Here is a 115,343-nt window from a genome sequence, read left to right on the forward strand (position 1 = left end):
CGACGGGATCAGCACTTCCGTCGCGTTATCCAGATCGACAATCTGCGCTTGCGGACGGTGCGAGAGCAGCAGATCGAAGGTGCCGCCCTCCTGACGCTGCCACCGAATCTCGCACTGCCGGGTATCGCAATCGATGCCGGCCGGACGCCAGCCGCCCGCGCTCGCGGGCAAGGTCTGAATCGCCGCTTGCAGACGTCGCGCATACGACGCCCCGGCCGAGAACGGTTCCGCCGCAATGGCTCTGGCCAGCGACGACTTGTAGGCGTCCACGGGATCGACACGATTCGCGGCGGCGAGCTTCGCCTGTTCCCGCTCGTCGTACCAGCTCCATCCCCACCATCCGGCACCACCGATCATCGTGACCGTCGCGAACACAACGGCCGCGATCTTGACTTGCCGCGCCGGCAACCGCTTGCGCACGACACTCAGACGTCCGTCCCGCGGTCGTTCCTTGCGAACGTAGGCAACGATGTCATCGAGCGAGAGCGTTACGTCCGCACCGGGACAACTCAGCGGCGCGATGCCCGCGATCTGCACGGCCCCGTCGATCTCGCTGCCCCACTGCTCGAGCAGCGCGCGCACTTCCGCTGCGGGCACGACCCGGTCGAGCTGGGGACGGCGATCGCGCAGCGTCACGAAGAGCGACGCGGCGGGATCGTCGGGATCGGGATGCACGAACGCCACGTTCGGCGCGTCGACCAACGCGGTGAGCGCGGCGGCGAGCGCGTAAGGCGGTGACGCGTCGGGTGTCGGCGCGACATCGGGCAACGAGAACAACCCGGCCGTGCGCGTGCCCGCGTCGTCATCGGCCACGGCGTAGTGCGACGCGTCGCGGCTCCGGGCGAGCGTTCGAATCTCAGTCAGCTCTTTTTCCAGACCGATCAGCGTCTCCCACTGTGCGCCGATGGCAAGCTGGTTCGCCAATATGCGGGCCATATCACACGCCCTCGGTCAGTTCGGGCGAGATCATGATCACGACTTCCTTCAATCCCTGCGAGGCCTCTTTCGTCCCGCCCTGATAATTGAAGATGCCGTCGCGATCGGTCTTGTCGTCCTTGCGCCGGAAGCCGCTGAGCACCAGCGTATCGCCGGATTTGAGCGACGCGCGCTGCATCGTCTGGATCGACGCCGTGATCGGCAACTGCATGAACGTACCGACACCCAGACCGTCGTCGTCGCGCCCGCGCTTGTCGTCGCCGATCGAAACCTTCGCGCCGCCGCGATCGCTGCCGACTTGCGCGCTCACCGAGGCGCCACCGTCGTCATCGGAGCCGCCCGTCCCGCTGGGCGCTTCCTTCCCCGTGCGTAGATTGATCTTGTCGAGTTTCTTGAGATCCGACATATCGATCTGCACCTGCAACATCACACTGCGGTTATCCATCAGCGTGGGCAGCAGATTCATCACGAAGCCGGTGGTCAGCACCGACTGTTCGGCCGTGACCACTGCCTGTCCCCCGTAGTTGCCGGGCGTCATCTTCGTCTGCGCGACGAAGCCCTGATTCTGCGTGACGGCCACCGGCGCGGGCTGATTGTTCAGCGTGACGACGGTCGTGTCGATCACGGTGCTCACGCGCCCCTGCTGACTGAGCGCTCTGACGAACGCGCTGGAGCCGGCGAGTCTGCCATTCGGAATCTTGCCGATGCGCAGGCCACCGGTGCGCGCCATCAACGCGCCGCCTGCAGCCGGGCCGGCGAGGTTGGCCACGAAACCGCTGGCCGACTGATACGCCAGATTCCAGTCGATGCCCGTTGCCGAGTTTTCATCGAGCGAGACGGAATACACCTGCACGCGCAGCTTGACCTGACGGCCCAGCACGGCGTTCTCCGACGCAATGTATTGCGCCACGCGCTCCATCACGTCTGCGGTGTCGGTCACCACCAGCGAGCTTGTGCCGACGGACGGCACCACCGTGCCGCCCTCCGAGAGCATGGTGCCGACCGTTTTGACGAGGTCCGACCAGTAATCGAGTTCGGACGACACGCTGACGTTCGCATCCGCATTGAAGCTGAGGTCCACGCCCCCCGCCGAGTTGCCCGCCCCGCCGCCACCCGACGACCCGCGATTCGCCTTCATCTGCGCGCCCTTGCCCACCGACGCCTGATACGACGAACTGCCCGGCATCATCTTGATCTGGAAAGTCCGCGTCACATAGCGGGCGAAATGCACGACACCTTCGCGGTAGGTCCAGTGCGTGCCGGTGCGATGCGCCATGGTGTCGAGCAGACCGCCGAGCGTGCCGGTGTAATGCAGCGGCACCGTCGGCTCGCCGGCATCGGAACAGTTGAGCTGGAAGAGATTCGCGGGACCGCCACCGCCCCCGCCGCCGCCAGGTCCACCGCCTGGTCCACCGCGTGACATGCCGCCGCCGGTGGCGCACGACACATCCGAACTCATGCGGATCGTCAGGCCGTTGCCTCGCGAGATCTGCGCCAATATCACCGACATCGGCAGCGGTGCGCCGGTCGCGAAGCGGACATTGCGTTTGAACAGGTCGGGCAGGGCAACCGTGGCGTCGAGCGGCACGGACTGCTTTGCCAGCCATGCGCCGTCCACGCGTTCGATGGCGCGCACGGGCGCGGCCGAATGATCGTCGAATGCCGTCTTCGCTTCAGACTGCGCCTGCGAGACATTCGCATCGGTCTTCGAGAGCATGCCGGGCGTTCCGCACGCCGTAAGGAACGTGGTAGCGCACAACGCGCCGAGTCGCTTTCTCATGGATTACCGCTTTCGTGATGATGGCCGCGCCCCGGGGGGAGCGCGGCGCTTGTTATTGTGTGGCGTGCACGACACGCAACACGCGATTGGCCTCGTAGACTTTCACGCGGATGGGCGCATCGGAGTTCTGCAACGAGACCACGATTTGCTCGACGATGGAGAAGAAGTCGCCCGTGAAGGTCGCCGGGTATTCGATGGGGAAGTCACGGTCGATTTCCCACGCGAGTTGCCAGCCCTCTCGCGAGGCAAATTCGGCCAACTGCTCCGACACCCGGCTGCCCGGCGAAAAGCTGAGCGCCGTTCCCGAGACGGGCGTGGCCGGCGCAGGCTCGATCACATCGGCCTGCGCGTTTGCCACGACTTCAGGCGCATCCACGGCTTCGGCATCCAGATCTGGCAACGCAGACGCCAGCGGCATCAATCTCGCGTGCTGAACCGAGGCGAAGGTGGATGGCATCGTTGTCGCAGGCATGTGAGGCACACCCGCAAAGGCTGCGAAGCTCACCGATATCGCGACTAGCCCTGGCACACATCGAAAGGCAATCATGGCGTCTCCCTGTCGTCAGGCGCAGTGCTTAGCTGGCAATGGTGAAAAGGATGTCGGCGCGACTCGCCGGCACGTCATTCGACGCATCCTTCGCGAGATCCGCCTTGCCCTTGCACATGCGCGAAACCTTATCCATGCCTTCCGACTTGGAGCGATTCTTGAGCAGAACGTCGTTGATGTAGATCTCGGTAAAGTTCGATTCGAGGCTGGCCACCATCTTTTCGCAAGCCGACACGGGAATCATCGTGTACTTGAGCGCGTAACCCGCCTTGATCGCTGCATCCTTGGGCGCCTCAACGGTCACTTCGCCGCCGAATCGATTCACGTATGCGTTGGCGGTCGTCCCGGTCGTGAGCGAATCGAGCAGATTCAGATCCGTGACGTCCTGAGCATTCGCGACCTTCTTCAGGGTTCCCAGTGTGATGGCGTTCTGCGTGTTGACGACCGCCTGCTGCAACGCCTTTATTTCCTGCGTCGTGCGCACACCGTCCATCAGCTTCGGCACACCGACCAGCGCACCGGCCATGATCAGGCCCATCACCGCCACGGCGACCGAGAGTTCCACCAACGTCACGCCGCGCTGCTTGCCCTTTTGCAATCGCCCAGCCGTTTTGCGCTTCATCTGCACGAGCGCGCTTTCGTTCACTTGCATGTCCATATCCCTCATCCAAGGCAAATCGATTGGAAAAAAATCGCGGCTGGGCAATGTGAGCCCTGCGCCGCGACAGGGGCGATTTATGCCCGAATGCCAGCCACCCCGTTGTCGGTTGCCATCCGGTTTTTTTGCAAATTGACAATCGGGGTGGGCAAGAAAGTGCCTAAGCGCGCGCCAATTCCGATATCTCGGTGCGCATCGCCAAACGACGAATTCGGATCGTCGACGCAGCAGAAAGCGAGGGAGGGCGAGGGTCGCCGGGAGCCGGCGCGATAGAGGGGTGCCATCGGGCCTTCGGAATTTACCCAACCGCAACAAGAGTATTCCCAACGACGTGCGCCGACGTCGTGATTCAGCCGTTTCACAAGGCACATTGCATGCCGTGCGTAGAGGGATCGAGCCCGCACTTCACGTTCCGAAGGCGGGCGCTGCGCGGGAGTTTGCGAGGGCGCCTTCGGTATTCGGACGTCAAACGCTCAGTGTGCGGCCCCCGCCTGTGGGCCGTCGACGCGTGCCGCACCGTGTCCGGTCGCATCGGAACGATCTGCGTCGCCGCCATCGTTCGCCGCTTTGTCGCCGGGCAGCACGAGCGGCCCCTTGCCTGCGAAGCGGTCGAGATACAGATAGATCACCGGCGTGATGTAGAGCGTGATCACCTGCGAGAACAACAGCCCGCCGACCACGGCCAGCCCGAGCGGCTGACGCAGTTCGGCGCCGGCACCGAGACCCAGCGCAATCGGCAACGCGCCCATGAGCGCCGCGAGTGTCGTCATCATGATCGGACGGAAGCGCATCGCGCACGCCTGACGAATCGCCTCAAGCGGTGTCAGGCCGCCATGGCGCTGCGCGTCGAGAGCGAAGTCGATCATCATGATGGCGTTCTTCTTCACGATGCCGATCAGCATCAAGATGCCGATCACCGCGATGAGCGACAGATCCATGCCGAACAGACGCAGCGTAATCAGTGCCCCCACTGCCGCCGACGGCAGGCCCGCCAGAATCGTGAGCGGATGGATGTAGCTCTCGTAGAGCACGCCGAGCAGCACATAGATCACCAGCAGCGCGCCGACGAGCAGCACGACCTGACTCGACTGCGACTTCTGAAACGCCGCTGCATCGCCGCCCCAGCTCGTGATGATGCTCGGCGGGAAGCCCAATTGACGCTGGAAGCCCACGATCTTCTGCGACGCATCGCCCAGCGCCGCGCCCGGCGCGAGGTTGAACGACAGCGTCACGGCCTGCAACTGGCCCTGATGGTTCACCGACACCGGCCCCATCTTGCGCTCGACGGTTGCCACGGCCGAGAGCGGCACCAGCGCACCGCCCTTGCCGCGCACGTAGATCTTGTCGAACGCCCCTTCGTCGCGACGGTCGTTGTCATCCGCCTGCAGGATCACCTGATAGCTGTCGCTCGGTGTGTAGATCGTCGACACCTGACGCTCGCCGAACGCGCTGTACAACGCGCTGCGAATATCGCCAATCGCCACACCCAGCGTGTTCGCTTTGTCGCGGTCGATGGTGAGCTGCGCTTGCAGCCCCTTCATTTGCGCGTCCGTCGTCACGTCGCGGAAGATCGGATCGGCGCGCATGAGGTTCATCAGCCGGTCGGACCACAATTGCATCTCGCCCGGCTTCACGCTCTGCATCACGTACTGATAGCGGCTCTTGCTCTGCTTGCCGCCCAGTTGCAGGTTCTGCACCGGATTGAAGTAGACGTTCAGCCCCGGCACCTGTTTGACGTCGCGCCGCAATGTTTCGAGCACTTCGCTCATGTGCGGACGTTCGTCGTGCGGCTTCAGGTTGATGAACATGCGGCCCTGATTGCTGTCGTTGGCCGACACGATCACCGTTTCCACCGCCGGATTCGCGCGAACGATGTCGCCCGCCTGACGCAGCAGCGCGGACATTGCCGTAAACGAGATGTCCTGCGCGCCTTCGGCCGTCACCTGCACCTGACCGATGTCTTCGCTGGGGAAGAAGCCCTTGGGAATGGTGGCGAACAGCACGCCCGTGGCGATGAACGTTGCCGCAGCCGCGCCCATCACCCATTGGCGATGCGCGAGACACCAGTCGACGCTGCGCACATAGGCGTTCAGCACCCACCCGAAGCCGTCTTCGAACCATTGCGTGGCGCGCAGCCCCAGCCCTTCGTCCTGCTCATGCCTCAGATAGCGGCTGCACAGCATCGGAATCAGCGTGAGCGACACGGCCGCCGACACCAGAATCGCCAGCGACACCACCACCGCGAACTCGTGGAACATCAGCCCGATCACGCCCGGCATGAAGAAGATGGGGATGAACACCGCGACCAGCGAAATCGAGATCGAGAGAATGGTGAAGCCCATCTCGCGCGAACCCACGAGGGCGGCGCGCAGCGGCGGCACGCCGTTCTCGATGTGGCGCACGATGTTCTCGAGCATCACGATGGCGTCGTCGACTACGAGGCCCACGGCAAGCGTAATGCCCAGCAGCGAGATGTTGTCGATGGAATAGCCCATGCCCTTCATGAGCGCGACGGTGCCGATCAGCGACACCGGCAGCGACATCACCGGGATCAGCGTCGCGGCCAGACGTCGCAGGAACAGGAAGATCACCAGCGTGACGAGAATCACCGTGAGCGCGAGCGTGAACTGCACGTCGTCGATGGATTCGCGAATCGACACCGACCGGTCGTTGAGCAGCTTGACCTGAATCGACTGCGGCATCTGCTCCGCAAGACGCGGCAGCGCCGCCTTGACCTGATCGACCGTCGCCACCGTGTTCGCATTGGGCTGACGCAGCACCGCGAGCACGATCGAGCGCTCGCCGTTGACCCAACTGCCGGTCTTCACGGACTCCACGCTGTCCTGCACGTCCGCCACATCGCGCAGATAGACCGGATTGCCGTTCACGCTGGCGATGATGAGGTTCGCGAACTGTTCGGCCTTCGTCATCTGACGATTGGCCTCGATGGTCAGTGTCTGGCGATTGCCGTCGAGCGTGCCCACCGGGCTGTTCGCGTTGGCCGAGGCGAGCGCGCGCGCCACGTCGTCGAGCGTGAGCTTGCGGGCGGCGAGCGCGTCGGGCCGCGCCTTCACGCGCACGGCAAAGCGCTTCTGCCCGAAGATCAGCACCTGCGCCACGCCGGGCAGCGTGGAAAGCGTGGGTGAGACGAGGTTCTCGGCGTAGTCGTCGAGCTCGGCGAGCGACATCGACGGCGAGTTCATCGCGAGGAACAGAATCGGCGCATCCGCCGGATTGACCTTGCGGTACGACGGCGGCGTGGTCATCTCCACCGGCAGCTTGCGCTGCGCGCGGAAGAGCGCGGCCTGCACGTCGACGGCGGCCGCATCGATGTCGCGGTCGCTGTCGAATTCGATGATGATCGACGTGCTGCCCTGCGTGTTGGTCGAACTGATGACCGCCACGCCCGCAATCGTCGAGAACTGCTTTTCCATCGGCGCGGCCACCGAGGCGGCCATCGTTTCCGGACTCGCGCCGGGCAGCGTGGCAGTGACCTGGATGACCGGCGAGTTGTAGCTGGGCAGGGCGGAAATCGGAATCTGGCCGTACGCGATCAGGCCAGCCACGACGGCGGCCACGCACAGCAGAATCGTCATGACCGGCCGGCGGATACAGAGTTCTGAGAGGTTCATGGGGCCTTCCCTGAGCTACCTGTATCGCCATCGCGCGACGCCACGACCGTCACCTTGTTGCCCGGACGCAGGTTTTCCGCCCCCTCCTGCACGACCTTCGCACCGGCAGGCACGCCCTCGACGACCGCGAGCTTCGCTTCCACGTAGCCGACCTTCACGGGCTTGGCGCTCACCTTGCCGTCGTTGCCGATTACGTAGACGAACTTGCCGTCCGGGCCGGTCTGCACCGCTTGCGGCGGCACCACGCTCGCCTGCCTGAGCACGCGGCCGATGACCGCGACGTTCAGGTACATGCCCGGCCACAACTTCGCGTCGCGATTGTCATAGGCGGCCTTCAGGCGGATCGTGCCCGTTTGCGAATCGACGGCGTTATCGATGAAGCTGAGTTGGCCGGAGGCGGTCACGCCGGTGGTGCCGAGCGTGGCCGTCACCGAAACCGGGCCGCCCGCGCGCGCGGCTTGCAACTCGGCCAGCGCGCCTTCGGGCAGCGTGAAACTGATATCGATCGGATCGAGTTGGGTGATGCTCACGAGCGCCGCGCCGCCCGGGGTCACGAGACTGCCCGGATGCACGTTGATGGCGCCGGTGCGGCCATCGATGCCCGCGCGAATCTGGTTGTAGTCGACGGCCACCTGACTGGCGGCAATCGCGGCGCGGTCGGCAGCGACCTGCGCGGTGAGGCTGTCCACGCCGCTTTGCGCCGTGTCGAGCGCGCTTTGCGAGACGAAGTGCTCGGCGATCAGTTGCCTGGTGCGCGCGAGCGTGCGACGCGCGTTGGCGAGATCGGCTTCGTCCTTCGCCAGTTGCGCCTGCACCTTCTTGAGGTTGGCCTCGTCCATGCGCGCATCGAGCGAGAACAGCAACTGCCCGGCTTTGACGAAATCGCCTTCCTTGATATGAACCTGACGGATCGTGCTGGAGATCTGCGGGCGCACGTCGATGGTCTGGCGCGCCGTGACCGTGCCATTGGCAACGAGCCGCACAGGCACGTCGCGCACCTCGACGCTGGCCGCCGTGACGGACGGGGCAGCGGCGGCCCTGACGGGCTTCTCCGCGCCGCGCGAGCGCAGCCAGACGCCCGCCCCAGCGACCACTACGACGGCCAGCAAGCCCGCGCCCCAGCGGCGCGAGCGCTTTCCCCTCACCGCGCCCGCCGCGCCCTTCGCGTCCGGCGATGCGCCGCCTGCGCCGCCCCTGGCGGCCTGTGCCACGGTCTCGTGCCCGCGGACAGCCGCGTCCCCCGGCAACGGCCGGCGGGCGTTCTCGTCACTCATCTTCTTCCCCGTTCCCCATGCGACGCCGACGACCCGGCAAGCCCCCGCTCGCCCGGCTGCGCCTGTTTCTACTGTTAAAACGGCCGTGGATCGCCACGGCCGTTCACGTCATTGCTGTTTTTGCTTTTTGCTGCGGTGCTGCGCTGCGTCATTCCACCTTCATGCCCGTCAACTCGGGTCTGCCGGGTGGATAGGACAACTTCAGTTCGCTCAGCGCGTGCACCAGCAACTCTGCCACCATCAGATTACGGTGGCGTTTTGAGTCGGAAGGCACGATATACCACGGCGCATGTTCCGTCGAGGTAGCCGATAAAGCCGCCTCGTAGGCCTTGGTGTATTGCGGCCAGAAGCTGCGTTCCTTGAGGTCGCCAAGCTCGAATTTCCAGTGCTTGTTCGGATCGTCGATACGCTCCTGGAGACGCTTGCGCTGTTCTTCGGCGGAGATGTACAGGAAGCACTTGACGATGTGCGTGTTGTTGTCCGCGAGCAGTTGTTCGAAATTGTTGATGTGCGTGTAGCGGCGCTTGCACTCGTCGGCGTCGATCCAGTCGTGCACGCGCGTGATGAGCACGTCTTCGTAATGGCTGCGATTGAAAATCGCCAACTCGCCCGCCGCGGGCACGACCCGGTGCACGCGCCAGAGGAAGTCGCGCGCCAGCTCGATGGGCGTGGGCGATTTGAAGTTGGCCACGCGAATGCCCAGCGGGTCCACATTCTGAAATACCGCGCGTATGGTGCCGTCCTTGCCGCTGGTGTCCATGCCCTGGAGTACGAGCAACACACGGTGCTTGCTGTTGGCATGCAAAATGGTCTGCAATTCGTCGAGCTTGAGCGCCAGTTCGGCCAGACGTGCCTTGTCGTCGTCCTTGCTCTCACCCGAAAACGGCTTCTCGGCCGGGTCAAAGGCGGAGAGGTCCAGCTTCTTGCCGAGCGGTACGCGGTATTTCTCGAACATCGCCAACTCCTTCGTGAAAAGCTAGCTGGCAGTATCGCGCAATTTGCGGGGGGCGCAAAAAAAGCGGATGGCATAAGCGAAGCGTCGGGCGAGATAAGGAACGGTGGCGCACGCGGGCGGTGTACCGTCGCAGGACAAAACAAAAGGCGCGGTGCCGAAAATCGGCGACCGCGCCTTTTGCTTCGAACGTCTCACCGTTCGCACAGGTCGCGAGTGCGGCCCGTGCGAACGTTCAGCCCGCGTCAGGCATCGAATCAGGCACCGAGCTTCTTCTTGAGCAACTCGTTGACCTGCGCCGGGTTGGCCTTGCCCTTGGTGGCCTTCATCGCCTGACCGACCAGCGCGTTGAACGCTTTCTCCTTACCCGCGCGGAACTCCTCGACGGACTTGGCGTTGGCGGCGAGCACTTCGTCGATGATCTTCTCGATCGCGCCGGTGTCCGTAATCTGCTTGAGGCCCTTCGCTTCGATGATGCGATCGGCGGCGCCCTCGTCGGTAGCGCGCTCTTCCCACATCAGTTGGAAGACTTCCTTGGCGATCTTGTTCGAGATCGTGTTGTCGGCGATACGGGCGAGCAGGGCCGCGAGCTGCACGCTCGACACCGGGCTGGCTTCGATGCCGATGTCTTCGCGATTGAGCAACGACGACAGCTCGCCCATGATCCAGTTGGCGGCGGGTTTGGCGCTCGCCTTGCCGGCCTTGGCGACCACGGCTTCGAAGTAAGTGGCTTGCGCCTTCGATTGGGTGAGCACCGCGGCGTCGTAATCCGACAGGCCGTACGACTCGACGAAGCGGGCCTGCATGCCGGCCGGCAGTTCGGGCAGCGCTGCGCGTACGCGCTCGACCCACTCGCTGTCGATCACGAGCGGCATCAGGTCCGGGTCCGGGAAGTAGCGGTAGTCGTGCGCGTCTTCCTTGCTGCGCATCGAACGCGTTTCCTTCTTGTCCGGATCGTACAGACGCGTTTCCTGCACCACGGTGCCGCCGTCTTCGATCAGTTCGATCTGACGGCGCACTTCGTACTGGATCGCCTCTTCGAGGAAGCGGAACGAGTTCAGGTTCTTGATCTCGGCGCGCGTGCCGAATTCCTTCTGACCGACCGGACGCACGGACACGTTGGCGTCGCAACGGAACGAGCCTTCCTGCATGTTGCCGTCGCAAATGCCGAGCCACACCACCAGACCGTGCAGCGCCTTCGCGTACGCCACGGCTTCGGCCGCGCTGCGCATTTCCGGCTCCGTCACGATCTCGAGCAGCGGCGTGCCTGCGCGGTTCAGGTCGATGCCGGTCATGCCGGCGAAGTCTTCGTGCAGCGATTTGCCTGCGTCTTCCTCAAGGTGCGCACGCGTGAGCGTGACGACCTTTTCATACGCTTCGCGGCCGGTGCGGGCGTCGGCTTCGACCTGAATCTTCAGCGAGCCGCCCTGCACCACCGGGATTTCGTACTGGCTGATCTGATAGCCCTTGGGCAGATCCGGGTAGAAGTAATTCTTGCGCGCGAAGATGCTGCGCGGCGCAATCGTCGCCCCAATGGCCAGACCGAATTCGATCGCGCGCTCGACAGCCCCGCGATTGAGCACGGGCAGCACGCCCGGCAGCGCCAGATCCACGGGACAGGCCTGCGTGTTGGGGGCCGCGCCGAACTGCGTCGAAGCGCCCGAGAAAATCTTGGAAGCGGTGGAGAGCTGCGTGTGCGTCTCCAGACCAATAACGACTTCCCATTGCATAAGGTTCACCCTGTCTCAACTTGTCGGCACGGCACATTCGCCCTGCCTTTGCCGCCGGTCGCCGCCCCCTTGGCGACGGCCCGGCCTGTTTCCTGTTCGTCGATGCCTGCCGGCGATAACAGCACGTGGCGGCATCATCGGCACCGTTGGCCTAACCGCCCGTCTGCCCTTATCTGCGCGTGTCGGCTGCGCAAATGCCCGAGTGCGGATCGAAGCTCACCGGCCATGCGTTCTCATAGATGCCCGGCGTGCAATACGCCTCGCAGTTCGCATGCCCGATGGTCACGTTGCCCGGATCCTGCCAGATGAGCAGCTTGCAGCTTCCGCTGTTCGCCCGCAGCTCAATGCTCGGACGCCACTGCGTCTGGTGAAAATCCGCCAGATTGAAGTGGCAGCTCCCGCGCTTGCCCACCCACAGACGCCAGTCCAGCGACTGCACCTGATTGGCCGATACCTTGAGCGTCGCCTGCTCGCGAAATCCGTCTTCATCGGTCTGCGAGCAGTAGCCCGACAGATTGATTTCGCGGTACGCGATCGGCGTCGGGCGCGAGAACGGCAGCGAGCACGACGCGAGCGTGAGCACCATGCCGGCCAACGCCAGTCCCCGGGAGACGAAGGCCAGCGCGGCAGTGCGCGAACCGGCCGGAGCGAGAGACGTCATCACGCGCAGGCGGCCCATGATCAAACGCCCGCCGGTGCGCGCTTGTGCCAGTCGGTCGCGCGCTGGAACGCGTCGGCCACTTGCAGCAGGCGGGCTTCGTCGAAATAGTTGCCGATCAGTTGCAGACCGACCGGACGCGCTTCGCGTCCCGGGCCCACCGGCAGGCTCATGCCCGGCAGACCGGCCAGGCTCACCGACAGCGTGTAGATGTCGGCGAGATACATCTGCACCGGATCGGCGCTCTTCTCGCCGAGATTCCACGCCACCGACGGCGCGACCGGGCCCATGATGACGTCGCACTGGGCGAACGCGTTCTGGAAGTCCTGTGCGATCAGACGGCGAATCTTCTGCGCTTGCAGATAGTAGGCGTCGTAATAGCCGTGCGAGAGCACGTAGGTGCCCACGAGAATCCGGCGCTTGACCTCGGTGCCGAAGCCTTCGGCACGCGACTTCTTGTACATGTCGAGCAGATCGCGGTATTCGGCCGCGCGATGGCCGAAGCGCACGCCGTCGAAACGCGACAGGTTCGACGAGGCTTCCGCCGGCGCGAGCACGTAGTACACGGGGATCGACAGCTCCGTCTTCGGCAGCGACACCGGCACGCGCACGGCGCCTAGCTTTTCGAACTCGGCCAGGGCGTTCTCGATGGATTCGCGCACATCGGCGTCGAGGCCTTCACCGAAGTACTCGGCGGGCAGGCCGATGCGCAGACCGGCCAGCGGCTTGTCGGCCGTTGCACCGTCGAGCGGCTTGCCCAGACCGCGCGCGAAGTCTTCGTCGGCGCGCTCCAGACTGGTCGAATCGCGAGCGTCGAAACCAGCCATGCCGTTGAGCAGCCATGCGCAATCCGCCGCGCTGTGACCGAACGGGCCGCCCTGGTCGAGCGACGAGGCGAACGCGATCATGCCGTAGCGCGACACGCGGCCGTACGTCGGCTTGATGCCGGTCACGCCGCAGAATGCGGCCGGCTGACGGATCGAGCCGCCGGTGTCGGTGCCGGTGGCGACCGGCGCGAGGCGCGCAGCCACGGCAGCGGCCGAGCCACCCGACGAGCCGCCGGGCACGGCGCGCTTGTCCCACGGGTTCTTCACCGGGCCGTAGTACGAGTTTTCGTTCGACGAGCCCATGGCGAACTCGTCCATATTGGTCTTGCCCAGCGTGACCATGCCTGCGTCGGCCAGACGCTCGACGACGGCGGCGTCGTACGGGCTCACGTAGTCCTTGAGCATGCGCGAGCCGGCGGTGCTGTGCCAGCCACGCGTGACGAAGACGTCCTTGTGCGCGACGGGAATGCCCAGCAGCGGCTGGTTCGCGCCGTCACCGGCGGCGATGCGCGCATCGGCGGCGCGCGCCTGCGCGAGGCTCGCCTCGGCGTCGACGTGCACGAAGGCGTTCAGATCGGCGGCACCGGCAATGCGGTCCAGATAGTGCTGCGTCAACTCGACGCTCGACACGCGCTTGGCGTCGAGCGCGGCGCGCAAATCCTGCAAATGAATCAGATCTTGTTCCATGGTGGCTGCTGTACTGGGTAGCGCATTAAGGCATGAAGGCCTCGAAGCGTGAACCGGACTGGGGGCATACGACCTCGCCCGGCATCACTGGCGTCGGACGGCGCGAGCGCCCGCGATTGCGAACGTTGCGCCGTGCGCCCCGCTCATTCGATGACCTTCGGCACCAGATAGAGGCCGTCCTGCACGGCGGGCGCCGGACGCTGATTCGCGTCGCGATCGACGACTTCCGTCACGGCATCGGTACGCAGGCGCTGGGCAACGGCCTGTATTTGCTCGATCGGATGCGCCAGCGGGGCGACGTCCGTCGTGTCGACCGACTGCATCTGCTCGACGAGCGCGAAGAAGCCGTTGAGCTCCTTTTCCATGTGAGCCGCCTCGTCATCGGCCAACTCGAGACGCGCGAGATGGGCGATGCGTTTGACGTCTGAGAGATTCAAAGCCATGAAGAAATCCCGAAAAAATGCGCATTGAATGGCAGTCGAATGCATGGCTGCCGCCAAAATTAGGGGCAGAATGCGGAGAATCTGCGGGCGAGCGCGAACTCGTCTGTCGTTTTACTCCGTGCATCGTACTGCGCAGGACGGTTGGCACACCGTGCCACAAGGCTCCCGGCGAGCATGCCGCGAGGGTCGAATGTGGTCTCAACGTGCTTGTTTTTCCTGCAAAACCTGCGAAATTATAAGGTATCATTGCGCATTAAATTTGCGTCGGAGCGTGTTTTTGCACCCTCCGCCGCTGTCGCGCAGGTGGGCCGCCGCAAGTCCGGGGGGCGCGACAGACGATCGCGCAGTCCAGTGGAAGACCCTGACGCGACGGATTTATTGACGGCAGCCCCGCCTCCTGCCCGGTACAGCATTCCTCGGTTTGTCCGCACGTTTCGCGAGCCGCCGCGTGGCGCCTGGCGATCTTTTTTTGCGAACAGGCCGGAACCCAGATGACAGGCAGCCGTCCCAGTCACATTCATTGGGCGGCCTCACGCAAACACAGGATTTTGCATGTTCGGTTTTCTTCGCAGCTACTTCTCCAACGACCTGGCCATTGACCTGGGCACGGCCAACACCCTGATCTACATGCGCGGCAAGGGCGTCGTTCTCGACGAACCGTCGGTGGTCGCCATTCGTCAGGAAGGCGGCCCGAGCGGCAAGAAGACGATTCAGGCCGTCGGCAAGGAAGCCAAGCAGATGCTCGGCAAGGTGCCGGGCAACATCGAGGCGATCCGCCCGATGAAAGACGGCGTGATCGCCGACTTCACCGTGACCGAGCAGATGATCAAGCAGTTCATCAAGATGGCTCACGAGTCGCGTCTGTTCTCGCCCTCCCCGCGCATCATCATCTGCGTGCCGTGCGGCTCGACCCAGGTCGAGCGCCGCGCCATCAAGGAAGCCGCACACGGCGCCGGCGCCTCGCAGGTGTATCTGATCGAAGAGCCGATGGCCGCTGCCATCGGCGCCGGCCTGCCGGTCTCGGAAGCCACGGGCTCGATGGTCGTCGACATCGGCGGCGGCACGACCGAAGTGGGCGTGATCTCGCTGGGCGGTATCGTCTACAAGGGTTCGGTGCGCGTTGGCGGCGACAAGTTCGACGAAGCCATCGTCAACTACATCCGCCGCAACTACGGCATGCTGATCGGCGAACAGACCGCTGAAGCGATCAAGAAGGAAATCGGCTCGGCCTTCCCGGGGTCGGAAGTCAAGGAAATGGAAGTCAAGGGCCGCAACCTCTCGGAAGGGATTCCGCGCGCCTTCACCATCTCCAGCAACGAAATCCTCGAAGCCCTGACCGATCCGCTCAACCAGATCGTGTCGTCGGTGAAGATCGCCCTCGAGCAAACGCCGCCGGAACTGGGCGCGGACATCGCCGAGCGCGGCATGATGCTCACGGGCGGTGGCGCGCTGCTGCGCGATCTCGACCGTCTGCTCGCCGAAGAAACCGGCCTGCCCGTGCTCGTCGCCGAAGACCCGCTCACCTGCGTGGTGCGTGGCTCGGGCATGGCGCTTGAGCGCATGGACAAGCTCGGCAGCATCTTCTCCTACGAGTAAGCCAACGTGCGTGGTTCGTCGTCCGGCGCGGTGGGGCAATCCCTTCCTCACCTCGCCAGGCACGATCTGCCACGTAGCAAGACCTCGCGCACGGAGTCCGGCCTCACGCCGGCGCGTCGCGCCCGACTGACACCACTCGCGCACCGCAGCGTCTCGCTGCGCGTGCTTCCCTGAAGGGCCCACCATGCAGTACAGTCCGCCGCCACTGTTCAAACAGGGACCGTCGGCATTGGCCCGGCTGATCTGTTTCGTCGCGCTCGCCATCGGCCTGCTCGTGGTCGACTCGCACTACAACACGCTGGAACGGGTTCGGACCGTCGTCGGCACCGCCCTTTACCCGGTGCAACGCATGATGCTGTTGCCGCGCGACGCCATTCTCGGCGTAGCGGGTTTCTTCTCGACCGAATCGCAGCTCACGACCGAAAACGGCGCGCTGCGCGAGCGCAATCTCGAACTCTCCGTGCAGGCCCAGCGCAATAATCAGCTGGTCGCCGAAAACGAACATCTGCGCCAGATGCTTTCCCTGCGCGAACGCCTGCCCGTGCCGAGCATTCCCGCGGAAATCGAATACGACACGCGCGATCCGTTCACCCAGCGCGTGGTCATCGATCGCGGCACGAAACACGGTGTAAAACTTGGCGCGCCCGTCGTCACTGAACAAGGGCTGCTCGGCCAGGTCTCACGTGTATTCCTGCTGCAAAGCGAAGTGACGCTGCTGACCGACAAGGAACAGGCCGTGCCAGTGCAAGTTACCCGCAGCGGCGTCCATAGCGTGATCTACGGCGGACTACGCGGCGATGTGCTCGATCTGCGTTTTATCCCATTGTCGGCCGACGTGAAGGTCGGCGACGAAATTGCCACCAGCGGCCTGGACGGGGTCTATCCGGCCGGCCTGCCCGTGGCCCGGATTACCAAGGTCGATCGCGTCTCCGACACGGCGTTTGCGCGCATTCTGTGTCAGCCGGTGGCCAATCTGCGCAGCCAGCGTCAGGTGCTGGTGCTGCAATACACCACGCCGCTCGCCCTGCATCCGGACGCCGCCGCCGATCTCGCGCGCGCCTCCGATCCGTCTGCAAGCGGCGCCAAGCCCGCCCCGAAGGGCGGCACGCGCGCGGATCCGAAACTCGCGCCGGGCGCCCGCAAGGGCCATTAAGGAATCGACATGTCACGACCGCAATACATACTGCTGCCGGTCAATCCGTACTTCATCGCGCTCAGTCTCGTGGTGGCGTTTCTGGTGAACCTGATGCCGTGGGGGCACGCCCCCGCCATGCCCGACTTCGTCGCGCTGGTGCTGATGTTCTGGAACATCCACCAGCCGCGCAAGGTCGGCATGGGCGTAGCGTTTCTCGTCGGGTTGCTCATGGACGTGCACAACGCCGGCCTGCTCGGCGAGCATGCGCTTGCTTATACGCTGCTCTCGTACGGCGCAATCATGATTCACCGCCGCGTTCTGTTCTTCACGCTGCTCGGCCAGGCACTCACCGTGCTGCCGCTGTTGCTGCTCGCGCACGTGGTGCCGTTCATCATCCGTCTGGCGACCGGCGCGGCATTTCCGGGCTGGTGGCCGCTCGCAGCGAGCTTCGTCGAAGCCTTGCTCTGGCCGGTGATCAGTATCCTGCTGCTGGCGCCTCAGAAACGCGCCGTCGACCGCGACGATACGCGTCCGATCTGACGGGTTCGACGCCCGCCAGATCGCACCAACGAGCCCCGCCCGCCCAGCCAGCATGACCGAGTTCAAGAATCCTCAGCAACAACTGCAGACGTTCCATCTGCGGATAACGGCGGCCGCGCTTTTCGTGCTGATCTGCTTCAGCCTGCTCGCGGTGCGTTTCGTCTATCTGCAAGTCTTTCGTCACAATCAGTACGCCCTGCAAGCCGACGAAAACCGCGTCTCGCTTGCCCCGATCGTGCCCAACCGGGGCGTGATCATGGATCGCAACGGCGTAGTGCTTGCCCGCAACTATTCCGCTTACACGCTGGAAATCACGCCGTCGAAGATCGGCCGTCCGCTCGAAGACCTCATCACGGATCTGTCAGACGTGATCGAGATCACGCCGCGCGACCGCGCCCGCTTCAAGAAGCTGATGGACGACAGCAAGAGCTTCGAAAGCCTGCCGATCCGCACGCGGCTGACCGACGAGGAGGTCGCCCGCTTCACCGCGCAGCGTTTCCGGTTCCCCGGCGTCGATGTGCACGCGCGTCTGTTCCGGCAATACCCGCTCGGCGAGACGGCCGCGCACGTAATCGGCTACATCGGCCGTATCTCGCAGCGCGACCGTCAGCGTATCGAAGCGATGAGCGAGGAGAACGACAGCGACAGCGCCAAGTACGACATCCGCCGCGACGTCAACAACTACAAGGGCACCGATTACATCGGCAAGATCGGCGTCGAGCAGAGCTACGAGACGCAGCTCCACGGCATTACCGGTTTCGAGGAAATCGAAGTGACGGCGGGTGGCCGTCCGGTGCGCACGATCTCGCGCACCCCTGCCACACCGGGCGACAATCTCGTGCTGTCCATCGACATCAAGCTCCAGCAGGTGGCCGAGCAGGCCTTCGCGGGACGCCGGGGTGCGGTCGTCGCCATCGAACCGAAGACGGGCGACGTGCTCGCCTTCGTGTCGGCCCCGAGCTTCGATCCGAATATGTTCGTCGAAGGCATCGACCAGCAGAACTGGGACGCCCTGAACAACTCACCCGACCGGCCGCTGCTCAACCGTCCGCTGCGCGGCACCTATCCGATCGGCTCGACGTACAAACCGTTCATGGCGCTCGCCGCGCTGGAGCTCGGCAAGCGCACCACGAACTGGGGCTTCCAGGATACGGGCTCGTTCACGCTGGGCAACCACACGTTCCGCAACGACGTGCGCAACGGGCAGGGCTGGATCGACATGTACCGCTCGATCGTGGTGTCGAACGATACGTATTACTACATGCTCGCGCACGACCTCGGCGTGAACGCCATTCATGACTTTATGGCGCCGCTCGGTTTCGGCCAGTTGACCGGCATCGACATCGAGGGCGAGGCGCGCGGCATTCTTCCGTCGACCGAGTGGAAACGCAAGGCATACAAGAAGCCCGCGCAACAGAAGTGGTACGACGGCGAGACGATCAGCCTGGGGATCGGACAGGGCTACAACTCGTTCACGATCCTGCAACTCGCGCACGCCACCGCCACGCTGGCCAACAACGGCGTGGTGATGAAGCCTCACCTCGTGAAGGCCGTCGAAGACCCTGTCACGCACTCGCGCCAGTTGACGGTGCCGCACGAAAGCGCCCGTCTGCCGTACAAACAGGCGGACATCGACTTCGTCAAACGCGCGATGGTCGGCGTGATCAAGGAAGGCACGGGGCGTCAGGCATTCGCGGGTGCGCCGTATGAAGCGGGCGGCAAGACGGGCACGGCGCAGGTCTACTCGCTCGGCAAGAACGAGAAGTACAACCACAACGCGATTCCCGAATTCAAGCGCGATCACGCGTTGTTCATCGCGTTTGCGCCGGCGGACGATCCGAAGATCGCCATCGCGCTGATCGTCGAGAACGCCGGTTGGGGTGGCTCGCAGGCCGGTCCGGTCGCACGCAGCCTGCTCGACTACTATCTCATCACCGAACCGAAGGAGCGCGCCGCCGAAGCGGCTGCGTTGCAGGCGGCGGCCTCGGGGGCCAGCGCCGCGTCGGCGGTCTCCGCTGCGCCCGACGCACCGCCCGCCAGCGCCGCCGAACTGGACCGCGTCGCCACCGGCGCCACGGGGAGCGTGTCTCGCGCGCCCCCTGGGACGTCGGGCACGGCGGCCGCCTCGCGCACGACCGGCGACAAGGCGAGTGCCGCCGAAGCGCCAAAACCCGCACCGGCGCCGCAGCCGCACCGTCAGCCCGCGGTGAGCCCGACCGTCGCCGACGAGGCCCGCCATCGCGCCGCTATCCGTGCGCAAGGAGGAACGCCATGATGGCGCTCGACAAACATACGTGGAAAGAACAGGTCAAGCGCCTGTTCGCCGCCTTCGACAAGCCGCTCGCACTGATCGTCTTCCTGCTGCTGTGCGTGGGTCTGGTAACGCTCTACAGCGCCAGTATCGACGTACCGGGGCGCGTGGAAGACCAGATCCGCAACATTGTGCTCACGTTCATTCTGATGTGGGTGCTGGCGATGCTGCCAACGCAGACCCTGATGAAATTCGCGGTGCCGCTCTACACGGCGGGCGTCGCGCTGCTCATTGCGGTGGCGATGTTCGGTCTGACGAAGAAGGGCGCGAAGCGCTGGCTGAACGTCGGCATGGTGATCCAGCCGTCCGAAATCATGAAGATCGCCATGCCGCTCATGCTGGCGTGGTACTTCCAGAAGCGCGAGGGCAACATCCGCTGGTTCGACTATCTGGCCGCCCTCGCGCTGCTCGGTATCCCCGTCGGCCTCATTGCGAAGCAGCCCGACCTCGGCACCGGCCTGCTCGTGGCCGCCGCCGGGCTTTACGTGATCTATCTGGCGGGTTTGTCGTGGAAGCTGATTCTGCCGGTGCTCGTTGCCGGGGTGCTCGGCATCGGCACGATCCTCTCGCTCGAAAGCAAGATCTGTCAGCCGGACGTCGAATGGTATGTCCTGCACGACTACCAGAAGCACCGCGTGTGTACGCTGCTGGATCCGACGTCCGATCCGCTCGGCAAGGGTTTCCACACGATTCAATCGGTCATCGCCATCGGCTCGGGCGGCATCACGGGCAAGGGCTGGCTCAAGGGCACGCAGGCGCACCTGGAGTTCATCCCCGAGAAGCACACCGACTTCATCTTCGCCGTGTTCGCGGAAGAGTTCGGCCTGATCGGCGAAGGTGTGCTGATCCTGCTGTACCTGTTGCTGGTGGCGCGCGGGCTGATGATTGCCGCGAGCGGTGCGACCCTGTTCGGACGACTGCTCGCGGGCGCCGTCACGATGATCTTCTTCACTTACGCCTTCGTGAATATGGGCATGGTGAGCGGCATTCTGCCGGTGGTCGGTGTGCCGCTGCCGTTCATGAGCTATGGCGGTACCGCGCTGGTGACGCTCGGCCTCGGGGTCGGCATTCTGATGAGCGTGGCGCGCGAGAAACGCCTCATGCAGAGCTGACGGCGGCCCCTCACGTCGTCACACAGACCAACGGCAGGACGCGGCGCATATCGCCCGCCCTGCCGTTTTTTTCGTCTGCACCTATGTCGCTATCGCGCGGGAGAGGGGGCTGGCGTCGGCAACAAGTGCTGCGCACGGTCGCGGTCCATGGCGTCGAGCTTGCCCTGCGCGGCAACGTCACCCTGCGCAGCCGCCTTCCCGTACCACAACCGAGCCCGCTCCGGATCGGGGGTAACGACCCCATATCCGCGCTCGTAGTAGCTCGCCACGATGTACTGCGACGGCAAGTCGCCGCCGCGCGCGGCCTTCTCGTACCAGGTGAACGCGGTCTTGTAATCCTTGGGCACGCCGCGTCCGATGAAGTACTCGTTGGCGATGGCCGCTTGCGCCTGAACATGGCCTTGCTTCGCCGCCTTTTCGTACCAGAGGTTCGCCTGGGGAATCGATTTGCCCACGACGTAACCGTCATCGAACATCTTCGCGTAGACATACTGCGCCTGCGTCATGCCCGCGTTGGCCGCACGCTCCAGCCATTGGACTGCGCCGTTCGGATCGGCGGTGACGCCCTCGCCGTTGAGCAGCATCATCGCGTAATCGAATTGCGCGAGACGATTGCCCTGCTCTGCGGCGCGACGAAATTCCTCGAGCGCCTGCGTCTGCTGTCCCGCTTCGTAGTGGTGCACGGCCTGATCGGTCAGCGCCTGCGCCGGGGCCTGTGCGGCCGCGACGGCATACGGCACCGGTGCGCAGGCCACACCTGCGAGCGTGATGGCGGAACCGGCGAGCAGCCGGCGCAAGGCGGAAGACGTCGATACGACACGGTTCATGGGGCACCTCCGGGGGCGGGCGTACGCCTATTGTGCGCCAAACGAAAAGGCGTTGCCGGCAGGGTGGAGACGCGGCGCCCCCAACGAAAAGCCCCGGCACAGGCCAGGGCTTCGCGTCGCGGAAAACGACAGGGTTACGGCTTGATGTACGCGTAGCCCTTTTGCTGCAAGCGCGTGAGCTCGACCACGCCGGACGGCGTGAAATCGGCGTCGAGCACGAACTGGTCCTTCTTCAGATTGCGCTGCTTGAGTGTGATCTCGCACACCTCGAATTTGACGCCGCGCGCGTGCAGCGCGGAGATCAACGGGCCGACGGTCGCGGCGTCCTTGTAATTTTCCATCAGGAAATCGACCCCCTGCGAATGGGCGACGACCACGATCTTGGTGTCCGGCACGGTATCCAACTGGTTGCGAATGTTGCGCAAACCGGCGAGCGCCTGATGCTCGGCGTCGTTGATGTGATACACGACTTTGTCTTCTGCGAATGCCGACGTCGCCGGGACGGCAAACACGGTCAACAAGAATGCGGTCAGCAGGCCGCGCAGCAGCGTCTTCATCTGAGGTGTCTCCTATGGGTTACGTTATGCCAGCCGCATCATAGCGCGTTGGCGTGCACCGACACATCGGGACCGTCATCAGCATACGAGCCGCGCCGCGTTAGCCCTCCGAGCGGGAATTGCCCGTGTGCAAGTCCCATTCCCCACTCGCCCGGCGATAGGCGGGAGGCAAGTCAACCGGCGATGGACTCGGCGCACTTGGGCGGGGCGCCGTCTCGTGCGCCTCGTATGGCGGCGGGGCTTCCCACTGGCTGTCGGTCTGCGTTGCGGTGTCGGCGCGTGCGCGTCGGGTGTCCTGCATGAGGTGAGAGGCCGGGCCGGGGTTGCCGGGTTGCGAGCCCTTGAAATCCGCGCGGAAGTCGTCGTAATCCAGGGGCGGTGCGCTCGGCCCCGCTGGCGTGGATACGGCGACCATCGGCAGATTGGCCGCCCGCGCCGTGGCGAGCAGATTGCCCGACGAATCCATTCGTCGCATCGATACAAACTGCACCGATGTCTGAGTGTCGCACGCGACAACGTTGCTGCTGGCTGAAACTCTCGTCATAGGGACTCCCGAAATGAAAAAACCCGCCAGACGTGGGTCTGGCGGGTTGCAACTTTCGGTCATCGCACCGGTGTCGGCCACTGACTTTCCGGGCAGCGCTTTCGAATTCGGCACATCTCGGGCGTCTTCCCAGAGAATGCGCGACATCGACACAAACGGGCGGTCGAGCGTCCGGCAGTTACGCCGTGACTTCCGACCAGCAATTCGGCGTCTCGTACAGACGCAGACGCACCAGACGCAAGTCGCGACCGTAGTGCGCATCGAACACGTGGCTCAGCTTGTCGAACGCGGCCGCGGCCAGATTCTCGACCGTCGGCACACGATCGAAAACCACCGTCTTGTGCTCGGGCATCGTGTCGAGGAAATTGCGCACCGCCGTATCGCCTTCGTAGACAAGGAATGCGTGGTCCCACACCGACACGAGATGCTCGTTGGCGAGCGCCTTCACGTCGGCGAAGTCCATCACCATGCCGTTGTCGGACGCACCGCTCTCACGGCTCACCTCGCCCGCAAGCGTGATTTCGAGCACGTAGCGATGCCCGTGCAGATTGCGGCACTGGCTTCGGTGATCGGGGATGCGGTGGCCCGCATCGAATTCGAGTTTCCGGGTAATCGTAATCACAGCAACGGCTCAGGGAATATTCAGGTATTTGTGCGTCTGCATCGACAGCGACCAGCGCGGGTGCGATTTGCAATAGTCGATCGCCAGCTTCGTATTGGTGTCGCGCAGCGGACCGTCCATCGGCTGGAGATAGAAGTGCGTGAAGTCGAGCGCTTCGTAATCGGCCAGACGCTGGCGATCCTGCGGCACCACGACCTTCAGTTCATCGCCGCGCGTGACGATCATCTCCGCGTCGGCCTTCGGGCTCACGCACACCCAATCGATGCCTTCGGGAATGGCTTGCGTGCCATTGGTTTCCACGGCAATGCGAAAACCCTCGGCATGCAGCGCGTCGATGAGCGGCGCGTCGAGCTGAAGCAGCGGCTCCCCGCCCGTGCACACGACGAACCGATGCGCGCGATCGCCTTCGGGCCACAGCGCCACGATCTGTGCGACGAGTTCTGCCGGTGTGCGGTACTTACCGCCATTCTCACCGTCGGTGCCGACAAAGTCGGTGTCGCAGAACTGGCAGACGGCCTCGGCACGGTCCTCTTCACGCCCCGTCCACAGGTTGCATCCCGCGAACCGGCAGAACACGGCCGGACGACCGGCGTTCGCGCCCTCGCCCTGCAATGTGTAGAAGATTTCCTTTACCGCATACGTCATGATTCTCTCGATTTCGAACGATCAGGCCGCGCCGCGATCCTGATCTTTTTGGCTACCGTCACTGCGTGCACGCCACTGCTCGTAGCCGCGCTGACGCAACTGACACGCCGGACATTCGCCGCATCCGTAGCCCCACGGGTGCAGCACGCTGCGCTCGCCCAGGTAACACGTGTGCGTATCTTCGCGCACGGTCTCGACGAGCACGTCGCCCCCCAGATCCTGCGCCATCTGCCAGGTGTCGGCCTTGTCGATCCACATGAGCGGCGTCTCGACCACGAAGCGCCGGTCCATGCCCAGATTAAGCGCGACCTGAAGCGCCTTCATGGTGTCGTCGCGGCAATCGGGATAGCCCGAGAAGTCCGTCTCGCACATGCCACCGACGAGCACGCGCAAACCGCGTCGATACGCAATGGTCGCACCAATCGTCAGAAATAGCAGATTGCGTCCCGGCACGAAGGTATTCGGCAGATTGTTCGCCGCCATCGCAATCGTGGTTTCGCGGGTGAGCGACGTTTCGCTGATCTGCCCCAGGATCGACAGATCGATCATGTGGTCCTCGCCCATACGCGGCGCCCACTGCGGAAAACGCTCGCGCAGCTTGGCGAGCACGTCGGTGCGGCACTCCAGCTCCACGCTGTGGCGCTGGCCGTAATCGAAGCCCAGGGTCTCTACGCGTGCATAGCGCGAGAGCGCCCACGCGAGGCAGGTGGTCGAATCCTGTCCACCGGAGAACAGAACCAGAGCGGAATCGGTGCTTGTCGTCATGATCGTGCGCTAGCAGTATCGCCTTTGCCGTCAGGACATCAAGACGACAGGGGCCGGGGCGCGCTTGTGGCTGCTTGCCGGATACCGGTATCGGAGACGCTATCGGATCATCCGGGGCAACCCGCGTGCGGGATATATCGCGATTTTGAACCGCGTTGCCCCGCGTCGCTATCGCCGGGCGCTTATACCCATCATCGGGCAGCGTTTTCGTTCAAACGCAAAAAGGGCTTGCGATATGCGCAAGCCCTTCGAATTTGGTGGCCTGGGTCGGAATCGAACCAACGACACGCGGATTTTCAATCCGCTGCTCTACCAACTGAGCTACCGGGCCAAGAGAAAAGCGATTATAGAGACTGAATACGCTTTGCGCAAGCCCTTAATCGAAAAAATCTACAGCAAAGCGGCATGGCAACGCACCGTGGCGCGCCACACCGTTATTTCCTCAAGTCTTGCTCTTGGAGAGTTCGACGCCAAGCTGCTTGAGCTTGCGATACAGGTGCGTGCGCTCCAGCCCGGTCTTCTCGGCCACACGCGTCATGCTCCCGTGCTCCTTGGCCAGGTGGTAGGCGAAGTAGGCGCGCTCGAAGGCGTCGCGTGCTTCACGCAGCGGCACGTCGAACGAGATGTCGGCCGACATGCCCGTGCCGGTGACACCGCTCACGCCTTCCGTCTCGTTGACGCCGAGCGGCACGTGATGCGACGCCGCACCGTTCAGGCCCGCGCCCGCGTGGCGCGGCTCGCTCTCGCCGAAGACACCGGCTTCGAGCGCATCGTCGTCGCCATCGAAGGCGCTTGCCGCGCCGCCAGCGGTTTCACGTTTGCCGCGAGCGAGCCCCTGCTCCACGGCCTGCAACAGCTTTTGCAAGGCAATGGGTTTCTCGAGGAAGTTGAGTGCACCGATCTTGGTCGCCTCGACGGCGGTATCGATCGTGGCATGCCCCGACATCATGATGACCGGCATGGTCAGCAACTGCTGTGCCGCCCATTCCTTGAGCAAGGTCACGCCGTCGGTATCGGGCATCCAGATATCGAGCAGCACGAGATCGGGCGTGTGTGCAGCGCGGAAGGCGCGCGCTTCCTGCGCGTTCTCCGCGACCTCCACGACATGCCCCTCGTCGCTCAGAATCTCCGAGAGCAGCTCCCGGATCCCCATTTCGTCATCCACCACCAAAATGGTTGCCATTTACGCTACCTTCGTGTGTTCTGCCGGCCGATTGCGCGGCAGTTCCTGGTCGTCAGCCAATTGAGTAAACAAGATCGAAATCTGTGCGCCTGCACTGCCTTCGCCCTCGGGTAAAGTCCGGTTGCGAATGTCGATACGCGCCTGATGCTCGTCGATGATCTTCTTGACCATCGCCAACCCGAGCCCGGTGCCCTTCGCCTTGGTCGTCACGTAAGGCTCGAATGCGCGGGTCAGAATTCGCGCCGGGAAACCCGGCCCGTTATCCGTGATCGTCAGACGCACCGCAGTGCGCTTCGGTTCACCGGGTTGCATATCCGTTCCTGCGTATTCTACTGTCTTCGTTTCCACCGTGATAAGAGGGTTTTCGGTTCCGCTGACAGCATCTTGAGCATTCTGAAGCAGATTATGAATAACCTGGCGCAATTGCGTCGAATCGCCCCGAATCTCCGGCAGCTCGGTGTCGAGATACGGACGAATCGTGCCGCGCCCCTCATCCACACCGTATAACGTCAACACCTCGCCGATCAGCTCGTTGAGTTGCAGCGGATGCATGATCGCCGGCGGCAGACGTGCGTAATCGCGGAAATCGTCGACCATGCGCTTCATCGCCGCCACCTGATTGACGATCGTCGTCGCCCCACGGCGCAGAAACTCGGCATCGACCGGCGGCAGCTTGTCGGACAATTTCATCTGCAAACGCTCGGCAGACAACTGAATCGGCGTGAGCGGATTCTTGATCTCGTGCGCCAGGCGCCGCGCCACTTCGGCCCATGCCACCGAGCGCTGCGCCGAGATCACGTCGCTGATGTCGTCGAACACCACCACGTAACCGCCGCCCGCGCGCGTTGGCACGCCGGCCACGGCAACCATCGGCTCCGGCAAATGCGAGCCGCGCACCAGCAGCGTCACGCCATCGGTCTCGCCCGGCAACGTCAAACCAATTTGCTGTTGCCAGTGTCCGCCCGGTCCGAGGTCGGCATTGGCGTCGCGATCGGCGAACGCACGACGCAGCGTCTCACCGAACTCTACCAGTGCAGGGATATGCGCAGGCGAACGGTTCAGTTCGCCCTGGAAACTTTGCTTGAAGATACGCTCGGCACCCGCGTTGGCGGTCGTCAGCCTGAAGTCGCGATCGAACACGAACACCCCGGCCGTCAGACTCGACAGAATACTCTCAAGGTGAGCCTTCGAACTTTCGAGCGCGAGCCGGTTGCGCTCGACCGTCGCGCGCGCGTCGGACAGTTGACGCGTCATCGCATTGAAGGCCTGTGTGAGGAAGCCGAGTTCGTCGTTGGTGCGCACTTCGCCCTTGGGCGACAAATCGCCCGCCGCCACTTCCTGCGTGCCGCGCGCGAGCAGAAAGAGCGGCCGCGCAAGCTGGCTGCCGAGCGCCAGCGCCAGCATCATCGCCACGAATGTCGCGAGGAACAGCGACAAGGTCAGCGTGCCGATATACATCTTGCGCAGCCCCGTGCGGCCGAGGGCCTTTTCCTGATACTCGCGATAAGCGTTCTGCACTGCCTCGGCGTTCTGCGCGAGATTGGCCGGCACCAGTTGCGTGACTTGCAGGAAACGCTCTTCGTCCTGCAACGACGACGTGTAGCCGGACGGAATGCGTATCACCACCCGCCATCGCAACTGATCCTCGCCCTGATGCTTGTCGTAGCCCTCGCTGCCGCCTTCGATGGCCGTGTAGCCGCGCGACTGCGTGCGTGCCTGACGCAACATGAGTGCCGTCGGCAAATCGGGCACGAGCGCATTGAAGTTGCCCGACGCGGAGGCGAGCACGCGTCCGTTGCCGTCGACGATCGTCGCGTCCTGCAAGCCGAACTGGTCGCGCATGCGCAGCAGCGTGAGCGTGCCGCCCTTGTCGCCGCTCGACGTCAGGTTATCGGCCACCAGTTGCGCTTTCGCACTCAGATCCGACAGACCGTTGTTCAGAATCGCGCGCCCGAGTTCGAGCCCGGAATCGAGCGCCGTTTCCACGCGCACATCGAACCACGACTCGATACTGCGCGAGACGAACTGCAACGACACCAGATAGATGATGCCGCCCGGCAGTACGCCCACGAGCGCGAAGAAGATCGCGAGCTTGGCCAGCAGCCGCGTGCCGAAACGCCGCTGGCGCAGCCGCACGAGAATGATCCAGACGAGTGCACCGACAATGAAGACGAAGATGATCGCGACCGCGATGTTCGCGGTGTAAAGCAGCGAGTAGTAGCGGTCGAAGAACTCGGTATTGGCCGACGCGAGCGCAAGCAGGCCGAACAGGCCGATGGCGACCAGCGCCATCGTGACGATCAGCGTACGAATGACGATGTGCTTGAGCAGGCCGCCGCCATTATTTGACACGGGCAGCTCCGGGCGGCAGCGCCGCGTTGAAAGCGAGCGGCAACTTACCTGTCAGACGTGACGCAGTATTCGATGCGCCGAGCGCCGCCGGTGCCGCCACCGCGAGTCCCGTCAACCCGATGCTCGCGGGCGTGCTCAGGGGCGCCAGGGTCACGGATGCCGATGGCATCGATGTCGTGGATGATGCCGGCGGCGCCTGCGATGCCGAAACGGCCGACGAGATCGACGCCCCGGAAGACGCGGCCGCCACCGTCGGTGCGGCGGGCGCGGAAAGGCTCGCCGCCGCAGGCGTTTGTGCAGGCGAGAACAGAAAGCGCGCCCAGTCCGAGCTGAGATTCCAGTCGCGGTTGTTTACGGCATCGATCTGGAACGGCTTGGGCATGAGGGCGTTGTCGAGCCGCATGCGCACCGACGCCTGATACTGCGTGCCCGGCTTGGCCACACCCTTCTCGATCACACGCCAGCCACTGACATTGCGCACGAGCGCGAGCGCTTCGCGCAGCGAACTGAAACCGAGTTGCAGGCCGCCGCTGTTGCTGTTGCCGTTGTTGCTGGAAACACGGTACTGACGCGTGAGCGGCTGGAACCACAGCCGCACGCTCTGCGAGGTGTTCACGACCTTCTCGTCGAACCAGTACCAGCGCGAGCGCGTGAGTTCGAAGTCGGTTGTGAAGTAGAGGGAGATGCCGCGATTGACAGCGTCTTCAAGGCTGCTGTTGAGCTCGAAGGCAAAGCGCGCGTCGAGCGACCAGCCGCCATCGAGCGGTTCGAGCCGGGCTTCGCGCACCTGAATTTCGTTTTCGGCGCGTGCGGGTGCCGCGTAGCCGAGCGCAAAAACGCACAGCAGCAGCGGCAGCAGGCAGGCCAGTAGCCGTTGGGAGAAAGTCACCGTTTCTGGAAGCGAGCGTAGTAGAAGCCGTCATGGGCGCCGCCAGGGGTCATCAGCAATTGCCCGGGAGCGTCCAATCGTACCGCATCTGTGCAAACACGTTCAAACCATTGCGCTTGCTGTTCGTTTTCCGACGGGAAGACGGAGCACGTCGCGTAGATCAACTCGCCGCCCACGGCCAGGGTGTCCCAGAGCGCGAGCAGAATGCGCTGCTGCTCCTGCACCAGCGCGGCAATATCGGCCTCGCGGCGCAGCCAGCGAATGTCCGGATGACGCCGCACGATCCCCGCGGCCGAGCACGGCACGTCCGCCAGAATCCGGTCGAACGGCACGCCGTCCCAACCCCCGCCGGACCATTTCGACGGCTGCCCCGCGTCGCCAATGCGCACGTCGGCGCTCAGTCCGAGGCGTTCGAGGTTTTCATAGATGCGCGGCACGCGGGTGCGATCCGATTCGAGTGCCGTGACTTGCACGTCCGCCATTTCCAGCAGATGACCGGTCTTGCCGCCGGGCGCCGCACAGGCGTCGAGCACGCGCATGCCCGCACGCGGATTCTCGCCGAGCACCAGCGGCGCGGCCAGTTGTGCGCCGGCGTCCTGCACCGAGACCCAACCCTCGGCAAAGCCGGGCAGACGCTCCACCGGCACGGCCTGCGCCAGTCGCAGGGCCACCGGGCCGACGACCTCGGATTCCATGCCGGCTCGCGACAGATTCTCGCGCATCGCCGCCAGGCTGATGCGGCGGGTGTTCACACGCAGCGTCATCGGGCCGCGCATATCGCCCGCGCTCAGCAACGTCTCCCACTGGTCGGGATAGGCGTCGCGTACGGTACTGATCCACCACGCCGGGTAGTTCCAGCGGGCTTCGGGCTGCTTGGCGATCTGCGCCATCAGTTCGTTACGCTCGCGCAGGAAGCGGCGCAGCACAGCATTGGCCAGCCCCTTCGCAGCAACGGTGCGACGCTGCGCGGCAATCGCCTCGACGGCTTGATCGACGACGGTGAATTCGGTGTAGGCGGCGTCTTCGGCATCGTCTTGCAGCAACGCGAAGGCGCACAACAGGATGTCGCGCACACGGGCTTGCAGCGCCGACTTGACGAGCAGCGCGAGCAACGCACGGCTGCTACCCAGACGGCGCACGGCGCGGTAGGCGAGATCCTGCGCGGCGGCGCGAACGGTCGGTGCGCACTGGGCGGTGGCTTGCGCCAGCGCCTGCGGCAACGCGGTGCCCGTCTGAACGGACTCGACGGCCTGCGCGGCGCGCTGCAGCGCATAGGCCAGGGATTCGGTGGGCAGACTCGGTTGCGGCATGGGCTTTGTACAAACAAACATGCCCGCGCGACGGCGGGCATAGGAGGCTATCGGACGGCTGTCGGGCGACAGGATATCAGACGGGATATTGCCCGGTGCGCGCCATCTCCATCAGGCGGGCAATGCGCTCTTCGGTTGCCGGGTGCGTCGAGAACAGGTTGGCGAGGCGTCCGCCGGACAGCGGATTCATGATCATCATCTGCGCCGTGGCCGGATGTTGCTCGGCTGTCTCGAACGGAATGCCCTGGGCGTAGCGATGAATCTTGTCGAGCGCCGCGGCGAGCGCCTGCGGATCGCCGGAGATTTCCGCGCCGCCACGGTCCGCCTCGAATTCGCGGGCACGCGAGATCGCCATTTGAATCAGCGACGCCGCCAACGGCGCGAGAATCGCCACGGCAATGCTGGCGATCGGATTGGCCGGACGGCCGTTCTGGTCGCGTCCGCCGAAAAACATGGCGAAGTTGGCGAGCGCGGAGATCGCACCGGCCATCGTGGCGGAGATCGTCGAGATGAGAATGTCGCGATGCTTCACATGGGCCAGTTCGTGCGCCATCACGCCGCGCAGTTCACGCTCGGAGAGCACGCGCAGAATGCCGGTCGTCGCCGCCACGGCAGCGTTTTCCGGATTGCGCCCGGTGGCGAATGCGTTCGGGGCGTCTTCGTTGATCAGGTAGACCTTCGGCATCGGCAGGCCCGCACGCTGCGACAGCTCGCGCACCATGTTGTAGAACTGGGGGGCGCTCGTCTCGTCGACTTGCTGCGCGTTATACATGCGCAGCACCATCTTGTCCGAGAACCAGTACGAAAAGAAATTCATCGCCAGTGCGAACGCCAGCGCGAGCATCATGCCCTGCTTGCCGCCGATCATGCCGCCAACCACCATGAACAACGCGGTGATGGCCGCCATCAGCAGGGTGGTCTTCATCCAATTGAACATGGTGTTTCTCCTCTGCAAATTCTCGATGCCATTGGGAAATCACGCACTTTGCGTGTCCTCGGGCGTTAGATGGCGCTGCGGGTCGAAAATTCAACCGCTGCGGCTCCAGCTTAGACATTTTTCAGACGTTGGCCGGGGTTTCGAGCAACTTCAGCGACGTTTTATGCGTTTTTGAGGCCGTTTTGAGGCTCAGAACGCCGAATACCGCGGGAGAGATATTCGCCGTCATTGCGGCTGAACGGCCGCGAACACATCGCCCGGCGTCAGCGCGAATCCGGCGAGAAACTCGCGCACCGGCAGGCGCTTGCCGCCTGGCTTCTGGCATTCGGTCACGCGCAGCGCCCCTTCTGCGCAGGCGATGACGATGGCGTCGGCGCTCACTTCCAGCACGGTGCCGGGAGCGGCGCCCGGCTTGCCCGCCACGACGCTCGCGCGCCACAGCTTCACGGGCGTGTCGTGCACCGTGCCCAGCGCGCCGGGGAACGGATCGAACGCCCGGACCTGACGTGCGAGCACCTCCGCAGGCTTGCCCCAATCGAGCGCGGCTTCCTGCTTGGCGATCTTTTCGGCGTAGGTCACGCCCGCTTCGGGCTGCGTTTCGGACGGCAGATGCCCGTCGCGCGCCAACTGACGCAGCGCGTCGACGATCAGCTTGCCGCCCAGCGCCGCCATGCGATCGTGCAGCGTGGCCGTCGTGTCGTCCGGGCCGATGGGCTCGGCTTCGCGCAGCACCATCGCGCCGGTGTCGAGACCCGCGTCCATCCGCATGATGGTGATGCCGGTCTGCGTATCGCCCGACTCGATGGCGCGATGAATCGGCGCGGCGCCGCGCCAGCGAGGCAGCAGCGAGCCGTGAATGTTCAGGCATCCGTAACGGGGCAGATCGAGCACTTCCTGCGGCAAGATCAGGCCGTAGGCGGCCACCACCATGACGTCCGGAGCCAGGGCGCGCAATTGCTCGATGGCCGCCGCGGCCTCTTCCGGATACTTGCCGTTGCGACGCAACGACGGCGGCTGCGCCACCGGCATGCCGTGCGCCTGGGCGTAGCGTTTGACCGGACTGGCCTGCAATTTCATGCCGCGCCCGGCAGGACGATCTGGCTGAGTGAGCACTAACTCAACGGGAAAGCCGGCGGCATCGATGGCGGCGAGCGCGGTTTGTGCGAATTCCGGCGTACCGGCGAAAACGATGCGAAGCGTCATGACGAACTTCCTCCTGCAAGATGCTTTGGCTTGCTTTGACTTACTTGACGGTGGGCGCAGCGGGCGCGGCGGGTGCGATGAAGGCGCGGAAACGCTCGTTCGTGTCCCCGGCACGGCCGCCCTGCCAGATTTCGCGCCACCCGTCCGGCGCGGGAATGCGCGCGTCGGCCTTGTCGAGCACCAGCAGCATGCTGCAGCGCGACGCGTCCGCGAGACTCGCAAGCTGCACCGGACGCACGTCGATGAAATAGTCGAGCATGGCCCGCTCCGACTCGCCCACGTTGAACGACCCGATGCAAGCGCTCGCTACGGGCGCCCCCGTCGACGGAACTTGTGCGAGCGCGTCGCGCAATGCAGCGAACGGCGTGCGATAACTGCGCGCTTCGTTGATCCACGGCAGCAGCAGCGTCGAGAGCGTTCCCCACACGAACATCAGCCCGGCGAATCCGAACACGAGCGCGCCGAGTTGACGGCGATGTGCGATGGCCGTCACCCACAATGCAGCGATGACGACAGCGCCCAGCACCAGTCCCGGCGAGAACGGCAGTACGTAATCGAGCGGCAGCCACTTGCCGATGGGGCCTGCCGCCACGTGCCCGTTCCCGGTCAGTTGCAGCCCCCAGCGCACCCACAGGAACAGCCCCAGCACGCTCATGAGCACGAGCGCCACGCCCGACCATGTCTTCTCGAGCCACAACGGCAGGCGCACCCCCGCGCCCAGCACCGCGATGGCCGGGAACAGCGACAACATATAGATATCGCGGATGGCCGACGAGACCACCAGCGTCAACACGAACAGCACGACGTACAGCCACAGCATGGCCAGTTCCGGCCGCTCGGTGAGGAAGCCTCGCACGCCGCCGCTGCGTCGCCATTGCGGAATCAGCGCACCGAGCGCAAGCCAGCCGGCGGGGAAAGTCAGCCCGATCAGGCTCGTCAGGTCGTTCCAGTACGACTTGCGGGCGCCCCCGAGATGCACGAAGCCGAAGAACCGGCCGAAGTTGTTATCCCAGAACCACTCGATAAAGAGCGGCTCGGACGCATGCCAGAACAGCGCCGGCCAGACGATCAGCCACGGCAGCGCGGCGAGCACCGCCCACCCGAGGGCGGCGGCGTAGCGGCGCGTGCGATAGGCCGGCACCGCCAGCACGGCCAACGCCGTCAGCCCGAGCACGCCGGGCACGAGCAGCCCTTTGCTGAGGAACGCGATGCCCGCGCCCGTGCCGAAAAGCAGTCCCCATCGCCGCGCCGGGTTTTCGGCTTTCGCCAGACGCGCCAGCGCCGCCAGCGCGAGCGCGGCGCCGGCCAGTTGCGGCACGTCGGCCGTCAGTTTGTGAATGTTCTCAATGGCGCCGAAGCTGCCCACCATGAGCATGGGCGCGAGCCAGTGAAAAGTGTCCGATCCATAGAGACGCTGCGCCAGACGCCCCACGCAGATCACCGCGATCACGAGCCATGCCAGCACCGCAAGTTGCGCACCGTCGAAAACCGGCAGCACGCCGGACGCCAGTCGCGCGAAGATCGCCCCCGTCCAATACATGACGGGCGGCTTCTCGACGAACGGATCGGCCGCCACGCGCGGCACGATCAGGTCGTGCCCCCGGAAGAAGTTCAGCACCATGCCGACGGAATACGGCTCGTCGGCTTTCCAGGGGTCACGGTCGAACAGGCCCGCGAGCAGGAAGGCGAACAGGAGTGCGGCGCTCAGCCAGAAAATCGTGCGGGTGCGGGAAGACGACGAAGGGAGGGCGATGGACATCTCGGCAGACAGTCGGGAGTTGGCCCGACGGCAGACGTTCGAAACGCCCCGTCGCAGCAGCGGAAGACGGGCGCATGGGCCCGCGAGCGCTGCAAGTATAGAGGACTTTGCGAGGCGCGCCCACGCCGGGGCGTCGCCGCGGGGTCAGGCGCGTTCGGCCTGCTTTTTCATCTTTGCCTTGATGCGATTGCGCTTGAGCGGCGACAGGTACTCGACGAACACGCGTCCCTTGAGGTGATCCATCTCGTGCTGGATGCACACGGCGAGCAGGTCGTCGGCGTCCACTTCGAACTTCTCGCCCTTCTCGTTGAGCGCCTGCACGCGCACGCGCTCGGCACGCTCGACTTCGTCGTAGATACCGGGCACCGAGAGGCAGCCTTCTTCGTAGACCTTCTGTTCGTCGCTGCGCCAAACGATCTTCGGATTGATGAACACACGCAGTTCGTCGCGCGTTTCCGAGAGGTCCATCACGATGACTTGCTCGTGGACGTCGACCTGCGTGGCGGCGAGGCCGATGCCGGGGGCGTCGTACATGGTCTCGGCCATGTCCTTGACGAGTTGACGGATCCGATCGTCGACCTCGGCGACCGGTTTGGCCACCTTGTGCAGACGCGGATCGGGATATTGGAGAATTGTCAGTAGTGCCATGATGAAAACGGGAATTCGCCGCATTGCCTCGTGGGTGGCCGCGAACGCACAATCGTGCGATGGCTGATGCGCGATGCAAGGTTTTCGCTGCGCTCGAGGGCGCGGATGACGCGAAATGCACGCACAGCCTGCTCTGGCCCCCCGGTCAATGCTTACCGGATGATGAAAAATTTTAGCATAGCGCTCCCACCGGTGCTGGCGGCCAATGCGGTTTCGGGCACCCGTGACGCCCGTCCCATCGGCTCCGCGGGCACTCCCGATGCAACGCTCGACACCAGCCCGACGCACGCCGGATCAACGCCTTTCGATGAACAGATCGGTGCCGACCGCGCAGAAATCAAGGACTGGCTGCGGCTGTGCCACACGCCGGGCATACCGCCGGCGGCGGTGCGACGTCTGTTGGCGGCCTTCGGCCTGCCCGGCGAGATCTTCGGCGCGTCGCGCGCCGCGCTGACGGATGTCGTGCCGGCGAACATCGTCGCGCGGCTGCTGGCCCGTATGTCCGTCGAGCTGGAAACGCAGATCGCCCGCACCGTCGCCTGGGCAGAGCGGCCGGGATGCACGGTCGTCACCCTGTCCGAACCGGCGTATCCGCGCGCCTTGCTCGCGCTCGGCGATGCGCCGCCGATCCTGTATTGCCGGGGAGACATCCGTCTGGCGAGCCGTACGGGCAACGCGGGATGTGAGGGCAATCCCGGCGACATGGCGGCGGCCCTCGTCGGCAGCCGACGCGCCACGCCGCAGGGACGCGAGAACGCGCGCCATTTCGCCCGGGCGCTGGGCGACGCAGGCATCACGATCGTGTCGGGACTTGCCGCCGGCATCGATGCGGCCGCGCATGAAGGCGCACTTGAGACGGCCGGCAGCACGTGCGCGATCATCGGCACCGGCGCGGACATCGTCTACCCGTCGCGCCATCGCGCCCTGGCCGAACGGGTCGCGCAGCGCGGCCTGCTGTTGTCCGCGTTTCCTCTGGGCACCCCGCCCCGGCCCGACCACTTCCCGCGCCGCAACCGGCTGATTGCCGCGCTCGCGCGGTGCACTGTGGTCATCGAGGCCACGACGCAATCCGGCTCGCTCATCACGGCGCGTCTGGCCGGCGAACTGGGCCGCGACGTGCTCGCCGTGCCCGGCTCGATCCACGCGCCGCAGAGCCGGGGCTGCCACGTCCTCATCCGGGACGGCGCGACGCTCGCTATGTCGCCCGATGATGTGCTCGAAGCGATGGGCCTCGCACGCCCCGTGGCAGCGACGAACATCGGCCGGGCCAGCGAAGACCGTGACGGTGGGGGCGGTGGGGACGGTGGCAGTGGTGGCGACAGCGGCAGCGGCAGCAAACAGCGCCGCCCCCTCCCCCGGCCAAGGCCCGCCGATTTCGCGTCGAGTGTGCGCGGCGCTCAAGCCTCTCAAGGCCGCGATGACGGGAACGTCTGCGGCCAGCCGCCTGTCCATGCCACCATGGCAACCCCTCCCTCCCTGACGAGCCCGGCGCCCGAACCGCCGCCGGGCACGGCAGCGATCCTGCAAGCGCTGGGGTATGATCCCGTCAACGCGGACACCCTCTGCGAGCGCACCGGCCTGGGCATCACCGCCGTACTGGCGCAGCTTGGCGTGCTCGAACTCGATGGCCGGATCACGCGCCTGCCGGGCGGCCGGTTTGCCCGGCTGACAACCCGCAACGAGCGCTAGCCGCAGCGCGCACCCGAGCGTCTCCCCCAAACACTCGAATACCGACACTACCGACACCATGCCCGTTTTCGATCCCGTCGCCGACCGTTCCGCGCTTGCCGCTGCGCTGGCCGATGGCCATACGCGTCTCGTGGCTTGTTTGTGCGCGGCGTGGTGCGGCACGTGCCGCGAGTACGCGCAGACGTTCGAGCAGTTGGCGGCGAAGCATCCTGAGCTCTGTTTCGTCTGGGTGGACATCGAGACGCATGCCGATTGGCTCGACGATCACGACATCGAGAATTTTCCGACCCTGCTGGTGCAGGACGCCCCCCAGTCGGCCGGACAGGCGCGCTTCTTCGGCCCCGTGCTCCCGGCCATCGGCATTCTGGAGCGTATGCTCGACGCCAGCGTGCTGGGCAACGCGACCGTTGTCGCCCCCGCGCTTCGCGAGCATCTGCTCGACGCCCGATCCGCGACCGAAACCTCCCGATAGTGCCTGCCGGAACGGGGCGACGGGAGGCACGCACACCGCGAGAGACCGGACTGCGGCGCGAGCGCTGCCCCGTTAGGCCCGCCCTTGCCGCCGGCTTGCGACGCGCTTATGATGTGCCGCTTTCAGGCACGCCTTGTGCCCGATCCGACGGCAACGCCGGATTGGCTATATGTTATAAAGCCAACGAATGTCGCTTGGCGACACCCCCTCAACACTACCTAACGTCATGTCAAAAGCTCTGATCATTGCCGAGAAACCGTCTGTCGCGAATGACATCGCGCGGGCGCTGGGCGGCTTTACCAAGCATGACGAGTACTTCGAGAACGACGACTACGTCGTCTCGTCGGCGGTTGGCCACCTCGTCGAAATCGGCGCGCCGGAAGACTATGAAGTCAAACGCGGCAAGTGGAGCTTCGCCAACCTTCCCGTGATTCCCCCGCACTTCGACCTCAAGCCGATCGCCAAGAGCGAGTCGCGCCTGAAGGTGCTCACCCGCCTCATCAAACGCAAGGACGTCGACGTCCTGATCAACGCGTGTGACGCGGGGCGCGAAGGGGAACTGATTTTCCGCCTGATTGCCCAGCACGCGAAAGCGAAGCAGCCGGTCAAGCGTCTGTGGCTTCAGTCGATGACACCGCAGTCGATCCGCGACGGCTTCCATCGTCTGCGCACCGACGACGACATGCTGCCGCTGGCCGACGCCGCACGCAGCCGCGCCGAAGCCGACTGGCTCGTGGGCATCAACGGCACACGTGCCATGACCGCCTTCAACAGCAAGGGCGGCGGCTTCTTCCTGACGACGGTCGGTCGCGTGCAAACGCCGACGCTGTCGATCGTGGTCGAGCGTGAAGAGAAGATTCGCAAGTTCGTCTCGCGCGATTACTGGGAAGTCAAAGCGGAGTTCGTCGCGGCAGCCGGCTTCTATGAAGGCCGCTGGTTCGATCCGAACTTCAAGCGCAACGAATTCGATCCGGAGCAGCGCGACTCGCGGCTGTGGAGCGTGGCGGCGGCCGAATCGGTCGTAGCCGCAGTGCGCGGCAAGCACGGCACGGTCACGGAAGAGTCGAAGCCGTCGAGCCAGCTCTCGCCGCTGCTGTTCGACCTGACGAGCCTGCAGCGCGAAGCCAACAGCCGCTTCGGCTTCTCCGCCAAGAACACGCTGGGTCTGGCGCAGGCGCTGTACGAAAAGCACAAGGTGCTGACGTACCCGCGTACCGACGCACGCGCCCTGCCGGAAGACTATCTCGACACCGTCAAAGAAACGATGACGGTGCTCAAGGAGAGCAACAATTATCACCAGTTCGCCAACCAGGTTCTGAACAAGGGCTGGGTCAAGCCGAACAAGCGGATCTTCGACAACAGCAAGATCAGCGACCACTTTGCCATCATCCCGACGCTGCAGGCGCCGAAGAACCTCTCCGAGCCGGAGCAGAAGCTGTACGACCTCGTGGTCAAACGCTTTCTGGCCGTGTTCTTCCCGGCCGCCGAGTATCAGGTGACGACCCGCATCACGGAAGTGGTCGGCCATCACTTCAAGACCGAAGGCAAGGTGCTCGTTCAGGCCGGCTGGCTTGCCATCTACGGCAAGGAAGGTGCGGACGACGGCAAGGAGGGCAAAGACACCAAGGAAGAGCAGCCGAACCTCGTGCCGGTCGCCAAGGATGAGAAGGTCGGCGTAGACAAGGTGGCTGCGGTGGGTCTGCAAACCAAGCCCCCGGCGCGCTACAGCGAAGCCACGCTGCTTTCCGCCATGGAAGGCGCGGGCAAGCTCGTCGAAGACGGCGAACTGCGTGAGGCCATGGCCGGCAAGGGTCTTGGCACGCCGGCCACGCGCGCGGCCATCATCGAAGGCTTGCTGACGGAAAAGTACCTCGTGCGCGAAGGCCGCGAGCTGCATCCGACGGCCAAGGCCTTCCAGTTGATGACGCTCCTGCGCGGCCTCGGTGTGGACGAACTCACGCTGCCCGAACTCACTGGCGAATGGGAAGCCAAGCTCTCGCAAATCGAGCGCGGCGGCCTCAAGCGTGACGAGTTCATGCACGAAATCGCCCAAATGACGCAGACCATCGTCAAGCGTGCGAAGGAATACGACTCCGACACCATCCCCGGCGACTATGCGACGCTCAGCACGCCGTGTCCGCATTGCGGCGGCGTGGTCAAGGAGAATTACCGCCGTTTCGCGTGTACGAACTGCAACTTCTCGATCTCGAAGATTCCGGGCGGACGTCAGTTCGAAATCCCCGAGGTCGAAGAACTGCTCAAGAACAAGACGATCGGACCGCTCTCGGGGTTCCGCAGCAAGATGGGGCGTCCGTTCTCGGCCATCATCAAGCTCTCGCCCGATGACGAAATGGGCTACAAGCTCGAGTTCGACTTCGGCCAGGACAACGGCGACGAAGACGGCGAAGCCCCGGACTTCACCGGTCAGGAACCGGTCGGTCACTGCCCGAAGTGCAACGGGCGCGTGTTCGAGCACGGCATGCGTTATGTCTGCGAAAACGCCGTGGCCAATCCGAAGACCTGCGACTTCACGTCCGGCAAGGTGATTCTCCAGCAGGAAATCACCCGCGAGCAGATTCACAAACTGCTCACCGAGGGCAAGACGGATTTGCTGACGAACTTCAAGTCGTCGCGCACCGGCCGCACCTTCAAGGCTTATCTGGCCAAGCAGAAGGACGGCAAGATCGGCTTCGAATTCGAGGCGAAGGCCCCGAAGAAGACGGCAGCGAAGGCTGGCGCCGAGGCAAGCGAAGGGGACACCGGCGAAGAGAAGGCCGCCCCGGCACGCAAGACGGCGGCGAAAACCGCCGCAAAGACCTCAGCGGCCAAGGCCCCCGCCAGGAAGGCGGCTGCCGGGAAGACGACCGCGAAGGCCAAACCGGCGACGAAGTCAGCGGCTTCGGAGGCTTCGGGCAAGTCGGACGATGCGTCTTTCGACGAGGACGACGCACCGTTCTAAGTACGCGACGCTCACGCGTCATCGCCTCGTGCCCCATGACACCGGGGCAATGAAAAACGGCCACTTCCTCACGGAGTGGCCGTTTTGCCATCTACCATCTGCAACGCTCACGCTATCACGCGCTCACACCGTCACAGGGAAATTTCCGCATTCGGCGTGGTCGGCGACGGCAGCTTGGGCGGCACCCAGCGTTCTGCGGCCGAAATGCCCTCGTTCTGACGGAAATACTCGACCGTCAGATCGATGAAGCCGCGCGTTTTCGCCGACAGATACTTGCGGCTCGGGTAGACGAGCGAGACGTCGACCGGCGTCTGCGTGAAGTTGCGCAGCAGCGCGACGAGATCGCCGTCGCGCACATCGTTACCCACCAGATACGACGGCAGGAACGCAATGCCGTGCCCCAGCAGCACCGACTGACGCAGCAGCGCCGTGTTGTTGCAGATGAACTTGTTCTGCACGCGCACGCGCACTTCGCCGTCCGGGCCGGAGAACACGCGATCGTCGCTCCAGAAATCGTTGGGTAGGCCCAGCACGCCGTGCTCGCCTAGCTCCTGCGGCGTGACCGGCTCACCGTGCTCCGCGATGTAGGCGGGCGACGCGCACAGCATCACGCGCGTCTCGGCAAGCACACGCGAAATCAGGCTTTCGCTGTTGATCATGCGCGTGAGCAGAATGCCGCAGTCGTAGCCTTCTTCCACCAGGTCGATGGCGCGGTCGGTCAGCGTGAGATCGACCACGACCTTCGGATGCATCTCCTGATACTTTTTGACGAGCGGCGCGAGGTTGCGCAAACCGAACGAGACCGGTGCGACGACCTTCAAGGTGCCTTTGGGATCGCGCGAGGCGCTGGAGATGAGGGCATCGGCTTCGTCGACGTCGTCGATGATCTGCCGGCAGCGTTCGAGATACACCTGCCCCGCGCCGGTGAGCGAGAGGCTACGGGTGGTGCGGTTGAGCAGGCGAACGCCGAGGTGCGATTCGAGTTCTGCGACGTGCCGCGTGACCACAGCGGCAGACAGATCCATCTGGGCGGCGCTACGGGCAAAACTCCCGTTATCGGCCACTTTGACGAAAACGCGCATCGATTGCAGACGGTCCATGTTGTTTCCAATCGTGATGTACCGCGTCGTTCCGGCAAAAACGAGTATGGGCGGACCGGCAATCTACCGGCACTGCGGATACCCGCGGGCACCGGTCGGACCGCCGCCCCGGACCGTTCCGGGGCGAGCCTCGCGCGTGCCGCCAGGGCTGTCGACACGGCGGGGGACTTCAATAGAGCAGCAATAAGGACGTAGCTTACCGTAGGCGTCAAAAAATTGCCTGACGCGGCAATGATTTCGACGCACGGCAGCGGTGAGGCATGCGCACTGTGGCGCACGAATGCGCTGGCGACGGTGCATTTCGCGCAATGCCCTCGCGCTTCGCACCTTTTGCCCGCAGCTTGCATGCCGTCGACCGGGTGTTTGACGCAGGTCACGGCGTCTCGTTCACCGCGAAGCTACAGTCGGGATATCACATCCTGTTACAACGCTTGCTAATGAACCCGCTTCCCATATTGTCGACGCCTTGTGCAAACGCCCCTGACGACCCGCACGCTGACACCCCGTGCCCCGGCTGCGCGTCTCGCACCGCGGCAGACGGTGAAGCCCGCTCAAGCTGCAAAACCCTCGCTACCCGCGCCTGCGCTCCCCAGACGTCCCCCGCTGCCCCCGCCGATCCGATTCCCTTCGACGCTCGCCTGCTCGGCCGATACGACGTGAGCGGCCCGCGCTACACGTCGTACCCCACTGCACTGCAATTTCGCGACGATTTCGGCGCCAGCGACTATGCCCGCGCCGCCTCGCAGTCCAGGCGCACCGGCAAGCCCGTCTCGCTCTATCTGCACGTTCCGTTCTGCGACACCGTGTGCTTCTATTGTGCGTGCACCAAGATCGTCACGAACAATCGCACCCATGCCGACGCCTACGTGGTGCGCCTGCACGCCGAGATCACACGACAAGCGTCGTTGCTCGGCGCAGGCCGCGCCCTCGCGCAAATGCATTGGGGCGGCGGCACGCCAACGTTCCTGTCACTGGAACAGATCGCGTCGCTCATCGACGCGATTCGCCGTCAGTTCGTCATGACGCACGACGCGAGCGCGGAATACTCCATCGAGATCGATCCGCGCAGCGCCGGGCCGGCGTCGATTCGCGCCCTGCGTGCGCTCGGCTTCAACCGGCTGTCCATCGGCGTGCAGGACTTCGATCCCCGCGTTCAGGCGGCCATTCATCGCGTGCAGCCGCGCGCGCTGGTCGAAGCCACCCTCGACGCCGCACGACGCTGCGGCTTCAAGTCGGTCAATTTCGATCTGATCTACGGTCTTCCGCACCAGACCATGGCGTCGTTCTCGGACACCCTCGACGCCGTGATCGAGATGGCCCCGGAGCGGCTGTCGGTCTTCAGCTACGCGCATTTGCCCGGGCAGTTCAAGATGCAGCGCTGCCTGCCCGACGCCTTGCCGGACGGCCCGCAAAAGCTCGCGCTGCTGCAAATGATCGTCGCCCGGCTGAGCGCGGCCGGTTACGTCTATATCGGGATGGATCACTTCGCGCGTCCCGGCGACGAACTCGCGCTCGCACAGGCCGCGGGCACGCTGCATCGCAATTTTCAGGGCTACAGTACGCGGGCCGATTGCGATCTCATCGGCGTTGGCATGTCGGCGATCGGACGCGTGGGCGACTGCTACGCGCAGAACGCCAAGACCCTGAAGACGTATTACGAAGCCATCGATGCAGGCGGCCTCGCCATCGCGCGCGGCGTGCGACTGGAGGCAGACGACCATATCCGGCGCGACGTCATCTCCCGTCTGATGTGCCACATGGCGCTGGATTTCAGCACCATCGAGCAAGCGCACGACATCGATTTCGTTGCCTACTTCGCCAGCGAGCTCGGCGAATTGGCCGATCTCGCCGCCGACGGCCTCGTAGCAATCGACGCCCGCGGGCTGCGCATTCTGCCCGCCGGGCGTTTGCTGGTGCGTGTGGTGGCACAGGTCTTCGACGGTTATCGCGGCAGCGCCGCCAACGCGCATTGCGCGAAAATCATCTGAGCGAGAGACGACTCGCCTGGCGCGCATCGCACATCGCGTATCACGTATTGCGTCGCCCGGAAAACAAAACGCCCGGTGGGATCTCCACCGGGCGTTTCTCATTCCCAACGCCATCGAAGGATTATCGATGTCGCCGGGGAATGTCCATCAACAGCACCGTCCGCCGAGCTTGCCGCCGTAACGCGCTTCCTGCCGTTCGCGGAAGAACGCCTCGTAGCTCATGACCGGCTGATCCGGATGCGTGGCCTGCATGTGCGCCACATACGTGTCGTAATCGGGCAGGCCGACCATCAAACGCATGGCCTGCCCCAGATACCGACCGACTTTGCCCACTGTACCGGCTTCATCGAGCATGGTGTCTCCTCTACCGTCTCTCGGACTTCCCGGCCCTCACACCCGGCCGCCCGCGGGCATCGGTTCGAACGGCGTTTCCTTGGCCGTCGGCCGATTCGCGCGCCGGGCAATCAGGATGGTGCGCAGACCGAATGCCGCGACGGCCACCACCACGAACATGAACAGACCGGCGAGCGTGGCGTCGACATAGTCGTTGAATACGACCTGCTGCATCTGTGCCATCGACTTGGCCGGGGCAAGCAGCTTGCCATCGGCAATCGCGGCCTGATACTTCGCGGCGTGGGCGAGGAAGCCGATCTTCGGGTCCGGGTCGAACATCTTCTGCCATCCGGCGGTGAGCGTGCAGGCGAGCAACCACAGCGTCGGCAGGATCGTCACCCAGGCGAAGCGCTCGCGCTTGAGCTTGAAGAGCACACAGGTCGCCAGAATCAGCGCAATCGCGGCCAGCATCTGGTTGGAGATACCGAACAACGGCCACAGCGTGTTGATGCCGCCCAGCGGATCGACCACGCCCTGATACAGGAAGTAGCCCCACGCCGCCACGCACAGCGCCGTGGCGATCAGGTTCGCGGGCAGCGATTCCGTGCGCTTGAGCGACGGCACGAACGTGCCCAGCAGATCCTGCAGCATGAAGCGCCCGGCACGCGTGCCTGCATCGACTGCCGTCAGAATGAACAGCGCTTCGAAGAGAATCGCGAAGTGATACCAGAAGGCCATCATCGCTTCGCCGCCTACCACCTGATGCAGGATATGCGCCATGCCGACAGCAAGCGTGGGGGCACCGCCCGCGCGCGAGATGATCGTGTTCTCGCCGACGGCTTGCGCGGTGGCGGTGAGCACGTCCGGCGTGATGGAGAAGCCCCAGCCCGAGACAACTTGCGCCACGGCTTCCGGCGTCGATCCGATCACGGCTGCCGGGCTGTTCATCGCGAAGTACACGCCCGGATCGATCACCGAGGCGGCAACCAGCGCCATGATGGCGACGAACGATTCCATCAACATGCCGCCGTAGCCGATGAAGCGCGCGTTGATTTCGTTATCGAGCAGCTTGGGCGTAGTGCCCGACGAGATCAGCGCATGGAAGCCAGACACCGCACCGCACGCAATCGTGATGAACAGGAACGGGAACAGCTTGCCCGACCAGACCGGACCACTGCCGTCGACGAACTGCGTGAGCGCTGGCATCTTCAACTCGGGCGCGACGACCAGAATGCCGATGGCGAGTGCCAGAATCGTGCCGATCTTCAGGAACGTCGACAGGTAGTCGCGCGGCGCGAGCAACAGCCACACCGGCAAGACCGAGGCAACGAAGCCGTAGCCGATCAGCATCCACGTGAGTTGCTTGCCGTCGAACGTGAACAGCGGCGCGAGGGCTGCGCTGTCGTGCACGCTCTGACCGAAGTAGATCGCGGCCATGAGCATCACGAAGCCGATGATCGACACTTCGCCGATGCGGCCCGGACGAATGAAACGGGTGTAGACGCCCATGAAGAGCGCAATCGGAATCGTCAGCCCGACGGTGAAGGTGCCCCAGGGCGAACCGGCCAGTGCCTTGACGACGATCAGCGCCAGCACGGCGAGAATGATGATCATGATGAGGAACGCACCGAACAGGGCGATCACACCGGGAATCATGCCAAGCTCGGCCTTCACCAGATCGCCGAGCGAGCGACCGTCGCGACGCGTCGAGATGAACAGCACCATGAAGTCCTGCACGGCGCCGGCAAACACCACACCCGCGAGAATCCACAGCATGCCCGGCAGATACCCCATCTGCGCGGCGAGCACCGGCCCGACGAGCGGGCCCGCGCCGGCAATGGCGGCGAAATGGTGACCGAACAGCACGTAGCGGTTGGTCGGCACATAGTCCAGACCGTCGTTGTGACGCCATGCCGGCGTCATGCGGGTGGCGTCGAGTTGCGCCACACGCGTGGCGATGAACTTGCTGTAGAAACGATACGCGATCAGATACACGCAGATGGCTGCGATCACGATCCAGAGTGCGCTGATGGTTTCGCCGCGCGATAGTGCCACCGTGCCGAGCGCGCACGCGCCGACGACGGCCACCGCTGCCCAGGGCAGTTGTTGCCAGATGCGATTCATTGTCTCTCCTCCGAACTGCCTGCTTAAGGCAGCAACCCGGGACGGCGCCGTTGCAGCCCCCTCCCGCCTCTTGGGGTGACGTCGGGTCGACGTCGTGAATCGTGGCGCTCCCGTAACCCGCTGCGCCGGCCCCTCTTTCGGGGGTGTCAGGACAGCGAGGGCCGATGACGTTACGCACGGAAACTGTGTGCGGACATGCGAACTTGGCGCACATCTGCACGACACACGCGCAACACACGCGCAGTATTTGCGCGTTACACTCGGCGGCCTCAGCCACGATTCGGCGTGTAGTATTGGCGTTTGCCCGCCGCGCCACAAGCGCGAAACTACGCAGGTTCGCTACGTGCTATTACGTAACGCCAGCCTCTGAAACCAGCGAAACGCGGCATTGCAAGCTTTCCGAATGCCATGAATCTCCGACAGAAATTTTTCGTCCTGTCGCTGCTGCCGGTTGCGTTGGCGATGGTTGCCATCGCGCTTGCCGTGCGACACCAAGGTAACGAGCTTTCGCGCGCACAGCACGAGGCCGTGCAAACCACATCGCTGGCCAACAAGCGGGCCGAGCTGCTGCATTACGTGGGCCTCGCGCGTAATGCCATCGAGCCGCTGTACGACGGCCCCGATACCCCCGCTGCACGCCAGGCCGCCCTCGCCACGCTGGCCCGCATGGAGTTCGGCAAGGACGGCTATTTCTTCGTCTACGACCTTGAGGGCCGCAGCCTGATGCATCCGCGTCAGCCCGAACTGGTCGGTCATAACCTCTGGACACTCACGGACGAATCGGGCGCGCCCACGATTCAACGTCTGATCGCCGCCGCCCGCGCCGGAGGCGGCTACGTCCAGTACGCGTGGGAGAAGCCATCGCGTCAGAAGATGATGACGCCCAAGCTCAGCTACGTTATCTCGCTGCCCCGCTGGAACTGGATGATCGGCACCGGGATTTATCTCGACGATGTCGAAGCCACGCTGCGCGAGTCGGACGATCGTGCCCAGGCGAACATCGACAGCACCCTGATCTGGGTCACGCTCATTGCCTCGACGTGTCTGGCCATCGTCGGCTTGTGCGGACTGGTCGTGAATATCACCGAACTCAAAACTGCCGACGCGAAGCTGCGCCAGCTCGCGCGTCAGGTCGTGGAGTCGCAGGAACTCGAACGCTCCCGTATTTCGCGCGAATTGCATGACGGCATCAGCCAGCTTCTCGTCTCGGTCAAGCTGCTGCTCGAATCCGCGTCGATGCGCCTGCCGGGCTCACCCGCAGCCGCCAGCACAACGCTTAGCGTCGCCATCGAGCGGCTGAACGGCACCCTCGGCGAAGTACGGCGCATTTCGCAGGCGCTGCGCCCCGCAATGCTCGACGATCTGGGTCTGGCCGCCGCGATCGACCAGCTCGCCCGGGAATTCGGCTCGCACGCCGGGCTACCCGTCGAGATGAACGTCGAAGGCGAAGCCACCGCGCTCGACGACAATGTCAAGACGATGCTCTACCGTATCGCGCAGGAAGCGCTGACCAACATCGAGCGCCATGCGCAGGCGTCGCGCGTGTCGATTCTGCTCATCTTCAAACCCGACGGCATTCACCTGTCGATTGCCGACGACGGACGCGGTTTCGACGTGACCGATGTGCATCACGACCCCAGCCACGGCATCGGTTTGCGCAATATGCGCGAACGTCTCGATGCGGTTGGCGGCGCACTCGACATTCAATCGTGGCCCGGCCTCACCACTATCAGCGCGTGGGTTCCGCTCACGCCTGCCGCCGTAAAAGCGGCACTTCGCGCAACCTCTCGCAAATGATGCAAGCTCATCCCATCCGACTCCTGTTGATCGACGACCACCCACTCGTGCGCGACGGACTGCGTGCGCGATTCGACGCCTCTCCCAACTTGCAGGTCGTCGGCGAGGCCGGCAATGCGGAGGAAGCGCTCACGCGGGCGAAAACCTCGTCGCCGGATCTCGCGCTGATGGACATCAGCATGCGCGGCACGAACGGCATCGAGCTGACGGCGCAGTTTCGCGAGCAGTTTCCGCACATCGCCGTGCTGATTCTGTCGATGCACGACAACGCGGAATATGTACGCCAGGCGGTGCGCGCCGGTGCGCGTGGCTATGTGCTCAAGGACGCTCCCGCGCATGAGATCGTCACGGCCATCGAACGCGTAGCGCGAGGCGACGCCTACTACAGCGCCGCCATCGCCGCGCGCGTGGTGCAGGCCTCGACATCGCACGCCCCGATCGACTCGCTCACACCGCGCGAGCGCGAAATCCTCACACGCATCGCGCACGGACTGGCGAACAAGCAGATTGCGACGGAGATGGATTTGTCGGTCCGGACAGTGGAAACGCACCGGCTCAACATCAAACGTAAGCTCGGCATCGAAGGGCAAGCAGAACTGATCAAGTTTGCGGTGGAGAATCGGCTGTAAGTCCCACGACTCGATAAGCGACGCCTGTCGAACATCATTTCTGTACCGGAGCGCTCTCACTCCACGCTGCAGCTCGCCCATCGTAATCACAGATAAAAAGGCGTTGTGCTTTCAGCCGATCGGTCATTCTCATGAAGCGCTGAACGCCTTCATCGCCACCGCCGCCCTTCCGGCTCTCGCTGATGACGTTCGTGTCGAGTGAATACATGAGGATTCAACCAACTCAGTTGATGCGTTCGAAGTCGCTATCGAGGCCGACGTTCGGCATAGCTCGCTGCGCTTCGCCCAAGGACCGAAACCTGGGTACTCGCGCCACCCTGTCCAGAATTTGCAGCACTTCCTCCTCCGGCGTTCTTCCACCCTGAGCAGCCCTCGACTCAATCGAGCGCATCAATGGCTCATCGATTCCCTCAATCAACATCATATGCATGACGCATCTCCTTCTGCGTGAAAACAAAAATCGTCGTCCGAATCAAACATTCGAACAATGAAGGAAATGCTAGCACCGGGAGACTTTCGAAAACCGACCGAAGCGCTGCCTGACGAGCCTTTCGGAACGTTCACAAGACAATAAAAAATCCCGCCGACGTTACCCCTCGGCGGGATCGTGTTGCGCACTTCGATGGCGCGCGATCAGCGCGCCATCATTCCTGCATCAGACAAATCAAGACTTCAGACGACGCTCGATGTCGGCCTTGGTATCGAGCAACGCTTGCGGCAGATGATGCTTGAGCGTGTCGAACAGTTCCGCGTGGAGTTTCAGTTCTTCATGCCATGCCGTCGCGTCCATCGAGGTCACGTCGTGGAACTGCGCCGGGGTGAACGACAGGCCGTTCCAGTTCAGATCTTCATAGCGCGGCGTGATGCCGAATGCATTCTCCACGCCCTGCGCGGTGCCATCGATACGGCCGAGCATCCATGCGAGCACGCGCATGTTCTCGCCGAAGCCCGGCCACACGAACTTGCCGTCGGCGCCTTTGCGGAACCAGTTCACACAGTAGATCTTCGGCAGCGTCGCACCCGTCTTGTCGAGATGGGCGCCGGTGTCGAGCCAGTGCTGGAAGTAATCGGCCATGTTGTAGCCGCAGAACGGCAACATCGCGAACGGGTCGCGACGCACCACGCCCTGCTGGCCTGCCGCCGCGGCGGTCGTCTCCGAGCCCATCGTCGCGGCCATGTACACGCCTTCGGTCCAGTCGCGCGCCTCCGTCACCAGCGGCACGGTGGTCGAGCGGCGGCCGCCGAAGATGAACGCATCGATCGCCACACCGGCCGGGTTTTCCCAGTCGGCGTCGATCGACGGGCACTGCGAAGCCGGCGCCGTGAAACGCGAGTTCGGATGCGCCGCCTTGCGGCCGGTTTCCTTCGCGCTCTCCGGCGTCCAATCCTTGCCCTGCCAGTCGATCAGATGTGCGGGCGGCGTGTCGGTCAGGCCTTCCCACCACACGTCACCGTCGTCGGTCAGTGCGACGTTGGTGAAGATCACGTTCTCGCCCAGCGTCGCCAGAGCGTTCGGATTCGTCTTCTCGCTCGTTCCCGGTGCCACGCCGAAGAAGCCGGCTTCCGGGTTGATCGCGTACAGACGGCCGTCGCGGCCCGGCTTGATCCATGCGATGTCGTCGCCGATGGTCTCGACCTTCCAGCCCTCGAAGCCCTGGGGCGGAATCAGCATCGCGAAGTTAGTCTTGCCGCAAGCCGACGGGAACGCTGCGGCGACGTGATACTTCTTGCCCTGCGGCGACGTCACGCCGAGGATCAGCATGTGTTCGGCCAGCCAGCCTTCGTCGCGGCCCATCTTCGAGGCGATGCGCAGCGCGAAGCACTTCTTGCCCAGCAGCGCATTGCCGCCGTAGCCCGAGCCATAGCTCCAGATTTCGCGCGTTTCCGGGAAGTGAACGATGTACTTGGTGCTGTTGCACGGCCATGCCACGTCCTGCTCGCCGGCTGCGAGCGGCTTGCCCACCGTGTGCACGCAGGGCACGAACTCGCCATCGGTGCCGAGCACGTCGTACACCGCGCGCCCCATGCGCGTCATGATGCGCATGTTCACGGCCACGTACGGCGTGTCGGACAGCTCCACACCGATGTGCGCGATCGGCGAGCCGAGCGGGCCCATTGAGAACGGCACGACGTACATCGTGCGTCCGCGCATGCAGCCTGTGAACAGGCCGTCGAGCGTGGTGCGCATTTCACGCGGATCGATCCAATGGTTGGTCGGGCCAGCGTCTTCGCGCGTCTCGCTACAGATGAACGTGCGGTCTTCCACACGCGCGACGTCCGACGGATCGGACAGCGCGAGGAACGAATTGGGGCGCTTGGCGGGATTGAGCCGCTTCATCGTGCCGGCGGCCACCATCTGCTCGCACAGACGGTCGTACTCCCCTTGCGAGCCGTCGCACCAGACGACACGCTCGGGCTGGGTGATCGCCGCGATGTGCGACACCCAGTCGATCAGCTTGCGGTGACGCACCCAGGCGGGCAGATCACGAGTTGCAACATTGGACGAGGAAGAGGCGTTGAGCGCGTTAGCGCTCACACTGGCTTGCGTCATGGGGGTTGTCTCCATGCAAAGTCGGAAATCGAAGCGGACGTCGCTTATCCGGCGGGTGCGAGCACCGGTCGTCCTTTTATGCGGGCATTGCGGGCACCTTGAGTTGCCGGGCAAACCTTCCGGGCGGGGACACCGGATGGGCGATTTTTTCCATCGTGTTTCGGCGGTTTCGCCATGGTTGCCAGGACACCTGCCATACTATGCAAAACGAGGCGTCAGCATACCACCGCAGAAATAGCGCCGGTGCTGCGTCGCAACAAGGCCGGCGAGGGGTTTTCCCCATCCGACGCCGCCATGTCAACGACCAGTACGACCGCCCGACGCGGCGGCCTCCGACAATTATTCCGTCTGCGCTGGACGCCCCCGTCCCGCGCGGATTCGATTACGTTTTGCCATGAAAATTGCCATTCTCGACGACTATCAGGACGCCGTTCGCAAGCTCGACTGCTTCTCTTTGCTGGCCGGTAAAGACGTCAAGGTCTTCAACAATACCGTCAAGGGTGTCGTGCAACTCAGTGCCCGGGTCGGCGAAGCCGAAGTGCTCGTTCTGATCCGCGAGCGCACCGCCATCACCGCCCAGCTCATCGACAAACTGCCGCGTCTGCGGGTCATCAGCCAGACCGGACGCGCGGGCAATCACATCGATATCGATGCCTGTACCGCGCGCGGCGTGGCCGTGCTCGAAGGGGTGGGCTCTCCCATCGCACCGGCCGAACTCACCTGGGCGCTGATCATGGCCGCCCAGCGCCGCATTCCGCAATACGTCTCCAGCCTCAAGCACGGCGCCTGGCAGCAATCGGGCCTCAAGTCGTCGAGCATGCCGCCGAACTTCGGTCTGGGTCAGGTGCTGCGCGGCCAGACGCTCGGCCTCTGGGGCTACGGCAAGATCGGCCGTCTTGTGGCCGGTTTCGGCAAGGCGTTCGGCATGGAAGTGATGGTGTGGGGCCGCGAGGGATCGCGCGAAGCCGCCGCGGCCGATGGCCTGCGCGTGGCGAACAGCAAGGAAGAACTCTTCACGCAAAGCGACGTGCTGTCGCTCCACCTGCGCCTGAACGACGAAACGCGACATCTCGTCAAACTCGATGATCTGCTGCAGATGAAGCCGACCGCGTTGTTCGTGAACACGAGCCGCGCGGAGCTGGTGGACGAAAACGCGCTGATCACCGCGCTCAACCGGGGACGCCCCGGCATGGCCGCCATCGACGTGTTCGAGAGCGAGCCGATTCTGCAAGGCAACCCGCTGCTGCGCCTCGAGAATTGCGTCTGCACGCCGCACATCGGCTACGTCGAGCGCGAAAGCTACGAGCTGTACTTCCGCGTGGCCTTCGAGAACATCGTCAATTTTGTGAACGGCGACCGGTCGCACGTCTTGAACCCGGCGGCATTGCTCGGTTTCGGGCGCTGAGCCGTCACTGCGGCGCGCCCGACACAAGCGACGAGCGCGCCGTCGGCGTCATCGAGTCCAGATGACGCAGGAAGGTCTCGCCGTCCTTGCGGCCCAGCGCGAACGCCGGCGCCATCCTCTCGGGACGTGTGTAATCCCAGCTTGAAATCGGCACGGGCTCGGACGGCTGCACATACAGCCGGTCCTGCACGCCGTGATGCTGCGTGAAGATCTGCGGACGCGGATAGCGACGCGTCACCAGCACCAGCACCTGCCCCGGCGTGGCATCGAGTGCGTCGACAGGCACGTTGTCGACCATGCCGCCATCGAGCACCGCTCGCCCGCCACGTCGCAAGATTGGCGTGAACGGCGGTGTACATGACGATTGCAGCATCAGATCGGCCAGCTCAGCCGTAGTCCGGCAATCCTGCGCGCGCACGAACTCGGGACGAAAACCGAGGCTTCGGGCAAGCGTCGGATGCAGGGTGCGACGCACGTGTTTGTCGATGTTGTAGGCCACCAGGCCCGCCGCGGTTGCGGTACGCGGTCCGAGCCAGCGCGGGATGTGCGACAGGCCCACGCGAATCTCCGGCCCCGCTGCGAGCTTGTCGAGCTGGCCGTCATAGATGTCGAGCAGCGCCTGCCGGTAAATGCGGTAATGCGGAAACACCCGCTCGCGTCGCAGCAGATTTCCCCAATACGCGTTCTTGTGGTTGCCCGCGAGCGCCTGCCGGTAGTAATCCATCACCCAGTCCGACGCCCGCATGTGCAACATGCACGCCGTGGCCGCGCCCGCCGAAATCCCGGTGATCACGCGCGGACGCAGCGGCACCTCGCGCACCACACGCTCCCAGAACCCCGCCTGCCACCAGCAGCGATTGCCGCCCCCGGCAAATACGATCTGATCGAACATTTGTCCCCCGGAGCTATCTCGTTATCACGCAATAACGCCATCAAAGCCATCAAAGCAGCGCGTAAGTCGTCGTCGCATGCACGGCCATCTTGCCCGACGCATCGAAAACCTCGATCTCGCCGAACACCAGATTCTTGCCCCGACGCAGAATCCGCGCGATCACGCGCAAATCGCCATCCGTGACAGGGCGCATGAACTGCGTGTTGAGCGTGACCGTCGTCATCGGCTGGAAGCCGCCAAGCGCGGCGCATAGCGCCACCACCATCGCGGTGTCGGCCACCGCCATGAAGACCTGCCCGCAGATCACGCCGCCGCCGTGCTTGAATTTGGCGTCGAACGGCATGCGCAATTCGCTTTGTTCCGGCCCCAACGCCTCGATCTGCAAATTCAGTTGTCGCACCCAAGGCGAGACGATTTCATCGAGCATCTTCTGCGCTTGCACCCGCTCCATCCTGTCTTTCCTCCATGATTGTCGTGACGCCGATGATAGCCCCAAAACAACAGCGCCACCCGGTGAGGGGTGGCGCCTGCGTCATGTGCCGGATGTCGAATCGCGTGCGCTTATCCGTTGGTCTTGTCCTGATGGATGCGCTCGCTCTGATGATTCTCGCGATGCTGGATGCCGGCCTGCTCGCCCGTGCTCACATGCCCGTTACTGGCAGCGTGCGCCTCGGCATGATCGACATGCGCCTGGCCTTTCTCGAGACTGCCCACCTGCTTGTTGTTCAACGTGCCGGCGGCTTGCCCCTGCGCAATGCGCTTTTCCTGATTGACGTTGCGCTGGACATCGGCCTGCAAACGCTCGGACGACTTCGACGTCGGATTCGCCACGCGGTCGTTATGCTTGAGCTGATCGATCTTCGCGCTCTCGTGGTTCTGCGCGTTGGCAATGCGGGCCTTTTGCGCCGCCGTGTCGCCGGTGCGATCGGCATGGGCCTGCATCCTGTCGATCTTCGCCTCGCCCTTCTCCAGGCTCGACGCTTCCTTCGTCGTCAACTGACCGCTCTTCAGCCCATTCTCGATGCGCTGCTGCTGGTTGATGTCGCGCGCCGTCTCGGTCGCAGTGCTCTGGGCGAACGCCTGCGAGGCGAACACACCGCCGAAGGCAACGGTCAGGGCGCTCAGAATCAGAGTTTTACGAACGTTCATGATGGAATCCTTAATTGCGTGTGGGCTTGAGCTTCGTCACTGCTTTGCATATTCCTGAACAGGCTATCGACCGAGTATGTCCAGCGTGTCGACGGGCATGACGGGAATGACGGGGGACTCGGCTGGCTGGCGGGATTGCCGGCGATTTGCCGCGTCCTTGTACGGTTTAACGACGCGGACGATCGGCGCGCCGACAGCCGTCTTGTAACAAGGCAGTCCGAAAAGTAACGGCGTGTAATCCGGGCATACGGCCCGATTGACGCTATGTCCATGAAATCACTGGGGCCCCCGCAGACAGCGCCGTAACGATTTGATACAGTGGTGCCCATTTGGCCGGCACGCCCTACCGTAAAAGCGCGCCACTTCGTTACCTGTCAGCCCCCTTACGCGAACAAGCGCGTCCAGAAGGAGCCTTCACCATGCAGAGCACCAGAGACGATCTCGGCAAACTGATCCTGCGCCTCACCCTCGGTATCCTGCTGTTGTTTCACGGCGTCAGCAAAGTCATCAACGGTGTCGGATTTATCGAAGGCATGATCACTTCGCACGGTCTGCCGGCATTTCTTGCTTACGGTGCCTATCTGGGTGAAGTACTCGCCCCGGTGCTGTTGATTCTCGGCGTGCTCACCCGCCTGGGCGGCCTGCTCGTGGTGGCCAACATGCTCGTCGCCTTCTCGCTCGTTCACCTGAGCCAACTGGGCGATCTGTCGAAGACCGGCGGCTGGGCGCTGGAGCTGCAAGCGTTCTTCCTGTTCTCGGGGCTGTGCGTCATGCTCTTCGGCGCTGGCCGCTACAGCATATCGGGCGGCCGCGGCGCCTGGGACTGATTGGGAAGAATCCCGAAACCCGGCAACGGGAACCTGACATCGCACTGCAACACGCGGGCGTCATCACGGCCCGCCCCTGTCGATCTTCGGCACGGGCGGGCCGAGTCATTTCGGAATATTGCGAATGCGGGCCCTGGTAATGTCGGGTAATACGCCGGTTGCACTTTGCAACTTGTTAGGCTGGCTGATGACTTACTCTGAAACTGCCAATTCCGGCAGTATCAAAAGGAGTCAATACCATGCGCAAACTGAAGATCGCCGCCGCGTCGGCAATCGTAGCCGCCTCCGCGATGTTCGGCGTCGCCCATGCGGCCGACACCCCTGCGCCGGCCACCGGACCGCATGCCGCCATGCACCACATGCGCGGCGACCACGGCCCCTGGGGGCTGGGTAACATCAGCAAGCTGCACGATCAACTGAAGCTCAACGCGCAGCAGGAACAAGCCTGGCAGCAGGCGGTGGCCACGTCGAAGCAGAATCGCGACGCCATGCGCAAGAACGGCGAGCAATTCCGTCAGATGTTCGCGCAGGCGAAGGATCAGCAAGTCCTCGATCTGGCCGGCATGCGTGCCGCCCGCGAGAAAGTGTTCGATCAGAACCGCCAGCTTCGCAGCCAGACGGAAGACGCGTGGCTGAATGTGTATAACGGTCTGAATAACGACCAGAAGACGCTCGTGAGCAGCGCTATCAAGGCGCGCTGGGCCAAGATGAAGGCCTGGCACGAGAAGGCGATGCAGCATCGCGGCCAGATGCACAAGGGGGCTCCGGCACCTGCCGGCCAAGCACAATAAGCGCGAGGCCAGCGCCGCCGGGCGCAAGTGCCCGGCATATCGTGGAACGCCCGGTCCCTCAGTGGGGATCGGGCGTTTTTTTGCTCAGGTCTCGCTCCAGACCCGCAACAGGTTGTGATAACAACCAACGAGCGTGCGACGCGCCGTTTCGTCGGCATCGGTCGCGTTCAGACGCTGGATCGCGTTATCCATGTCGAACAGCAACGTGCGCTGTGTGTCGTCGCGCACGAGGCTTTGCACCCAGAAGAAACACCCCACCCGCACGCCACGCGTGATCGGATTCACGCGATGCAGGCTCGTCGCCGGATACAGCACCATGTCGCCGGCCGGCAGCTTCACCTGATGCGCACCGTATTGATCTTCGATCACGAGTTCGCCGCCGTCGTATTCGTCCGGTGACGCGAGAAACAGCGTGGCCGAGATATCGGTGCGAATCCGCAGGCCGCTGCCCGGCTGCAGACGAATCGCGCCATCGACGTGATTGCCGAAGTGCATGCCTTCGCCGTAGCGGTTGAACATCGGCGCATAGACCTTGTTCGGCAGCGCTGCGCTGATGAACAGCGGATTGCGCTCCAGCGTGGCCAGCATCAGGTCGCCGAGTTCGTGGGCAACGGGCGAGCGTTCGTCGATCTGCTGATTCTGTTTGACGGGCGCGCCCGTGTAGCCTGCGGTGGCGAGCCCATCGACCCAGGCATCGCCGGCATTGTCGAGCGTGGCGCGAACCCGGCGCACTTGATCGGCGCTCAGGACATTCGGTATTCGGAGCAGCATCGGCGGACATCCCTCGAAGAATGCACAAGGCGCGAGCCCGGCGACACCGCCGGCTCGCGCCTCATAGTGTATCGGGCGAGACGGCGTTGCGCTCAGCGCTCGGACCGTCCCGACACTCAGATCGACCCTCAGATCATTAACCGCCTCAGAAGCGATAAGTCCCCGTGAGCAACGCCGTACGGCCGATCCCCGGTGCGGCACGTCCGCCGTCCGACGGAATGAGCGCATCGAAATAAGATTTGTTGAACACATTAAGCAGGTTCAGACGAATATCGTACTTGGGCTGATGATAGGCCACGGTGGCATCCCAGCGCGTGTAGCCGCCCACACGAATGAGGTTGGTATTGGCGGCGTAGCGACTCGACATGTAGTTCATGCCGCCGCCCACTTCCCAATGCCCCAGCGTGTACGTCGACCACAGCGTCAGCGAATGGCGTGGCGTATTCGCGAGCACGTTGCCCTGCGTGCCGTCGTTCGCCTGCAGGACCTGCGAGTTCAGGAACATGTAGCCGCCCATCACCTGCCAGTTCGACGTGATGTGACCCGTCGCGCTCAACTCCGCACCGCGAATGCGAACCTTGCCCGCGTCGGAGTATTCGCCGGTCGTGCCGGTCTGCGTGCGCGAGTTGTTCTGCGTCACCTGGAACAGCGCGGTGTTGATCGACAGGTTGTCGTCGAACAGATTCCACTTGCTGCCGACTTCGAACGACTGGTTCGTCTCCGGCGGCAACGCTTGCGTGTTGTTGGTGACGGTCAGCGTCTCGAGCGACGGGTTGAACGACGTGCCGTACGAGAAGTAATACGACTGCGCTTCGGTCGGCTGATAGATCACGCCGGTGCGCACGCTCGTGTAATTGACCGTCTGCGTCGCGTAGCCCGGCGCACTGATCGTGTTCGAGAGCTGCGCCTTGTAGCGATCCCAGCGCAGACCGCCCACGATCTTCCATTGCTTGTTCAGCTCGATGGTGTCGTTCGCGTAGAGCGCCACCGTCTCGGCCGAGCCCTGCGCGAAGTTGCCGACGGAAGTCGTGACGTTCGGCAAATTCGAGTAGTACGCGGTGCTGTCGGCTGGTATCCATCCGAGCATGCCGGACGCCTGCCCGGCGCCAGTGCGCAGATATGTCTGGTTCTCGTACGTATCGCGTCCGACCTCAGCACCGGCGATCAGCGTGTGCTTGAACGGCCCGGTATCGAAGGTCTTCACGACATCGGTCTGGTTGTACAGCGACGTATCGGTGATCTTCCGGTCATGGCTCTGCAACTGCACCCAGAGCTGATCGAGCGAGTACGACGGAATGCCTGCCGTCGGCGCCGCGGGCAGCGTCGTGAAGCCGCCCGTGCCGTTCGGTATGCCGACCGCGTGCGACGACGTCTCGATCGCGTCGATGACATAGCGGCTGTACTGCGTCTGGTTCGTGATCTTCAGGCTGTCGTCGACCTTGTGCTCGATCTTCGCCGAGAAGCTCATGACGTCCTGGACCGTGCGGTCGGTGGTCAGCCCGTAGAACTGGTTCTTCGAGATCGGCAGCGGGCTCCCGTTGTAACCGACGGTGCCGTAGTCGGGCATGTCGCGGTTATGTTCGATGAGCGCCGAGAGCGTGATCTGCGTCGGCGTGCCGATGCCCAGCTTGAGCGTAGGCGCGACACCCCAGTCCTGGTTGTTCATGACGTCGCGCGTGGTGTGAATGTCCTGCGCGAAGCCGTTGATACGGAAAGCGGCCGTGTCCGAGAGCGGATGATTGAAGTCGAACGATCCGCGATACCGATCGTTCGTGCCGATGGTGCCGGACACTTCGTTGAGCGGCTTCAGATTGGCCTGCTTGCTCACCTGATTGATGATGCCGCCGGTCGAACCGCGGCCGAACAACATCGACGACGGGCCTTCGAGCACTTCGATGGAGTCGAGATAGAACGTGTCGCGGTAATACTGGCCGCGATCGCGGAAACCGTCGAGATAGATATCGGTACGCGCCGTGAAGCCGCGCAGGTTGATGTTGTTGCCGATCTGGCCGCCTTCTGCGCCACCGATGGTGATCGCGGGCGAGTTGCGCAGCGCATCGGCAAACGACGTGGCCCCTTGCGCCTGCATCACGGCTTTGTCGATGACCGTGACCGATTGCGGAATATCGCGAATTGCCGTGGGCACCTTGCCGCCGACCGTCGACATGTCACGCTGGTACTCCTCGCGGATCGACGTGCCGGACACGTCGGTCTGCGGCAACGCGGCGGCAGGCGTGGAGGGTGTGGATGACGCCGGCGGAGTGGCCACAGGCGCGGCGTCCTGCGGCGTGCCCGGCGTGCCCGGTGTCGTCGCCGGCGCATTGGGAGCGGTGGTGCTCTGCGCCATCGCGGGCGAAGCATAGGTGATGGCGAGCGGCGCGGCGAAGAGCGCCATCATGGCCAGAGCCAACGGCTTGCGTTGCATCATGATGATTTTTTTTAGTGCGGCGTGAACGAATGAGCGGAAAACCGGGGAAGGACAAGCAGCGATATGGGGCGCGAATATAAATAGGAATGATTTTCATTACAATATGCGCGGATAGCGGTAACGCTCTGAAATCCCAGAACTTTCCGTAATACGTCGTAACACGATCGCACCAAGACGGTGCGCACCCTAGGTAAAGCGCTGAAAGCACGCGCATTGCTTCGTCGACACTTGATCGGTATTGACCGGGATTCGGCCACCGAACATCGGGTTTCCCCTAAGGGCGAGAACGCAACGGTCGGGAACTTTTCACGCGAATCGCGGGGCTTGTCGGCGATGACGGCGGTTTTGGCTGACGATATCTAGGCATCCGGGGGGATTGCGCGCCGCACGGCACGCCGGATATCGATATGACGTCCGACTCACTATGCAAAGTCGGATCGCTTATTGGCGCGAGCGCCGGGCATCGCGATACAAGTCAGGACGGCGCAGCGCGCCGCTCCGCTTTCCATCGCTTTCCGCCGCTTTGCACCATTACCGCCGTCCTCACCCTTTCGCCTCGCCCATGACCCGTCAGCCCGATCCCGCCCTGTCCGCCCAGCCCGACGCAGCCACGCCTACCGACACCGTGCCGCAACAGCCGGCCCGGCGCCGCTTCCTGCAGCGCGCCAGCTCGACAATGCTCGCAGGCGGCACGCTCCATGCCCTCGGCGTTGCAGGCGCGCTGGCTTACGGTGCGCACAGTGGCAACGCGCGCGCGGCCAACGCCCCGCTCACGCTGCGGATCGGCTATCAGAAGTCGTCGACGCTCATCGTGCTCGCCAAGACGCGTGGCACGCTGGCGCAGGCACTCGCGCCGCACAACGTCACGCTCACGTGGCACGAATTCACCAGCGGGCTGCCGCTGCTCGAAGCGCTCAACGTGGGCAGCATCGACTTCTCGGCAGACGTGGCCGACACAGTGCCTGTGTTCGCGCAGGCGGCCGGCGCACGCATCGCCTATGTCGCGCGCGAGACGCCGTCGCCGGACGCCGAAGCGATTCTGGTGCCGCAGAACTCGCCGATCAAAACGCTCGCGGATCTCAAAGGCAAGCGCATTGCCGTGACCAAGGGCGCGGGCGTTCACTATTTGCTCATCGCGGCGCTGCAAAGCGTCGGGCTACGAATCAATGACGTTCAGCCGGCCTACCTCACGCCCGCCGACGGCCGCGCCGCGTTCGCCAGCGGCAACGTCGACGCCTGGGTGACGTGGGATCCGTTTGTGGCGAGCGTCGAGCGCCAGGACAAGGTGCGCACGTTGACCACGGCACGCGGTCTGGCGGGCTATCAGCGCTACTACCTCGCCACGCCCGCCTTCGCCCGCGACCACGACGCGGTGCTGCGCGAGGTGTACCGCACGCTGCGAGAAACAGGTCAGTGGGTACGCACCAACCCGCGCGAAGCCGCCGCCCAGCTGGCGCCCGTGTGGGGCCTGGACGCCACCACCGTCGAGGCCGCCAACCGCCGGCGCAGTTACGACGTTCAGCCCGTGGTGCGCGAAGCCATCGCCGAGCAGCAGCGCATTGCCGACGTCTTCACGCAAGCGGATCTGCTGCCCAAGCGGGTCGACGCCGCCGACACCGCGATCTGGCAGGCTCCGGCTTAAGACTCGACAACTACACTAATCACGGACGATTTCTTAAGGTATTTCCTACGAATTTCACACTCCTGTTTATACTGCGGTCTGTAATACCTGAAGCATTCAGGCCGGAGCCCCCCCGGAACGGCCTTGGCGTCTCACCAGATTGCCGATGGTCCCGTGCTGCCGTCCCATGGCGTCGGGCGCGAAAGACACATGGGCCCGGCGAGATGACATCATGAAATTCGCAGCACCGGCGAAGGCCTTCACGGACTCGCCGGTTTTTGCCTATTTGCCGTCCAGGGACAATGCAAGCCACCAGATCGCTCTACCTGCTTGGACCGATGCGGGTCGAACAGGGCAAACAGGCGTGCGCCGTGAAGTACACGAAAGCGCGCGGCCTCCTTGCCTATCTCGCCCTGCAACCCGGCTATCACACGCGCGGAGCACTTGCCGACCTGTTCTGGCCCGACGAAGACGGTCAGGGGGGGCGCGACAAGCTCAAGCGCATGCTCTTCCATTTGCGCGATACCCTCGGCGACGAACTCTTCGAATCCGACCGTCAGGTCGTGCGTCTGCGCCCGGAGACCGGTCTGTGGATCGACGCGCACGTTTTCGCGAGCATGATCGAGCAGGCCAACCGCACGCTCGACGCCGTCACCGGTCTGGATCTGGCCGCACATCTGCAACATCTGGCCGACGCCGTCGCGCTCTATCAGGGACCGTTCCTTCACGGGCTGTCCGTGCGCGACACCCCCGATCTCGATCAGTGGATCGAACTTCAGCGTGACGAATATCAGCGCCGCCGTGTCTTCGGTGAACGGCTGCTTGCCGACGGTTACGCACGTCTGGGCGATCTCGATCAGGCGCTCGGCCATGCGCGTCAACTCGTGGCGCTCGCCCCGCTCGACGAAACCGGCTGGCACTGCCTGCTCGCGCTCTTGTTGCGCGCCGGACGCCGCGATGACGCCGAGACCGAATACCGTCGCCTGAGCGAAATTCTCCATGAGGAACTCGGCGAGTTGCCCGGTCAGGCGCTCACGCAGTTGCTGGAGACACCGCCCGCGCGCATCGAACAGCGTGCCACGGGCCCCGAGCGCCGCCAGTTGACGGTCGTGTCGATCGAACTCGCGCCGACCGGCGTGGACGATCCCGATCAGCTCGTCGGCATGGTGCGCCCGCCGCTCGTGCAGTGCGAGACGATCCTGCGCCAGTCGTGGGGCTATACGCTGCGCACGCCGACCGGCGGTCTGCTGGGCTATTTCGGTTATCCGACCGCGCTCGAAGGCGCGGGACGCCACGCCGTCGAAGCCGCCATGCGCTGCGCGCAGGTGAGCACGGTACGCGTGGGCATCGGCGTGGGCGTTCACACCGGACTGGTCATCAGTTCCGCGGCAGACGACAGCCCCGACACGGGCGGACGCGTCTCGCGCTCCGCCACGCAACTCGCCGACACCGCCCTGCCCGGCGAGGTTCTGATTTGCGACGCAACGCAGCGTCTCGTCGGCGTCGCCATCGCCACCACGCCGCACGGCAGCGTGCGCGAGCGTCATGGCAATCGCGAGATTCCGATGTTCCGCGTCAATCCCGACCCCACGCCCGAGCGCCGTTCGCGCCGCCGTGCCGCGATGCTCTTCGGTCGCGACGCTGCGCTCGCCGAACTCGCAGCCGCGCACGCCGCCATGCGCGATGCGAGCACAGGGCATGGCGTGCTGGCGCTCGTGATCGGCGAGGCCGGGATCGGCAAGTCGGCCCTGGTGCGGCACTTCATCGAGACGAACGGCCTGCGCTCCATCGACCTGACCTGCGCGCAAGACGGCGCGCTCACGCCGTTCCATCCGATTGCACGCTGGCTGCGCTCGCAGTCGGCGGCGGACGCCTCACAGCTTCCGCAACCCGCCCTGCTCGCTCACCGTCGTCTGCGCGCGTTGTTCGATATGCAAGCCGACGGCAACGTGCCGCACGCGTGGAAACAGGCCGTGCTCGACGAAGCCCCCGCGCTGCTCGCATCGCTGCTGCCGGATGGCGGCGTCATCATGCTCGACGATGCGCACTGGGCCGATCCGTCCACGCAGGAATTGCTCGCCGTGATGGCGGAGAACGCACCGGGCGGCCGTCTGTTGACGGTGTGTGCGCGTCCGGAATTCGAGCTGCCGTGGCGTCATACCGTCGGTTTGCGGCGCATCGATCTGGCACCGCTCGACGCGGGTGCAGCCGCCTCCATCGTGCGTGCCGCGACACCGCGTGTCGCGCTGCCGGCCGCCATGCGCGAACGTATCGTGCATCTGGCCGAAGGCGTGCCGCTGTTCCTTCAGGAACTGGCGCGCGCCACCGCCTCGCAACAAGGCGGACGCAGCGCCGCGAACGCCATGCCAATGCCCGCGAGTCTTCAGGAACTGATGATGGCGCGCATCGACGCGGCGGGCAGCGCCAAGCCCGTGGCGCACTTCGCGTCGTGCCTCGGTCACGAATTTCACGCCGAGTTGCTCGCGGCGGCGAGCGGCCGTTCGATGACGCTCGTCGAGCGCGCGCTCGACACGCTCGTTGCCTGCGCCCTTGTGCAACGTCAGGACTGCGGCCGCTACACCTTCCGTCACGCATTGCTGCACAAAGCGGCCTACGACGCGCAGCCGCAAGAGCGCCGTCAGGACGCCCACCGCCGCATCGCGCTGGCCATGCGTGACCACGACACCCTGCAAACCGAGCCCGAAGTGCTCGCATGGCACTTCCGTCAGGCCGACGAACCGGACGCCGCCATCGAGCACTACCATCTCGCAGGCGAGTACGCGACCGGACGCCAGGCATTGCGCGAAGCGTGTGCGCACTACCAGAGCGCGCTCGACGTCCTGCGTCAGACGGGCACCAGCGCACAGACCGCGCCGCGCGAACTGCAACTGCGCATGGCGATGGGCGTGCCGCTGGTTTCGCTGCATGGCTACGGGTCGGAACCGGCGCGTCACAACTTCGAGACGGCGCTCGCGCTTGCGCAGCCGATGGGCGACGACATCACCCTGTTCCCGGTCTACTGGGGACTGTGGCTCGGCTCGAGTTCGTGGAGCGACTTCGATCGCAGCGTCGATCTCGCCCGCAAGCTCATCCTCATCGCAGAACAAGCCGGTGCGTCGCCGTTGCTCGCGCACGCGTACTACGCGCTAGGCAACAGCCTGTGCTGTCAGGGCGACTTCGGCGGCGCCGTCACCGCACTGGAGACGGGCCTCTCCTACTACCAGCCCGAGCACGCCGACACCGGTCTTGGCGAAGACGCTCGTATCACCGGTCTGTCGTACCTTTCGTGGGCTTACTGGTTCACGGGACGTCACGACGCCTCGCTGTCTGCCAGCGAAGCCGCGTTGGCGATGGGACGTCAGCAAGGCCGCCGTTACTCGTTCGCCTTCGCGCTGGTGTTTGCCGCGATGCTGCGACGACTGCGCCGCGAAGTCGCGCCCGCCGAAGCACTGGCGAGCGAAGCGGCGGAAGTGGCCGCCGAGACCGGCGTGGCCCTCTGGGCAATGGCCGGACAAACGATTCGCGGCTGGGCGATTGCCTCACGCGGCGACGTGGGCGGGCTGGAGCGCATCACCGACAGCGTGGGACGTCTGAGCGAAATCATGGGCGGTGTCGAAGGCATGTTCTTCGGCTTGCTCGTCGAAGCCTGCGCAGGCACGGGCGACATCGCCCTCGGCCTTCACGCCGCCGAGCGCGGTGCGCACGTGTCGGCACGTCGCAGCGACGGCCACTGGCAGGCGGAATTCCTGCGTCAGAAGGGCGAGTTCCTGCGCGCAGGCCATCACCCCGACGACGCCGTGCGCCCGTGGCTGGAACACGCGCTTCAGATCGCACGTGCGCAGGCCTCACCGATGCTGACGTTGCGCGCGGCACTCAGTCTGCTGCGGCTGGGTGGCAGTCGCGCACCGGACACCGTGAGCGACGCCGAATGCATGGTGGTCCTGCGCGACGCACTCAATGCGCTGCAAGGCGGTGAAGCACTGGCAGACGTGCAGGAGGCGCGTGCCACGCTGGCCGAAGTGACATCGCGCATTACCGTTCAACGCCGGGCCCGCTACGGGAGCTGAGGGCGACAGACGCGGCGCGCCGGGCATGCATCGACATCGGCAATTTCAAGCATATGCGGGACTGTCGCAAGCCCCGCGAATAGCCGCTATCAGGCACCTCGTATGTCCGCCGCGGGTCCGGCCGCTATATTGAGGCGACCGGCTCCCCCCAAGCCGACAAACCGAACCCAACATGCCCATCGACCCTTTGCGCGTGAGCGCTGTCGCCGCCTCGTCCACCACGCCGCCCACGCCCTCCCGGACGCGTCCAAACAACACCAACGTCGCGCCGCTCACGCTCGTGGGCGCGTCGCCGTCAGCGGCGCCCTCGCCCCTCGTCTCGCGCGAGGTCGTCGTCTCGGGCAGCGTCAAGCGTCGTCACTCCTTCGATCTCTGCGCGCTCAGGCGTTTGCCCACGCAGCTCACCGGGCCGCTCGACGTCGTCTGCCTGTCCGGGCGCAAAGTGCGCAGCGCGAGCGATTACAAAGGCGTACGCCTGAGCGCCCTGCTCGACGTGGCGCAGTTACGCATGCCGAACGCGCGCGACTTCACGCGGGCGTTCGTGCTGGCGCAAGGGGCCGACGGCTACACCGTCATGTTCTCGTGGCATGAGTTGTACAACACGCCGGTCGGCGTGGGCGCGCTCGTCGTCTATGAACGCGACGGGCTGCCGCTGGGCGATGACGAAGGGGGCATTGGCCTAATTTCGTCATGCGATCTTCGTGTGGCGCTGCGCCAGGTGCGTGCACTCAAGCGGCTCACCGTCCAACTCGCCGATCCGCCCGCCATCTGACGTCCCGCGCAACCTCCGTGGGCTGCCTACACTGGCGGAACCCTTCTCACGGTAGCGCGCACATGACGACATTTCCCGGCAAGCCAAACGCGACAGACACGAACGCCATTGGACACTGGCGCATGCCGCCAGAGTGGCATCCCCACCGCGCCTGCTGGTTAGCGTGGCCGGGCGGCACTGTAATACCCAGCGCCGAGCGCGAGGAAGTCATCGGCGAACTGATGCGCATGGCACACGCGATCGCGCTGTTCGAGCCAATACACGTCGCCGTCGATCCCGACTACCTGGACGAAGCCCGCCGCGCGCTCCCCCCCGCCGCCACGCTCTACCCCATGCCGGTCGGCGATCATTGGATGCGTGACACCGGGCCCACCTTCGTGCTCGATGCCGCCCATACGCCGCACGCGCTGAGCTGGAACTTCAACGGCTGGGGACAAAAGACGACGCCGATATCCGAAGCCGACGCCACGGTCGCGCAAGGCGTGGCAAAAGCCCTGTGTGCCGATACCCCGATCGGCTCGTCGTGCGCGCCCATCGTCGCCGAGGGCGGCTCGTTGCTTGTCGACGGCGAAGGCACGCTGATCGTCACCGAAACGTCGATCCTCAACGAAAACCGCAATCCGGGACTCACGCGTCGCGAAGCGGAGTCGGTCTTTCGTCATTGGCTCGGGGTGACGAACGTGGTCTGGCTGCCGGGCTCGGCGCTCGATACCATCACCGACGGGCACGTCGACGGTATTGCGAGCTTCGTGCGCCCTGGCGTATTGCTCGCGACAGTCGCCGACGTGGGCGACGACTGGGTGCGCGAAACGCGCGAGAACCTCAAAGCGTTATTGCTCGCACGCGACGCCAGAGGGCAGCACTTCGAAATCGGTTTGTTGCGCACGCCGGATTTCGACGCCCTGCCCCCGGACGTCGCCAACGACCCCGACTTCGCGCCCGAGTATGTGAACTTCTATTTGCCGAATGGCGGAGTCGTGATGGCGTCGTTCGGAGATACCAGGAGCGATGCGCACGCTCGCTCGATCGTGCAACAGGCGTTCCCCGAGCGGCGCATCGTACAGATGCCGCTACGAGCGATCGCGCGCCGCGGCGGCGGCATTCACTGCTGCACGCAGCAACAACCGGACGCCGTGTCGCGCTGACCCACCAGCGCGCCGCGTCAGCTTGCTGCAACCCCTCGCTTGCGTGGCGTTGCGGTCTTCTTGGCAACGCCGGCCCTCGCAGCCCCCGCCTTCGGCCTGGCGGCGGTTTTCGTCGCCTTGGGGGTCGCCTTCGCTGCGACTTTGGTGACGCCCCTGGCAACCGTCTTCCCCTGCGCTTTACTTGCGCCCTCGCCCGCAGACTTGCGCGCCGTGCGCTTCGGCGTCACGCCTTCCTTCGCAGTCGACGTTTTTGCAGCCACCGTCTTGCGACGCGTCACCGGCGACGCATTCGCCCCAAGCTGCGCACGCACACGCTGCTGCATATCGGCGATGTCCGAATCGAGAATCAGACGCCCGCGCAACTTCCCGTTCATCCGCTTGATGTACGTGCGTGCCTCCTGCATATGGAAATGCATGAGTTCGCGCACGCGTTGCGCATCGCCCGCGCGCGCTGCATCGGTAATCTGACGATGAATGTTGACGTTGGCCGTGCCGAACTTCTCATGCTCGCGACGCGGCGTCTCGTTGCCGAACACGATCAACTGGCGAATCATCTCGTTGACGAGTTCGCACGTGAAACGCAGAAAGCTGTTGGGATTAGCGGCCGCGAGAATGTCGTGAAAGTCGACATCGGCCTGACGCTGGCGCAGCAACTCGCGACGATCGTGCGACGCCGGGCTGCAACAGGTCATATTGTTCTCCAGCGCCGCAAAATCCGCTTCGGTCAAATGCGGCACCGCGCCTGCGGCGAGCTCCGGCTCGAGCAACTGACGCACCGTATAGATGTCGTCGATGCTCACTTCCTTGAAGAAGAGATAGTTCTGCATGAGCTGGAAGGTGCGCTCGAGCGGCACTTCCACGACCATGCCGCCACCCGACGGCCCCGTGCTCACCTTGATGAGCCCCTGCACTTCGAGCGACTTGAGCGCTTCGCGAATGGTGCTCTTCGATACCCCGAACATCTGCTGGAGTTCGACCTCTCTGGGCAGGCGATCGCCGGGCAGCAAATTGCCTTCCGTGATCAGTTGCTTGATGGCTTCAGCGACCAGATCGCCACGTTTTTGTTGTTTGATTTCCAACGGCTCTCGCACCGTTTGCGCATCCAATGCCATGTGGCGCCTCAAGGGTCTGTTCGCACTCAATCCTACGCGTAGCCCACGCGTCGCGGGCTGTGCCGGATCGGAATTTTTTCCGATTGACACGAAAAAACATTATACCTACGATCAAATCCATCCTATTTATCATTATAAATATGACGAATAGAGATAAGGCCCCGGACGTTGCAAGTCGTTACTGTCAGGTCGCTTTTTCAGGTCACTGACCGGTCGTTGTGTGACGCGCTGCACGTCTGCCCCATGAACGATTGCTCCCATGCATGGAGACCCAATTGAATCGTCGTGAACTGTTGAAGCTCGCCGCCGCGGCGTCTCTGCCTGGCTCCCTCCTCACTGCTCGCGACGTCTTCGCGCAAAGCACCGGGGCGATCCAGCTGGCTTGTCCTGTGCCCATGTCGGGGCCGTTCGCGGCCAACGGAAAATTCGCCGATCTCGGCATGAAACTCATCGTCGAGCAATACGGCAAAGTGCTCGGCCGACCGCTCGCTTACACCACCCTCGACACCGAGGGTAAACCCGCCACGGCGATTCGTCACGTGCAGGAAATCGCGCAGCAAAAGGGCGCACGCTTCTTCGCAGGCGGCATTCTGTCGTCAGAGGCGCTCGCCATGGGCAAGGAAGCCGAGAAAGCCGGCGGCATTTTCATCACGACGGCCGGGGCCGACGAAATCACCGGCAAGGATTGCAACAACGCCACGTTCCGCTGGTCCGTGCCGACCTTCGGCGCAATCGAGCAGACCGTGCGTCCGCTCATCGAGTCGATGCCCAACGCCAGGCGCTGGTACACGATCACGCCGCAATACGTGTTCGGCGAAGGCCTGCTCACCGCCGCGAAGAACATCTTCAAGGAGAAGGGCATCGAGCATGTGGGCAACAGCTATCACTCGCTCACCGAAAAGGAATTCTCGGGCTATCTCACGAACGCGACGGCGGCCAAGCCCGACGTGCTGCTGATCCTGAACTTCGGCTCGCAGTCGTCAGACACGCTGCGTCAGGCGGTGAGCTTCGGCATGAAGAAGAACTGCACGATCCTGATGGCATGGGCGTCGGGGCTGGAGCAGTTCGAGACCCTCGGCGCCGATCTGTGCGACGGCGTGTACTTCGGCGCGCAGTACTGGCATGCCGTGGCGTCGCCGCTGAACCTCGATCTGGTCAAGCGCACGCAGGACCGCTTCAAGCAGAACCCGAACTACAGCCTCGCAGGCTCGTACATCTGCACCAAGCTCATGCTCGACGCCATGGTCAAGGCCGGCAGCGCCGATCCGAAGGCGGTCATCGCCGCGATGGAGGGCATGAAGTACGACGGGCTCACCGGGCCGGAAGAGATTCGCAAGGGCGATCACCAGGTGCTCAAGAACTACTACCTGCTCAAGGGCAAGGCAAAGTCGAAGATGAAGAATGCCGACGACTACGCCGACATTGTCAGCGCCGGGAAATCGTTCCTGCCGCTGGACAAGACCGAGTGCAAGATGACCTGACGCGATGGCGCGGCGAGCCGTATTCAAGCGCACGCCGCATGATCGTCGCCTGAAGTCTGTTGCTCGCGGGGACGCTTCGTCGTCCCCGCATATGTCGTGTGCCGCGCAGCGTGTGCTGGGTGGCACAAGGTGTTCCACGTCGGCACCAAAGCTCTCCGGGACGCGCATGAACGTCTATTTGCTGCAAGTCATCAACGGCGTCGGAATCGGGATGTTGTACTTCCTGCTCGCCGTCGGCTTATCCATCATCTTCGGCCTGTTGCGCTTCGTGAACTTCGCGCACGGCGCCTTCTATCTTCTCGGCGCGTACTTCTGCTATCAGGCACTGCAATGGGGCATGTCGTTCTGGCTCGCCCTGATCGTCTGTCCGATTCTGGTCGGTGCCCTCGCGTGGTTCGCCGAAAAAGTGCTGCTCTCGCATATCTACGAGAAGGCGCACGAATTCCACATCCTCGTCACCGTCGGGCTCGCGCTTGTCGTGCAGGAACTGGTGATCATCGTCTGGGGTCCGCTGGGCGATAACGTCGCCGTGCCCGAAGTGCTCGACGGCGTGGTGATGTGGGGCAACTTTATCTATCCGAAGTACCGCCTCTTTCTCATCGGCTTCACCGCCGTATTCGCCGCCGTGCTCTGGTGGCTGCTCGAAGGCACGCGTCTTGGCAGCGCGGTGCGCGCGGGCAGCGAGTCGTCGGAGATGGTGTCGCTGCTCGGCATCAACGTGTTCCGCGTGTTCAGTCTGGCGTTCGCGCTGGGCGCCGGCACGGCCGCACTGGCCGGCGTGCTCGCGGCGCCCGTGCGCGGCGTCGAGCCGTTCATGGGCATCGAAGCGCTGGGCATTGCGTTCGTGGTGGTGGTCATCGGCGGCATGGGCAGTTTCGCCGGGGCGCTCGTGGGCGGTCTCGTGATCGGGATCGTGCAGAGCCTGATGAGCACGATCTGGCCGGAAGGCGCACGACTGATGATTTACGTGGCGATGGCAGCGGTGCTGCTCATGCGTCCGCACGGCCTGCTCGGGAGGGGATGATGCTGGTACGTTACCGTTTTTGGCTGCTCGCCGCCGCCGTCACACTGATTCTGCCGCTCACGCTGTCGTCGGGCACGCTCGCCACCGAAGTGCTGGTGTATGCGCTCGCCGTGCTCGGCTGCAATCTGCTGCTGGGCTACACCGGTCTGCTGTCGTTCGGTCAGGGCATCTTCTTCGGCATGGGCAGCTACACACTGGGCATTATGCTCACGCGTTGGTCGCTGCCCATGCCGGTCGCCGTCGTCGCATCGATCGTATTGGGCGCGGTGATTGCGGCGGTCGTCGGCAGCTTCGCGATCCGGCAGAAGGGCACCTATTTCGTGATGCTCACGCTCGCGTGCGCGCAGATGTTCTACTTCTTCGCCTACACCGCAACGGACTGGACCGGCGGGGACAACGGCCTGCTCGACATTCCGCGCAAATCGCTGGCCATCGGCGGCACGACGCTGATCCCGCTGGAGACCCCCTGGCAGTACTACACCTTCGTCGCCATCGTCTTCCTGATCGTCTTCGCGGTGCTGTTGCGCGTGGCCGACTCTGTCTTCGGACGTACGCTGCTCGCGATTCGCGACAACGAAACACGAGCAGCGGCCATCGGCTATCACGTGAAGACGTTCAAGCTCGTGGCGTTCGCCATCTCCGGCGCAGTCACGGCGCTCGCCGGTGCACTGCATGCGTTGATGACGGGCATCGCGCCGCTGTCCAACATCGAATACCACACGAGCGAGATGATTCTCGTGATGACGGTGATCGGCGGCACGGGCAATCTGTTCGCGTCGGTGTTGGGCGCAGCGTTCTACGTGCTCGCCGCCGACTGGCTCTCCACGCTCTGGCCGCGCTGGCTGCTGTTGCTCGGCCTGCTGCTCATCGCCGTGAGTCTGTTCATGCATCGCGGCCTGTGGGGCGTGGGCGAATCGCTGTGGTATCGCATTACCGGCAAGCGCCGCGACGCCAACGGCAAACTGGATACGCAGGGAGACCCAACGTGAGCGACGTTCTCATCGAAGCCTCGGGCATCGTCAAACGCTACGGCAAATTCACTGCGCTGCACGGCGTCGATCTGCGCGTGGCACCGCGTACTGTGCACTCCGTCATCGGCCCGAACGGCGCAGGCAAAACAACGCTGTTTCACATGCTCACGGGCACCGTGCCGGTCTCGGGCGGGCGCATCGTGTTCGACGGTCACGACGTCACCACCGAAGCCGATTACCGGCGCGTGCAACGCGGCATCGCCCGTTCGTTCCAGGTGACGGCGCTGTTCCAGAACCTGCCGGTGCGCGAGAACCTGCGTCTGGCCGCGCTGGGCGTGACACCGCGCCACGCGCTCTCCTGCTGGCGCAAAGCGGAGGGCCCGCGCGCCTGCGCATCGGTCGTCGACGACGTGCTCACGCGGCTCGCACTCACGCGTCACGCCGACACTGCCGCCGGGTCGCTCTCGCACGGGCAGCAGCGACGCCTCGAAGTCGGCATGGCGCTCGCGGCGCGTCCCAAGGCGATCTTTCTCGACGAGCCGACGTCCGGCATGGGCATCGACGATCTGGACGACATGAAGCAACTCATCCGCGGCCTGCGAGACGACCACACCGTCGTGCTGATCGAACACAACATGAATATCGTGATGGATATCTCCGACACGATCACCGTCATGCAGCAGGGCCGGGTACTCGTCGAAGGCAAGCCGGACGCCATTCGCGCCGACGACCGCGTGCGCGCCGCCTATCTCGGCAACATGATTACCGGAGGGCGCGCATGATTCTCGACGTCGCAGGCATTCACAGCTATTACGGCAAGAGCCACATTCTGCAAGGCGTGTCGTTGAACATCGGCGACGGTGAGCTCGTCACGCTGCTCGGGCGCAACGGCGCAGGCAAGTCGACCACGCTCAAGACCATTGCGGGCGTGGTGACGCCGAAGGCGGGCAGCATTGCGTTCATGGGCAAGCCGGTCGCGGGACAGCCGGCGCATCGCATTGCCGCACGCGGCGTGTGCTTCGTGCCGGAGCATCGCGGCATCTTCAAGCTGCTCACGGTCGAAGAGAACCTCAAGCTCGGTGCGCGACGCGATTCGCCGTGGCAACTGGCCGACATCTATCGCATTTTTCCCCGCCTGCAAGAGCGCCGCAAGAACGGTGGCGCGCAACTCTCCGGCGGCGAGCAGCAGATGCTGGCCATCGGACGCGCGTTGATGAATCACCCGCGTCTGCTCATGCTCGACGAGCCGGTCGAAGGCCTCGCGCCGGTGATCGTCGAAGAGATCGTGGCGCAATTGAAGCTCATCAAACAGGCGGGCGTGGCGATCCTGCTCGTCGAACAGAATCTGGAAGTCTGCACGCAGCTTGCCGACCGGCATTACATCGTCGAGCAGGGCGTGATCGTCTACGGTGCGGAGAACGCCGCGTTTCTCGCCGACGAGGCCGTCAAGGACCGCTATCTCGGCGTCGGCGTGGCGTAGACCGCAATCGGCCGCCATCGGTCGCAACTCTCAAGGATCGGTAAAACATGGAACGTCTCGATCGAACGGCTGCCGCAGTGCGCATTGACGGTGCGCGTCTGTGGAACAGCCTCATGCAACTCGCGCAAATCGGTGCGACGCCCAAGGGCGGCGTGTGCCGCCTCGCGCTGACGGATCTCGACCGCCAGGGCCGCGACCTGTTTGTCGCGTGGGCCAAGGAAATCGGCTGCTCAGTGCGTATCGACGCCATTGGCAACGTCTTCGCGCGTCGCGCCGGACGCAACGACACTCTGCCCCCCGTCATGACCGGCAGCCACATCGACACCCAGCCGACCGGCGGCAAGTTCGACGGCAACTACGGCGTACTCGCCGGGCTGGAAGTGCTGCGCACGCTCAACGACAACGGCATCGTCACCGAGGCGCCGCTCGAAGTCGCCGTCTGGACGAACGAGGAGGGCTCGCGTTTCGTCCCCGTGATGATGGGCTCGGGCGTCTACGCAGGCGCTTTCACCCTCGATCACGCGCTGGCGCAGAAAGACCACGACGGTGTGAGCGTGGCGCAAGCGCTGCGCACCATCGGCTACGCCGGGCAGACGCCGGCCGTGGGGCAAGCGGGCGCGGTGGCTGCGTACTTCGAAGCGCACATCGAACAGGGACCGGTGCTCGAAGCGCACGAGAAGACCATCGGTGTGGTGCAGGGTGCGCTCGGCCAACGCTGGTACGACGTGACCATCACCGGCATGGAGGCGCATGCGGGCCCCACGCCCATGGAACTGCGCCGCGACGCCTTGCTCGCCGCCGCACAGTTGATACAGGCCGTGAATCGTATCGCCTGCGCCCACGCGCCGCATGCACGCGGCACGGTCGGCTGGGTCGACAACTACCCGAACTCGCGCAACGTCATTCCGGGCCGCGTGAAGCTCTCCGTCGATCTGCGCGCCGCCGACGACGCCACGCTCGATGCGCTGAACGCCGAGCTGCGCGCCGAATGCGCCTCGCTCGGCGCGAAGGGCATCGATGTCGCCATCGAACAAGTTGTGTACTTCCCACCGCAACCGTTCGCGCCGGAACTCGTCGACGCCATTCGCCGTGGCGCGCAGGCGCTCGGTCTGTCGTCGATGGATGCGATCAGCGGCGCGGGTCACGACGCGGTGTATCTCGCGCGCGTCGCCCCGACGGCGATGATCTTCGTGCCGTGCAAAGACGGTATCAGCCACAACGAGATCGAAGACGCCGATCCGGTGCATCTCGAAGCCGGTTGCAACGTGCTGTTGCAGGCGATGCTGCAACGCGCAGGAGGTGCCGCATGAAAGTGATGATTGCGCGGATGAATCACGAGACGAATACGTTCTCGCCGGTGCCGACACCGCTCGAAGCCTTCGGCAATGACGGGCCGACGTACGACGCGCAGGCCTACCGCGACAGCAAGGGCATGCGCACGGCCATGGCCGCGTTCATCGATCTGGCGGAAGCGGCGGGCGCGCAGATGGTCACGCCTGTCTGCGCAGGGGCAAACCCCAGTGGCCCGGTGGCGGCAAGTGCTTATGACGAACTGTGTCGGCGCATCGTGGCCGCAGCGCGCGGCGTCGACGCCATCCTGCTCGATCTGCACGGCGCGATGGTCGCCGAAAACAGCAACGACGGCGAGGGCGATCTGCTCGAACGCGTTCGCGCCGCGGCGCCCGGCACACCCATTGCCGTGGCGCTCGATCTGCACGCAAATGTAACGCCGAAGATCGTGGCGAACGCCGACATCGTCGTCGGCTTCAAGACGTATCCGCACGTCGATATGTACGAAACGGGCGAGCACGCGGGACGTCTGCTGTTCGACATGCTCGCCGGCAAACGCCGCCCGAAAGTGGTGTGGCAACAGCCGCCGTTGATGGTGCACTCGCTGCGCAGCACGAGTCATGGCGGCGCGATGAAGCGTGCGCTGGACGCCGCGCGACGCGCCGAAGCCGAGGAGGGCATGCCTGCCGTGTCGGTGTTCTCGGGCTTCTCGCTCGCGGACATTCCCGCGCCGTGCATCAGCGTTGTCGTGACGGCGGACGAAAGCGAAGGTGGCGTCGCCCGCGCGCAAGCCGTGGCGGATCGCATTGCTGCGCACGCGTGGAACGAGCGCGACGGCTTCGTCTATCGCAGCGCACCGCTCGCCGAGTCGATTGCCGAAGCGAAGCGACTGGCCGACGGTGCCGACAAGCCGGTGCTGTTGCTCGATCACAGCGACAACTGCATGTCCGGCGGCACCTGCGACACGATGGATGTCCTCGAAGCGGCGCTGGCCGGCGGGCTGACGGGCATCGGCGTGGGCCCGCTGTGCGACCCGGACGCGGTGGCGACGTTGATTGCCGCAGGCGAGGGCGCCGAAGTCACGCTGGCGGTGGGCAACAAACGTCCGCTGACGCAATTGGGCATCACGAAGACGCCGCCGGTACTCACCGGCATCGTGCGCAAGATCGGCGACGGGGAATACATCGTGACGGGCCCGACCTATACGGGCCAGCGTTGCTACATGGGCCGCACGGTGCTGTTCGATATCGGTGCGGCACGCCTCGTCATCACGGAGCGCACGCATGAGCCGTGGGATCATGGCGTGTTCACCTGCGTCGGCCTCGATCCGCGCAGCGAGCGCTTCCTGCTGCTCAAGTCGCGCATGTACTGCCGCCCGGTGTTCGTGCCGATCTCGGCGGGACTGGTCGAATGCGACAGCGACGGCGTGACAAGTTCGAACTACGCACTGTTCCCGTTCACCCGCGTGCATCGCCCGGTGTATCCGCTGGATCGGGATGTGACGTTTGACGAATGATCTGGCGTCGGCGGGCAGAATACCGCCCGCCACCTGTCAACCTTGTCAGGTGAAGAGAGCGCTGTTGCGACATAAGCTTCATGCATCGTCCCGAGTGCGGCCGTGCTGCCCGCACTCGTACGACGTTGTTCGACGGAGCGCCCCATGCAACACGTCCTCAGACTCACGCGTCTCCTGCTGGCCGGCTGGTTGGTCCTTTATGCGCTCTCCGCCTGGGCGCTCAGCGGCACCGATGTCGCTTACCTCGTTAATCAGCGCTACCGGAATGCACCGTCAAAGTGCTTCGTCAACAGCCCCGTTCAGGAGTGTTCCGGCGTACTCATGCGAGTGCCGCCATCCGTCAACGGAGACTTCTGGGCGTTAAGTGCCGCCGAGACGGCCGCGGGCATGGCCCACTTCGATTACGTGCGTCGCGACATCGAGACATCGCATCTCGATAACTCCGTGGGCTTTATTCTCGCGGACCGCCCGAGCGCCGCCGGTAACGGACAACCTTACGAGCTGCTCTGCGGATGCCCGCCACCGGGGTCCTCCGGCGGGCCGCCTTGCAGCGACTGTCCAAGTCAGCCGAACAGTGTCGGCGTGAGTTTGTGGAATCCCGCCACGCCGGACAAGCTGGCGGCACAGGCCATCTTCTACGACATCGGCAATGGCGGACAGTTGACGACGGCATTGCAATACCAGCAGCAGTATTTCAGCAAGACCGGCCAATGGCTACCGATTCTGCGCGTCGTGTTCGGCTCACAGGGCGCCACGGTATTCGGCTTTGACGCGCGGGATCAGCTTGATGTCGGCTACGCGACCGTGAGGAATCTCAACGCGCGCTATGCGGATACGCGCAAGGTTTGTCCCGATGGCCGCTCGGCGTACTACTGCGACGGTGTCATCCTTCGCGTTACCGGTTGGGGTGTTACCTTCCACTCGTGGAATCCCAGCCCGGGATCGGTGAATGCGAACGGGGTGTCGTTTACATACGCCCGGACCGATGCACGAGTCGACACGCTTTACTGGAAAGGCGTTGATGCGGGCATCATCATGAACGAGTTCTCAATACCGGTACAGCATCCGATGGTGATGCGATGCATGTATGCCCGCGACGCAGGCACCACAGCACCGGATCGATGCGCACGCCTGGCATTCTGCAAGGACGTGGGGGTCACTACCGTGGCGACGTTTGTTTCGTATATGCAGTCGCACGGCGGCGCCCTCTGCAGGTTTGACGTCGACCCCGACTCAATCCAGCTCAGCCTCGACGTCAGAGCGTATTTGCCAGCGGGATATGCCTACCCGTGGAACGAGGCGATCATCGCGTTGTGGCCGCAAGACGCTCCGCTTCAAACCGGCATAGAAGCATTTTTCTACATCACGGGCGCAGACCCCAGCGGTGCGCAATTCGTCCAGCGCGATTACATGGCAACGACGGGCCGCTTCATGCCGGTCGTCGAAGTCAATCTGCACGCCACCGACGGCGTCGTTTTCAAGTACAACCCTGCGTTGCAATCCCTGTCTCTGACCGGCGCCAGCGCACTGCCGCCCATACCGATGACCCCACATGGCATTTCGGAGTGAGAACGCACCCATGCGTTCAGATGGCGGCAGGGGGGATGCGCATAAAGGTGGCGAAGTAGTCACAACGCGTCACCTGTCAACCTTGTCAGGTGATGTGCAAAGGCTTGCGACATAAGCTACGGACATCGTCCTGAGCGCCTGACGCTGCCATCGGCCTCGACGGGACACTCGCCCGGGGGCTCCCGATGCCGCGCTTTCTCAGAATATGTCGCCCGCTGCTTGCGCTGTGGCTATTGCTTCAAGCGTTCCCGGGGTGGGCACTCCCCGGCGCCGATGTCGCTTACCAGATCAACCAGCGTTATCAGCAAACCCCTTCGGAGTGCTTCGTCGCCAGCCCTGTACAGGAATGCTCCGGCGTCCTGATGCGCGCGGCTCCCACCCCCGGCGGCGATCTCTTCGCATTGAGTACGGAGGAGACAGCCGCCGGTATGGCGCGTCTCGACTACGTACGGCGCGACATCGAAACGACCCGCCTGAGCGACTCCGTCGGCTTCATTCTGGCGCCCCGGCCCGAGGCGGTCGGCAACGGCAAGCCTTACGAACTGCTCTGCGGATGCCCGCCACCGGATGCATCGGCGCCCGCGCCCTGCAATGACTGTCCGGGCCAGCCGAACACCGTCGGTGTCAGTTTGTGGAATCCGGCAGCGCCGCAGACCATTGCTGTGCAAGCGATCTTCTACGACGTCAACAACGGCGGACAACTCGCCACCGCACTTGAATATCAGCGACAGTACTTCAACAGCGCCGGGCAGTGGCTGCCGATTCTGCGCGTAGCGTTCGGTGCACAGGGAACCACGGCTTTCGGCTATGACGCACGCGATCAGCTCGATATCGGTTATGCGAGTGCCGATGATATCAACGCGCGATATGCCGATACGCGCAGTGTCTGTCCCGGTAATCGCGCGGCGTACTTCTGCGATGGCGTGGTCATCCGCGTTACCGGTTGGGGAACCACCTTTCACTCATGGAATCCGAGCCCGTCGTCGTTGAATTCGAATGGCGTGTCGTTTTCCTACATGAGAGCGGACGCTCGGGTGGACCGGCTGGTCTCGGAAGTCCGTGACGATGCGGGAATGATCGTGAGGGAGTTCTCGGCGCCCGCCGAACACCCGCTTCAAATGCGATGCATCTATGCGGAGGACACCGGCACGGGGCCGCCCGATCGCTGCTACCGAACGTATCCGCAATTCTGCAACGCGATGAACATCACCACCGTGAGCGCCTTCATCTCGCATTATTCTCGCTACAGCCACTGCGCATTCGATGTGGACCCTCAATCCTTCCAGTTGAGCATCGACGTCAGACCGTACATTCCCCCCGGCACGCCCTACCCATGGAACGAAGCCATCATTGCGCTCTGGCCACCGGACATCCCGGAGAAGCTCCCGATCGAAGCGTTTTTCTATGTGGGGAACGATCCGTCCGGTGTGCAATACGTCCAGCGTGACTACATGGCCATGACCGGCCGATTCATGCCCGTCGTTCGCGTCAATTTACCCCCGGGAAATGGCCCGATCTTCACCTACGACCCGGCCGTCCAATCCGTGTCGCTCGGTGGGGCCGCCGCCTTGCCGCCCGTGCCCTCGGCACAAAGCGCGCGAACCGGGCAATGACGCAACAAAAAAGGCGGCAACCATAACAGTTGCCGCCTTCTTGTCGGCTGCGAGGGGACGGAGACGGAGACGACGACTTAGTCGTCCAGCGCCTTGTTACCCGTTTCCTCGAACATCGACACGGCGATGAGCGACACGATCACGCAGGCGATCATGTACCAGGCCGGGGCCATCTTGTTACCGGTCACGCGAATCAGCCAACCGGCAACGAGCTGAGCCGTACCGCCGAACACCGACACCGAGATCGCATAGGCGCTCGACATGTAACCCGCCCGCAAATGCTTCGGGAAGTTCTCCGGCATCAGTGCGTATGCCGGAGCCGAACCCATCGTGTAGCAGAACATCAGCACGATAAGTGCGGCGAGCACGACCGGCAGCGACGGGTAGTGCGTCATGACCCAGAACGCCGGATAGAGCAGGACGATCAGCGCCACGCGGCCGAACACCGTGAGCGGCTTGCGACGGCCCATCTTGTCCGACCATGCGCCGTAGATCGGGCACATCACCAACGAAATCGTGCTGGCAGCCACACCGGCGAGCATCGACATCTTCGGCGGCAGGCCCAGGTACTGAATGCAGTACGTCGGCATGTAATACATCATCACGTACGTCGACACCGACATGCCCGCGATCGAGAAGATCGTGAGGAACCAGTTGCGCACGTACAGGCCACGCTTGGGATCGTCGCGACCGGCGACGACCTTCGCCTTCGGCGGCTCTTCCTGAATGTGACGACGCAGATAGATACCGACCGGCGCGATCAGCGTGCCGAGCAGGAACGGAATGCGCCAGCCCCAGCTGTGCATGGTGTCGTCCGAGAGCAGGAAGCCGAGGCTTGCCGCCAGACCCGAGCCGAGCAGGGCGGCTGCGCCCTGGCTCGCAAGCTGCCAACTGGCACGGAAGCCACGGCTTTTCGCACCGCCCACTTCCAGCAGCGTGGCCGTCGCCGCACCGAACTCACCGCCTTGTGCGAAGCCTTGCAACAGACGCGCCCCAACGATCAGCAGCGGTGCCGCCAGACCGATCTGCGCATACGTCGGCGCGAGACCAATGGCAGCCGAGCCGACCGCCATGAGCAGGATGGTGAGCGTAAGCGCGGGCTTGCGACCGGCGCGATCGGCATAGCGACCGAGCACGATGCCACCCAGCGGGCGCATCACGAAGCCCACCGCGAACACGGCGAACGCGAGCAGCGACGACGTGACCGGATCGTGCGCCGGGAAGAACTGCTTGCCGATGGTCAGCGCGAAATAGCTGTAGACCGTGAAGTCGAAGAACTCCAGCAGGTTGCCGATGACGGCGGCGAAAACGATCTTGCGCTGCTGCGCGGGCGACATGAGCGACGGCTGTGCGCCGTCAGCCGGAAACGATTGCGTTGCGATGCTCATGCGCGGTCCTTGGCAAGAAAGCGTTCGACCAGACGCGTCCAGAAGGCGGCACCGATGGTCAGATTGTCGTCGTTGAAGTCGTACTTGGCGTTGTGCAGCATCGGCTTGCCTTCGCCGTTACCGAGACGGATGAAGCAGCCCGGCACCTTTTGCAGGTAATACGCGAAGTCTTCGCTGCCCGCGATCGGGGGGAACGGCGAAATGATGTGCTCGGCGCCGACCAGTTCTTCGGCCACGCTGCGCGCGAATTCCGTCTCCGCCTCGCTGTTCACCACCACCGGATAGCCACGGATGTACTCGATCTCGGCGCTCGCGCCATAGCCTTCGGTGTGCGAATTCACCAGCGCACGAATACGTTCCTCAAGCGTGGCGCGCACCTTGGCGGAGAACGAACGCACGCTCATCTCGAGCGTCGCGTCTTCCGGAATCACGTTCGGGGCAAAGCCCGAATGGAACGTGCCGACGGTCACGACAGCCGCTTCGGTCGGATCGATATTGCGCGCGACGACAGTTTGCAGCGCCATCACGAGGCTGCTGCCGATCATCACCGGATCGATGGCCAGATGGGGACGCGCCGCATGGCCGCCACGGCCGTGAATGCGAATCTTGACGGTGTCGCACGCGGCCATCAGCGGGCCGGCGCGAAAGCCGAACGTGCCCGTAGCAACGCCGGGGTGATTGTGCAGACCGAAGATCGCGTCGCACGGGAAGCGCTCGAACAGGCCGTCGGCAATCATCTGCTCGGCGCCGCTGTTCGAACCGGCTTCTTCCGCCGGTTGGAAAATCAGGTTGACGGTCCCGTCGAAATTGCGGGTCTTCGCGAGATGCTGGGCGGCGCCGAGCAGCACGGTCGTGTGGCCGTCGTGGCCGCAGGCGTGCATCTTGCCGTCGTGCACGCTGGCATACGCCAGACCGGTCTGCTCGTGAATCGGCAGCGCATCCATGTCGGCGCGCACGCCAACGGTACGCGAGCTCGTGCCCACGGTCAGCGAGGCGACCACGCCGTGACCGCCAACGTTACGCGTGACTTTGTAACCCCAGCCTTCGAGCTTTTCCGCCACGTAACGCGACGTATCGACTTCCTCGTAGGACAGCTCGGGGTGTTGGTGGATATGGTGGCGAATATCGGCCAGTTGCTCGCGCGCCTGGTCCAGATCGCTCACCTCGCAATAGCGAGTCTCGCTCATCGGGGGCTCCTCATTTTTTGAATAACGCGGAGTATTGCACCGACGAAAATCCCCACCCATGACGCAAAGCACGTCAAAATGTTGCTTTCAAGGCAACAGTCAGGCAACTCGTCATGTCGGTTTCATGTCGGCATCTATGACGAAAAATGACGTCGATTCAATGACTTGAAGGAATTCTCCGGTGTATCAAGCGCGCCTTGTACCGGATCACGGGCCCGGATTGTGTCGGACCGGCGCCTTCGCTCGAACGCAACAGTGAGACGAAACATGACCAACGAGTCGTGGATGGACGACATCGGCGAGCGTCCGCTCAGATATCTGGCCGAAATCGCGGCGACCGGGGGCGTACGGATGGCCGCCGAAGCGCTCGGCGTGAACCCGTCCGTGGTCAGCCGTCAGATGGCCGCGTTGGAGCGGCGTTTGCGCTTCCCGCTCATCGAGCGGCGCGGACGCAACGTGAGCGTCACCGAAATCGGTCAGGTTCTCATCGACTATTACCGCGACGGTCAACGCCGCCAGCGCGATCTCTCGGCGCGGCTGGAGGAGTACCGGCACCTGAAGCGCGGACGGGTCGCGATCGGGGTCGGGGAGGGGTTCATCGGGCGCCTGATTGCGCAGGCGTTGCAACGCTTTTCGATGAGCTATCCGGACATCCTCGTCGAGATCCGCTCCGGCCCCACCCCGACGGTGCTCTCGCTCGTGCGCGACGACGTGGTGGATATCGGCCTGTGCGCCCGCTCGGCCGACGATCCGTCGATGCGGATTCACCCGTTTGCGGCGAAGGCGTTATGCGCGGTGGTGGCGCCCACGCATCGCTTCGCACAGATGGAGAGCGTGCCGCCCTCGGAGCTGGTGCACGAGCGGCTCATCTTCATGACCGAAGCGCACGGGGTGCAGCATTTCGTACACTCGGTGCTCGACACCGCGCGTCTGAACGTGATTCCGGCGTATCGCGTCGATCTGTTCAACACGGCGCAGACGCTCGCCGCCGCGGGTCTGGGCGTCGCCTTCATGTCGGCCATCACCGCGCGGCGCGGCATCGAACTCGGCGAGCTGGTGGCGGTTCCCATCGATCATCCGATTGCCACGGGCTTCTCCAGCCAGATGATGACGCGCGTGGGTCGACGTCTCTCGCCCGCGGCCGATCACCTTTGGAAGCAACTCGCGCAGAGTCTGGCGAACCGCTGATTTGCGCCCGCACGAAAGAGGCCAACCGTAGATGGCGTATGATCGGGCGGGTGTTGGACAAGCCCGCCTGATCGATTAATGACGACTGACTCGAACCAACCCGCCCACCGGCGACTCCGCGCACGTTTCGTCGCGATTTCCTGGCGAGATCTCGCCGTCTCCTTCGGCCCGGTCGTTCTCATTGCCATCGCGGCCATCTGGCTCGCCGTATGGCTGGTACAGCCTGCGCCGCCGCGCACCATCACGCTGAGCGCCGGCCCCGAGGGCAGTTCGTTCTGGACCGCCGCGCAGCGCTACAAGACCATCCTCGCGCGCGACGGCATCACGCTCAATGTGCTGGCCTCCGAGGGCTCGCGCCAGAACGTCGAGCGTCTGGCCGACGAGAAGGAGAACGTCGATCTGGGTCTCGTGCAAGGCGGCGTGTCGCAAGGCCTCGATGTCGACGGCCTCGTCTCGCTCGGCAGTGTGTTCTACGCGCCGATTTCCGTGTTCTATCGCGGCGAGCGTGTGACCAAGCTCTCGGACTTTGCGGGCAAGCGCATTGCCATCGGCCGCGAAGGCAGCGGCGCCCGCGCGCTTTCGCTGACGTTGCTCAAGGCGAACGGCATCGAGCCGGGCGGCCCGACCAAGCTCACGGCGTACGACGGACAGGAAGCGGCACAGGCGCTGATCGATGGGCGCGTCGACGCCGCCATGCTCACCGGCGACACCGCCACCGGCCCCACGATGGGCAAGTTGATCCGCACCCCCGGCGTGCGGCTGATGGACTTCGCGCAGGCCGACGCCTACACGCGCCGCTTCCCCTATCTCAACGAGTTGACGCTGCCGCGCGGGGTCTTCGATCTCGGACGCAATCTGCCTGCGCAACCGGTGCACGTCATCAGTCCAACGGTCGAGCTCGTCGCGCGTGAAAGCCTGCATCCGGCGCTCTCCGATCTGCTCATCGAAGCCGCTCGCGAAGTGCACGGCAAGGCCAACCTGCTGCAACGCGCCGGGGAATTCCCTTCGGCGCAGGTCCACGAATTCCCGATCTCCGACGACGCCGCGCGTTACTACAAGTCGGGCAAGGGTTTCCTGTACCGGCACCTGCCGTTCTGGATCGCCAGCCTCGCCGACCGTATCGTCGTGCTGCTCGTGCCGATCATCGTGGTGCTGATCCCGGCGTTCCGGCTGGTGCCGTCGCTGTATAGCTGGCGCGTGAAATCGCGGCTGTATCGCTGGTACGGGGCGCTCATCGCGCTGGAGCGCGAGGCGCTCGCCGACGACGCGCACGCCGAATACCAAAGCCTGCGCCAACGCCTGGACGCCGTCGAAGCCGCCGTCAACCGGCTGAAGATTCCGCTCGCCTATGCCGATCAGTTCTACGTGCTGCGCGAGCACATCGGCTTCGTGCGTCAGCGGCTCGACGCCATGAATGCCGAGCCGGTCGCCGCGGACAACGACGCCGCGCAACGCGCAGGCGCTGTGCCGCCCCAAACGGGTGACGACGGCAAGAAGGGGGAGCCGAGCGCATGAACATCTCAAAGCAATGCTTATGCGACTCATAATCCACGCAAACTTTTCTTATGGACCGGGGCGGCGCACACTGCTGACAGGCACGGGCCGGTGCGCCGGTCCGTCATGAAACCCAACGTATTGGCTCGTTCGTATGTCGTCGTCCTCCCGCTTCCCGCATTGCGCTTCGTCCGCTGAGACGGAGCCTTCTACGCCAGCCACCTCGGCTTCCTCGACGGTTACGTCCGCTTCGAATCCGGCGCGACGCGTCGGCACCGAACTCGCACGCAGCGCATGCAGCATACGGGCGGTGCGCGAGGACGATCTGCCCGCCATCACGGCCATCTACGCTCACCATGTGCGCACCGGTTCCGCCTCGTTCGAGGAGATCCCGCCCGACGAAGCGGAGATGCGTGCGCGCTGTGCGAAGGTGCTCGACGCGGGTCTGCCGTACCTCGTCGCCGAGCGCCACGGCAAGGTGCTCGGCTATGCGTACGCGACGTATTACCGCCCGCGCTCGGCTTATCGATTCACGCTGGAAGACTCGGTGTATATCGCTGCCGACGCTATCGGTGAAGGCGTGGGACGCGCGCTGTTGCTCACGCTCATCGCGCGCTGCGAAGGCGGTCCGTGGCGGCAGTTGATTGCGAATGTCGGCGACAGCGGCAACACGTCGTCGCTGGCGCTGCACGCTGCATGCGGTTTCGTGCACGCGGGCGAGCTCAAGTCCGTCGGCTTCAAGTTCGGCCGATGGGTCGACACCGTCCTCATGCAACGCCCGCTGAGCGCGGGTGACACGACACTGCCGGAATAAGCCGCTCAAGTCTCAAAACGGTGAAGCGCGATCCAGCTCCTGGTAATACCGGAAGATGCCCGTGGTGTTGAACGGAATGCGTCGCGACGACTTCAGATACGCGGCGATACGCGGTGCGCGGGCCACGGCGTGGCGCACCGCCTCGCAGCGCGGGAAGGCCTTGCCGAAGCCCGACATCGCTCGCGGAAACGCGTAATACAGCCCCTCGATCACCTGGAACAGCGAGAGGTCGGCGTACGACATCGCGCCCTCGGACAGCCAGCCGCCCGGCTGCGGATTATTGACCAGCACGCGCTCGAAATAGCCGAAGAACTTGGGCAGGCGATAGTCGATCAGATCCGCCGTGCGCTTGCGCGCCTCCGCTCGCTGATTGCTGTAATAGAGACGGCTGGCGATGGGATGATGGCCGTCGTGCACCTCGGCCACGAGGTCGGCGAGCGTTAGCTGCAACTGGTTGACCCATCGACGCGCACGAGGCGATTCGCCCACGAGCCCCAGCAACGGACCGAGATACGCGAGGATGTTCGCCGTCTGCCCGATCAGTTCGTCAGCCCCATGGGCCTCGCCATTCCCTGCGTCACTCCTCACGCGCAGGAAGGGCGGCGCGTAGGGCGGGTCGGTGCACTCGGGATCGTCCATCGTGTGCAGCAGACCGTCCATCCCCTGACCGGCCCCGTCGCCCTGCACGATCTCCACATACGGTGTGCCGGTCGCCTCGAACGCGAGGCGGACAAACTCGCCGCGCCCTTGCAGGCCCGGCCAATAGAACAGTTCGAAGGTCATGCCCCCTCCTCAGGCTCAGGAAGCGCCTGGCTGCATCTCCACGCGATTCTTGCCCTGTTGCTTGGCGCGATACAGCGCCAGATCCGCCGACTCGATCAACGAAGTCGACGCCATGTGCGTGCGCGGCACCAGCGCCGCGCCGCCGAGACTGATCGTCACATGCCGGCCGTTCGCTGAGCCGACGTGCGCAATCGCCATCGCTTCGATCTGCGCGCGCACTCGCTCCGCAATCGTCGCGGCACCCGCCGCCGACGTATTCGGCAACACCATCACGAACTCCTCGCCGCCGAAGCGTGCGGCGAGATCCGCCGGACGCGACGCGGCGTCGGCCATCGTGCGCGCCACGCGACGCAATACGTCGTCGCCCGCAATGTGGCCGTACGTGTCGTTATAGATTTTGAAATTGTCGACGTCGATCATCAACAGCGCCATTTCGCGCTGCTCGCGCAGTGCGCGACGCCATTCCGCACCGAAGTACTCGTCGAAGTATCGGCGATTCGCCAGCCCCGTCAGACCGTCGGAATGCGTAAGCCGTTGCAGCTCCAGATTCGTCTCGAGCAACTGCTGCTGGCTCTCGCGCAGCGCGCGATACGCTTCGTCGCGCTGCAGCAGGTTCATGTACGAGCGCGAGTGATAGCGAATGCGCGCGACCAGCTCGATGGTGTCGGGCAGCTTGACCAGATAGTCGTTGGCTCCCGCCGCGAAGGCTTCGCGCTTGATCGTCGACTCTTCCTTCGTGGAGAGCACGATGATCGGAATATCGCGGGTGAGCGGGCTGGTGCGGTACTGGCGCACCAGCGAGAGGCCGTCGGTGCCGGGCATCACGAGATCCTGCAGGATGACGGTCGGACGCGTCTGCTCCGCCACACGCAGCGCATCTTCTGGCGTCGCACAGTAATGGAAATCGATGTTCGTCTCGCTGGCCAGCGCACGGCGGATCGCTTCGCCCACCATCGCCTGATCGTCGACGAGCAACACCATGGCGGACGAGTCGTTGAGGTTGCTCTGCGCTCCGATCGGTTCCATGGCTGGCGTGGGTTGGCGTGGGGTTGTCGTCATAGTTTTTCGTCCCTCTGTCATACAGTTCCGAACAGCGTCACCAATTGCGGCGCAATGCCGGGTAGCGGCAGAATCTGCGACGCCGCACCCGCCTCGGCCGCCGCTTTGGGCATGCCGTACACCGCACTCGTCGCGCGATCCTGCGCGATCGTTATAAATCCCTGGGTACGCATGGCGCCGAGCCCGACGGCGCCATCGCGCCCCATGCCCGTGAGCAGCACACCCACCGCGCGCGAGCGCCAGTTTTCGGCCACGCTTTGCAAGAAGACGTCGATGGACGGGCGGTACACCGCGTCCCTGGGTTCGTCGGTATAGCCGCAGCGGCCGCTGGCGTCCACACGCAGGTGACGATTGCCGCCCGCGAGCAACACCACCCCCGCGGCCGGACGCTCGCCCGCCTGCACCAGCCGCACCTTGAGCGGCGTCTGCTGATCGAGCCACGCCGCCATGCCGGGGGCGAACGCATCGTCCACATGCTGTACGACGATCACGCCCGCACCGAAGTTCGCGGGCAGGCGTCCCAGCAAGGTCGCCAACGCGGCCGGGCCGCCGGCGGATGCGCCAATGGCCACCAGCGAATCCGTACCCGTCGCCGCCCGCGGCGCGACGACCGTTTGCGGCAGTCGCGCGTCGGCTTGCTGCGCCGCAATGGCTTCGATCTTCGCGAGCAGCGACGACACCGGTCGCGCCCGATCCCGCGCGCCCAACACCGGCGTATCGACGGCGTCGAGCGCGCCCGCGCCCATCGCGTCGAACACCAGACTCGCGTGATGGCCAACGTCCGACGTCACGATCAGAATCGGGCATGGCGTGCGACGCATGATCTCGCGCGTGGCCGCCACGCCGTCCACGACCGGCATGACGAGATCCATCAGCACCAGGTCAGGCGGCACCGGCGAGCACATCTGCACTGCCTGCGCGCCGTCGTGGGCGACCCACGCGACATCGAAGCCGGGGCGTTGCGCGAGTGTGCGGCGCAACGCTTCCACGGCGATGACCGAATCGTTCACGATACCGATTCTCATGACCCCGACTCCCCGATGAGATCCACCACGGCGCGCAGCAGCGTGTCGTCGTGGAAGCTGCCTTTCGCGAGGTAATAATCGGCGCCCGCGTCGAGCCCGCGCTGGCGATCTTCCTCGCGATCCTTGTAAGACACGATCATGACCGGCAATTCCGCCGTGCGCGCGTCGCGCTTGATCAGCGTGACAAGCTCGATGCCATCCATGCGCGGCATGTCGACGTCGGTAATCACCATGTCGAACGTCTCGCTGCGCACGGCATTCCAGCCGTCCATGCCATCGACGGCCACACGCACGTCGTAGCCACGCGCGGCGAGCAGTTTGCGTTCGAGTTCGCGCACGGTCAGCGAGTCGTCCACGACCAGCACGCGCTTGCGCCCGTGTCCGCTCGCTTGCGCGGTGCGCATCGGCAAGCGCTCCAGCGAGCCCATCTCCACCGCCTTCGCAATCGAGCGCACCAGATCGGCCGTGTCGATGATGAGTAGCGGCGAGCCGTCTTCCGTAAGCGCGCCAGCGGCGATGTTGGGCAGCTTGCCGAGCCGGGCGTCTAGCGGCTGCACGACGAGCATACGCTCGCCGAGGAACTTGTCGACCGCCAGCCCGTAACGCGCCTCGCCGTCGCCGAATACGACCACGGGCTGTTCGCCGGACACCCCGGCCGGCTCGCCGCCGCACAACACCTGCTGTGCGCTCACCAGCCCGATCTGCCTGCCGTCCATCGTGAAGTGCGGACGACCCTCCAGCATGTCGATGTCTTCCTGCGGCAGCGCCAGCGTGCGCGACAGGTTCGCGAGCGGCAGCGCGTAGGGCTCGCCGGCGATCTCGACGAGCAAACTGCGCACCACCGACAACGTGAGCGGCAGTTGCAGAATGAACTTCGTGCCGCGTCCCGGCGCGTGTTCGATGCGCACCGTGCCGCGCACCATCGCCACCATCGCGCGCACGGCGTCGAGGCCGACGCCGCGCCCCGAGACATCCGTCACGGTATCGCGCAGGGTGAAGCCGGGCAGCATCAGGAATTCGAGCAACTCGTTGTCGTCGAGACGCTGCGCGGTCTGCGTCGTTACCAGCCCGCGCTTGACCACGGTCTGACGCACCCGCTCGATATCGATGCCCGCACCGTCGTCGGCCACACTCACCAGCAGCAGCCCGGCGCTATGCCGCGCGCTCAGTGTGATGACCCCCTCGGCAGATTTGCCCGCCGCCGCGCGCGCCTGCGGACTCTCCAGTCCGTGATCGACCGCGTTGCGCAGCAAGTGGCCAAGCGGCGCTTCGAGTTGATCGAGAATGTCGCGATCGACCTGCGTATCCGCGCCGCGCACTTCCAGTCGCGCCGGCTTGCCGAGCGAGCGGCCGAGATCACGCACCATGCGCGCGAAGCCGCCCAGCCGGTCATCGATCGGTCGCATGCGACACGCGAGCGCCTCGTCGTACAGACGCTGCGAGAGTTGCGTCGAACGCCTGTCGAATTGATCCAGTTCGTGAATCTGCTCTGCGAGCAACTGGCCGCCCACGCCGAGCGAGCGGCGAAGATCGGCCAGCGCCGCGAGCAGCCCCTGACGGTCTTCGTCGGAACGATCCGCCACTCGCGCGAGCGCCGAACTCACGCGCTCGAGTGCGTCGCCGGCATCGTGCTGATGACGCTTGAGCCGCTGCAGCGATTGCGCGAATGGCTGCGACCAGCGCGACGCCACCAGCGCTTCGCTCGACAGGCGCAACAGCCGGTCGAGCGTGCCGGCCGAGACGCGCAAGGTACGCGAAGTGCTGTCGGCATAGCCCATGTCGTCGAACGTCTCATGCCTGCCAGGGGCATCGGAGGCGGCGGACAACGGGCTGACGTCAGGCGATGGCGCGTGCGATGGCGGCGGCACTTCGGTGGCGTCGTGAGCTGTGCCGGGCGCGCCGGCCACCTCCCATCCGGGCGACGTGCCTCCCGTGCCCCCGGCGCCTCCCATGTCCATGCCATAGCTGGCGTAGTCGAATGCCGTGAGTTCGCCGGACGAGGGCGTGGGCGTGGGCTGCACCGCGTCGCCGGTCCGCTCGGCGAGCTCGCCGGTGAACGTGGCAACGAAGGCGTCGATTTCCGTTTTGCCCGCGCCCTGCGCCCAGTTCACATCGTGCCCCGGCGGATGCGCGAGGCGCATCAACAGATCCACGCCCTGCAATAGACGGTCGATGCACTTGGCGTCCAGCGCCATTGCGCCGCGTTGCGCGGCGACGAAGGCGTCTTCGAGCACATGAGCGAGCGAGACACCGACCTCGACGCCGACAATGCGTGCCGCGCCCTTGAGCGAATGCGCGGCGCGCATGCAGGCTTCGAGTCGCGAGGCATCGGTCGGCGCGCGTTCGAGCGCCAGCAGCCCGTCGCCGAGCACCTGCGCCTGTGTCTCCGTCTCCATGCGGAACAGGTCGAGCAGCGTGGCGTTTTGCAGATCGTCGCTCATGCGAGGCTCCGGTCGAACGCCGCACCGACGCGCAAGGGATCGAGCACGCCAACGACGTGCTCACGCCACGACAACACGGCCACGGCGAATCCGTCGGAAGCACTCAACGCCGTCGCAGGCACCGTGCCCAGCGCGGTGCTGGCCGGTGTGACGGTGCCGTGGACTTCCGTCACCGGAAAGGCGCTGAGATGCTGGCCGTGACGCAGCGCCAGCAAGCGCGACGTGCTCGCGCGCAACGGGTTCGCCGGCATCGCCTGCGTTTGCGGTGCGGGCTGAACGCCGAGCAGTTCGCCCAGCGACAGGCACGGCACCAGCGCGCCGCGCAGATTGACCAGCCCGAGCAGCGCGCGCTGACGATGTCCCGGCACGGTATGCCAGCCGCGCATTGGCGCGACGACTTCGATGGTGGATGCGGGCAGCGCCAGCCATTCGTCGGCCAGACGGAAGAGCAGCAGCGACGGGCCGCGTGCGGTCTCCTGCGCGCCGTGGACGGCGCGCCACGGTGCCGGATCGACGGGCGTGACCGGCAGACGATCGAGCAACTCGGCGGCTTGCCGATGCAGCGTGTCGACGCCCAGCTGTCCGGGTTGCCGGCGCGTCGGGTGGTGCTCACCGGACACGGAACCGGTCTCAGGCGCAATTTCGCGATTGGTCATCGATGTCGTGTGCCCTGGCGATGCGTCTTGTCATGAGATTCGGGGGACGTTTGCGTTGTGCGCTCGGCGCGCTCCATCAGACGTCGTGCGCCTGCGACGTCGCCCCGCGCATCGAGCAGCGCGGCGCAATGCACGAGCGCCTCATAATGCCCCGGGTCGAGATACAGCGCGCGACGGTAGCGGATGAGCGCACCTTGCGCGTCGCCCCGTGCGTCCTCGACAAGCCCGAGCAGATATTCCGCCTGCGCATTCGCGCGATCCGTCGTCAGCACGCTGCGACACAGCGCCACCGCGCGTACGAAATCGCCCGCATCGGCGGCGGTGCGGGCTTGCGTGAGTTGCCCGGCAATATCGTCGGACGCCGCGGCATCGAGCGGCCGGGCAACGGAAGGCTTTGCGCCATGGGTAGCCGCGGCAGGCATCGGGGCAAATGTCCGGGCCGGTGCCATCGGCGTCACGTGCACGGTGTGCTTCACGTGGGTCGGCGGCGTGCGTTGCCGCGCAATGGCGCGCACGGTATTGACCGGCGGCGCGGGACGGAACGCTTCGAGCGTGCCGGTCAGGCGCGATGCCGTCGACATCGTCGACGTCGTCATTGCGTGCGCGTCGCGCACCGGTCCGGCCACGCGAAACGAGAACGCCTGAACATGTCCGGTCGACGTCAGCCCGTTGCTGGTCAGCGTGCCGCCCTCAGCCGGTCCGGCGAAAAGCGTAGCGCCCATGCGCATGAGTTGCTCGAGCGCGGTAACCGCACGACGCTGCCCGTCACGGTCGAAATAGATCAGAACGTTGCGGAAAAAGATGAAGTCGAACGTGCCCAGCCGGTCGACGAGCGCCGCGTCGAAGAGATTGCCCGCGTGCCAGCGAACCTGCGTGCGCAGCGCACCGATGACACGATAGTTTTCGCCTTCGGGCGTGAAATAGCGATCCCGGAACAGCATCGTTCCCGGTGGACCGCGAAACGAATTACGGCCGTACACGCCCTCGCGCGCCGCGGCGAGCGCGCGTTCGCTGATGTCCAGCGCATCGATACTGAAATCGTTGGCGCCGAATCCCGCGTCGAACATCGTCATCGCCATCGAGTACGGCTCTTCGCCGGTCGCGCAGGGCAAGCTCAGCAGCCGCAACGCTTGCGCTTCACGCGCAGTGCCAAGACGCGCCGCACGCGCTTCCTGCGCCATCTTCGCCAGCGCCGTGAACGCTTCGCGGTGCCGAAAGAACCACGTCTCTGGCACCACGACCGCTTCGATCAGCGCCTGAAGTTCTTGCGGCGACTGTTGCAAGCGCTGCCAGTAGCGCGAGTACGGCGGAGTGTCCCGCATCTCGGGCACGAGGGTGGCAAGACGCGCGCGCACCGCCCGTTCGATGGCATTGACGCCGAGCGTTTCGGCGTCGAGGCCCATCGTTTCGCGCAGCAGGCGTTCGATGTCTTGCACGTGGCTCATGACGACACCTCCGCTTCATCCGCCAGCACATCGCGCGCCGCATCGAAAAGCAGTGCGCGGGCTTCGTCGGTCAGCAACTGCTCGACACTCACCCATTGCACGAGTCCGTCTGCCGTATCGAGCACGGGGCCGAGATAGCGGCCCTCGGGCAAATCGACACCGCTCGCCTGAAAGGCGGCGGCATCGGCGCGCAGGGTATCGGTCGCACGCTCGACGAGCACGCCGAGACGTCGCGCACGGGGGCCAGGGGCAGGGTAATGCACGAGCACCAGACGCGTGGAGCGCCGCTCGGGCGCGGGCTCGCCCGTCGCCAGGCGCGTGAGATCGATGACGGGAACGGATTCGCCGCGATAGCTGAAAGCGCCCGCCACCCAGGCGGGTGCCGCGGGCAGGCGCTTGAGCGCGAGCCACGGCAGCACCTCGGCCACATGGCCGGCTTCGATGACGTAGTGATCGGTCGCGATGGCGAAACGCAGGAACAGCATGGCGATGTCGGCGAATGACGAAGCGTCGGTGATTTCGAGTCGGCTATCTCAAATCAGGCCCGTGGGCGGGAGTGCCTGCACCTTGAAGCGCGACACCCCGCTCTTGAGGCCATTGGCCACGTGATTGAGCTCTTCGATGGCCTGACTCGATTGCTGCAACGACTCGGCCGTCTGCTGCGCCGCCTCGGAGAGCTGCACCAGCGCCTGATTGATCTGCTCCGCGCCGGTGGCCTGCGCCTGCATGCCCTCGCTAACGACCTGGAAGCGCGGCGGCAGCGTCTGCACCTGCGCGATGATCTGTGCGAGCTGGTCGCCGACCTGACGCATTTCGTCCATGCCGCGACGCACCTCTTCGGCGAACTTGTCCATGCCCATCACCCCGGCCGACACCGCCGACTGGATCTCCTTGATCATCTGTTCGATGTCGTAGGTCGCCACGGCTGTCTGATCGGCAAGGCGGCGAATCTCCGTGGCCACTACGGCGAAGCCGCGGCCGTACTCGCCGGCCTTCTCGGCTTCGATGGCGGCGTTGAGCGACAGCAGGTTGGTCTGGTCGGCCACCTTGGTGATCGTCGTCACGACCTGATTGATGTTGCCCGCCTTCTCGTTGAGGATGCCGAGCTTGCCGTTGACGGACCCCGCGGCTTCCATCACATGGCGCATGGCGTCTTCCATGCGCGTCAGGCCAACGTGCCCCGTGCCCGCGAGCGACGCCGCCTGGTCGGCCACGCCTGCGACTTCGGTCATGGTGCGTGCCAGATCGCGCGACGTGGCGAAGATCTCGCGCGAGGTCGCGCCGATTTCGGTCGTCGTCGCAGCCGTCTCCGAGGCCGTGGCCTGTTGCTGGCGCGACGTCGCGGCAATCTCGGTGACCGACGTCGTCACTTGCAGCGCCGACTTCTGCGCCTGTCCGACGAGCCCCGTCAGTTCGTCCGTCATTCGGTTGAAGCCCGATTCGAGGGCACCGAATTCGTCGCGACGCGCGAGATCGAGGCGCTTGGTCAGATCGCCCGAGCGCATGACTTCCAGAATCTGCATCACGCTCGCGAGCGGCACGCTGATCGCCCGGAACAACAACCATCCGCACAGCACCGCACAGGCGAGCGCCACGCACAGCGTAATGAGCAGCGTGGCCTTGGCCGTCGCGACCGCCGCGGCAATGTTATTGGTCGCCTCGTCGGCGTACGTCTTGTTGGTGTCGACCAGCCGCTGGATGGCCGCGCGCCCGCGTCCCCATTCGGGATAGAGCTGCTCGGCAAGCATGGCGCGCGCTGCGGGGATCTGTCCGTCCGCAACGAGCTTGAGCACCTGGTTGCTGATGCGGCTGTATTGCTGACGCACGCCACGCACTTCGTCGTACTGAATGCGGTCGATGGAACGGTTCACGGTCATGCCGTAATCCTTGATCCAGCCGTCGATCCGGGTATCGGACGAGCGCAACGCATCGAGATCGACCGCGCGGGTCTTGTCGCTGTCGTCGATAGCCACGACTTGCTGGAGCACCTGATAGCTCTCGAACCAGGCGCCGCGAAGCATCGTGCTGTAGTAAAGGCCGGGCGTGGAATCGGACTCCACGCTGTGGGCTTCTTCTGCGATAGCGGCAAGCCGGGTGAAGGTAATGCCGGCCATCAGGGCCATCAGGGCAAGGATCAGGCCAAAACTGGCCAGAATGCGATGTCGGATCGACCAGTGTTTCACGCCGCGCTCCCGTTCGTGTTCACGCCCGGTGCCGGGGAGGGCGACGCGGGCCTTTTTAAGGTTACGCCGATTCTATTACAGCGACCCGGTCGGGCAACGCCGGTCAGGCCGTGTATTTGGGTTTATTTCTGATTTGTCGCGCACGCCCGGGCACTGCCTGTGCCCGGGAGCTGCGCTGTCCGGATGCCGGAAGGTATGGCCCGCAGTCCGATCGTCCAAACGTCAGGACATCAGGCCATCAGCGAGTCAGCTCGCGCAGGGCGTCCGCCGTCATGGGCGCCAGCGCCAGGGGGGTGGCCGCGGCCGTCAGCACGCTCAGCGACGCGACGTTGTCCGGGGAGAGGCTGCCGTCGGGCAGATAGAGATTGTTCTCGAAGCCGATGCGAGCGTGGCCGCCCTGCAACACCGCCGCCAGCGCGCACTCGGCTTCGCGCGGACCGAACGCACACATGGCCCATGGCGTTGCGGTGGGATCCTCGCGCAGGGCGTCCGACCCCGTGCCCCAGGCCGACAGGAACGGCAAAAGGTCAGACGGCGACGACAACTGTCCCTTGCTGTAGCGCCCCAGTACGAACAGCACCCAGTGGCGGCCAGCAGGGATCGCACCGCTCGCGCGCAAGCGCCGGTAGTGCGCCACATCTTCGGTGTCGTACAGGATGTATTGCGTCGTGATCTGCTCCCGCCAAAGCCACGCGAAGAAGGCTTCGGCCGCAGGTGCATGGGCCGCGTCGGGCAGCACTTCGCGCAACGCCACCGAAATCGCCTCGGGACGCAGTGCATGCACCGTCGCGATCTGCTGCTCAGGGGTATAGATGCCGACGGCTTCCGTCGTCACCTGCAACACGAGTTCGTTGCCCACCGCGCGACGCACCGCCGCGATGCCCGCCGTGTAGTCCGGGACTTCAAGACTGTGCGTGCCGTCCGCTTTGCGCACGTGCAGATGGATCATGGCCGTGCCTGCGTCCAGACACGCCTTGGCGCACGCGCCGAGGTCGTCCGGCGTCATGGGCAACGCGGGGTGGTCGACGTGCGTGCGGCGCGCGCCGTTGGGGGCGACAGCCAGTGCGTAAGCGCGCGTCATGCGAGGCCTCCGGCGCTCACGCCGGTGACGTCCGCGACGGCCAGCGCCAGTCGCTCGACAATGCGGTCGATGTCTCCCGGCTGGCAGATGAACGGCGGCGCAATCAGCGCGTGATCGCCGTGCACGCCGTCGACCGTCCCGCCCATCGGATAGATCAGCAAGCCGCGCGCTTTGGCGGCCGCCTTCAGGCGGGCGTGTGTCTTGTCTGCCGTCGGCAGGGTCCGCTTGGTCGCCCGATCGGCCACGAATTCGACACCGACGAAGAGCCCTCGCCCACGCACGTCGCCGACATTCGGATGATCCGCGAAGATTTCGCGCAAGCGCGCGCGCAGTTGCTCGCCGCGCGCCTTCACGCTCTCCAGCAGGTTCTCCTCGGCGATCGTGCGCTGTACGGCAAGCGCCGCCGCACACGCCATCGCATGGCCCAGATAGGTATGCCCGTGCTGGAAGAAGCCCGAGCCGCCGACCACGGCGTCGAAAATCTTGTCCGTGCACAGCATCGCGCCGATCGGTTGATAGCCCGCGCCCAGACCTTTTGCGATGACCAGAATGTCGGGCACCACGCCGTCTTCCTCGCAAGCGAACAGATGGCCGGTGCGGCCCATGCCGGACATGACTTCGTCGAGCAGCAGCAGCACGCCGTACTTGTCGCACACCGCGCGGATGCGCTTGAAGTAATCGCCCACCGGCGGCACCGCGCCCGCCGTTGCGCCGACCACGGTTTCCGCGGCGAACGCGATCACCTTGTCCTCGCCGAGTTCGAGAATCCTGGCTTCGAGTTCGTCCGCCAGCCGCTGCACGTACGCCGCGTCGCTCTCGCCGTCGAAACGTTCGCGATAGGCAAAGCACGGCGAGACGTGATGCGCCGGCACCAGCAGCGGCAGGAACGGCTCGCGTCGCCACGCATTGCCGCCGATGGCCAGCGCGCCGAGTGTGTTGCCGTGATAGCTCTGACGTCGCGCGATGAAGTACTGACGCTGCGGCTCACCGATCTCGACGAAGTACTGGCGCGCGAGCTTGAGCGCCGCCTCCACGCCTTCGGAGCCGCCGCTCACGAAATACACATGATTCAGATCGCCGGGCGCGCCCGCCGCGAGCGTGTCGGCCAGATGCTCGGCCACTTCCGTCGTGAAGAACGAGGTGTGGGCATAGGCCAGTTGCGCCGCCTGTTGCTGCATGGCCTCGATCACGCGCGGGTGTCCGTGGCCCAGACATGAAACCGCCGCACCGCCACAGGCGTCGAGATAGTGCTTGCCATTGCTGTCGATCAACTCGATTCCCTGGCCGCCGACCGCGACGGGCAGCGTCTGGCGCGGATTGCGGTGAAACACGTGAGTCATGCCTGAACCCCTGACGGAAAGATGGCGTGATGTGTCGCGATATGGTGCGATATGGCTCGATAGGGCGCACGATGGCGCGCGGCAGCGCTGCCATCACGGGCCGTCGTCTCGCGAAAGATGCCGCTCAGTGTAGGCGTATCGCCGATTGTTTGCAACATATGTTTCACGTGTTTTGCCACCGCAACACTTCGCGCAACACCATTACCACACTCGCTGTTTCATCGCAGTCCACGGCTCGCCGGGAAAGCGCGTGCGCGGTTATGGCATTTCATGCAACAATCGTTACATTCTTTCGTCGCCGTGTTGCCATCCCCCAATGACACAAGCCACAGCGCTGCCGCAGACGCTCGACCAGCTCAACACGATGCTGCGCGAGCGCTACTCCCAACTCAGCCCGCAGTTTCAGGCGGGCGCGCGTTTCCTGCTCGATCATCCGCAGCGCGTGCCCATCAGTTCCATGCGCGCGATTGCCGCCGAGGCGGGCGTGCAACCGGCGACGTTCGTGCGCCTCGCACAGCATCTGGGCTTCGATGGATGGCATGGGTTGCGCGAGTTGTTCCTCGAATCGATCCGGCTCGGTCCGCAGCCTTATGCGAGCCGCGCGCGGCAGGTGATTCGCGAGGGCGATGCGGCACGCATGGTGCCCGAGATGTTCCGTGTGCAGCACAACAACCTCGACCTGACGGAAGCGGGTGCGAATGCTTCGCTGGGCGCGGCCGTCGATCTGCTCGCCGGTGCGGGGACGGTGCACGTGGCGGGCTTTCGCGCGTGCTTCCCCATCGCGTTCACGTTCCAGTACGTCTACCGGCTGTTCCGGCCGACGGTGCACCTGATTCGCGGCGAAGCCGGCACGTTGGAGATGGAGTTACGCGCGCTCTCGGCGCGCGATGTGGTGGTCGTCATCAGCTTTGCGCCGTATTCGAACGAGGCGCTGATCGTTGCGCGCGCGGCAAAAGCGGCCGGGGCCCGCGTGCTCGCGCTCACGGACTCGACGGTCTCGCCGCTCGCCCTCGATGCCGACGTGACGGTGCTGTTCTCGCATGAGAGCCCGTCGTTCTTCCCGTCGATCACCGCGGGGGTCGCCGTGGTGGAGACGCTCGTCGAAATGTTGCTCGCCCGCAAGGGACGCGGCGCCGTGCGTGCCCTGGAACTGGCCGAGGATCAGTTGCACGGCACCGGGGCTTACGTCACGCCGTCGGACAGCGCGGGAGGCAAGCGCACGCGGATCAAGCCGGACGCGTAAGCGTTGCGCTCTCGCGTCGCAGCCTCACTGCGAGCGCCGCGCTGCCTGCGATCAGCGCCGCAGTCGACAAGGCCAGCGCAACGGGCATGCCGAAGCGATCGGCAAGCCAGCCGCTCGTGACCACCGGCACGGAAAAGCCGAAGTACGCGAACAGGAAGTAGCCTGCCGCCGCGCGGGCGCGCAGCGCCGGAGCGACCGCTGCATTGACCGCCGCGAGCCCGCCCAGATACGTGAAGCCGTAGCATGCCGAACTCGCGATGGCCGCGCCGGCGAGCAGCGCGGGCAGGTTCACGCAAACCACCCCCAGCGCCAGAACAACGAAGCCGAGCGGCACGAGCACCAACCCCACGCGCACGGCGCGCACCGGGGTCATGCGTCGCGCGGCCGGTTGGAACAGCAAGCCCGTCGAGACGACGAAGAACGTGGCGAAGCCCGCCCACGCGGCATGTCCGTGCGCCGCGAGCGCCGACGGCACAACACCGATCACCACGCCCACCGCCGCCCACGCGAGCAGAATCGCTACGCCGAGCGGCGCCGTGCCGGGCGCGAGCACCGGCCAGCGCAGCCACGGCACGTCCGGGCGACGCGCAGGCACGGGGAGCGCCGCCACCGCAACGGCCGCCACGAACGCGAACGGCAGATAGACCCACAGACTCAGCGGAGGCCGCATGGAAGGCGCGACGATCAGACACACGCCGGTGACGAGCGCCCCCGTGCCGAACCCCAACGAGGTCGCCGCCGCCACCAGCGCGGCGCCGCGCGTTGCGGCATCGGCGCGCTCGCCGTATAACTCCGTCATGTAAGCCGTACCGCTGCCCGCCACGAGTCCGGTCGCCAGTCCATAGCAAGCCCGGGCACCGCCGAGCGCAACGAGCGTCGGCCAGCGCAAGGTCAGCCATGTGCCGGCGAACCCCAGCAGGAGCGCAACGGCCAACGGCAGACGTCGCCCCACACGATCCGACAAACCCGCGAGACACGACAGCGCCGGCACAAGCGCGCCGACGTAACACGCGAACGCCAGCGCCTGCGCCCCCGCGCCGTAGCCGCTCGCCGCCGCGTAATCGGGCACCAGCGGCGCTTGCAGGTTGACGGCGAACGTCACGAGGAAAAGCTGGAGGGCGAGTAACGGGATGCTCGGGATAGGGACGGGAATGGCCCAACGTACGGGCTGACGATTAGCGGGGTGCATGGGGAACGCGAAGGTGCGGAGACAGGAAAGTGGATGACGCGGCGCTCAGTATTGTCGGCGCCTCAATCCAGTGCAATTATTGAATTGTCCTGAGATCAATTTCCGCTCACTCTCCTCGCTCTCCTTCATGGCCGCCCCCGCCCGCTACCTCGATCACGTCGAACGTCTCGCCAAAGCCATCGCATCGGGCGATCTCGCCTCGGGCACCCGTCTGCCACCGCAGCGCGACTACGCCGACGCGCACGAACTCGCGATCTCCACCGTCACGCGGATATACGCCGAACTCGCGCGACGCGGTCTGGCTGTAGGCGAAATCGGGCGCGGCACCTTCGTGCGCTCGCCAGCGGTCGGCGCGGCGGCCGCCTTCGCACAATGGGCCCCCGCACCGGGCGTGCTCGATGGTGTCGATCTGGCATTCAACTATCCCGTGCTGCCCGAGCAAACCGAGGCGTTCCGGCAGGCGCTGCGCGAGATGGCGTCCGGCAGCGATCTGAGTGCGTTGCTCGCCCACACGCCGCATGACGGGCGCCTGACCGACCGTCGTGCCGCCGCCGAATGGCTGTCCCGGCGCGACGGGATCCGCGTCAGCCCCGATTCGCTGGTCGTTTGTGCGGGCGGCCAGCACGCGCTGGACGTGCTGCAACTGGCGCTGTGCCGTGCAGGCGAGCCGGTTGCGGTCGAAGCGTTGACGTATCCCGGCTGGAAAGCGCTTGCCGCCATGCGCGATATCCCGCTCGCGGCCGTTGCGATGACGGCGGACGGACTCGATGCGTCTGCGCTCGACAAACTTTGCCGCGTGCATGCCGGACGGCTGCGCGTCGTCTACACAATGCCCACGCTGCATAACCCGCTAGGCAGCGTGATGCCGCTCGCGCAGCGGCGCGCGCTGGTGCAAGTCGCCCGGCGTCACGATCTGCTGCTGATCGACGACAGCGCCTACGGCTTTCTCGTGGCCGACGCCCCGCCGCCGCTTCGCCTGCTCGCGCCCGAGCGAACGTTCGAAGTGTGCAGTCTCTCGAAGCCGGGCGCGCCGGGGCTGCGTATCGCGTATCTCGTCGCACCGCCCTCGCACTTGCCGCGCGTGCACGCCGCCATGCGGGCGAGTGTGTGGAGTGCCGCACCGCTCATGGCGCAGTTGGCGTCACGCTGGTTGAGCGACGGCACGATCGATCTCTGGGTGACGCGCAAGCGGGGGCTGGCGGAGCGGCGTCAGGCCATCGCGCTCGCGTGCCTCGATGGATTGAGATCGACGGGCTATGCCGGGGCGTTTCACCGCCTGGTGCCCGTACCCGCGCCGATCCGCTGCGACGATGTCGTGGCTGCCCTGCATGCGCGCGGCGTCGCCGTGACGCCTGTCGATGCATTCGCCGCGCCGGGGCAAACCGCGCCGGCGGCCATTCGCGTCGCGCTCGGCTCACCGGGCAGCGACGCCGCGTTGCAAGCCGCGCTCGCTCAGGTCGCCGCCGTCATGAAAGCCCTGCAGCGCGGATGAAATGGCAGCGTGCCGCGCCGGGATGACGCCGCTGCCGGTTTCTTTTATGATCGACGTGCTCCCTGCGGCCGCCGGATCGACATCAGTCCCGACGCGGCATCGTGCAGGATTCGTCCCCCATCGATAATCTCAAGGACTCCGAATGTCGCTAATCCGCTTCTCGCGCGCCCGTACGTTGGCGCTTGGCACGGCACTGGTCATCGGTGCAAGCATGACCGCGCCCGTGCTTGCCGCCTCCAATCTTTCCTTCATGCAGAACTCCCCGTTGGCCTACATGAAGAAGGCCGACAACGAGTCGTTCGCCAAAGCCGCTCGCGATGTCCTGTCCGACAAGCAGGACAACGACACGGTCGAATGGACCAACAAGGGCACGCGTAACCCTGTGGCCATCGCGGCGCAACTCACGGCCACGAACACGCAAAAAGACGGCGACAAGACCTGCCGCGATCTGGTCGTGCTGCTCACCGCCAAGGGTCAGGAAGTCACGCTCAAGCTGCCGGCCTGCAAGACCACCGAAAACGGCCACTGGGAATTGCAAAAGCGCGGCACGCCCTAAGCGGCCGCCTGCCTCGTCGTCGGACAAAAAAATCGCCGGTTCCGAAATGTCGGACCGGCGATTTTTTCTTGATGCCGCCAGTGTGCTGACACTGGCGTTGACCATCGGACAGGAGCGTCAGGCCGCGGCTGTTTTTTTGCGACCCTCGACATCCGGCAGCAGAATCGTCACGATCCCGAGCAACGGCAGATAGGCGCACACGTGATAGACGAAGTCGATGCTCGTGGAGTCGGCCAGCTCACCGAGCACGGCGGCGCCCACCCCCCCCATCCCGAAAGCGAAGCCGAAGAACAGCCCCGAGACGGTACCGACCTTGCCCGGCATCAGCTCCTGCGCGTAGACCAGAATGGCCGAGAACGCGGAGGCCAGGATCAGGCCGATCACCACCGTCAGAATGCCGGTCCAGAACAGGTTGGCGTACGGCAGCATCAGCGTGAAAGGCGCAGCGCCGAGGATCGATCCCCAGATCACATACTTGCGGCCGATCTTGTCGCCCAGCGGGCCGCCGATCATCGTGCCCGCCGCCACGGCGAACAGGAAGACGAACAGATGCACCTGCGCGCTTTGCACCGACACGTTGAACTTGCTGATCAGATAGAACGTGAAGTAGCTGCTGATGCTCGCAAGATAGAAGTACTTCGAGAAAATCAGCACCAGCAGAATGCCGATGGCAAACAGCACCTTGCCGCGCGACAGATGCACGGTGCCGCCTCGGCGCGCTGCCGGCTTGCCCTTGCTCGCGGCGCGTTGCACGGCGTACCAGCGGCTCACGTGATACAGCACGAAGATCGCGACGAGCGCCGCCACCGAGAACCACGCCACGCTGCCGCGGCCGTGCGGCACGATGATCAGCGCGGCCAGTAACGGGCCGAGCGACGAACCGACGTTGCCGCCGACCTGGAAGAACGACTGCGCCATGCCGTGACGTCCGCCCGAGGCCATGCGCGCCACGCGCGACGACTCCGGATGGAATACGGACGACCCCATACCGACCAGCGCCGCCGCGACCAGCAGCATGCCGAAGTTCGGCGCGACCGCCAGCAGCAACAGCCCCACGAGCGTAAAGCCCATGCCGACCGGCAGCGAATACGGCTTCGGATGCTTGTCGGTGTACAGGCCCACCACCGGTTGCAGCAGCGATGCCGTGATCTGGTACGTGAGGGTAATCAGGCCGACCTGACCGAAGCTCAGGTCGAAACCGGCCTTGAGCAGCGGGTAGATGGCGAGAATCAACGACTGAATCATGTCGTTGAGCAAGTGGGAAAAGCTGATCGCAGACAGCACACGGAATGCTGCGCCCTGCGCCGCCGGCGATTTGGGAGCCTCGGCGCCGGGAAGGGACGTTACGGGTTGACTCGACATGGGATGAGTGGACTTACGTCTAAGGCTTAAGGAAACGTGCGATTTCCGGCGGTTTCGCGCACCTATGCGCGAAAGTAGGGATTCATCCCAATTTCCGTCAGAAATTTAATGAGTGAAGTGTAGAGCATGCGTAAATCGTCGTTACGCCAAGTTTTGTCGCGATTACGCCATCCGAGCACCACGCTGAATGCGGCCTCAACGCCGCATTGCGGCGACCGGGAATGCCCCCGGATGACCCGCTCGCGCATCGGCGGCAAGCGCCGCGCACGCACGTCTGTCGGGCGTTGTGCGGGTTTATCGGGGTCGGACGCCGTCGGGGATTCGTGTAGAGTCAATTGACGAGTTGTGCCGTGCAACACGCCATACACCGGCGTTGCACACAGTCCACACAGGGCCCGCTCTTTCCTTGGTTGGCAGCGAACATGATTCAACACTCCAGAGTCGTGCAGTGGCTGGTGACCGGACTTGTCGTGGCGGTCACGCTCATCGTCGTCCTTTTTCTGGGCTGGCTGCGCATCTATCACATGTCGCAGTCGATTCTTCAGCAGGAAGCCGAGCGCCAGCGCGACGCCCTCGAGCGCATCGTCTCGCAAGCCGAGGGCACGCTGCGCGGCGCAACGCCCTGGGTCGGCCGCTCTTGCAGCGAGGTCAGCTCGTCGCTTCAGGCCACCGGCACGCTCAGCCCCTACTTCCGCTCCATCTGGCTCGTCTCGCGCGGGCAGCTCTATTGTTCGTCGGTCACGCGCTCGGACGCCGCCCTCAATCTTCCCTTCCCCGCCGATCTCGTGCCCATGCTCACGGGCAAACGCGCGATGCTCGTCGGCGGCACGCCCTTTGTGCGCGATTCGCCCGCGCTGGCGATTTACGTGCCGACCTCGGCCACGGACGGCGTGCTCGGATTCGTCGACGGCGTCTATCTCACCGAGACACTGCATAGCGTCAAGAACAGTGATCTGGCGTGGACGGCCATGACTGTGGGCAAGGTAGCACTCACCTCGGAAGGCCCGCGCCTGGAATCGGCCGGCCTTGCGACGCGCGGGGCGCAGGTCACGCTGACGTCGGAACATTTCGTCACATCGCTCGCCGGCAGCCCGTCGCTGATGCAATCGCTCGCGGCCAACCAGGCGCCCATCTTCCTGGCGTTCGGCGGTCTCATCGCGTTTTTGCTCGGGGTGCTGACGTTCCGCCATCTCGGTCCGTCGCAGTTCATGAAGCGGCAGATCGCGCACGGCATCAAGCGCAACGAGTTCAAGGTCTACTACCAGCCGGTGATGGAGCTCGCTACCGGTCGCTGTGCCGGTGCCGAGGCATTGCTGCGCTGGCACCATCCGATTGCGGGTCTGGTGCGCCCGGACGCCTTCATCCCCATTGCCGAAGGCAACGGTCTCATTGTCGAACTCACTCGTGCGCTGCTGCGCCAGATTCGTAACGACGTGGCGAAAGGCGCGTTGCCGCAGGGCTTTCACATCGGCATCAATCTCGCGGAACGGCACTTGCGCGATACGACCATCATTCACGATATCGAGCGGTATTACGGTTCGCTAAACGATACCTATCCGATGATCGCCGAGATTACCGAGCGGTACGTAATTCGCGACACGGCGGCAGCGCGCAACGTGATGGCCGAACTTCAGCGGCGCGGCATCGAGACGGCGCTGGATGACTTCGGGGCCGAGAACAACTCCATCGGCTACCTGAAGCGCTACGACTTCAACTATCTGAAGATCGACAAGGAATTCCTGCCCGTGACCGAAGACGACGTGGTCACGCGCAACATCTGCGATTCCATCATCAATCTGGCCGAGCGGCTGGACATGACGATCGTGGCGGAGGGGGTGGAGAACGCCATGCAGGCGAATTACCTGCGTGAGCGCAAGGTCACTTATGCGCAGGGATATCTGTTTGCGCGCCCGATCGCGTTCGACGAATTGGTGCAATTCGCGATTGCCCACGCGGGCACGGGACTGACGGCCGTGAAGGCAACGCCTGCGACGGTCTCGCCGCTGGCATCGTTCACGCCTCGCAAGGCGATCTGAGGGAATCTGCGCCGGACAAAAACGCCCGACCAGCGAAGAGACCGGTCGGGCGTTTTGTCCGGCGATACCGCAACCGGATCAGAAGACCAGCTGTGGCATGTTGCTGCGTGGCGCGGGCGCTGCGGCTGCCCGTGTGCTGTCTCTCATTTCGGCGCGCAGCAACCACAATCGCTGCGCAACGAAACTTCTGAAGCGCATTTCACCCGCGGAGAAAGAGATTTGCATCTGATGTCGCTTGCCGTTGGGCAGCGTGCGAACCAGACGATAGTATCGAGCCCCGTCAACCGTTTCCTTGATATTCCTGACGCGCATCATTTCACCCCGTTTCTGTTGTGTCAGGTGAGTGGGCACTTCGGCAAACGTCGCATTCCCGGTCATCTCGCAGCAGACTTGGATGGCTTGGATGTCAAGTCTGAAGCACGACAAACCGGCATTGGGGGGGCATGCGGCAAAAATCAATGTAGAGGAGAAACGTCCCCCATTCGTCCCCCAAAAGACGTCCGAAGCGCGCTTCGTTGGTGCGCCGCAACAGTTCCCCGTCCAGCTTCCGTACTCGCTGGTTTGCCCACCCTCTACAATGCGGCCACCTGCTGAGTTTGATCGAAAAAATCATTATGGTTTCCGAACCTTCTTCAACGCCGGATGATGTTTTACGCAACGAAATGGACAATGCCCTGCAAGTGAGCGGTTCGCTCTGGCTGCATCGAGGCAATTCGCCGCTTGGCGGCCAGGCGCGTATCGCCTTGCTGGAGCACATTGCCGCGCAAGGCTCGATTACCGCTGCCGCGAAGGCGGCGGGCATGAGCTACAAGGCGGCATGGGACGCCGTGGACGCGATGAACCAGCTCGCCGGCGAACCGCTGGTCGCGCGCAGCACGGGCGGACGCGGCGGTGGCGGCACACGCCTGACCCCGCGCGGCGCCAAGCTGGTAGCGGCGTTTCGGGCAGTGGAAGTGGCGCAGCAGCAGTTCCTTGCGCGCGTCGCCAACGATCTGGAGCATTTCGACGAGCAATGGCCGGTCATCGCACGGCTCGGACTCCAGACCAGCGCGCGCAACCAACTGCACGGAACGATCACCGACATTCGACGCTGCGGCGTGAATGACGAGGTAACGTTGACGCTTCCCGGCGGCGAGGCGATCACCGCCTCGCTCACTCATCACAGCACGCAATCGCTCGGGCTGGCGCTCGGCGGGCAGGCGTTCGCGCTGATCAAGGCGCCGTGGATCGAAGTGGCGCGCGGCGCGGATCTCGCGGGATTGCCAACGGCCAACCGGCTGTCCGGCACGGTGGACGCCATCGCCGACGATGCCGGGCAGGCCGAAGTCATCCTGGCGTTGCCGGGGGGCGGCCGTCTCGCGGCCGTGATGCCGCACGACACGCTGACGTCGCGGGGGCTGACCATGGGTATCGGCGCGACGGCCGCTTTCGCGGCCGTCAGCGTGATCGTGGGTGTGATGGCCTGACGCGCTTTCGTCTTGCCCCGCGCGCCGGGCCTCGGTCAGCGCATTACATCGCAGGGGTTTCGCAGTTCGGTGCGCCCTCACGACTGGCGTCGCGACGGTCCAGACGCAAGCTCAGCAGCGCCACCCCCACCCCGGCAAGCGGCACGAGCGCGGCCACCCACGGCACTGCCGCCAGTCCCGGGCCATGATCGATGACGAAGCCGCCAAGCCACGCACCCATGGCATTGCCGAGGTTGAACGCGGCGATATTGAAGCTCGACGCCAGACTCTCACCGGCCCCGGACGCCTTTTCCATCACCCAAAGTTGCAGCGGTACCACCGTCGCAAAGGCGGTCGCACCGAGCAGCGCCACAAAGGCGATGGTCAGCCAGTGAGAGTGCAGCGCGAACGTCATCAGCCCCAGCACTACGGATAGCGCCAGCAGACTGCCCAGCACCGCCGGCACCACGCGACGATCCGCGAGCTTGCCACCCAGCAGATTGCCGACGACCAAACCGCCGCCGAAGACCAGCAGAACCGGTGACACGGCGCCCTCGGCAAAGCCCGCCACTTCGGTGAGCAGCGGCGCAATGTAAGTGAACACACCGAACACGCCGCCCCAGCCGAGAACCGTCGTCAACAAGCCCAGCAGCACGGGACGACGCCCCAGCGCACGCAAGTCGGCACGCCAGTCGCCGGCATCTTTGGGCGCGGGGATCTTCGGCACGAACCACGCGATCACGAGCAGCGAGATCGCGCCGATCACCGTCACGGCCCAGAAACTGGCGCGCCAGCCGAAATGCTGTCCCAGCCACGTACCGAACGGCACGCCGAGAATATTGGCGACCGTCAGGCCGGTAAACATCACGGCGATGGCCGACGCACGACGCTCGCGCGGCACCAGACCGGTCGCGACCACCGAGCCGACGCCGAAGAACGTGCCGTGGGCGAACGACGTCAGCACACGCGCCGCCATCAGCGCCCCGTAGCTTGGCGCCAGCGCACAGGCCGCGTTACCGACAGTGAAGATCGCCATGAGGACCAGCAGCACCGTCTTGCGCGGCCAGCGGGCGGTGGCGGTCGTCATGACCGGCGCGCCGACGACGACACCCAGTGCATAACCGGAAATGAGCAGGCCAGCGGCCGCGATCGACACGCCGAAATCGGCGCCGACGTTGAGCAGCAAGCCCATGATGACGAACTCCGTCACGCCGATGCCGAAGGCACCGGCGGTCAGGGCGTAGATGGCGATGGGCACGGAAAACTCCTGTCTGAAATGAGGACGGCCACGCCATCGAAGTGACGGCGGTGACCGATGTGCGGAATATAGACGTCCCGATATTGATGAAATAGACTGCGCGAAGGAAAATCATTTGTGATTTCATGTCACAAGCCGACGCGAAAGCCGTCGTCGCAAGCCACAGGTCGAGGGAACATCCGATGGGTCGACAGGACGTCAACCGCTCAGGCGATATGGAAGTCTTCGCGCGCGTGGTGGAGCTGGGCGGTTTCTCCGCCGCCGCGCGGGCGCTGCATATGACGCCGTCTGCCGTGAGCAAGCTGGTTGCGCGGCTCGAAGCGCGCTTGGGCGCACGTCTGTTCAATCGCTCCACGCGACGCCTGCAACTGACCCCCGAAGGCACCGCCTTTCACGAGCGCGCATTGCGGGTGCTGGCCGACATCGACGCGGCCGAGCGCGAAGCGGCCGCCGGTGCCGTGCCGCGCGGCCTGCTGCGGGTGAATTCGAGCGTGCCCGTCGGCACACTCTATCTGCTGCCGATCGTTCCGGCATTTCTGGCGAAGTACCCCGAGATCCGGCTCGACCTGACGTTCACGGACACGGTCGTCGACCTGTTGTCGCAACGCGCCGACGTCGCCGTGCGCGCGGGCACGCTGCGCGACTCGCGGCTGGTCGCCCGCAAACTCGGCGAGAGCCGCGTGCACGTGGTGGCATCGCCGGACTATCTGGCACGCAGCGCACCGCTGCGCACCCCGGCCGACCTGATCCACCACAACGTCATGGCGTTCAATTTCGAGCGTCAGGTGCCGGGCTTGCCGTTCCTCGACGGTGCAGGGGGCGTTACGCTCTATCCGCCCGCCGGCAACCTGCTCGTGAGCGACGGCGAGACCATGCGCAATCTCGCGCTCAAGGGGTTGGGGATTGCACGTCATTCGCGGTATCACGTTGACGCCGACTTGCGCGCAGGACGTCTCGTGACCGTGCTCGAAGACTACAACCCGGGCGACCGGGAACCGGTGCACGCGGTGTATGTGGGTCAGGGCGGCCACTTGCCCGCGCGCGTGCGCGCGTTTCTCGACTTCCTCGTGGACAACGTGCACCTGCCCTGCTGAGATTTCGCCGTCGCGCGTAACAACGCCGCTCAGGTGGGTTTCAGTCCGCGATACGACCAGACGAAGAGCGGCCACGCCAGGGCGGCGCAAATCAGACCGCCGGCCCACACCAGCCCCCAGCCGCCAACCGATAGCAGCAGCGGGATTGCCAGCGGCGTGAGGAACATCGTCAGAAAGACACCCGTGTTGCCGATGCCCAGCGCCGTGCCTGCGCGCGACGCCCCGGCGAGCGTCGCCAACTCGGTGAAGGCAACGCCGTGCCAGGCCGACGCCACCACGCCTCCCGCGATCAACAGCGCGATCATCCAGGGCGTGCCGTGCACCAGCCAGTCGGGACGGTGAGCGAGCACCGCCACGAGCAACGCGAGCATCGCAAACACCACGCCAACGGCAATCGTGCAGGCCCGCAGATAGGCCGGACGATTGCGGCGCTTGTCCGTATAGCGTCCGCTCCACACGCGCGTGATCGCAGCGCCTGTCTGCACGGCCCCGAGCGTGAGCGAGATCGTCACGACGCTCACATGCGCGAAGTCGTGCAGAAACACCGTACCGAATGTCAGCACCGCGATCTGCGGCATGGCAAGCACCGCCATGCCCAGCGCCGTGCTCAGAAGACGGGCGTCGCGCAGCGGTGAATAGTGCGCGGCGGAACGTCCACCTGTTGCGGCACCCGCCACCGGGGCGTGGGTGTGCGCGGCTTCATGGGCTTCCTCCGGCGGTTCGAGCAGCCATAGCCACGCCATGGCGGCAGCGGCAACGCATGCGACGGCCAGTCCGGCGAATACCCCCGCAAAGCCGAAGTGCTGCGCGGTGCCCGGCAGCACGAGCGCCCCGATACCGCCGCCCATCGGCACGGCGCATTGCCGCACGCTCATCGCGAGGCCACGCTCGCTGTCGTGGAACCAGCGCATGATGGCGCGTCCGCTCGATCCGTTCACGCTGCCGCCGAGCATGCCGATGGCCAGCATGCCCGCCGCAAGCATCGGCATCGGCGGGACGAAATGCGCCGTCGGCACGCCCCACAAACCGAGGCCCAGCAGCGCCGCCGCCGTCACCATCAGCCCCACGAGTAGCACCCGCCGGTCGCCCCAGCGGTCGGTGAGCATGCCCCACGGCAGTTCGGAAACGGCGATCCCCAGGCCGATCATGCCCAGCACCAGACCGAGGTCGGCATTCGCCAGCGCGTAGGCGCTTCGCATCTGCACCGCCGTGGCCGGAATGCCGCCCAGCGCAGCGGCAAAGCTGCAATTGGCCGCCACGCCAACGCCCAGCACCTTCCAGCGGTGATTTCGGCCGAGGGTCCGACCTTCTACGACGTGAGGTGGATCCTGCGCAGGTAGCGTAGGTAGCGCAGACGATAGGGATGGCACGGAGGGCGCCGGACCGGCATTCCCCGGGGCAGCAGGAACAGTACACAGACGTTCATTCATGAGTGACACGGTGCGCGGCCCGCGGGCACGCGTCTCAGAGGGGGAATTGGCGGTATCCCGCCGCGTACCCACGCATGGATCGAGACACCATGCTCCGCATCGTACGGATGTACAATCCATCGGAAAAGCGGGAAAATTCGATGACTTATATCGCGTTTTCCGGATTAACTCCGAACGCCCGCCCGATCGTCAGTTGCTCGACGGTCATGCCGCCGATGCAACGCCTTTCCGAGAGCCACCATGAATGCCCGCGCCTTCGACCTGACGCAGTTACGCACGTTTATCGCCATCCACGACGCCGGCAGCATTTCGGCCGCAGCGGAGCAGATATTCCTGTCGCAGTCGACCGTGAGCGAGCAACTCAAGAAGCTCGAAGAGCGCGCCGGCCAGCCGTTGCTCGTGCGCTCGCGCAAGGGCATGCGGCCGACGCCGGCGGGCACGCGCCTACTCGGTTACGCGCGTCAGATTGCCACCCTGTCCGAAGCGGCGTTCGAAGATCTGCATGGCGTATTGCTCGATGGCGAGTTGCGCATCGCCATCACGGACTATTACCGTCCGCACGATGTTGGCCGCGTCCTCAAGCGATTCACGAACCTTTACCCGCGCCTGCGCCTGCACGTCAGCGCCATGCAAAGCGCACAGATCGAGCGTACCGCGCTCACGGGCGAGCATTTCGACGTCGGGCTGGCGTTGCGGTTCATGAACGAAGATGTCGGCAAAGGGGCCAAGGCGCTGGGATATCGCACGCCGGGCACGCTGGTGCGACGCGAGCGTCTCGTATGGGCAATGTCGTCGACGCTGGCCGAGCCGCTGGGCGAGCCGATGCCGCTGGTGACGCTGCCGCCCAATTGCGCGCTGCAGGGCCTCGTCATCAGTCTGCTGGAGCGGCATCGGGTGCCGTATCGCGTCTCGCACTCGGCCGCCGGTGTAGCCGGTATGCAGTTGGCGCTCGGCGCGGGGCTGGGCATCTCGTGCCTGAACGAATCGGCGCTCACGCCCGATCTCGTCGTGTGCCCGCCGTCGCTCGGCTTGCCGCCGCTGCCGCGCGCGGAATTCCATCTGCTGCCGGGACGCGCCGACGAAACCGATCTCATCCGCCATGCGCGCAATGCGCTGCTGCGGCTGTTCGCGTGATACCTTTCGCTGATCTCGTTTTTGTCCGCTTATTGCGGCTGCCGTCATGCCGGAAGCTACGCCCAATTCTCCGATTCGTCTGAATTTCAACACCCGCCGCGCGCTGCTGTTCGCACTGACGGCCGAGCGTCTGTCGGCGTTCTACGAGCATGGCCAATGGATGACGGACAAGCAGGGGGCGACGCTCGCGCAGATGTGGCTATCGCGCTCGAAGCTCCAATTGCCGCTGGAGGAGAGGCGTCTACTCTCCACGTTGAGCGACGATTTCGCCCGCGAGCTCGCCGCTTCGCTGTCGCGCGAAGCGGGGCTTTATACCGCGCATGAAATGACGGAATCGCTCGACGCGGACTATGCTTACGCGTCGGTCGTGGCGCAGGATCTGCTGGAAGATTGCACGCGACGCCTTGTCGAGGCGGGAATCACGGAGTAACGGGCCGCGCCAGCTCCAGCTCCGCGCCGACGCCACTCAACCGCCCGCGCAAAACGACGCGGTGCACGACCGAAAGCGTCAGGCGACGATCCCGCGCTCCTGTACGAGCACCCAGGGCGCGACCACCACGGCCCACAACTCGGGCGTGCGTGCGGAGAAATCGGCGGCTTGTTCGGCTTGCATGCGCTGCACCATACCGGACGTGAGCCACTGTGTGACGGTGACCTTGTCGTCGTTGGCGACGGCTTCGGCGACCGAGACGAGATCGACGCCGGGCGTGACGAACAGCAATACGCCGCGCGCGAAGAACGATTCCAGATCCTTCCAGTCGATCTTGGCGGTTTCCCCTAGCAGACGCAGATAGACGTCGCTGGCTTGCGGGGATTGGTCACAATTAGCGGGCGTAGGTGAATCCATGACAGCGGGCTCCGGGGCGTGCGAGCCGTTGGACGACCGGCACCGGCGGGAAGCGTAAGTAACGAAAACCGCATTGTAATGCGCCCCGGCGTGCGCGACGGTGGTAGCATCGGAACCCCGCGTGTGGACCGATGTCGCAGTGACATGACACGGCCGCCGCGAGGTGGCTAACGTCTTACCGAGGAACCGCATGTCCAAACAAAAAACCGACCCCAAGCTGGAACAGGCCCTGACGCGCGGCGATCTCGCCATGCGCCAGATCAACTCTGCCCGTGCGACTGCGCTGTTGCGTGCACTTGGCGAGATGATCGTGGCAGCGTCGGCGACGATCGGCGTCGAGGCGGTGGTAGACGTGCCGAACGGCGACAAGGTCTACGACCCGGAAGATGGCGTGTGGCCGCAGGCGCTCGTGCTGTCGTTCGACGGCCCCATCGACGAAGCGGACGAAGAAGAGTTGCGCACCGTGCAGCTGGTCGCCGACAAGCATCCGGAAACGTTCCAGGTGGTGTGGCATCGTGCCGATGGCAAGATGGGCCGCCACGAGGCACGTCCGCTCGCGATGGTTGCGTTCCTGACCGACGTCGAAGTGCCCTGGCTCGACGACGACGCCTGATCGCACGTCGCACTGACCGCACCAGGGACGGCATCGCTGTCGCCCCGGGTTTTGCACGCTGCTGACACCGCCGCCCGAGGCTCACGCCCGGGCGGCGGTGTCGTTTGGCGGCTGACGGAAGACGAGGCGGGTCCCCTCAGATTGCCGGTCTGCGACGATACCCGATCGCAATGACGAGTCCGGCGGCGATAAAGCCCGCACCCAGTATGCCGGCGTCGCTCAATCTGTCGCCAAAGAAAGCGAAGCCGAATGCCGTTGCAAAGAGCGGATCGCTGGTCTCGATGATCTGCACCTTGCTTGCCTGCCCGCCTTCTACGGCCCGAGTCGTGAAATAGAAGCCGCCGATGGTCGGTAGCAATACGAGCGCGCACAGCGTCACCCATACGAAACCGCTCGGCATCGCGAAGCCTTCCTGCACGAGCGGCATCAGCAGAAAGACGCTCCCGAACCCGAACAGCCAGACCAACTGGGGGAATCCGGCCCCCATCCGAAACCACTTGGAGAGGAAGATAAACAGCGCATAGCCGCAGCCCCCGGCGAGCGCCAGCGCGATGCCCGATACGGTGCCGGTCACGCCGCTTTCAAAAAAGCTCATCGTCCCGACGCCCATGACAATGGCCGCGAATGCGACCACCTTCCGACGCGTCACCGTCTCCCCGAGCAGCCATCCGGACAACGCAATGGTCGCGCCGCCCGCGGCATAAGTGAGGAAGGAAACCAGTGGAATCGATGCCTCGGAGAACGCTTTCGTCTCAAAGTAATAGAGGCAAAAGATCCCGAGAAAGGCGAGACACGCGAACTCGCGCCAGCGATGGCCAAGTCTGACGGTTTGCGTCCGTAGTTCCTGCCGCGATGCACACAACGCACCGACCAGCACGAACGCGCCAAAACATTTCCAGAAGGCGATCATCGCGGACGTCGCGCCTTGCTCAAATCCCGTCCGAGTCAAGACACCAATCGTGCCGTTAAGGATCGCCGCCACCAGCGCGAAGCCCTCAGACCCGAAGCGATTCCAACTGGACGCTGGTGATTTCATGCGTAACCGTTTAAGCCCTGACAACATTTTCAAGGCCTCCCCGAAGTACTGACGAAATCGATAAAAGCCATTCGGTCGGGTCGGTCCGACGAAAAGATTCCGCCCCATCGGTCGTCCCACTTGGCAAAGATGATGTCCGTTCGAAGCGTCTCGGTGGCCGCGGCGAGGTTCCAATGTGGAACCCCGGGTAACAGATGGTGCGTCAGATGAAACGAATCACCGTGCATCCCGATGAAGAGGCGTTCGAACCAACAGGCGTATCGGTTGCGAGCACTGAAACACCAGTCGTCAGGCGCTTCCATGAATGGGTAATGCTCGGATAGCTCGCTGAGCCATCCTATGACGGGATAAACGACGACCAGTGGGATCCACCAGAGGAACAATAGGATTGTCAGCCACTCCTGCATGTAGGCGATTGCAGCGACTAACACATGAAGACTTGGAATCAACCAGGACTCGGCTTGCGCTTTGCCCGGTCGAAGGGAAAACGACAGACGACTCAGAATCAAGGACTTGACGTATCGGAGCGTCATTCGGCCCCAAAGCACGCTCAAAACAAACCGTCGAAAAAAGACCGGACCTCGGTGGGTCCCGTATACGCCCGCGGACTTCAGTTCCCTGTAATCGGGATCGTGATCAGCGTCCCCTAATCGCGTGTGATGGGCAATAACGTGGGATTGGCGATAGGCGCGCATGGATTGCATGATTGGCCAACCACACAGCACTCGGCTCACGGTCTTGTTCAAGAGCTTCGACTTGAACAACGTCCCATGTGAAGCATCATGAAAGAGACTTGCCAATGCTCGCTGTCTCGCGCCGATAACAAGCATCGACAACGGATACATCAGTGGATGTAGGCAAAGCGTCAACGCACAAGCGGCACCAATCCATAAAAAGTCGATTGCGATAGCGATAAACCCGCGATAGTTGTTTCGCCTGCACAACGCTTTGATGTCGTTCCTCTGCGCTACGGTAAGCGTAAGACTCGTGTACTTCTGCGCCATGTTCTCTCCCGGAAATGCATCGACGACGCCGGGGGGATCACGCCCCCCTATGCATCGATGCGCATCGCGCTCCGGGGGAAAGCGCAGCCAAAATCGACTTGGCATTCTGCCAGTGGAAAGCCACCGCCATGCCGGATTCGGGCACGAAAAGTCAGATTTCGGAATTTTCGGATGGCTCGATCGGCTGACTCGATCGAATAACTCCGCTTTCCCGAGTCATCCGACGACATGCGTGAAGATGGGGTGGCGCGTCAGATCAAATCGACGCCAGCGCAAACGTGCTTCCCGTCGCGATCTTCTCGACGGCGTCGCCTTGTCTGAAATGCAGCGCGTCGAACTCACCCAGCACGGTAGCGCTCTCGCCCTGAACGTGCAGCGCCGTGCCCTCGGGAATCGCTACCACGCTCTCATCCGGATTGATCGCCAGATACTCCGCCAGACGCTCCTCGCGCGACTCGCCGTTATGCCCCGCCGGCTTGCCGCTGATGAAGTGCGGGTTCACCTGAAACGGAATCAGGTTGAGCGCCTTGAGGGTCGGTGGCTCGACGATCGGCATGTCGTTGGTCGTGCGGATGGTCGGGCACACCACGTTCGCCCCCGCGCTCCATCCCACGTACGGCATGCCCGCATTCACGCGCTCGCGCAGCAGCCCCACGATGCCCGCGTTGTACATGCGGTCCAGCAGCACGAACGTATTGCCCCCGCCCACGACCACCGCTTCCGCCTGCTCGACGGCCGCACGCGCATCCTTGTGGTGATGGATCGACTCCAGCGCGTAACCGAACCGCTCGAACGACGGCTTCACGCGCGACTCGTACTCGTCGAAGCTGAAGGTAATGCCGCCCGCGTACGGCACGAACAACACCCGCTTCGCACGGCCCCGGAGCACCGCGTG

General features: G+C 64.5%; 95 protein-coding genes, 1 tRNA gene and 2 pseudogenes (2 of these 98 running past the window's edge). 39 read left to right on the forward strand and 59 right to left on the reverse strand.

Translation table 11 applies throughout. The annotated features are described in order from the left end of the window. The 11 genes from pilO2 to gatC all read right to left on the reverse strand — a co-directional run. Positions 1–936, reverse strand: the 5' portion of a protein-coding gene (pilO2, locus tag ACIPHM_RS16950) for a type 4b pilus protein PilO2 (RefSeq protein ID WP_400330403.1). The gene continues 423 nt to the left of window position 1, outside the view; 936 of the gene's 1,359 nt are visible here — the first part of the coding sequence; it begins with the start codon at positions 934–936; its stop codon lies beyond the left edge, outside the window. Position 937: 1 nt separating this feature from the next. Next, positions 938–2,716 (reverse strand): secretin N-terminal domain-containing protein, encoded by a 1,779-nt coding sequence (locus ACIPHM_RS16955; protein ID WP_400330406.1) that lies wholly within the window; start codon positions 2,714–2,716, stop codon positions 938–940. A 52-nt stretch (positions 2,717–2,768) separates the two neighbouring features. Further along, a complete protein-coding gene (locus ACIPHM_RS16960) occupies positions 2,769–3,173 on the reverse strand; it encodes a toxin co-regulated pilus biosynthesis Q family protein (RefSeq protein WP_400330409.1) in 405 nt (134 codons plus the stop codon). A gap of 118 nt (positions 3,174–3,291) precedes the next feature. Beyond that, positions 3,292–3,915, reverse strand: a complete 624-nt coding sequence (locus tag ACIPHM_RS16965) for a type 4 pilus major pilin (protein WP_400330412.1) — start codon at positions 3,913–3,915, stop codon at positions 3,292–3,294. Positions 3,916–4,394: 479 nt separating this feature from the next. Next, a complete protein-coding gene (locus ACIPHM_RS16970) occupies positions 4,395–7,553 on the reverse strand; it encodes an efflux RND transporter permease subunit (RefSeq protein WP_400330414.1) in 3,159 nt (1,052 codons plus the stop codon). Further along, a complete protein-coding gene (locus ACIPHM_RS16975; RefSeq protein ID WP_400330416.1) occupies positions 7,550–8,827 on the reverse strand; it encodes an efflux RND transporter periplasmic adaptor subunit in 1,278 nt (425 codons plus the stop codon). Before ACIPHM_RS16975 ends, ACIPHM_RS16970 begins: the two co-directional genes overlap by 4 nt. A 148-nt stretch (positions 8,828–8,975) precedes the next feature. Continuing rightward, positions 8,976–9,782, reverse strand: coding sequence for a polyphosphate kinase 2 family protein (locus ACIPHM_RS16980; protein ID WP_400330418.1), 807 nt, complete (start codon positions 9,780–9,782; stop codon positions 8,976–8,978). A gap of 254 nt (positions 9,783–10,036) precedes the next feature. Then, positions 10,037–11,509, reverse strand: coding sequence for an Asp-tRNA(Asn)/Glu-tRNA(Gln) amidotransferase subunit GatB (gene gatB, locus ACIPHM_RS16985; protein ID WP_400330421.1), 1,473 nt, complete (start codon positions 11,507–11,509; stop codon positions 10,037–10,039). 169 nt (positions 11,510–11,678) lie between these two features. Beyond that, positions 11,679–12,095, reverse strand: coding sequence for a hypothetical protein (locus ACIPHM_RS16990; protein ID WP_400330867.1), 417 nt, complete (start codon positions 12,093–12,095; stop codon positions 11,679–11,681). Between the two features lie 95 nt (positions 12,096–12,190). Further along, entirely contained in the window at positions 12,191–13,681 is a 1,491-nt protein-coding gene (gatA, locus tag ACIPHM_RS16995) for an Asp-tRNA(Asn)/Glu-tRNA(Gln) amidotransferase subunit GatA (RefSeq protein ID WP_400330423.1), read from the reverse strand. Positions 13,682–13,824: 143 nt separating this feature from the next. Then, a complete protein-coding gene (gene gatC / locus ACIPHM_RS17000) occupies positions 13,825–14,124 on the reverse strand; it encodes an Asp-tRNA(Asn)/Glu-tRNA(Gln) amidotransferase subunit GatC (RefSeq protein ID WP_400330425.1) in 300 nt (99 codons plus the stop codon). Positions 14,125–14,676: 552 nt separating this feature from the next. Between gatC and ACIPHM_RS17005 the strand changes: the two genes are divergently transcribed. The 5 genes from ACIPHM_RS17005 (at position 14,677) to rodA (ending at position 20,818) form a co-directional block, all read left to right on the forward strand. After that, positions 14,677–15,720, forward strand: a complete 1,044-nt coding sequence (locus ACIPHM_RS17005) for a rod shape-determining protein (protein ID WP_010805637.1) — start codon at positions 14,677–14,679, stop codon at positions 15,718–15,720. Between the two features lie 184 nt (positions 15,721–15,904). Further along, positions 15,905–16,873: a rod shape-determining protein MreC gene (gene mreC, locus ACIPHM_RS17010; protein ID WP_400330428.1), complete on the forward strand. Its 969-nt coding sequence runs from the start codon at positions 15,905–15,907 to the stop codon at positions 16,871–16,873. A 9-nt stretch (positions 16,874–16,882) separates the two neighbouring features. Then, positions 16,883–17,395: a rod shape-determining protein MreD gene (gene mreD, locus ACIPHM_RS17015; protein WP_010805639.1), complete on the forward strand. Its 513-nt coding sequence runs from the start codon at positions 16,883–16,885 to the stop codon at positions 17,393–17,395. A 52-nt stretch (positions 17,396–17,447) separates the two neighbouring features. Then, positions 17,448–19,670: a penicillin-binding protein 2 gene (mrdA, locus tag ACIPHM_RS17020; protein ID WP_400330430.1), complete on the forward strand. Its 2,223-nt coding sequence runs from the start codon at positions 17,448–17,450 to the stop codon at positions 19,668–19,670. Next, positions 19,670–20,818 carry a rod shape-determining protein RodA gene (gene rodA, locus ACIPHM_RS17025; RefSeq protein WP_400330870.1) on the forward strand — a complete coding sequence of 383 codons (1,149 nt, stop codon included), beginning with the start codon at positions 19,670–19,672 and terminating at the stop codon, positions 20,816–20,818. Before mrdA ends, rodA begins: the two co-directional genes overlap by 1 nt. An 89-nt stretch (positions 20,819–20,907) precedes the next feature. Here the strand turns inward: rodA and ACIPHM_RS17030 are convergent, their stop codons facing one another. The 15 genes and pseudogenes from ACIPHM_RS17030 to def form a co-directional block, all read right to left on the reverse strand. Then, positions 20,908–21,645, reverse strand: a complete 738-nt coding sequence (locus ACIPHM_RS17030) for a tetratricopeptide repeat protein (protein ID WP_400330432.1) — start codon at positions 21,643–21,645, stop codon at positions 20,908–20,910. Between the two features lie 134 nt (positions 21,646–21,779). Then, on the reverse strand, positions 21,780–22,202 hold the full coding sequence (locus tag ACIPHM_RS17035; protein WP_400330434.1) for a DsrE family protein: 423 nt from the start codon (positions 22,200–22,202) through the stop codon (positions 21,780–21,782). Between the two features lie 100 nt (positions 22,203–22,302). Next, entirely contained in the window at positions 22,303–22,677 is a 375-nt protein-coding gene (locus ACIPHM_RS17040) for a hypothetical protein (protein WP_400330437.1), read from the reverse strand. Between the two features lie 247 nt (positions 22,678–22,924). After that, positions 22,925–23,368 carry a 6-carboxytetrahydropterin synthase QueD gene (gene queD, locus ACIPHM_RS17045; protein ID WP_400330438.1) on the reverse strand — a complete coding sequence of 148 codons (444 nt, stop codon included), beginning with the start codon at positions 23,366–23,368 and terminating at the stop codon, positions 22,925–22,927. 9 nt (positions 23,369–23,377) lie between these two features. Beyond that, positions 23,378–24,013, reverse strand: a complete 636-nt coding sequence (gene queE / locus ACIPHM_RS17050) for a 7-carboxy-7-deazaguanine synthase (protein ID WP_400330439.1) — start codon at positions 24,011–24,013, stop codon at positions 23,378–23,380. Between the two features lie 21 nt (positions 24,014–24,034). Beyond that, positions 24,035–24,778 carry a 7-cyano-7-deazaguanine synthase QueC gene (gene queC, locus ACIPHM_RS17055; RefSeq protein WP_400330442.1) on the reverse strand — a complete coding sequence of 248 codons (744 nt, stop codon included), beginning with the start codon at positions 24,776–24,778 and terminating at the stop codon, positions 24,035–24,037. Positions 24,779–25,033: 255 nt separating this feature from the next. Beyond that, a tRNA-Phe gene (locus ACIPHM_RS17060) sits at positions 25,034–25,109 on the reverse strand. 111 nt (positions 25,110–25,220) lie between these two features. Then, the gene (locus ACIPHM_RS17065; RefSeq protein ID WP_400330443.1) at positions 25,221–25,961 is read right to left on the reverse strand and encodes a response regulator; all 741 of its coding nucleotides are present in this window, start codon (positions 25,959–25,961) and stop codon (positions 25,221–25,223) included. Next, the gene (locus tag ACIPHM_RS17070) at positions 25,962–28,253 is read right to left on the reverse strand and encodes an ATP-binding protein (protein WP_400330873.1); all 2,292 of its coding nucleotides are present in this window, start codon (positions 28,251–28,253) and stop codon (positions 25,962–25,964) included. A 352-nt stretch (positions 28,254–28,605) separates the two neighbouring features. Next, positions 28,606–29,202, reverse strand: a pseudogene (locus ACIPHM_RS17075) (DUF4390 domain-containing protein); the annotation flags it as partial. Then, positions 29,199–30,512: a 16S rRNA (cytosine(967)-C(5))-methyltransferase RsmB gene (gene rsmB / locus ACIPHM_RS17080; protein ID WP_400330446.1), complete on the reverse strand. Its 1,314-nt coding sequence runs from the start codon at positions 30,510–30,512 to the stop codon at positions 29,199–29,201. The pseudogene ACIPHM_RS17075 and the gene rsmB, both read right to left, overlap by 4 nt. A gap of 76 nt (positions 30,513–30,588) precedes the next feature. Then, positions 30,589–31,449: a zinc metalloprotease HtpX gene (gene htpX / locus ACIPHM_RS17085; protein ID WP_400330449.1), complete on the reverse strand. Its 861-nt coding sequence runs from the start codon at positions 31,447–31,449 to the stop codon at positions 30,589–30,591. Between the two features lie 225 nt (positions 31,450–31,674). Continuing rightward, on the reverse strand, positions 31,675–32,652 hold the full coding sequence (gene fmt, locus ACIPHM_RS17090) for a methionyl-tRNA formyltransferase (protein ID WP_400330451.1): 978 nt from the start codon (positions 32,650–32,652) through the stop codon (positions 31,675–31,677). A gap of 40 nt (positions 32,653–32,692) precedes the next feature. Continuing rightward, positions 32,693–34,411: an ArnT family glycosyltransferase gene (locus ACIPHM_RS17095; RefSeq protein WP_400330453.1), complete on the reverse strand. Its 1,719-nt coding sequence runs from the start codon at positions 34,409–34,411 to the stop codon at positions 32,693–32,695. Between the two features lie 144 nt (positions 34,412–34,555). After that, positions 34,556–35,059, reverse strand: a complete 504-nt coding sequence (def, locus tag ACIPHM_RS17100; RefSeq protein ID WP_400330454.1) for a peptide deformylase — start codon at positions 35,057–35,059, stop codon at positions 34,556–34,558. Positions 35,060–35,251: 192 nt separating this feature from the next. Here def and dprA point away from each other — a divergent pair, with 192 nt between their 5' ends. From dprA to ACIPHM_RS17115, 3 genes are all read left to right on the forward strand, one after another. Continuing rightward, the gene (gene dprA, locus ACIPHM_RS17105; RefSeq protein WP_400330456.1) at positions 35,252–36,748 is read left to right on the forward strand and encodes a DNA-processing protein DprA; all 1,497 of its coding nucleotides are present in this window, start codon (positions 35,252–35,254) and stop codon (positions 36,746–36,748) included. Between the two features lie 58 nt (positions 36,749–36,806). Beyond that, positions 36,807–37,220 (forward strand): thioredoxin family protein, encoded by a 414-nt coding sequence (locus tag ACIPHM_RS17110; RefSeq protein WP_400330458.1) that lies wholly within the window; start codon positions 36,807–36,809, stop codon positions 37,218–37,220. Positions 37,221–37,446: 226 nt separating this feature from the next. After that, a complete protein-coding gene (locus ACIPHM_RS17115) occupies positions 37,447–40,179 on the forward strand; it encodes a DNA topoisomerase III (protein ID WP_400330461.1) in 2,733 nt (910 codons plus the stop codon). A 131-nt stretch (positions 40,180–40,310) separates the two neighbouring features. Here ACIPHM_RS17115 and ACIPHM_RS17120 read toward each other — a convergent pair whose 3' ends face one another. Next, positions 40,311–41,279, reverse strand: a complete 969-nt coding sequence (locus ACIPHM_RS17120) for a LysR family transcriptional regulator (protein ID WP_400330464.1) — start codon at positions 41,277–41,279, stop codon at positions 40,311–40,313. A gap of 620 nt (positions 41,280–41,899) precedes the next feature. Between ACIPHM_RS17120 and hemN the strand changes: the two genes are divergently transcribed. Beyond that, positions 41,900–43,267, forward strand: coding sequence for an oxygen-independent coproporphyrinogen III oxidase (hemN, locus tag ACIPHM_RS17125; RefSeq protein ID WP_400330876.1), 1,368 nt, complete (start codon positions 41,900–41,902; stop codon positions 43,265–43,267). Between the two features lie 147 nt (positions 43,268–43,414). Here hemN and ACIPHM_RS17130 read toward each other — a convergent pair whose 3' ends face one another. Both ACIPHM_RS17130 and ACIPHM_RS17135 read right to left on the reverse strand, forming a co-directional pair. Then, positions 43,415–43,621, reverse strand: coding sequence for a YbdD/YjiX family protein (locus ACIPHM_RS17130; protein ID WP_400330466.1), 207 nt, complete (start codon positions 43,619–43,621; stop codon positions 43,415–43,417). Positions 43,622–43,657: 36 nt separating this feature from the next. Then, positions 43,658–45,724 (reverse strand): carbon starvation CstA family protein, encoded by a 2,067-nt coding sequence (locus ACIPHM_RS17135; RefSeq protein ID WP_400330468.1) that lies wholly within the window; start codon positions 45,722–45,724, stop codon positions 43,658–43,660. Between the two features lie 408 nt (positions 45,725–46,132). Between ACIPHM_RS17135 and ACIPHM_RS17140 the strand changes: the two genes are divergently transcribed. Continuing rightward, complete coding sequence (locus ACIPHM_RS17140; protein WP_400330471.1) at positions 46,133–47,521, forward strand: cache domain-containing protein; 1,389 nt, start codon at positions 46,133–46,135, stop codon at positions 47,519–47,521. Then, positions 47,518–48,150, forward strand: a complete 633-nt coding sequence (locus tag ACIPHM_RS17145) for a response regulator (protein WP_400330473.1) — start codon at positions 47,518–47,520, stop codon at positions 48,148–48,150. Before ACIPHM_RS17140 ends, ACIPHM_RS17145 begins: the two co-directional genes overlap by 4 nt. Before the next feature lie 34 nt (positions 48,151–48,184). Here the strand turns inward: ACIPHM_RS17145 and ACIPHM_RS17150 are convergent, their stop codons facing one another. The 3 genes from ACIPHM_RS17150 to ACIPHM_RS17160 form a co-directional block, all read right to left on the reverse strand. Then, the gene (locus ACIPHM_RS17150) at positions 48,185–48,358 is read right to left on the reverse strand and encodes a hypothetical protein (protein WP_400330476.1); all 174 of its coding nucleotides are present in this window, start codon (positions 48,356–48,358) and stop codon (positions 48,185–48,187) included. Positions 48,359–48,373: 15 nt separating this feature from the next. Further along, positions 48,374–48,580, reverse strand: coding sequence for a DNA-binding protein (locus tag ACIPHM_RS17155; protein WP_400330478.1), 207 nt, complete (start codon positions 48,578–48,580; stop codon positions 48,374–48,376). Positions 48,581–48,814: 234 nt separating this feature from the next. Beyond that, positions 48,815–50,701 (reverse strand): phosphoenolpyruvate carboxykinase (GTP), encoded by a 1,887-nt coding sequence (locus tag ACIPHM_RS17160; RefSeq protein WP_400330480.1) that lies wholly within the window; start codon positions 50,699–50,701, stop codon positions 48,815–48,817. Positions 50,702–51,095: 394 nt separating this feature from the next. Here ACIPHM_RS17160 and ACIPHM_RS17165 point away from each other — a divergent pair, with 394 nt between their 5' ends. Further along, the gene (locus ACIPHM_RS17165) at positions 51,096–52,106 is read left to right on the forward strand and encodes a D-2-hydroxyacid dehydrogenase family protein (RefSeq protein WP_400330483.1); all 1,011 of its coding nucleotides are present in this window, start codon (positions 51,096–51,098) and stop codon (positions 52,104–52,106) included. 4 nt (positions 52,107–52,110) lie between these two features. Here ACIPHM_RS17165 and ACIPHM_RS17170 read toward each other — a convergent pair whose 3' ends face one another. The 3 genes from ACIPHM_RS17170 to ACIPHM_RS17180 form a co-directional block, all read right to left on the reverse strand. Further along, on the reverse strand, positions 52,111–52,998 hold the full coding sequence (locus ACIPHM_RS17170) for a patatin-like phospholipase family protein (RefSeq protein ID WP_400330486.1): 888 nt from the start codon (positions 52,996–52,998) through the stop codon (positions 52,111–52,113). A gap of 49 nt (positions 52,999–53,047) precedes the next feature. After that, the gene (locus tag ACIPHM_RS17175; protein ID WP_400330488.1) at positions 53,048–53,449 is read right to left on the reverse strand and encodes a PaaI family thioesterase; all 402 of its coding nucleotides are present in this window, start codon (positions 53,447–53,449) and stop codon (positions 53,048–53,050) included. A 110-nt stretch (positions 53,450–53,559) separates the two neighbouring features. Beyond that, entirely contained in the window at positions 53,560–54,147 is a 588-nt protein-coding gene (locus tag ACIPHM_RS17180; protein ID WP_400330491.1) for a hypothetical protein, read from the reverse strand. 419 nt (positions 54,148–54,566) lie between these two features. Between ACIPHM_RS17180 and ACIPHM_RS17185 the strand changes: the two genes are divergently transcribed. Both ACIPHM_RS17185 and ACIPHM_RS17190 read left to right on the forward strand, forming a co-directional pair. Then, positions 54,567–54,974 (forward strand): DoxX family protein, encoded by a 408-nt coding sequence (locus tag ACIPHM_RS17185; RefSeq protein ID WP_400330493.1) that lies wholly within the window; start codon positions 54,567–54,569, stop codon positions 54,972–54,974. Positions 54,975–55,213: 239 nt separating this feature from the next. Further along, positions 55,214–55,765, forward strand: a complete 552-nt coding sequence (locus ACIPHM_RS17190) for a periplasmic heavy metal sensor (RefSeq protein ID WP_400330496.1) — start codon at positions 55,214–55,216, stop codon at positions 55,763–55,765. 84 nt (positions 55,766–55,849) lie between these two features. On the opposite strand, the gene ACIPHM_RS17195 is transcribed toward ACIPHM_RS17190, so the two are convergent. Further along, the gene (locus tag ACIPHM_RS17195; RefSeq protein ID WP_400330498.1) at positions 55,850–56,536 is read right to left on the reverse strand and encodes a Fe2+-dependent dioxygenase; all 687 of its coding nucleotides are present in this window, start codon (positions 56,534–56,536) and stop codon (positions 55,850–55,852) included. Positions 56,537–56,681: 145 nt separating this feature from the next. After that, a complete protein-coding gene (locus ACIPHM_RS17200) occupies positions 56,682–58,964 on the reverse strand; it encodes a TonB-dependent siderophore receptor (RefSeq protein WP_400330501.1) in 2,283 nt (760 codons plus the stop codon). Positions 58,965–59,640: 676 nt separating this feature from the next. Between ACIPHM_RS17200 and ACIPHM_RS17205 the strand changes: the two genes are divergently transcribed. The 4 genes from ACIPHM_RS17205 (at position 59,641) to ACIPHM_RS17220 (ending at position 66,569) form a co-directional block, all read left to right on the forward strand. Continuing rightward, positions 59,641–60,606 (forward strand): aliphatic sulfonate ABC transporter substrate-binding protein, encoded by a 966-nt coding sequence (locus ACIPHM_RS17205; protein ID WP_400330879.1) that lies wholly within the window; start codon positions 59,641–59,643, stop codon positions 60,604–60,606. A 281-nt stretch (positions 60,607–60,887) separates the two neighbouring features. Beyond that, complete coding sequence (locus tag ACIPHM_RS17210; RefSeq protein WP_400330503.1) at positions 60,888–64,652, forward strand: BTAD domain-containing putative transcriptional regulator; 3,765 nt, start codon at positions 60,888–60,890, stop codon at positions 64,650–64,652. 172 nt (positions 64,653–64,824) lie between these two features. Further along, entirely contained in the window at positions 64,825–65,424 is a 600-nt protein-coding gene (locus tag ACIPHM_RS17215; RefSeq protein WP_400330506.1) for a molybdopterin-dependent oxidoreductase, read from the forward strand. Positions 65,425–65,486: 62 nt separating this feature from the next. Further along, complete coding sequence (locus tag ACIPHM_RS17220; protein WP_400330508.1) at positions 65,487–66,569, forward strand: agmatine/peptidylarginine deiminase; 1,083 nt, start codon at positions 65,487–65,489, stop codon at positions 66,567–66,569. Between the two features lie 296 nt (positions 66,570–66,865). On the opposite strand, the pseudogene ACIPHM_RS17225 reads toward ACIPHM_RS17220, so the two are convergent. Next, positions 66,866–67,681: pseudogene (locus ACIPHM_RS17225) on the reverse strand (FadR/GntR family transcriptional regulator); the annotation flags it as partial. Between the two features lie 275 nt (positions 67,682–67,956). On the opposite strand from ACIPHM_RS17225, the gene ACIPHM_RS17230 reads away from it, so the two are divergent. From ACIPHM_RS17230 to ACIPHM_RS17270, 9 genes are all read left to right on the forward strand, one after another. Then, on the forward strand, positions 67,957–69,162 hold the full coding sequence (locus ACIPHM_RS17230) for an ABC transporter substrate-binding protein (protein ID WP_400330511.1): 1,206 nt from the start codon (positions 67,957–67,959) through the stop codon (positions 69,160–69,162). Positions 69,163–69,328: 166 nt separating this feature from the next. Beyond that, complete coding sequence (locus ACIPHM_RS17235; RefSeq protein WP_400330514.1) at positions 69,329–70,186, forward strand: branched-chain amino acid ABC transporter permease; 858 nt, start codon at positions 69,329–69,331, stop codon at positions 70,184–70,186. Further along, entirely contained in the window at positions 70,186–71,175 is a 990-nt protein-coding gene (locus ACIPHM_RS17240) for a branched-chain amino acid ABC transporter permease (protein ID WP_400330882.1), read from the forward strand. Before ACIPHM_RS17235 ends, ACIPHM_RS17240 begins: the two co-directional genes overlap by 1 nt. Next, positions 71,172–71,939 carry an ABC transporter ATP-binding protein gene (locus tag ACIPHM_RS17245; RefSeq protein ID WP_400330517.1) on the forward strand — a complete coding sequence of 256 codons (768 nt, stop codon included), beginning with the start codon at positions 71,172–71,174 and terminating at the stop codon, positions 71,937–71,939. The genes ACIPHM_RS17240 and ACIPHM_RS17245 overlap by 4 nt, the downstream gene beginning before the upstream one ends. Continuing rightward, positions 71,936–72,637, forward strand: coding sequence for an ABC transporter ATP-binding protein (locus ACIPHM_RS17250; RefSeq protein ID WP_400330520.1), 702 nt, complete (start codon positions 71,936–71,938; stop codon positions 72,635–72,637). The genes ACIPHM_RS17245 and ACIPHM_RS17250 overlap by 4 nt, the downstream gene beginning before the upstream one ends. 47 nt (positions 72,638–72,684) lie before the next feature. After that, a complete protein-coding gene (locus ACIPHM_RS17255) occupies positions 72,685–73,947 on the forward strand; it encodes a Zn-dependent hydrolase (protein WP_400330523.1) in 1,263 nt (420 codons plus the stop codon). Further along, positions 73,944–75,443: a M81 family metallopeptidase gene (locus tag ACIPHM_RS17260; RefSeq protein WP_400330526.1), complete on the forward strand. Its 1,500-nt coding sequence runs from the start codon at positions 73,944–73,946 to the stop codon at positions 75,441–75,443. Before ACIPHM_RS17255 ends, ACIPHM_RS17260 begins: the two co-directional genes overlap by 4 nt. A gap of 102 nt (positions 75,444–75,545) precedes the next feature. Then, positions 75,546–77,012 carry a hypothetical protein gene (locus ACIPHM_RS17265; RefSeq protein ID WP_400330529.1) on the forward strand — a complete coding sequence of 489 codons (1,467 nt, stop codon included), beginning with the start codon at positions 75,546–75,548 and terminating at the stop codon, positions 77,010–77,012. Positions 77,013–77,197: 185 nt separating this feature from the next. Next, positions 77,198–78,625: a hypothetical protein gene (locus ACIPHM_RS17270; RefSeq protein ID WP_400330532.1), complete on the forward strand. Its 1,428-nt coding sequence runs from the start codon at positions 77,198–77,200 to the stop codon at positions 78,623–78,625. A 77-nt stretch (positions 78,626–78,702) separates the two neighbouring features. Here ACIPHM_RS17270 and ACIPHM_RS17275 read toward each other — a convergent pair whose 3' ends face one another. Both ACIPHM_RS17275 and ACIPHM_RS17280 read right to left on the reverse strand, forming a co-directional pair. After that, positions 78,703–80,013 carry an MFS transporter gene (locus ACIPHM_RS17275; RefSeq protein ID WP_400330535.1) on the reverse strand — a complete coding sequence of 437 codons (1,311 nt, stop codon included), beginning with the start codon at positions 80,011–80,013 and terminating at the stop codon, positions 78,703–78,705. Then, the gene (locus ACIPHM_RS17280; protein WP_400330538.1) at positions 80,010–81,200 is read right to left on the reverse strand and encodes a M20 aminoacylase family protein; all 1,191 of its coding nucleotides are present in this window, start codon (positions 81,198–81,200) and stop codon (positions 80,010–80,012) included. The genes ACIPHM_RS17275 and ACIPHM_RS17280 overlap by 4 nt, the downstream gene beginning before the upstream one ends. 267 nt (positions 81,201–81,467) lie before the next feature. Between ACIPHM_RS17280 and ACIPHM_RS17285 the strand changes: the two genes are divergently transcribed. The 3 genes from ACIPHM_RS17285 to ACIPHM_RS17295 all read left to right on the forward strand — a co-directional run bounded on the left by ACIPHM_RS17285 (position 81,468) and on the right by ACIPHM_RS17295 (position 84,696). Then, positions 81,468–82,388 (forward strand): LysR family transcriptional regulator, encoded by a 921-nt coding sequence (locus ACIPHM_RS17285; protein WP_400330540.1) that lies wholly within the window; start codon positions 81,468–81,470, stop codon positions 82,386–82,388. A 78-nt stretch (positions 82,389–82,466) separates the two neighbouring features. Then, on the forward strand, positions 82,467–83,903 hold the full coding sequence (locus ACIPHM_RS17290) for a TAXI family TRAP transporter solute-binding subunit (protein ID WP_400330543.1): 1,437 nt from the start codon (positions 82,467–82,469) through the stop codon (positions 83,901–83,903). Positions 83,904–84,036: 133 nt separating this feature from the next. Continuing rightward, on the forward strand, positions 84,037–84,696 hold the full coding sequence (locus tag ACIPHM_RS17295; RefSeq protein ID WP_400330546.1) for a GNAT family N-acetyltransferase: 660 nt from the start codon (positions 84,037–84,039) through the stop codon (positions 84,694–84,696). Positions 84,697–84,708: 12 nt separating this feature from the next. Here the strand turns inward: ACIPHM_RS17295 and ACIPHM_RS17300 are convergent, their stop codons facing one another. The 10 genes from ACIPHM_RS17300 to ACIPHM_RS17345 all read right to left on the reverse strand — a co-directional run bounded on the left by ACIPHM_RS17300 (position 84,709) and on the right by ACIPHM_RS17345 (position 96,709). Next, complete coding sequence (locus ACIPHM_RS17300; protein ID WP_400330549.1) at positions 84,709–85,479, reverse strand: glutathione S-transferase; 771 nt, start codon at positions 85,477–85,479, stop codon at positions 84,709–84,711. A 15-nt stretch (positions 85,480–85,494) separates the two neighbouring features. Further along, positions 85,495–86,505: a diguanylate cyclase gene (locus ACIPHM_RS17305; protein ID WP_400330885.1), complete on the reverse strand. Its 1,011-nt coding sequence runs from the start codon at positions 86,503–86,505 to the stop codon at positions 85,495–85,497. A 50-nt stretch (positions 86,506–86,555) separates the two neighbouring features. Then, positions 86,556–87,563: a chemotaxis response regulator protein-glutamate methylesterase gene (locus tag ACIPHM_RS17310; protein ID WP_400330552.1), complete on the reverse strand. Its 1,008-nt coding sequence runs from the start codon at positions 87,561–87,563 to the stop codon at positions 86,556–86,558. Beyond that, complete coding sequence (locus ACIPHM_RS17315; protein WP_400330555.1) at positions 87,560–90,004, reverse strand: hybrid sensor histidine kinase/response regulator; 2,445 nt, start codon at positions 90,002–90,004, stop codon at positions 87,560–87,562. Before ACIPHM_RS17315 ends, ACIPHM_RS17310 begins: the two co-directional genes overlap by 4 nt. After that, positions 90,001–90,660 carry a chemotaxis protein CheW gene (locus ACIPHM_RS17320; protein ID WP_400330558.1) on the reverse strand — a complete coding sequence of 220 codons (660 nt, stop codon included), beginning with the start codon at positions 90,658–90,660 and terminating at the stop codon, positions 90,001–90,003. The genes ACIPHM_RS17315 and ACIPHM_RS17320 overlap by 4 nt, the downstream gene beginning before the upstream one ends. Further along, complete coding sequence (locus tag ACIPHM_RS17325) at positions 90,657–92,105, reverse strand: CheR family methyltransferase (protein ID WP_400330561.1); 1,449 nt, start codon at positions 92,103–92,105, stop codon at positions 90,657–90,659. Before ACIPHM_RS17325 ends, ACIPHM_RS17320 begins: the two co-directional genes overlap by 4 nt. Next, positions 92,102–92,590, reverse strand: a complete 489-nt coding sequence (locus ACIPHM_RS17330) for a chemotaxis protein CheW (protein WP_400330564.1) — start codon at positions 92,588–92,590, stop codon at positions 92,102–92,104. The genes ACIPHM_RS17325 and ACIPHM_RS17330 overlap by 4 nt, the downstream gene beginning before the upstream one ends. Before the next feature lie 48 nt (positions 92,591–92,638). After that, positions 92,639–94,288, reverse strand: a complete 1,650-nt coding sequence (locus ACIPHM_RS17335) for a methyl-accepting chemotaxis protein (protein WP_400330567.1) — start codon at positions 94,286–94,288, stop codon at positions 92,639–92,641. Positions 94,289–94,526: 238 nt separating this feature from the next. Continuing rightward, positions 94,527–95,369, reverse strand: a complete 843-nt coding sequence (locus tag ACIPHM_RS17340) for a 3-keto-5-aminohexanoate cleavage protein (protein ID WP_400330570.1) — start codon at positions 95,367–95,369, stop codon at positions 94,527–94,529. After that, on the reverse strand, positions 95,366–96,709 hold the full coding sequence (locus ACIPHM_RS17345) for an aspartate aminotransferase family protein (protein WP_400330573.1): 1,344 nt from the start codon (positions 96,707–96,709) through the stop codon (positions 95,366–95,368). Before ACIPHM_RS17345 ends, ACIPHM_RS17340 begins: the two co-directional genes overlap by 4 nt. Before the next feature lie 316 nt (positions 96,710–97,025). Here ACIPHM_RS17345 and ACIPHM_RS17350 point away from each other — a divergent pair, with 316 nt between their 5' ends. Beyond that, the gene (locus ACIPHM_RS17350; protein ID WP_400330576.1) at positions 97,026–97,952 is read left to right on the forward strand and encodes a MurR/RpiR family transcriptional regulator; all 927 of its coding nucleotides are present in this window, start codon (positions 97,026–97,028) and stop codon (positions 97,950–97,952) included. On the opposite strand, the gene ACIPHM_RS17355 is transcribed toward ACIPHM_RS17350, so the two are convergent. After that, positions 97,936–99,141 (reverse strand): MFS transporter, encoded by a 1,206-nt coding sequence (locus ACIPHM_RS17355; RefSeq protein WP_400330579.1) that lies wholly within the window; start codon positions 99,139–99,141, stop codon positions 97,936–97,938. The two genes, ACIPHM_RS17350 and ACIPHM_RS17355, sit on opposite strands and share 17 nt — an antisense overlap. 127 nt (positions 99,142–99,268) lie before the next feature. Between ACIPHM_RS17355 and ACIPHM_RS17360 the strand changes: the two genes are divergently transcribed. Continuing rightward, positions 99,269–100,633, forward strand: coding sequence for a PLP-dependent aminotransferase family protein (locus tag ACIPHM_RS17360; RefSeq protein WP_400330582.1), 1,365 nt, complete (start codon positions 99,269–99,271; stop codon positions 100,631–100,633). A 142-nt stretch (positions 100,634–100,775) separates the two neighbouring features. Continuing rightward, a complete protein-coding gene (locus ACIPHM_RS17365; protein WP_400330585.1) occupies positions 100,776–101,189 on the forward strand; it encodes a hypothetical protein in 414 nt (137 codons plus the stop codon). Between the two features lie 117 nt (positions 101,190–101,306). Here the strand turns inward: ACIPHM_RS17365 and ACIPHM_RS17370 are convergent, their stop codons facing one another. Next, positions 101,307–102,551 (reverse strand): MFS transporter, encoded by a 1,245-nt coding sequence (locus ACIPHM_RS17370; protein WP_400330588.1) that lies wholly within the window; start codon positions 102,549–102,551, stop codon positions 101,307–101,309. Between the two features lie 422 nt (positions 102,552–102,973). Between ACIPHM_RS17370 and ACIPHM_RS17375 the strand changes: the two genes are divergently transcribed. Then, positions 102,974–104,587 (forward strand): EAL domain-containing protein, encoded by a 1,614-nt coding sequence (locus ACIPHM_RS17375; protein WP_400330591.1) that lies wholly within the window; start codon positions 102,974–102,976, stop codon positions 104,585–104,587. 78 nt (positions 104,588–104,665) lie between these two features. Here the strand turns inward: ACIPHM_RS17375 and ACIPHM_RS17380 are convergent, their stop codons facing one another. Beyond that, positions 104,666–104,965, reverse strand: a complete 300-nt coding sequence (locus ACIPHM_RS17380) for a hypothetical protein (RefSeq protein WP_400330594.1) — start codon at positions 104,963–104,965, stop codon at positions 104,666–104,668. 236 nt (positions 104,966–105,201) lie between these two features. Between ACIPHM_RS17380 and ACIPHM_RS17385 the strand changes: the two genes are divergently transcribed. Beyond that, complete coding sequence (locus ACIPHM_RS17385; protein ID WP_400330597.1) at positions 105,202–106,053, forward strand: TOBE domain-containing protein; 852 nt, start codon at positions 105,202–105,204, stop codon at positions 106,051–106,053. A gap of 43 nt (positions 106,054–106,096) precedes the next feature. Here ACIPHM_RS17385 and ACIPHM_RS17390 read toward each other — a convergent pair whose 3' ends face one another. Continuing rightward, positions 106,097–107,290, reverse strand: coding sequence for an MFS transporter (locus ACIPHM_RS17390; RefSeq protein WP_400330600.1), 1,194 nt, complete (start codon positions 107,288–107,290; stop codon positions 106,097–106,099). A gap of 182 nt (positions 107,291–107,472) precedes the next feature. Here ACIPHM_RS17390 and ACIPHM_RS17395 point away from each other — a divergent pair, with 182 nt between their 5' ends. After that, on the forward strand, positions 107,473–108,384 hold the full coding sequence (locus ACIPHM_RS17395) for a LysR family transcriptional regulator (protein ID WP_400330603.1): 912 nt from the start codon (positions 107,473–107,475) through the stop codon (positions 108,382–108,384). Positions 108,385–108,413: 29 nt separating this feature from the next. Here ACIPHM_RS17395 and ACIPHM_RS17400 read toward each other — a convergent pair whose 3' ends face one another. Continuing rightward, positions 108,414–109,814: an MFS transporter gene (locus ACIPHM_RS17400; RefSeq protein WP_400330606.1), complete on the reverse strand. Its 1,401-nt coding sequence runs from the start codon at positions 109,812–109,814 to the stop codon at positions 108,414–108,416. Between the two features lie 240 nt (positions 109,815–110,054). Between ACIPHM_RS17400 and ACIPHM_RS17405 the strand changes: the two genes are divergently transcribed. Beyond that, positions 110,055–110,948: a LysR family transcriptional regulator gene (locus tag ACIPHM_RS17405; RefSeq protein WP_400330609.1), complete on the forward strand. Its 894-nt coding sequence runs from the start codon at positions 110,055–110,057 to the stop codon at positions 110,946–110,948. A gap of 46 nt (positions 110,949–110,994) precedes the next feature. Continuing rightward, positions 110,995–111,378: a hypothetical protein gene (locus tag ACIPHM_RS17410; RefSeq protein ID WP_400330612.1), complete on the forward strand. Its 384-nt coding sequence runs from the start codon at positions 110,995–110,997 to the stop codon at positions 111,376–111,378. A gap of 78 nt (positions 111,379–111,456) precedes the next feature. Here the strand turns inward: ACIPHM_RS17410 and ACIPHM_RS17415 are convergent, their stop codons facing one another. After that, positions 111,457–111,795, reverse strand: coding sequence for a DUF2288 domain-containing protein (locus tag ACIPHM_RS17415; RefSeq protein WP_400330615.1), 339 nt, complete (start codon positions 111,793–111,795; stop codon positions 111,457–111,459). A gap of 190 nt (positions 111,796–111,985) precedes the next feature. On the opposite strand from ACIPHM_RS17415, the gene ACIPHM_RS17420 reads away from it, so the two are divergent. Further along, positions 111,986–112,408, forward strand: coding sequence for a hypothetical protein (locus tag ACIPHM_RS17420; protein WP_400330618.1), 423 nt, complete (start codon positions 111,986–111,988; stop codon positions 112,406–112,408). A gap of 136 nt (positions 112,409–112,544) precedes the next feature. On the opposite strand, the gene ACIPHM_RS17425 is transcribed toward ACIPHM_RS17420, so the two are convergent. The 3 genes from ACIPHM_RS17425 to pepE all read right to left on the reverse strand — a co-directional run. Beyond that, on the reverse strand, positions 112,545–113,471 hold the full coding sequence (locus ACIPHM_RS17425; RefSeq protein WP_400330621.1) for a DMT family transporter: 927 nt from the start codon (positions 113,469–113,471) through the stop codon (positions 112,545–112,547). Positions 113,472–113,473: 2 nt separating this feature from the next. After that, positions 113,474–114,448 (reverse strand): fatty acid desaturase, encoded by a 975-nt coding sequence (locus ACIPHM_RS17430; protein ID WP_400330624.1) that lies wholly within the window; start codon positions 114,446–114,448, stop codon positions 113,474–113,476. A gap of 256 nt (positions 114,449–114,704) precedes the next feature. Then, on the reverse strand, positions 114,705–115,343 hold the 3' portion of the coding sequence (gene pepE, locus ACIPHM_RS17435; protein ID WP_400330627.1) for a dipeptidase PepE. The gene runs 75 nt beyond the window's last position; 639 of the gene's 714 nt are visible here — the last part of the coding sequence; its start codon lies beyond the right edge, outside the window; the stop codon is at positions 114,705–114,707.

The sequence above is a fragment of the Pandoraea sp. NPDC087047 genome, from assembly GCF_044745225.1.
In the GTDB taxonomy this organism is placed as follows: Bacteria; Pseudomonadota; Gammaproteobacteria; order Burkholderiales; family Burkholderiaceae; genus Pandoraea.

Bases quoted from the DNA above. Each gene is read 5' to 3' on its own strand.
- ACIPHM_RS16955 (WP_400330406.1), bottom strand. From the start codon at position 2,716: ATGAGAAAGCGACTCGGCGCGTTGTGCGCTACCACGTTCCTTACGGCG.
- ACIPHM_RS16960 (WP_400330409.1), bottom strand. From the start codon at position 3,173: ATGCCATCCACCTTCGCCTCGGTTCAGCACGCGAGATTGATGCCGCTG.
- ACIPHM_RS16965 (WP_400330412.1), bottom strand. From the start codon at position 3,915: ATGCAAGTGAACGAAAGCGCGCTCGTGCAGATGAAGCGCAAAACGGCT.
- ACIPHM_RS16970 (WP_400330414.1), bottom strand. From the start codon at position 7,553: ATGAACCTCTCAGAACTCTGTATCCGCCGGCCGGTCATGACGATTCTG.
- ACIPHM_RS16975 (WP_400330416.1), bottom strand. From the start codon at position 8,827: ATGAGTGACGAGAACGCCCGCCGGCCGTTGCCGGGGGACGCGGCTGTC.
- ACIPHM_RS16980 (WP_400330418.1), bottom strand. From the start codon at position 9,782: ATGTTCGAGAAATACCGCGTACCGCTCGGCAAGAAGCTGGACCTCTCC.
- gatB (WP_400330421.1), bottom strand. From the start codon at position 11,509: ATGCAATGGGAAGTCGTTATTGGTCTGGAGACGCACACGCAGCTCTCC.
- ACIPHM_RS16990 (WP_400330867.1), bottom strand. From the start codon at position 12,095: ATGGTGCTCACGCTCGCGTCGTGCTCGCTGCCGTTCTCGCGCCCGACG.
- gatA (WP_400330423.1), bottom strand. From the start codon at position 13,681: ATGGAACAAGATCTGATTCATTTGCAGGATTTGCGCGCCGCGCTCGAC.
- gatC (WP_400330425.1), bottom strand. From the start codon at position 14,124: ATGGCTTTGAATCTCTCAGACGTCAAACGCATCGCCCATCTCGCGCGT.
- ACIPHM_RS17005 (WP_010805637.1), top strand. From the start codon at position 14,677: ATGTTCGGTTTTCTTCGCAGCTACTTCTCCAACGACCTGGCCATTGAC.
- mreC (WP_400330428.1), top strand. From the start codon at position 15,905: ATGCAGTACAGTCCGCCGCCACTGTTCAAACAGGGACCGTCGGCATTG.
- mreD (WP_010805639.1), top strand. From the start codon at position 16,883: ATGTCACGACCGCAATACATACTGCTGCCGGTCAATCCGTACTTCATC.
- mrdA (WP_400330430.1), top strand. From the start codon at position 17,448: ATGACCGAGTTCAAGAATCCTCAGCAACAACTGCAGACGTTCCATCTG.
- rodA (WP_400330870.1), top strand. From the start codon at position 19,670: ATGGCGCTCGACAAACATACGTGGAAAGAACAGGTCAAGCGCCTGTTC.
- ACIPHM_RS17030 (WP_400330432.1), bottom strand. From the start codon at position 21,645: ATGAACCGTGTCGTATCGACGTCTTCCGCCTTGCGCCGGCTGCTCGCC.
- ACIPHM_RS17035 (WP_400330434.1), bottom strand. From the start codon at position 22,202: ATGAAGACGCTGCTGCGCGGCCTGCTGACCGCATTCTTGTTGACCGTG.
- ACIPHM_RS17040 (WP_400330437.1), bottom strand. From the start codon at position 22,677: ATGCGACGAATGGATTCGTCGGGCAATCTGCTCGCCACGGCGCGGGCG.
- queE (WP_400330439.1), bottom strand. From the start codon at position 24,013: ATGACGTATGCGGTAAAGGAAATCTTCTACACATTGCAGGGCGAGGGC.
- queC (WP_400330442.1), bottom strand. From the start codon at position 24,778: ATGACGACAAGCACCGATTCCGCTCTGGTTCTGTTCTCCGGTGGACAG.
- ACIPHM_RS17065 (WP_400330443.1), bottom strand. From the start codon at position 25,961: ATGGCAACCATTTTGGTGGTGGATGACGAAATGGGGATCCGGGAGCTG.
- ACIPHM_RS17070 (WP_400330873.1), bottom strand. From the start codon at position 28,253: ATGGCGCTGGTCGCCATCGGCCTGTTCGGCCTGCTTGCGCTCGCGTCG.
- rsmB (WP_400330446.1), bottom strand. From the start codon at position 30,512: ATGCCGCAACCGAGTCTGCCCACCGAATCCCTGGCCTATGCGCTGCAG.
- htpX (WP_400330449.1), bottom strand. From the start codon at position 31,449: ATGTTCAATTGGATGAAGACCACCCTGCTGATGGCGGCCATCACCGCG.
- fmt (WP_400330451.1), bottom strand. From the start codon at position 32,652: ATGACGCTTCGCATCGTTTTCGCCGGTACGCCGGAATTCGCACAAACC.
- ACIPHM_RS17095 (WP_400330453.1), bottom strand. From the start codon at position 34,411: ATGTCCATCGCCCTCCCTTCGTCGTCTTCCCGCACCCGCACGATTTTC.
- def (WP_400330454.1), bottom strand. From the start codon at position 35,059: ATGGCACTACTGACAATTCTCCAATATCCCGATCCGCGTCTGCACAAG.
- ACIPHM_RS17110 (WP_400330458.1), top strand. From the start codon at position 36,807: ATGCCCGTTTTCGATCCCGTCGCCGACCGTTCCGCGCTTGCCGCTGCG.
- ACIPHM_RS17115 (WP_400330461.1), top strand. From the start codon at position 37,447: ATGTCAAAAGCTCTGATCATTGCCGAGAAACCGTCTGTCGCGAATGAC.
- ACIPHM_RS17120 (WP_400330464.1), bottom strand. From the start codon at position 41,279: ATGGACCGTCTGCAATCGATGCGCGTTTTCGTCAAAGTGGCCGATAAC.
- ACIPHM_RS17130 (WP_400330466.1), bottom strand. From the start codon at position 43,621: ATGCTCGATGAAGCCGGTACAGTGGGCAAAGTCGGTCGGTATCTGGGG.
- ACIPHM_RS17135 (WP_400330468.1), bottom strand. From the start codon at position 45,724: ATGAATCGCATCTGGCAACAACTGCCCTGGGCAGCGGTGGCCGTCGTC.
- ACIPHM_RS17140 (WP_400330471.1), top strand. From the start codon at position 46,133: ATGAATCTCCGACAGAAATTTTTCGTCCTGTCGCTGCTGCCGGTTGCG.
- ACIPHM_RS17145 (WP_400330473.1), top strand. From the start codon at position 47,518: ATGATGCAAGCTCATCCCATCCGACTCCTGTTGATCGACGACCACCCA.
- ACIPHM_RS17150 (WP_400330476.1), bottom strand. From the start codon at position 48,358: ATGTATTCACTCGACACGAACGTCATCAGCGAGAGCCGGAAGGGCGGC.
- ACIPHM_RS17155 (WP_400330478.1), bottom strand. From the start codon at position 48,580: ATGCATATGATGTTGATTGAGGGAATCGATGAGCCATTGATGCGCTCG.
- ACIPHM_RS17160 (WP_400330480.1), bottom strand. From the start codon at position 50,701: ATGACGCAAGCCAGTGTGAGCGCTAACGCGCTCAACGCCTCTTCCTCG.
- ACIPHM_RS17165 (WP_400330483.1), top strand. From the start codon at position 51,096: ATGAAAATTGCCATTCTCGACGACTATCAGGACGCCGTTCGCAAGCTC.
- ACIPHM_RS17170 (WP_400330486.1), bottom strand. From the start codon at position 52,998: ATGTTCGATCAGATCGTATTTGCCGGGGGCGGCAATCGCTGCTGGTGG.
- ACIPHM_RS17175 (WP_400330488.1), bottom strand. From the start codon at position 53,449: ATGGAGCGGGTGCAAGCGCAGAAGATGCTCGATGAAATCGTCTCGCCT.
- ACIPHM_RS17180 (WP_400330491.1), bottom strand. From the start codon at position 54,147: ATGAACGTTCGTAAAACTCTGATTCTGAGCGCCCTGACCGTTGCCTTC.
- ACIPHM_RS17185 (WP_400330493.1), top strand. From the start codon at position 54,567: ATGCAGAGCACCAGAGACGATCTCGGCAAACTGATCCTGCGCCTCACC.
- ACIPHM_RS17190 (WP_400330496.1), top strand. From the start codon at position 55,214: ATGCGCAAACTGAAGATCGCCGCCGCGTCGGCAATCGTAGCCGCCTCC.
- ACIPHM_RS17195 (WP_400330498.1), bottom strand. From the start codon at position 56,536: ATGCTGCTCCGAATACCGAATGTCCTGAGCGCCGATCAAGTGCGCCGG.
- ACIPHM_RS17200 (WP_400330501.1), bottom strand. From the start codon at position 58,964: ATGATGCAACGCAAGCCGTTGGCTCTGGCCATGATGGCGCTCTTCGCC.
- ACIPHM_RS17205 (WP_400330879.1), top strand. From the start codon at position 59,641: ATGCTCGCAGGCGGCACGCTCCATGCCCTCGGCGTTGCAGGCGCGCTG.
- ACIPHM_RS17210 (WP_400330503.1), top strand. From the start codon at position 60,888: ATGCAAGCCACCAGATCGCTCTACCTGCTTGGACCGATGCGGGTCGAA.
- ACIPHM_RS17215 (WP_400330506.1), top strand. From the start codon at position 64,825: ATGCCCATCGACCCTTTGCGCGTGAGCGCTGTCGCCGCCTCGTCCACC.
- ACIPHM_RS17220 (WP_400330508.1), top strand. From the start codon at position 65,487: ATGACGACATTTCCCGGCAAGCCAAACGCGACAGACACGAACGCCATT.
- ACIPHM_RS17235 (WP_400330514.1), top strand. From the start codon at position 69,329: ATGAACGTCTATTTGCTGCAAGTCATCAACGGCGTCGGAATCGGGATG.
- ACIPHM_RS17240 (WP_400330882.1), top strand. From the start codon at position 70,186: ATGCTGGTACGTTACCGTTTTTGGCTGCTCGCCGCCGCCGTCACACTG.
- ACIPHM_RS17250 (WP_400330520.1), top strand. From the start codon at position 71,936: ATGATTCTCGACGTCGCAGGCATTCACAGCTATTACGGCAAGAGCCAC.
- ACIPHM_RS17255 (WP_400330523.1), top strand. From the start codon at position 72,685: ATGGAACGTCTCGATCGAACGGCTGCCGCAGTGCGCATTGACGGTGCG.
- ACIPHM_RS17260 (WP_400330526.1), top strand. From the start codon at position 73,944: ATGAAAGTGATGATTGCGCGGATGAATCACGAGACGAATACGTTCTCG.
- ACIPHM_RS17270 (WP_400330532.1), top strand. From the start codon at position 77,198: ATGCCGCGCTTTCTCAGAATATGTCGCCCGCTGCTTGCGCTGTGGCTA.
- ACIPHM_RS17275 (WP_400330535.1), bottom strand. From the start codon at position 80,013: ATGAGCATCGCAACGCAATCGTTTCCGGCTGACGGCGCACAGCCGTCG.
- ACIPHM_RS17280 (WP_400330538.1), bottom strand. From the start codon at position 81,200: ATGAGCGAGACTCGCTATTGCGAGGTGAGCGATCTGGACCAGGCGCGC.
- ACIPHM_RS17285 (WP_400330540.1), top strand. From the start codon at position 81,468: ATGACCAACGAGTCGTGGATGGACGACATCGGCGAGCGTCCGCTCAGA.
- ACIPHM_RS17290 (WP_400330543.1), top strand. From the start codon at position 82,467: ATGACGACTGACTCGAACCAACCCGCCCACCGGCGACTCCGCGCACGT.
- ACIPHM_RS17295 (WP_400330546.1), top strand. From the start codon at position 84,037: ATGTCGTCGTCCTCCCGCTTCCCGCATTGCGCTTCGTCCGCTGAGACG.
- ACIPHM_RS17300 (WP_400330549.1), bottom strand. From the start codon at position 85,479: ATGACCTTCGAACTGTTCTATTGGCCGGGCCTGCAAGGGCGCGGCGAG.
- ACIPHM_RS17305 (WP_400330885.1), bottom strand. From the start codon at position 86,505: ATGGAACCGATCGGAGCGCAGAGCAACCTCAACGACTCGTCCGCCATG.
- ACIPHM_RS17310 (WP_400330552.1), bottom strand. From the start codon at position 87,563: ATGAGAATCGGTATCGTGAACGATTCGGTCATCGCCGTGGAAGCGTTG.
- ACIPHM_RS17315 (WP_400330555.1), bottom strand. From the start codon at position 90,004: ATGAGCGACGATCTGCAAAACGCCACGCTGCTCGACCTGTTCCGCATG.
- ACIPHM_RS17320 (WP_400330558.1), bottom strand. From the start codon at position 90,660: ATGACCAATCGCGAAATTGCGCCTGAGACCGGTTCCGTGTCCGGTGAG.
- ACIPHM_RS17325 (WP_400330561.1), bottom strand. From the start codon at position 92,105: ATGAGCCACGTGCAAGACATCGAACGCCTGCTGCGCGAAACGATGGGC.
- ACIPHM_RS17330 (WP_400330564.1), bottom strand. From the start codon at position 92,590: ATGCTGTTCCTGCGTTTCGCCATCGCGACCGATCACTACGTCATCGAA.
- ACIPHM_RS17340 (WP_400330570.1), bottom strand. From the start codon at position 95,369: ATGACGCGCGCTTACGCACTGGCTGTCGCCCCCAACGGCGCGCGCCGC.
- ACIPHM_RS17345 (WP_400330573.1), bottom strand. From the start codon at position 96,709: ATGACTCACGTGTTTCACCGCAATCCGCGCCAGACGCTGCCCGTCGCG.
- ACIPHM_RS17350 (WP_400330576.1), top strand. From the start codon at position 97,026: ATGACACAAGCCACAGCGCTGCCGCAGACGCTCGACCAGCTCAACACG.
- ACIPHM_RS17355 (WP_400330579.1), bottom strand. From the start codon at position 99,141: ATGCACCCCGCTAATCGTCAGCCCGTACGTTGGGCCATTCCCGTCCCT.
- ACIPHM_RS17360 (WP_400330582.1), top strand. From the start codon at position 99,269: ATGGCCGCCCCCGCCCGCTACCTCGATCACGTCGAACGTCTCGCCAAA.
- ACIPHM_RS17365 (WP_400330585.1), top strand. From the start codon at position 100,776: ATGTCGCTAATCCGCTTCTCGCGCGCCCGTACGTTGGCGCTTGGCACG.
- ACIPHM_RS17370 (WP_400330588.1), bottom strand. From the start codon at position 102,551: ATGTCGAGTCAACCCGTAACGTCCCTTCCCGGCGCCGAGGCTCCCAAA.
- ACIPHM_RS17375 (WP_400330591.1), top strand. From the start codon at position 102,974: ATGATTCAACACTCCAGAGTCGTGCAGTGGCTGGTGACCGGACTTGTC.
- ACIPHM_RS17380 (WP_400330594.1), bottom strand. From the start codon at position 104,965: ATGACCGGGAATGCGACGTTTGCCGAAGTGCCCACTCACCTGACACAA.
- ACIPHM_RS17385 (WP_400330597.1), top strand. From the start codon at position 105,202: ATGGTTTCCGAACCTTCTTCAACGCCGGATGATGTTTTACGCAACGAA.
- ACIPHM_RS17395 (WP_400330603.1), top strand. From the start codon at position 107,473: ATGGGTCGACAGGACGTCAACCGCTCAGGCGATATGGAAGTCTTCGCG.
- ACIPHM_RS17400 (WP_400330606.1), bottom strand. From the start codon at position 109,814: ATGAATGAACGTCTGTGTACTGTTCCTGCTGCCCCGGGGAATGCCGGT.
- ACIPHM_RS17405 (WP_400330609.1), top strand. From the start codon at position 110,055: ATGAATGCCCGCGCCTTCGACCTGACGCAGTTACGCACGTTTATCGCC.
- ACIPHM_RS17410 (WP_400330612.1), top strand. From the start codon at position 110,995: ATGCCGGAAGCTACGCCCAATTCTCCGATTCGTCTGAATTTCAACACC.
- ACIPHM_RS17415 (WP_400330615.1), bottom strand. From the start codon at position 111,795: ATGGATTCACCTACGCCCGCTAATTGTGACCAATCCCCGCAAGCCAGC.
- ACIPHM_RS17420 (WP_400330618.1), top strand. From the start codon at position 111,986: ATGTCCAAACAAAAAACCGACCCCAAGCTGGAACAGGCCCTGACGCGC.
- ACIPHM_RS17425 (WP_400330621.1), bottom strand. From the start codon at position 113,471: ATGTTGTCAGGGCTTAAACGGTTACGCATGAAATCACCAGCGTCCAGT.
- ACIPHM_RS17430 (WP_400330624.1), bottom strand. From the start codon at position 114,448: ATGGCGCAGAAGTACACGAGTCTTACGCTTACCGTAGCGCAGAGGAAC.